101 protein-coding genes, 3 tRNA genes and 2 riboswitches (1 of these 106 only partly in view) are annotated in these 113,775 nt (G+C 62.2%); of the genes, 54 read left to right on the forward strand and 50 right to left on the reverse strand.

The window, feature by feature from the left end; all coding sequences use genetic code 11:
• The 7 genes from ABIB24_RS12435 to nhaR form a co-directional block, all read right to left on the reverse strand.
• Positions 1-122: the 5' portion of an OprD family porin gene (locus ABIB24_RS12435; RefSeq protein ID WP_354316514.1), read on the reverse strand. 1,219 nt of this gene lie to the left of the window's left edge; the window shows 122 of its 1,341 coding nt (coding positions 1-122); it begins with the start codon at positions 120-122; its stop codon lies beyond the left edge, outside the window.
• Between the two features lie 16 nt (positions 123-138).
• Complete coding sequence (locus tag ABIB24_RS12440; protein ID WP_354316516.1) at positions 139-927, reverse strand: ABC transporter ATP-binding protein; 789 nt, start codon at positions 925-927, stop codon at positions 139-141.
• On the reverse strand, positions 924-1,940 hold the full coding sequence (locus ABIB24_RS12445; RefSeq protein ID WP_085619097.1) for a FecCD family ABC transporter permease: 1,017 nt from the start codon (positions 1,938-1,940) through the stop codon (positions 924-926). The genes ABIB24_RS12440 and ABIB24_RS12445 overlap by 4 nt, the downstream gene beginning before the upstream one ends.
• Positions 1,940-2,950: an ABC transporter substrate-binding protein gene (locus ABIB24_RS12450; protein WP_084785140.1), complete on the reverse strand. Its 1,011-nt coding sequence runs from the start codon at positions 2,948-2,950 to the stop codon at positions 1,940-1,942. The genes ABIB24_RS12445 and ABIB24_RS12450 overlap by 1 nt, the downstream gene beginning before the upstream one ends.
• A gap of 111 nt (positions 2,951-3,061) precedes the next feature.
• Positions 3,062-3,259: riboswitch (cobalamin riboswitch) on the reverse strand.
• A gap of 28 nt (positions 3,260-3,287) precedes the next feature.
• Positions 3,288-4,454 (reverse strand): acetyltransferase domain-containing protein, encoded by a 1,167-nt coding sequence (locus ABIB24_RS12455; protein WP_354316519.1) that lies wholly within the window; start codon positions 4,452-4,454, stop codon positions 3,288-3,290.
• Between the two features lie 203 nt (positions 4,455-4,657).
• Positions 4,658-6,784, reverse strand: a complete 2,127-nt coding sequence (locus ABIB24_RS12460) for a TonB-dependent receptor (RefSeq protein WP_354316521.1) — start codon at positions 6,782-6,784, stop codon at positions 4,658-4,660.
• 109 nt (positions 6,785-6,893) lie between these two features.
• Positions 6,894-7,101, reverse strand: a riboswitch (cobalamin riboswitch).
• Between the two features lie 35 nt (positions 7,102-7,136).
• Entirely contained in the window at positions 7,137-8,030 is an 894-nt protein-coding gene (gene nhaR, locus ABIB24_RS12465; protein ID WP_354316522.1) for a transcriptional activator NhaR, read from the reverse strand.
• Between the two features lie 133 nt (positions 8,031-8,163).
• Here nhaR and ABIB24_RS12470 point away from each other — a divergent pair, with 133 nt between their 5' ends.
• Both ABIB24_RS12470 and ABIB24_RS12475 read left to right on the forward strand, forming a co-directional pair.
• Entirely contained in the window at positions 8,164-8,403 is a 240-nt protein-coding gene (locus tag ABIB24_RS12470) for a hypothetical protein (RefSeq protein ID WP_025338519.1), read from the forward strand.
• 29 nt (positions 8,404-8,432) lie between these two features.
• Positions 8,433-9,185, forward strand: coding sequence for a TerC family protein (locus ABIB24_RS12475; protein WP_003260907.1), 753 nt, complete (start codon positions 8,433-8,435; stop codon positions 9,183-9,185).
• A gap of 132 nt (positions 9,186-9,317) precedes the next feature.
• Here ABIB24_RS12475 and ABIB24_RS12480 read toward each other — a convergent pair whose 3' ends face one another.
• Positions 9,318-9,494 carry a hypothetical protein gene (locus tag ABIB24_RS12480; RefSeq protein ID WP_015269782.1) on the reverse strand — a complete coding sequence of 59 codons (177 nt, stop codon included), beginning with the start codon at positions 9,492-9,494 and terminating at the stop codon, positions 9,318-9,320.
• 165 nt (positions 9,495-9,659) lie between these two features.
• On the opposite strand from ABIB24_RS12480, the gene ABIB24_RS12485 reads away from it, so the two are divergent.
• Positions 9,660-10,394, forward strand: a complete 735-nt coding sequence (locus tag ABIB24_RS12485; protein WP_137163523.1) for a peptidase C39 family protein — start codon at positions 9,660-9,662, stop codon at positions 10,392-10,394.
• A 111-nt stretch (positions 10,395-10,505) separates the two neighbouring features.
• Here ABIB24_RS12485 and ABIB24_RS12490 read toward each other — a convergent pair whose 3' ends face one another.
• Positions 10,506-11,789, reverse strand: coding sequence for an NAD(P)/FAD-dependent oxidoreductase (locus ABIB24_RS12490; RefSeq protein ID WP_025338521.1), 1,284 nt, complete (start codon positions 11,787-11,789; stop codon positions 10,506-10,508).
• 203 nt (positions 11,790-11,992) lie between these two features.
• Here ABIB24_RS12490 and ABIB24_RS12495 point away from each other — a divergent pair.
• The 7 genes from ABIB24_RS12495 to ABIB24_RS12525 all read left to right on the forward strand — a co-directional run bounded on the left by ABIB24_RS12495 (position 11,993) and on the right by ABIB24_RS12525 (position 17,914).
• Positions 11,993-12,069, forward strand: a tRNA-Val gene (locus ABIB24_RS12495).
• Positions 12,070-12,271: 202 nt separating this feature from the next.
• Positions 12,272-12,348, forward strand: a tRNA-Val gene (locus ABIB24_RS12500).
• A gap of 168 nt (positions 12,349-12,516) precedes the next feature.
• A complete protein-coding gene (locus tag ABIB24_RS12505; protein ID WP_354316525.1) occupies positions 12,517-13,887 on the forward strand; it encodes an oligosaccharide flippase family protein in 1,371 nt (456 codons plus the stop codon).
• A 356-nt stretch (positions 13,888-14,243) separates the two neighbouring features.
• Positions 14,244-15,386, forward strand: a complete 1,143-nt coding sequence (locus ABIB24_RS12510; RefSeq protein ID WP_354316527.1) for a GNAT family N-acetyltransferase — start codon at positions 14,244-14,246, stop codon at positions 15,384-15,386.
• A 33-nt stretch (positions 15,387-15,419) separates the two neighbouring features.
• Positions 15,420-16,535, forward strand: coding sequence for a glycosyltransferase 61 family protein (locus tag ABIB24_RS12515; RefSeq protein ID WP_137163527.1), 1,116 nt, complete (start codon positions 15,420-15,422; stop codon positions 16,533-16,535).
• A gap of 126 nt (positions 16,536-16,661) precedes the next feature.
• On the forward strand, positions 16,662-17,231 hold the full coding sequence (locus tag ABIB24_RS12520) for an SPOR domain-containing protein (RefSeq protein ID WP_025338525.1): 570 nt from the start codon (positions 16,662-16,664) through the stop codon (positions 17,229-17,231).
• Between the two features lie 257 nt (positions 17,232-17,488).
• Positions 17,489-17,914, forward strand: a complete 426-nt coding sequence (locus tag ABIB24_RS12525) for an HD domain-containing protein (protein ID WP_003260953.1) — start codon at positions 17,489-17,491, stop codon at positions 17,912-17,914.
• Between the two features lie 14 nt (positions 17,915-17,928).
• Here ABIB24_RS12525 and ABIB24_RS12530 read toward each other — a convergent pair whose 3' ends face one another.
• A complete protein-coding gene (locus ABIB24_RS12530) occupies positions 17,929-18,171 on the reverse strand; it encodes a DUF1654 domain-containing protein (RefSeq protein WP_075044724.1) in 243 nt (80 codons plus the stop codon).
• Between the two features lie 84 nt (positions 18,172-18,255).
• Positions 18,256-19,173, reverse strand: a complete 918-nt coding sequence (locus tag ABIB24_RS12535; protein ID WP_075044725.1) for a LysR substrate-binding domain-containing protein — start codon at positions 19,171-19,173, stop codon at positions 18,256-18,258.
• Between the two features lie 226 nt (positions 19,174-19,399).
• On the opposite strand from ABIB24_RS12535, the gene ABIB24_RS12540 reads away from it, so the two are divergent.
• From ABIB24_RS12540 to ABIB24_RS12560, 5 genes are all read left to right on the forward strand, one after another.
• Entirely contained in the window at positions 19,400-20,686 is a 1,287-nt protein-coding gene (locus tag ABIB24_RS12540; protein ID WP_025338528.1) for a dicarboxylate/amino acid:cation symporter, read from the forward strand.
• A gap of 11 nt (positions 20,687-20,697) precedes the next feature.
• A complete protein-coding gene (gene cuyB / locus ABIB24_RS12545) occupies positions 20,698-22,170 on the forward strand; it encodes a cysteate racemase (protein WP_025338529.1) in 1,473 nt (490 codons plus the stop codon).
• A gap of 454 nt (positions 22,171-22,624) precedes the next feature.
• Positions 22,625-24,007 (forward strand): NAD(P)/FAD-dependent oxidoreductase, encoded by a 1,383-nt coding sequence (locus ABIB24_RS12550; RefSeq protein WP_274120237.1) that lies wholly within the window; start codon positions 22,625-22,627, stop codon positions 24,005-24,007.
• Positions 24,008-24,021: 14 nt separating this feature from the next.
• Positions 24,022-24,372 (forward strand): cupin domain-containing protein, encoded by a 351-nt coding sequence (locus tag ABIB24_RS12555; RefSeq protein WP_025338531.1) that lies wholly within the window; start codon positions 24,022-24,024, stop codon positions 24,370-24,372.
• Positions 24,373-24,549: 177 nt separating this feature from the next.
• Positions 24,550-26,061 carry a CoA-acylating methylmalonate-semialdehyde dehydrogenase gene (locus ABIB24_RS12560; protein ID WP_354316529.1) on the forward strand — a complete coding sequence of 504 codons (1,512 nt, stop codon included), beginning with the start codon at positions 24,550-24,552 and terminating at the stop codon, positions 26,059-26,061.
• A 74-nt stretch (positions 26,062-26,135) separates the two neighbouring features.
• Here ABIB24_RS12560 and ABIB24_RS12565 read toward each other — a convergent pair whose 3' ends face one another.
• Positions 26,136-27,224, reverse strand: coding sequence for an asparaginase (locus ABIB24_RS12565; protein WP_075044731.1), 1,089 nt, complete (start codon positions 27,222-27,224; stop codon positions 26,136-26,138).
• A 406-nt stretch (positions 27,225-27,630) separates the two neighbouring features.
• On the opposite strand from ABIB24_RS12565, the gene ABIB24_RS12570 reads away from it, so the two are divergent.
• The 7 genes from ABIB24_RS12570 to ABIB24_RS12600 all read left to right on the forward strand — a co-directional run bounded on the left by ABIB24_RS12570 (position 27,631) and on the right by ABIB24_RS12600 (position 34,667).
• Positions 27,631-28,587: a sugar ABC transporter substrate-binding protein gene (locus ABIB24_RS12570; protein WP_354316530.1), complete on the forward strand. Its 957-nt coding sequence runs from the start codon at positions 27,631-27,633 to the stop codon at positions 28,585-28,587.
• Between the two features lie 21 nt (positions 28,588-28,608).
• A complete protein-coding gene (locus ABIB24_RS12575) occupies positions 28,609-30,162 on the forward strand; it encodes a sugar ABC transporter ATP-binding protein (protein ID WP_354316531.1) in 1,554 nt (517 codons plus the stop codon).
• A complete protein-coding gene (locus tag ABIB24_RS12580) occupies positions 30,159-31,154 on the forward strand; it encodes an ABC transporter permease (protein WP_015269786.1) in 996 nt (331 codons plus the stop codon). Before ABIB24_RS12575 ends, ABIB24_RS12580 begins: the two co-directional genes overlap by 4 nt.
• Positions 31,155-31,158: 4 nt before the next feature.
• The gene (locus tag ABIB24_RS12585; protein WP_354316532.1) at positions 31,159-32,181 is read left to right on the forward strand and encodes a LacI family DNA-binding transcriptional regulator; all 1,023 of its coding nucleotides are present in this window, start codon (positions 31,159-31,161) and stop codon (positions 32,179-32,181) included.
• 15 nt (positions 32,182-32,196) lie between these two features.
• A complete protein-coding gene (rbsK, locus tag ABIB24_RS12590) occupies positions 32,197-33,105 on the forward strand; it encodes a ribokinase (protein WP_354316534.1) in 909 nt (302 codons plus the stop codon).
• Positions 33,102-33,500 (forward strand): D-ribose pyranase, encoded by a 399-nt coding sequence (rbsD, locus tag ABIB24_RS12595; RefSeq protein WP_061550488.1) that lies wholly within the window; start codon positions 33,102-33,104, stop codon positions 33,498-33,500. The genes rbsK and rbsD overlap by 4 nt, the downstream gene beginning before the upstream one ends.
• Before the next feature lie 165 nt (positions 33,501-33,665).
• Positions 33,666-34,667, forward strand: coding sequence for a nucleoside hydrolase (locus ABIB24_RS12600; RefSeq protein WP_289515301.1), 1,002 nt, complete (start codon positions 33,666-33,668; stop codon positions 34,665-34,667).
• On the opposite strand, the gene ABIB24_RS12605 is transcribed toward ABIB24_RS12600, so the two are convergent.
• Positions 34,639-34,851 (reverse strand): hypothetical protein, encoded by a 213-nt coding sequence (locus ABIB24_RS12605; protein WP_003260960.1) that lies wholly within the window; start codon positions 34,849-34,851, stop codon positions 34,639-34,641. The two genes, ABIB24_RS12600 and ABIB24_RS12605, sit on opposite strands and share 29 nt — an antisense overlap.
• Positions 34,852-35,127: 276 nt before the next feature.
• Here ABIB24_RS12605 and ABIB24_RS12610 point away from each other — a divergent pair, with 276 nt between their 5' ends.
• Positions 35,128-35,448: an I78 family peptidase inhibitor gene (locus ABIB24_RS12610; protein WP_003260961.1), complete on the forward strand. Its 321-nt coding sequence runs from the start codon at positions 35,128-35,130 to the stop codon at positions 35,446-35,448.
• A gap of 364 nt (positions 35,449-35,812) precedes the next feature.
• Here ABIB24_RS12610 and ABIB24_RS12615 read toward each other — a convergent pair whose 3' ends face one another.
• Both ABIB24_RS12615 and ABIB24_RS12620 read right to left on the reverse strand, forming a co-directional pair.
• Positions 35,813-36,025, reverse strand: coding sequence for a cold-shock protein (locus tag ABIB24_RS12615; RefSeq protein WP_003250656.1), 213 nt, complete (start codon positions 36,023-36,025; stop codon positions 35,813-35,815).
• A gap of 162 nt (positions 36,026-36,187) precedes the next feature.
• Complete coding sequence (locus ABIB24_RS12620) at positions 36,188-36,493, reverse strand: hypothetical protein (RefSeq protein WP_025338540.1); 306 nt, start codon at positions 36,491-36,493, stop codon at positions 36,188-36,190.
• A 338-nt stretch (positions 36,494-36,831) separates the two neighbouring features.
• Between ABIB24_RS12620 and thrS the strand changes: the two genes are divergently transcribed.
• From thrS to ABIB24_RS12670, 10 genes are all read left to right on the forward strand, one after another.
• Positions 36,832-38,754: a threonine--tRNA ligase gene (gene thrS / locus ABIB24_RS12625; protein ID WP_013972004.1), complete on the forward strand. Its 1,923-nt coding sequence runs from the start codon at positions 36,832-36,834 to the stop codon at positions 38,752-38,754.
• On the forward strand, positions 38,754-39,305 hold the full coding sequence (gene infC, locus ABIB24_RS12630; protein WP_013972005.1) for a translation initiation factor IF-3: 552 nt from the start codon (positions 38,754-38,756) through the stop codon (positions 39,303-39,305). Before thrS ends, infC begins: the two co-directional genes overlap by 1 nt.
• A gap of 61 nt (positions 39,306-39,366) precedes the next feature.
• Positions 39,367-39,561 (forward strand): 50S ribosomal protein L35, encoded by a 195-nt coding sequence (rpmI, locus tag ABIB24_RS12635; protein WP_003250667.1) that lies wholly within the window; start codon positions 39,367-39,369, stop codon positions 39,559-39,561.
• 27 nt (positions 39,562-39,588) lie between these two features.
• Positions 39,589-39,945, forward strand: coding sequence for a 50S ribosomal protein L20 (rplT, locus tag ABIB24_RS12640; RefSeq protein ID WP_003250671.1), 357 nt, complete (start codon positions 39,589-39,591; stop codon positions 39,943-39,945).
• A 109-nt stretch (positions 39,946-40,054) separates the two neighbouring features.
• Complete coding sequence (pheS, locus tag ABIB24_RS12645; RefSeq protein WP_013972006.1) at positions 40,055-41,071, forward strand: phenylalanine--tRNA ligase subunit alpha; 1,017 nt, start codon at positions 40,055-40,057, stop codon at positions 41,069-41,071.
• 31 nt (positions 41,072-41,102) lie between these two features.
• A complete protein-coding gene (gene pheT / locus ABIB24_RS12650) occupies positions 41,103-43,484 on the forward strand; it encodes a phenylalanine--tRNA ligase subunit beta (protein WP_274079367.1) in 2,382 nt (793 codons plus the stop codon).
• 4 nt (positions 43,485-43,488) lie between these two features.
• The gene (gene ihfA, locus ABIB24_RS12655; protein WP_003250679.1) at positions 43,489-43,791 is read left to right on the forward strand and encodes an integration host factor subunit alpha; all 303 of its coding nucleotides are present in this window, start codon (positions 43,489-43,491) and stop codon (positions 43,789-43,791) included.
• The gene (locus ABIB24_RS12660) at positions 43,772-44,128 is read left to right on the forward strand and encodes a MerR family transcriptional regulator (protein WP_003250681.1); all 357 of its coding nucleotides are present in this window, start codon (positions 43,772-43,774) and stop codon (positions 44,126-44,128) included. The genes ihfA and ABIB24_RS12660 overlap by 20 nt, the downstream gene beginning before the upstream one ends.
• 102 nt (positions 44,129-44,230) lie before the next feature.
• Positions 44,231-44,307, forward strand: a tRNA-Pro gene (locus tag ABIB24_RS12665).
• 1,145 nt (positions 44,308-45,452) lie between these two features.
• A complete protein-coding gene (locus ABIB24_RS12670; RefSeq protein ID WP_354316535.1) occupies positions 45,453-46,259 on the forward strand; it encodes an HNH endonuclease in 807 nt (268 codons plus the stop codon).
• Positions 46,260-46,372: 113 nt separating this feature from the next.
• Here ABIB24_RS12670 and ABIB24_RS12675 read toward each other — a convergent pair whose 3' ends face one another.
• The gene (locus ABIB24_RS12675; RefSeq protein ID WP_003256566.1) at positions 46,373-46,636 is read right to left on the reverse strand and encodes a DUF3077 domain-containing protein; all 264 of its coding nucleotides are present in this window, start codon (positions 46,634-46,636) and stop codon (positions 46,373-46,375) included.
• Between the two features lie 165 nt (positions 46,637-46,801).
• Complete coding sequence (locus ABIB24_RS12680; RefSeq protein WP_354316537.1) at positions 46,802-47,044, reverse strand: hypothetical protein; 243 nt, start codon at positions 47,042-47,044, stop codon at positions 46,802-46,804.
• Between the two features lie 539 nt (positions 47,045-47,583).
• Here ABIB24_RS12680 and ABIB24_RS12685 point away from each other — a divergent pair.
• Positions 47,584-48,252, forward strand: coding sequence for an HD domain-containing protein (locus ABIB24_RS12685; protein WP_354316538.1), 669 nt, complete (start codon positions 47,584-47,586; stop codon positions 48,250-48,252).
• A gap of 767 nt (positions 48,253-49,019) precedes the next feature.
• Here ABIB24_RS12685 and ABIB24_RS12690 read toward each other — a convergent pair.
• The gene (locus ABIB24_RS12690; RefSeq protein WP_354316539.1) at positions 49,020-50,057 is read right to left on the reverse strand and encodes a sensor domain-containing diguanylate cyclase; all 1,038 of its coding nucleotides are present in this window, start codon (positions 50,055-50,057) and stop codon (positions 49,020-49,022) included.
• Positions 50,058-50,269: 212 nt separating this feature from the next.
• Between ABIB24_RS12690 and glsB the strand changes: the two genes are divergently transcribed.
• A complete protein-coding gene (gene glsB / locus ABIB24_RS12695) occupies positions 50,270-51,178 on the forward strand; it encodes a glutaminase B (RefSeq protein ID WP_085592323.1) in 909 nt (302 codons plus the stop codon).
• 737 nt (positions 51,179-51,915) lie between these two features.
• Here the strand turns inward: glsB and ABIB24_RS12700 are convergent.
• Entirely contained in the window at positions 51,916-52,833 is a 918-nt protein-coding gene (locus ABIB24_RS12700; protein ID WP_274079991.1) for a LysR substrate-binding domain-containing protein, read from the reverse strand.
• A gap of 137 nt (positions 52,834-52,970) precedes the next feature.
• Here ABIB24_RS12700 and ABIB24_RS12705 point away from each other — a divergent pair, with 137 nt between their 5' ends.
• Together ABIB24_RS12705 and ABIB24_RS12710 are read left to right on the forward strand one after the other, a co-directional pair.
• Positions 52,971-53,795 (forward strand): phytanoyl-CoA dioxygenase family protein, encoded by an 825-nt coding sequence (locus ABIB24_RS12705; RefSeq protein ID WP_354316540.1) that lies wholly within the window; start codon positions 52,971-52,973, stop codon positions 53,793-53,795.
• A gap of 80 nt (positions 53,796-53,875) precedes the next feature.
• Positions 53,876-55,267 carry an L-histidine transporter HutT gene (locus ABIB24_RS12710; protein ID WP_137163547.1) on the forward strand — a complete coding sequence of 464 codons (1,392 nt, stop codon included), beginning with the start codon at positions 53,876-53,878 and terminating at the stop codon, positions 55,265-55,267.
• 166 nt (positions 55,268-55,433) lie between these two features.
• Here ABIB24_RS12710 and ABIB24_RS12715 read toward each other — a convergent pair whose 3' ends face one another.
• The 3 genes from ABIB24_RS12715 to ABIB24_RS12725 form a co-directional block, all read right to left on the reverse strand.
• On the reverse strand, positions 55,434-56,237 hold the full coding sequence (locus ABIB24_RS12715) for a DUF6708 domain-containing protein (protein ID WP_354316541.1): 804 nt from the start codon (positions 56,235-56,237) through the stop codon (positions 55,434-55,436).
• A gap of 164 nt (positions 56,238-56,401) precedes the next feature.
• The gene (locus ABIB24_RS12720) at positions 56,402-57,205 is read right to left on the reverse strand and encodes a DUF6708 domain-containing protein (protein WP_354316542.1); all 804 of its coding nucleotides are present in this window, start codon (positions 57,203-57,205) and stop codon (positions 56,402-56,404) included.
• Positions 57,202-60,429 carry a T6SS effector BTH_I2691 family protein gene (locus tag ABIB24_RS12725; RefSeq protein WP_354316543.1) on the reverse strand — a complete coding sequence of 1,076 codons (3,228 nt, stop codon included), beginning with the start codon at positions 60,427-60,429 and terminating at the stop codon, positions 57,202-57,204. Before ABIB24_RS12725 ends, ABIB24_RS12720 begins: the two co-directional genes overlap by 4 nt.
• A gap of 245 nt (positions 60,430-60,674) precedes the next feature.
• Here ABIB24_RS12725 and ABIB24_RS12730 point away from each other — a divergent pair, with 245 nt between their 5' ends.
• Entirely contained in the window at positions 60,675-60,842 is a 168-nt protein-coding gene (locus tag ABIB24_RS12730; protein ID WP_170978829.1) for a hypothetical protein, read from the forward strand.
• A 96-nt stretch (positions 60,843-60,938) separates the two neighbouring features.
• Positions 60,939-61,118, forward strand: coding sequence for a hypothetical protein (locus tag ABIB24_RS12735; RefSeq protein WP_170978830.1), 180 nt, complete (start codon positions 60,939-60,941; stop codon positions 61,116-61,118).
• A gap of 583 nt (positions 61,119-61,701) precedes the next feature.
• Here ABIB24_RS12735 and ABIB24_RS12740 read toward each other — a convergent pair.
• From ABIB24_RS12740 to ABIB24_RS12775, 8 genes are all read right to left on the reverse strand, one after another.
• Positions 61,702-62,646: a carbohydrate kinase family protein gene (locus ABIB24_RS12740; protein WP_137163551.1), complete on the reverse strand. Its 945-nt coding sequence runs from the start codon at positions 62,644-62,646 to the stop codon at positions 61,702-61,704.
• Between the two features lie 33 nt (positions 62,647-62,679).
• Positions 62,680-64,170 carry a xylulokinase gene (gene xylB, locus ABIB24_RS12745; RefSeq protein WP_274079631.1) on the reverse strand — a complete coding sequence of 497 codons (1,491 nt, stop codon included), beginning with the start codon at positions 64,168-64,170 and terminating at the stop codon, positions 62,680-62,682.
• 16 nt (positions 64,171-64,186) lie between these two features.
• Entirely contained in the window at positions 64,187-65,662 is a 1,476-nt protein-coding gene (locus ABIB24_RS12750; RefSeq protein ID WP_354316544.1) for a mannitol dehydrogenase family protein, read from the reverse strand.
• Between the two features lie 10 nt (positions 65,663-65,672).
• Positions 65,673-66,785: an ABC transporter ATP-binding protein gene (locus ABIB24_RS12755; protein ID WP_354316545.1), complete on the reverse strand. Its 1,113-nt coding sequence runs from the start codon at positions 66,783-66,785 to the stop codon at positions 65,673-65,675.
• 165 nt (positions 66,786-66,950) lie between these two features.
• Positions 66,951-67,784 carry a carbohydrate ABC transporter permease gene (locus ABIB24_RS12760; RefSeq protein ID WP_354316546.1) on the reverse strand — a complete coding sequence of 278 codons (834 nt, stop codon included), beginning with the start codon at positions 67,782-67,784 and terminating at the stop codon, positions 66,951-66,953.
• A 10-nt stretch (positions 67,785-67,794) separates the two neighbouring features.
• The gene (locus ABIB24_RS12765) at positions 67,795-68,718 is read right to left on the reverse strand and encodes a carbohydrate ABC transporter permease (protein ID WP_025338566.1); all 924 of its coding nucleotides are present in this window, start codon (positions 68,716-68,718) and stop codon (positions 67,795-67,797) included.
• A 97-nt stretch (positions 68,719-68,815) separates the two neighbouring features.
• On the reverse strand, positions 68,816-70,126 hold the full coding sequence (locus tag ABIB24_RS12770; RefSeq protein ID WP_025338567.1) for an ABC transporter substrate-binding protein: 1,311 nt from the start codon (positions 70,124-70,126) through the stop codon (positions 68,816-68,818).
• A 143-nt stretch (positions 70,127-70,269) separates the two neighbouring features.
• Positions 70,270-71,175 (reverse strand): AraC family transcriptional regulator, encoded by a 906-nt coding sequence (locus tag ABIB24_RS12775; RefSeq protein ID WP_085706184.1) that lies wholly within the window; start codon positions 71,173-71,175, stop codon positions 70,270-70,272.
• A 220-nt stretch (positions 71,176-71,395) separates the two neighbouring features.
• Between ABIB24_RS12775 and ABIB24_RS12780 the strand changes: the two genes are divergently transcribed.
• Complete coding sequence (locus tag ABIB24_RS12780; protein ID WP_354316548.1) at positions 71,396-76,522, forward strand: RecQ family ATP-dependent DNA helicase; 5,127 nt, start codon at positions 71,396-71,398, stop codon at positions 76,520-76,522.
• Between the two features lie 118 nt (positions 76,523-76,640).
• On the opposite strand, the gene ABIB24_RS12785 is transcribed toward ABIB24_RS12780, so the two are convergent.
• The 3 genes from ABIB24_RS12785 to ABIB24_RS12795 form a co-directional block, all read right to left on the reverse strand.
• On the reverse strand, positions 76,641-77,405 hold the full coding sequence (locus ABIB24_RS12785) for a hypothetical protein (RefSeq protein WP_274079627.1): 765 nt from the start codon (positions 77,403-77,405) through the stop codon (positions 76,641-76,643).
• 64 nt (positions 77,406-77,469) lie between these two features.
• Positions 77,470-78,747, reverse strand: coding sequence for a bifunctional O-acetylhomoserine aminocarboxypropyltransferase/cysteine synthase (locus ABIB24_RS12790; RefSeq protein WP_025338571.1), 1,278 nt, complete (start codon positions 78,745-78,747; stop codon positions 77,470-77,472).
• A gap of 115 nt (positions 78,748-78,862) precedes the next feature.
• The gene (locus ABIB24_RS12795; protein ID WP_354316549.1) at positions 78,863-80,620 is read right to left on the reverse strand and encodes an OPT family oligopeptide transporter; all 1,758 of its coding nucleotides are present in this window, start codon (positions 80,618-80,620) and stop codon (positions 78,863-78,865) included.
• A gap of 242 nt (positions 80,621-80,862) precedes the next feature.
• Here ABIB24_RS12795 and ABIB24_RS12800 point away from each other — a divergent pair, with 242 nt between their 5' ends.
• The gene (locus ABIB24_RS12800; RefSeq protein ID WP_137163558.1) at positions 80,863-82,056 is read left to right on the forward strand and encodes an ATP-binding protein; all 1,194 of its coding nucleotides are present in this window, start codon (positions 80,863-80,865) and stop codon (positions 82,054-82,056) included.
• A gap of 9 nt (positions 82,057-82,065) precedes the next feature.
• Here the strand turns inward: ABIB24_RS12800 and ABIB24_RS12805 are convergent, their stop codons facing one another.
• The 5 genes from ABIB24_RS12805 to ABIB24_RS12825 all read right to left on the reverse strand — a co-directional run bounded on the left by ABIB24_RS12805 (position 82,066) and on the right by ABIB24_RS12825 (position 87,603).
• Positions 82,066-82,335 (reverse strand): YkgJ family cysteine cluster protein, encoded by a 270-nt coding sequence (locus ABIB24_RS12805; protein WP_354316550.1) that lies wholly within the window; start codon positions 82,333-82,335, stop codon positions 82,066-82,068.
• A gap of 2 nt (positions 82,336-82,337) precedes the next feature.
• The gene (locus ABIB24_RS12810) at positions 82,338-83,960 is read right to left on the reverse strand and encodes a hypothetical protein (protein ID WP_025338574.1); all 1,623 of its coding nucleotides are present in this window, start codon (positions 83,958-83,960) and stop codon (positions 82,338-82,340) included.
• Between the two features lie 62 nt (positions 83,961-84,022).
• Positions 84,023-85,123, reverse strand: a complete 1,101-nt coding sequence (locus ABIB24_RS12815; RefSeq protein WP_025338575.1) for a hypothetical protein — start codon at positions 85,121-85,123, stop codon at positions 84,023-84,025.
• Between the two features lie 104 nt (positions 85,124-85,227).
• Positions 85,228-86,247: a helix-turn-helix transcriptional regulator gene (locus tag ABIB24_RS12820; RefSeq protein ID WP_354316563.1), complete on the reverse strand. Its 1,020-nt coding sequence runs from the start codon at positions 86,245-86,247 to the stop codon at positions 85,228-85,230.
• Between the two features lie 384 nt (positions 86,248-86,631).
• The gene (locus tag ABIB24_RS12825; protein ID WP_075044779.1) at positions 86,632-87,603 is read right to left on the reverse strand and encodes a GlxA family transcriptional regulator; all 972 of its coding nucleotides are present in this window, start codon (positions 87,601-87,603) and stop codon (positions 86,632-86,634) included.
• Positions 87,604-87,733: 130 nt separating this feature from the next.
• Between ABIB24_RS12825 and ABIB24_RS12830 the strand changes: the two genes are divergently transcribed.
• Positions 87,734-88,375, forward strand: a complete 642-nt coding sequence (locus ABIB24_RS12830) for an HD domain-containing protein (protein ID WP_025338578.1) — start codon at positions 87,734-87,736, stop codon at positions 88,373-88,375.
• A gap of 52 nt (positions 88,376-88,427) precedes the next feature.
• On the opposite strand, the gene ABIB24_RS12835 is transcribed toward ABIB24_RS12830, so the two are convergent.
• A complete protein-coding gene (locus tag ABIB24_RS12835; protein ID WP_085592344.1) occupies positions 88,428-89,477 on the reverse strand; it encodes a 5'-nucleotidase in 1,050 nt (349 codons plus the stop codon).
• A gap of 142 nt (positions 89,478-89,619) precedes the next feature.
• Positions 89,620-90,528 (reverse strand): LysR family transcriptional regulator, encoded by a 909-nt coding sequence (locus tag ABIB24_RS12840; RefSeq protein ID WP_274079625.1) that lies wholly within the window; start codon positions 90,526-90,528, stop codon positions 89,620-89,622.
• Positions 90,529-90,622: 94 nt separating this feature from the next.
• Between ABIB24_RS12840 and ABIB24_RS12845 the strand changes: the two genes are divergently transcribed.
• Positions 90,623-91,798 carry an MFS transporter gene (locus ABIB24_RS12845; RefSeq protein WP_085721565.1) on the forward strand — a complete coding sequence of 392 codons (1,176 nt, stop codon included), beginning with the start codon at positions 90,623-90,625 and terminating at the stop codon, positions 91,796-91,798.
• Between the two features lie 131 nt (positions 91,799-91,929).
• On the opposite strand, the gene ABIB24_RS12850 is transcribed toward ABIB24_RS12845, so the two are convergent.
• A complete protein-coding gene (locus tag ABIB24_RS12850; RefSeq protein WP_137163562.1) occupies positions 91,930-92,553 on the reverse strand; it encodes a glutathione S-transferase family protein in 624 nt (207 codons plus the stop codon).
• A gap of 197 nt (positions 92,554-92,750) precedes the next feature.
• Between ABIB24_RS12850 and ABIB24_RS12855 the strand changes: the two genes are divergently transcribed.
• Both ABIB24_RS12855 and ABIB24_RS12860 read left to right on the forward strand, forming a co-directional pair.
• Complete coding sequence (locus ABIB24_RS12855; RefSeq protein ID WP_025338583.1) at positions 92,751-93,053, forward strand: DUF3077 domain-containing protein; 303 nt, start codon at positions 92,751-92,753, stop codon at positions 93,051-93,053.
• A gap of 78 nt (positions 93,054-93,131) precedes the next feature.
• Positions 93,132-93,854: a hypothetical protein gene (locus ABIB24_RS12860; protein WP_137163563.1), complete on the forward strand. Its 723-nt coding sequence runs from the start codon at positions 93,132-93,134 to the stop codon at positions 93,852-93,854.
• A gap of 99 nt (positions 93,855-93,953) precedes the next feature.
• Here the strand turns inward: ABIB24_RS12860 and ABIB24_RS12865 are convergent, their stop codons facing one another.
• Positions 93,954-94,433: an REP-associated tyrosine transposase gene (locus ABIB24_RS12865; protein ID WP_354316551.1), complete on the reverse strand. Its 480-nt coding sequence runs from the start codon at positions 94,431-94,433 to the stop codon at positions 93,954-93,956.
• A gap of 312 nt (positions 94,434-94,745) precedes the next feature.
• Between ABIB24_RS12865 and ABIB24_RS12870 the strand changes: the two genes are divergently transcribed.
• The gene (locus ABIB24_RS12870) at positions 94,746-95,666 is read left to right on the forward strand and encodes a LysR family transcriptional regulator (protein ID WP_354316552.1); all 921 of its coding nucleotides are present in this window, start codon (positions 94,746-94,748) and stop codon (positions 95,664-95,666) included.
• Positions 95,667-96,610: 944 nt separating this feature from the next.
• On the opposite strand, the gene ABIB24_RS12875 is transcribed toward ABIB24_RS12870, so the two are convergent.
• On the reverse strand, positions 96,611-97,915 hold the full coding sequence (locus tag ABIB24_RS12875; RefSeq protein ID WP_013972035.1) for an MFS transporter: 1,305 nt from the start codon (positions 97,913-97,915) through the stop codon (positions 96,611-96,613).
• A gap of 266 nt (positions 97,916-98,181) precedes the next feature.
• On the opposite strand from ABIB24_RS12875, the gene ABIB24_RS12880 reads away from it, so the two are divergent.
• From ABIB24_RS12880 to ABIB24_RS12890, 3 genes are read left to right on the forward strand one after another with little or no spacing between them, the layout of a single operon-like run.
• On the forward strand, positions 98,182-99,345 hold the full coding sequence (locus ABIB24_RS12880; RefSeq protein WP_137163565.1) for an iron-containing alcohol dehydrogenase: 1,164 nt from the start codon (positions 98,182-98,184) through the stop codon (positions 99,343-99,345).
• 21 nt (positions 99,346-99,366) lie between these two features.
• A complete protein-coding gene (locus ABIB24_RS12885) occupies positions 99,367-99,681 on the forward strand; it encodes an NIPSNAP family protein (protein ID WP_013972037.1) in 315 nt (104 codons plus the stop codon).
• A 33-nt stretch (positions 99,682-99,714) separates the two neighbouring features.
• The gene (locus ABIB24_RS12890) at positions 99,715-100,491 is read left to right on the forward strand and encodes an SDR family oxidoreductase (protein ID WP_274120251.1); all 777 of its coding nucleotides are present in this window, start codon (positions 99,715-99,717) and stop codon (positions 100,489-100,491) included.
• 138 nt (positions 100,492-100,629) lie between these two features.
• On the opposite strand, the gene ABIB24_RS12895 is transcribed toward ABIB24_RS12890, so the two are convergent.
• The 5 genes from ABIB24_RS12895 to ABIB24_RS12915 all read right to left on the reverse strand — a co-directional run bounded on the left by ABIB24_RS12895 (position 100,630) and on the right by ABIB24_RS12915 (position 105,324).
• Complete coding sequence (locus ABIB24_RS12895; RefSeq protein ID WP_025338590.1) at positions 100,630-101,565, reverse strand: cyclase family protein; 936 nt, start codon at positions 101,563-101,565, stop codon at positions 100,630-100,632.
• A 98-nt stretch (positions 101,566-101,663) separates the two neighbouring features.
• Positions 101,664-102,206, reverse strand: coding sequence for a WYL domain-containing protein (locus ABIB24_RS12900; RefSeq protein ID WP_274079620.1), 543 nt, complete (start codon positions 102,204-102,206; stop codon positions 101,664-101,666).
• A gap of 107 nt (positions 102,207-102,313) precedes the next feature.
• On the reverse strand, positions 102,314-103,195 hold the full coding sequence (locus tag ABIB24_RS12905; protein ID WP_354316553.1) for an alcohol dehydrogenase catalytic domain-containing protein: 882 nt from the start codon (positions 103,193-103,195) through the stop codon (positions 102,314-102,316).
• A gap of 321 nt (positions 103,196-103,516) precedes the next feature.
• The gene (locus ABIB24_RS12910; protein WP_289515312.1) at positions 103,517-104,314 is read right to left on the reverse strand and encodes an SDR family NAD(P)-dependent oxidoreductase; all 798 of its coding nucleotides are present in this window, start codon (positions 104,312-104,314) and stop codon (positions 103,517-103,519) included.
• Between the two features lie 86 nt (positions 104,315-104,400).
• Positions 104,401-105,324, reverse strand: coding sequence for a LysR family transcriptional regulator (locus ABIB24_RS12915; RefSeq protein ID WP_354316555.1), 924 nt, complete (start codon positions 105,322-105,324; stop codon positions 104,401-104,403).
• Positions 105,325-105,703: 379 nt separating this feature from the next.
• Between ABIB24_RS12915 and ABIB24_RS12920 the strand changes: the two genes are divergently transcribed.
• Entirely contained in the window at positions 105,704-106,897 is a 1,194-nt protein-coding gene (locus ABIB24_RS12920; RefSeq protein ID WP_025338595.1) for an MFS transporter, read from the forward strand.
• Between the two features lie 30 nt (positions 106,898-106,927).
• Entirely contained in the window at positions 106,928-108,034 is a 1,107-nt protein-coding gene (locus tag ABIB24_RS12925) for an alkene reductase (RefSeq protein WP_085663447.1), read from the forward strand.
• A 215-nt stretch (positions 108,035-108,249) separates the two neighbouring features.
• Here the strand turns inward: ABIB24_RS12925 and ABIB24_RS12930 are convergent, their stop codons facing one another.
• Positions 108,250-108,645 (reverse strand): hypothetical protein, encoded by a 396-nt coding sequence (locus ABIB24_RS12930; protein WP_170978831.1) that lies wholly within the window; start codon positions 108,643-108,645, stop codon positions 108,250-108,252.
• A gap of 88 nt (positions 108,646-108,733) precedes the next feature.
• Complete coding sequence (locus tag ABIB24_RS12935) at positions 108,734-109,642, reverse strand: LysR family transcriptional regulator (RefSeq protein ID WP_274079617.1); 909 nt, start codon at positions 109,640-109,642, stop codon at positions 108,734-108,736.
• 291 nt (positions 109,643-109,933) lie between these two features.
• Here ABIB24_RS12935 and ABIB24_RS12940 point away from each other — a divergent pair, with 291 nt between their 5' ends.
• Genes ABIB24_RS12940 through ABIB24_RS12950 form a run of 3 tightly spaced genes read left to right on the forward strand, consistent with a single transcriptional unit; the run spans position 109,934 to position 113,532 of the window.
• Entirely contained in the window at positions 109,934-111,238 is a 1,305-nt protein-coding gene (locus ABIB24_RS12940) for an MFS transporter (protein ID WP_025338598.1), read from the forward strand.
• 30 nt (positions 111,239-111,268) lie between these two features.
• The gene (locus tag ABIB24_RS12945; RefSeq protein ID WP_274120256.1) at positions 111,269-112,510 is read left to right on the forward strand and encodes a Zn-dependent hydrolase; all 1,242 of its coding nucleotides are present in this window, start codon (positions 111,269-111,271) and stop codon (positions 112,508-112,510) included.
• Positions 112,510-113,532, forward strand: a complete 1,023-nt coding sequence (locus ABIB24_RS12950; RefSeq protein ID WP_137163571.1) for a histone deacetylase family protein — start codon at positions 112,510-112,512, stop codon at positions 113,530-113,532. Before ABIB24_RS12945 ends, ABIB24_RS12950 begins: the two co-directional genes overlap by 1 nt.
• The last annotated feature ends 243 nt before the right edge of the window (positions 113,533-113,775 follow it).

Genomic DNA, 113,775 nt, shown 5'->3' on the forward strand with positions numbered 1-113,775 from the left:
CGGTTGAGCAGGCTCCAGCGGCCATCCTCGACAAAGCCGTTGCTTTGCGACTGGGCGGAGTCGGCCAGCGCAGGGGGCGCGAGCAGGGCGCTGGCGAGCAGCAAAACGGCAGGGCGCGGCATGGGCAGAACTTCCTGTTCAGGGGGCGCGAAAACGCAGGATGCGCGCGCCGTCGAAGGGGTCGATGAGGTAATGGGCGTGCACGCCGAAGGTGTTCAGCAGGCACTCGGGTGTAAGCACCTCGAGCGGTTTGCCGAGGGCGACCAGGCGGCCCTTGTCGAGCACCGCGACGCGGTCGCAGGTGAGCGCCTGGTTGAGGTCGTGCAGGGCCACCAGGGTGGTCACCGGCAGGGCCTGCACCTGTTGCAACAGGCTCAGCTGGTGCTGGATATCCAGGTGGTTGGTCGGCTCGTCCAGCAGCAGCACCTGCGGCCGCTGTGCCAGGGCACGGGCAATGTGCACGCGCTGGCGCTCGCCACCGGACAGCGACCCCCACAGGCGGGTGCGCAGGTGCAGGGCGTCGAGGTCGGCCAGGGCCTGCTCGACGATCGCGCGGTCTTCCCCGGAGAACGGTGCCAGCGCCGACAGCCAGGGGGTGCGGCCCAGGGCAACGGCATCGAACACGCTGATCGCATCGAGGGTGTCGGCCTGCTGTTCGACCAGCGCCAAGGCCTGGGCGACACGGCGTCGGGGCAACCGTGCCAGCAGTTCGCCCAGCAGTTGCACGCTGCCGCTGCCTGGCTTGCGCAGCCCGGCCAGCACCTTCAGCAGCGAGGATTTGCCGGAACCGTTGGGGCCGACGATGCCCAGGGTTTCACCGGCGACAACGCTCAGTTCGATATCGCTGAGCACGGTGTTGCCGGCCAGTTGCAGCCCCAGGTTCTGGCAACTCAAGGGGGCCAGCTGTAGCGCCGTCATGACCGTCATGGGCGCCCCCGGCGGCTGACCAGGATCAGCGCGAAGACCGGTGCGCCGAGCAGCGCGGTGACCACGCCAACGGGGATCACCTGGCCCGGGATCAAGGTGCGCGACAGGATGTCGGCGGCAATCAGGAACAGTGCCCCGCCCAGTGCACTGGCGGGCAGCAGGCGGCTGTGCCCGGGGCCGAGCAGCAGGCGCAGGGCATGGGGGATCACCAGCCCGACAAAACCGATGGCGCCGACGATGGACACCATCACGGCGGTCACCAGCGCCGCGCAGCTGATCAGCAGCAACTGGGTACGCCGCACCGGGATGCCCAGCGACGCCGCCGAGTCGGCACCGAAGGTGAAGGCATCCAAGGCACGGCGATGCCACAGGCACACCAACAGCCCGAACAGTACAACTGGCACGGCCAGCCACACCGAAGGCCAACGTACGCCACTGAGGTTGCCCAGCAGCCAGAACAGGATGCCGCGTGCCTGTTCGGCGGTGGCCGACATGGTGATGAGGAAGGCGGTAAGGGCGTTGAACAGTTGCGAGCCGGCGATCCCGGCAAGGATCACCTGGGCGTTGTTGCTGCTGGGGCCGGCTGCCCGGGCCAGCAACAGTACCAGGGCGAACGCTGCCAGGGCGCCGATGAAGGCACCGCCGGACATGCTCAGCGCCAGGCTGCCGAAGCCCAGCAGGCCCACCAGCACCGCCCCGGTCGAGGCGCCGGCAGACAGCCCCAGCAGGTAAGGCTCGGCCAACGGGTTGCGCAACAGTGCCTGGAGGATCACGCCGCAGGTGGCCAGGCCGGCGCCGCAGGCCGCAGCAACCAGGGTGCGGGGCAGGCGGTAGTTCCAGACAATGCCGGCGTCGATCGGGTCGACCGGGTAGCCGGCCTGCCACAGGTGGTTGGCCAGCACCTGGCCGACCACGCCGGGCGACAGGTTGGTTTCGCCGATGGCGGTGCCGGCCAGCAGGGCCGCCAACAGGGCGGCCAGGGCAACGGCGATGCAGGGTAACAGGCGCATCATCACTGGGCTGCTTTGCCGCTGGCGAAGGCGGTGGCCAGTGTCTGCAGGCCGCTGAACAAGCGAATGCCGGCCTGCATGGCGTCGGCGTCGAGGATGATGATGCGATCGTGCTTCACCGCGTCCATGTTGCGCGTTACCGGGTCGCTACGCAGGAATGCCAGCTTCTTCTGGTAGTCGTCGGCGGGGTAGCGGCGGCGGTCCATGCGGGCAATGATCAGCCAGGTGGGGTTGGCCTTCGCCAGGGTTTCCCAGCCTACGGTCGGCCATTCTTCACTCGACTCGACCACGTTGCGCACGCCGAGGGTGCGCAGCATGAAGTCGGCGACCCCCTGGCGGCCCGCCACGTAAGGGTCGATGTGCAGGTCGGCGCTGGAGAACCAGAACAGCGCCGAGGTGGCGGACAGGTCCTTGTCGGCCAGTTGTGCCTTGGCACTGTCCAGGCGGCCTCTGAGTTCGGCATTCAGGGCCGTGCCACGGTCCTGCACATCGAAGATTGCCGCCAACTGGCTGACGCTCTTGTAGATAGTGTCGACCTGGAACGCCTGCAGGCGGGTGCCATCGGCGCCCACCAGGTTGTCCTTGCCTTCGCAGTCCGACGGCAGCAGGTAGGTGGGGATGCCCAGTTCATCGAACTGCTCGCGGGTGCCGACCACGCCCTGGGCACCGACCATCCATTCGAACTGCACCGTCACCAGTTGCGGGCGCTTGCCCACTACCGCCTCGAAGCTGGGTTCGTTGTCGGCCAGGCGCGGCACCTTGGCGTTCTGCACCTGGTACTCGGGCAGCACGTTGTTGAACCACAGCGAGGTGGCCGCCAGTTTGTCGCCCAGCCCCAGCGCGTAGAGCATCTCGGTACCGGCCTGGCCAATGGTGACCGTGCGTTGCGGCGCCTGGGCGAAGGTTTGCGGCTTGCCGCAGTTGTCGACCGTCAGCGGGTAATGGGTGGCAGCAGCCTGGGCCAGGCCGGTGAGGCCGAGGCCGGCGAGCAGGGTGGCAAAACGGGGCAGCATGCTGGGCGATCTCCTATCGGACAGTTCGGGTGAGGAACGCACGGACAGGCATCGCCGAGCCCCCGCTGGCGGCAGGGGCAACACTGATGGCCAATCCCGGACACCCCGCCGGTTGGTGAATGTAGGCCGGCAGGTCTCCTGACTGGTGCGTCATGGCCTGGCTCCGGCCTTCCCGGGTTCGTGGCCCAGTGGCATCGATAGAGCAGGCTCGGCACCTACAGTTGCGGGGGCAGTTCCGTTTGGCCCGATTTGGCGGGCCTGGGATTCCCTATTGATTCCGTGGTGGAAACCGGCGGCCGGCATGGTAGACCATCGTGCCGCCGGGTGAAAACGCTTTTCAGAAGTACTTCAGCCAGGTGATGTCGCGCCGCCGCGCCTTCAGGCGGGCGAACCAGCGCACCGGCAGGTACAGCGAAACCGCCAGCAGCACTGCCCCCAGCCACACCGCGGCGATGCCGTCGAAGCCGAAGTAGTCGCCATGGTTGCGGCCGAACAGCGCCACGCTGGCCAGGTACAGCAGCTTTAGCACATACAGGTGCAGCAGGTAGAAGAACATCGGTGCCGCGCCGAACACCGCCAGGGCACTGATCCAGCGGGCCTGGCCGGCGCGTTCGAAGGCGCGCAGCAACAGCAGGCCACAGCCCAGGGTCAGGGCCAGGAACAGCAGCGACGGCGGGTACTTGGTGATGTTGAAGAAGCTCATCAGGGTTTGCGTGACGGTCGGGTAAGCGCTCCACGGCGCCTCGCCGTAGCCGTTTACCAGCCGCAACACGACAAAGCCCAGCAGCGCGATCAACCCGGCCAGCAGCAGGCGATGCTGGCGTTGGCCGGCCTCGCTGCCACGGGCGAACCACGGGCCCAGGCCGTAGCCCAGGGCGATGACACCGATCCACGGCAGCACCGGGTAGGAGGTGCGCAGGCGCAGGTTTTCGGAAAGCTCCAGCCAACCCCGGTCATGCAGGATCGCCCATGGCACATGCAGGGCGGATTCGGCGCCGAAGTGCAGGCCATCGAGCAGATTGTGGCCAGCGATGATGATTGCGCCCAGGGCGATCAGGGCGGCACGTGGCAGCCAGACCAGCAGCGACAGGGCGATCATGCTCACGCCGATGGCCCAGATCACCTGCAGGTAGATGACGCTGGGCGGCAGCTGGAAGGTCCAGGCGAAGTTGACCAGGGTGAATTCCAGCACCACCAGGAACAGCCCGCGCTTGAACAGGAACGCCGAGACATCGCCGCGGCCCTGGTGTTTTTCGCCGTACAGCCAGGCCGACAGGCCGGTCAGCATGACGAACACCGGCGCGCACAGGTGGGCCAGGGTGCGGCTGAAGAACAGCGTGGGCTCGGTGGTATCGATGGCCATCGGGTCACTGACCTGGCGGTGCAGAAAGAAGGTTTCACGAACGTGGTCCAGGAGCATGAACAGGATTACCAGGCCGCGCAGGGCGTCGATGCTCTGCAGGCGCTGGGTGAGCAGGGTGGGGGTGGCACTGGCGCTTGTCATGGGAGGTCGCTGATAGGAATGGATGTCAACTGAAACGTTATCTTATAACTAAAAGATGACGGGGCGGTAGATGTTTTTGTGCTACCTGTGCCGGCCTCTTCGCGGGTAAACCCGCTCCCACAGGTACGTCACCGTATTCGAATTCTGTGATATCCCTGTGGGAGCGGGTTTACCCGCGAAGAGGCCGGTGCAGGCAGTTCAGGTCAGAAGCTGTAATCCACCGTCGCAAAGTACGACCGTGGCATCCCCATCAGCCACTGCTGGCCACTGAACGCCGACTGCACATACTCACGGTCGAACAGGTTGTTCAACTGCAACCCCAGCCGCACATCCGGCAACACCTGCCAGCCGATGTCGGCATCGACCACGGTGTAGCCGGGGGCGCTCTGGGTGTTGGCGGTATTGGCATATCGTTCGTCCACATAGCGCGCGCCAATGCCGGCCTCCAGCCGCTGGCCGAAGCCTTTGCTCAGCCACAGGTTGGCGGTACGCCGCGGGACATTGGCCGGGCGATTGCCCGCACGGTCCTGCGCCACGCCGCCGACCATTTCGTCGAAGTCGTCATACCTGGCGCGCACGATCGCCGCGTTGGCCGACACCTGCCATTGGTGCGCCAGCGCCAGTTCCAGGGTTGCCTCCAGGCCGTCGGACGTCTGCTGGCCAGCCTGCTGCTTCTCGTGGGTGATAGGGTCATCCACCAGCAGCTTTTTCTTGACGATGTGGTAGGCCGCCAATGTCCATTCGCCACGCCCGTCCCAGAAGCGCTGCTTCAGGCCCACCTCGGTCTGCCTGGCTTCGGTCAGGTCGTAGTGCATCTGGTTCGCGCTGAGGCTGATGAGGTTGTCGACCCCGTCCTCGCTGGTGGAGTACTGGCCATACAGCGACAGGTCGTCGCTGACCGCAAACACCAGCCCGGCACGCCAGTTGCCCCCTTGCAGGCTGCGGTCGCTGCGGCTGTCGGTGGTCAGTTTCTCCTGGACGATGTGGTTCTGGTCGCGGCGCACGCCGGTGACCAGGGACAGGCGATCGCTCAACTGCAGGCGGTTTTCGGCGAACAGGGCAAAGGTGTGGGTGGTAGACAGCGTTTGCGGGCGCAGCGGCGAGGCGCTGTGGAACCAACCCGGTTGCGGCTGCCAAGGGTCGACGTAGTCACCGCCCACATCGTTGTAGGGCGCGTTGCTGTCGACATTGAAGCGGACCTTGTTGTACTCGGCGCCGACCACGGTCTTGCTGGCCAGGCCGAACAGCGTGTGGTCGAGGGTGAAGGCCTGGCGATCGCCGAACTGTTCCTGGTTGTGCTTGATCTGCAGGTAGCTGCCGCGCAGCAGCTGCTGGCGCCCGGCATCCCAGCTGTACTCCTCGGCATTACGCCAGTGACGGCGGCTCTTGATGTAGTACAGCTGGTTGCTGGCGCTGAGGTGGTCGCTCAACGTCCAGTCGGTGTTCAGGCGGGTCCATTCATCGACGTAGTGCTGCACATCGTCCTGCACGTTGTAGTTCTTCTTGCGCAGGCTGCTGCGGTAGTGGCCGTCGATCAGCGGGGTGCCGTAGTAGTTGGCAGGCTGCGCATCGCCGCGGTCGTGGGCGAGGGTGAAGCTGAGGTCGTCGCTGGCATCGAAGCGCAGCGCGGCGCTCAGCGCCAGGCTGCGTGACGGGGTGCGGTCGACCCAGCCGTTACCGGTTTGCTGGTTCAGGGCCAGGCGGTAGCTCAGGCGCTCGCCGAGGCTGCCGCCGCTGTCCAGGCCGAGCTGCTGGCGGTCCCACGAACCGTAGCCCAGGCGCAGGTGGTTGCGTACCTCGCCGGCAAACGGCTTTTTCGGGATAACGTTGATCACTGCACCGGTGGCCCCTTCGCCATACAGCACCGAAGCCGGGCCGCGAATCACATCGATGCGCTCGACCATCCACGGGTCGACCGGGAACGTCTGGGTGCCGGCACCGGTGTACAGGCGTGCGCCGTCGAACAGGGTCATCACCGAGTTGTGCCCGGTAAAGCCGCGGGCGGACAGGCCCGTGCCGCCGTCGCCCGGGGAGCCGATGTAGCTGATGCCCGGTGAGCGGGTTACCGCGTCCTGCACGGTGAGGTTGTTGCGCTGCTGGATCTGCTCGGCGCTGATGCTGCTGGTGCTGGCCGGTGTCTCCAGGGCGCTGAGGCCCAGGCGCGAGCCCGCCTGGGTCGGGGTGGCCAGGTCGATGGCGTGGCTGCCTTGGGTGTCGGTGATGGCCGTGGAGGGCAGGGCCAGTGGCTGTCGGTCGAGGTCATCGGCCAGGGCCGGCAGGGATACGGCCAGGCAGGCCGCCAGGGGGTGAAGCTTGAAGATACGGGACATGTCGTTCCACTACTGCAGGAATGAATGGATCCCGGTGGAAAACACGCAAAGGCGCACCGTGCACGCAGGCGCGCGCGCGGATACCGGCCTGCGCCCGCCCACCGCGGGTTGCCAAGTGAAGCTCCAGGCCGGTCTCCGGGCTTGCGAGGGGCATGAAACCTTCACCTTCCCATGCATGTGCACAGTGGTATCTCGAAGGGTTCGCTCGCTTACCGTTGCGGGGGCAGCGCCGGACTTGTCGTGGGCAACACGACGCACCGGCTTCCCGTTTCACCCTGCGCGCGGCGGCGCAGGGCACCTGAAACTGGCGGGCATATGACCATTGAAATGCGGGAGGCGTCAAATCTGCCTGCTACCAATGAAACAACTCTCGTCGCGCCCCCTCGGTAATCGCCACGATCCCCGGGTGCTTGACCTTGCGCTCCACCGAAATGGCATAGAACGACTCGTGCACCGCTTCGGTCTGCCCGATCAGCTCCACGCCGTACTGGCGGCACACTTCCTCGGCGATCACGCTGGGCGCGACGAAGATGCCGCTGCCCGACTGCCCGAACGCCTGCATCAAGGCACTGTCATCGAACTCGCCCACGATCCGTGGCTGCACCTGCTGCTCACCCAGCCAGCGCAGCAGGCGGCTGCGTACCACGGTTTCCTGCCCGGGGATAAGCAATGGCGCATCCTGCAGGCAGGCGGGGAAGGGGCCTTCCAGGCATTGTGCCAGCGCCGGGGTGGCGAAGAAGCTCAACCCGCACTCGCCCAGTTTCTGGCTATAACCCTTGATGTCCAGGTGGCTGGGCATGGGGCTGTCGGAAATCACCAGGTCCAGGCGTTGGATCGCCAGGTCGGCCAGCAGCCGTTCGAGCTTGTCTTCGCGGCAGTTGATACGCAGCACGTCGTCCAGCTCCATGGTCGGTGCCAGCAGGCGGTAGACGATGGACTTGGGCACCACGTCCGCCACGCCCACGCGGAACAGGATCTGCTCCTGCGGGCCGGCCCGCAGCATGGCCTCCAGCTCGTTACCCAGCTGGAACATCTGCTCGGCATAGATCAGCGTCTGGCGCCCTGTTTCGGTCAGTTCCAGTTGGCGCCCCACGCGCTGGAACAACTCCAGGCCGTAGGTCTGTTCGAACAGGCTGATCTGCCCGCTGATGGTTTGCGAGGTCAGGTTCAACTGTTCGCTGGCGCGGGCAATGCTGCCGGTCTTGGCCACGGCCCAGAAGTAGTGCAACTGCCGATAGTTGAGCATCGGTATGTTCCGGATTCGTAAAAACCGAAGTATAACCGCTGAAAATACGAATTTTCCGGATGTGTTGCACTCTTTAGAATACGACCCCATCAGGCGCTGTGTGCGCCGCCGGGACATGAAAAGCGAGGAACCCATGCTGCAACTCAAATCCATCGGCACGCCGCTGGTGCTGGCCTTGGCCCTGTTCACCCTGGCCGGTTGCGAGCAGGCCGAGAAATCCGCCCAGCAGATGCTCGACCAGGCCGCACAGTCGGCCAAGCAGGCCATCGACGACACCAACAAGGCCGCACAGCAGGCGTTGAGCGAGGCCATCGGCAGCGAAGGGCACAAGCCCAAGGACGCCGACAAGAAAGAAGACACCCAGGAAATCTGACCCCCAACCGCTGCTGCAGGATTTGAACAATGGAATACTTGCTGGAACTCGTCGCTAGCCCTACCGCCTGGGTTGCCCTGGCTACGCTGGTAGCCATGGAAGTCGTGCTGGGCATCGACAACCTGATCTTCATCTCCATCCTGACCAACAAGCTGCCGGTGGAGTACCGCTCCAAGGCGCGCCGTATCGGTATCAGCATGGCCTTGGTCATGCGCCTGGCCTTGCTCAGCACGGTGGCCTGGATCGTCCAGCTGACCGACCCGGTGTTCGAAGTGTTCGGCAATGCCTTCTCCTGGAAGGACGTGATCCTGATTGCCGGTGGCCTGTTCCTGCTGTGGAAGGCGACCAAGGAAATCCACGAGAACGTCGACCCGCACGGGGCCAAGGAAGAAGCCAAGGTGTCGTCGACGGTTACCCTGGGCTTTGCCGCGGCGATCTTCCAGATCCTGTTGCTGGACATCGTCTTCTCGGTCGACAGCATCATCACTGCGGTGGGCATGACCGAGCACCTGCCGATCATGATCATTGCCGTTATCACTGCCGTGATCGTCATGATGGTGGCCGCCGACCCGTTGGCCAACTTCATCAACGACAACCCGACCGTGGTGATGCTGGCCCTGGGCTTCCTGATCATGATCGGCATGACACTGATCGCCGAAGGTTTCGGCGCCCATGTACCGAAGGGTTATGTGTACGCAGCCATGGCCTTCTCGACGGCGATCGAGATCCTCAACATCCTGGCCCGTCGGGCGCGGTTGAAGCGCGAAGCGGCTGAAGGTTGATGTAAAAAATGCGGGGCGCTTGCGCCCCGTTCGCGGGTGAACCCGCTCCCACAGGTCCCCGCCACTTCTGAAGGCAGTGGAGGGCCTTGTGGGAGCGGGTTCACCCGCGAATGGGCCTCCGAAAGCTCTGAATCAGTGCACCCCGGCATGCCGCCGCGACCGGCGCACAGGCTGTGGCTTGGCGGGGGCCTGCGGTGGCAGGTGGTGGTGGGAGTGACGCCGCACGATACGCAGTACACCCCATAGCATGGCGGCTGCAACGCTCAGCCACATGCCCACCAGCATGAGGATTGCCATGGTCAGGCTCATCTGTGCCTCCATCTCTACGGGCCGCGCTCGGTCGCCGACGCTGGCCTTCCAGACACTGCTTTAGTCTAGTCTCTCGCCTGTGACGTTCCATTGACCAAAGGTCTATTGCTTGGTCCGATTTGCTCCTAACCGGTGTCGGACTATACCCGCGCCGCTGTCCGACCTATGATCGGTGGCCAGAGCCGGGCGCTGCCTGCCCGGCGTTGGAGCAAGCGAGTGTCCATGCAGCAACCTTCCTTCAAGACCATCCCTCGTCGGCTGCTGGCGGCCTGCCTGGTAGCGGCCAGCCTGGCCGGTTGTGCCAGCACACCCTCCGCCAACCTCAAGGGCCTGCCGCAGCGGGTCGAGATCAGCAGCGTGCCGTTCTACCGTGGCAACGCCAACCACAGCGGGGCCATGGCATTGGCGGCGGTGCTGTCGCAACAGGGGGCTCCGATCACGCCGGGGCTGCTGGACAAGCCGCTGAACCTGCCCCAGGGCGCCGAGGCGCTGGACACCAGCATCCCCCGGGTGGCGCGCGACTACGGCATGGTGGTGTATCCGCTGGACAAGCAGCTGGACGCACTGTTGACCCAAGTGGCGGCGGGCAACCCGGTGCTGCTGCGTTACGAGGATGGTTCGGCCTGGTGGAGCGAGCCACGCTATGCCGTGCTGATCGGCTACGACCGCTACAAGCAGCGGGTGCTGTTGCGTTCAGGTATGCACCGGCGGCAGCTGATGGCGTTCGATGACTTTGCCTCGGCGTGGGCGAAGCTTGGGAGTTGGGCGGTGCTGGTGCAGCCACCGCGGCAACTGCCGGCCCAGGTGGACCGCCAGCGCTGGTTGCAGGCTGCGGATGAACTGGCGCGGGCGGGGCAGGAGATTGCGGCGAAGCAGGCTGTGAGTAGCCTGAACAAATAGCTTTGTCTGTACCGGCCCTTTCGCGGGCACGCCCGCTCCCACAGGGGCCGTGCAACCAGCACAAATCCTGTGGGAGCGGGCGTGCCCGCGAAGAGGCCAGCCCTGGCTACATCAGAAGCCCAGGCGATCGCGCAGGCTGTAGTACCAGGCACCAATGGCGCTGAACGGCACACGCAGCATCTGGCCACCCGGGAACGGGTAGTGCGGCAGGCCGGCGAAGGCGTCGAAGCGCTCGGCCTGGCCACGCATGGCCTCGGCCAGCACCTTGCCCGCCAGGTGGGTGTAGGTCACGCCGTGACCCGAGCAGCCCTGGGAGTAGTAGATGTTGTCGCCGATACGGCCAACCTGCGGCAGGCGCGACAGGGTCAGCAGGAAATTGCCGGTCCAGGCGTAGTCGATCTTCACGTTCTGCAACTGCGGGAAGGCCTTGAGCATCTTCGGACGGATGATCGCCTCGATGTTGGCCGGGTCACGCGCGCCGTACACCACGCCACCACCGAAGATCAGGCGCTTGTCGCTGGTCAGGCGGTAGTAGTCGAGCAGGTAGTTGCAGTCCTCGACGCAGTAGTCCTGTGGCAGCAGAGTGCGCGCCAGTTCGTCGCCCAGCGGCTCGGTGGTGATCACCTGGGTGCCGCATGGCATGGATTTGCTGGCCAGTTCCGGCACCAGGTTGCCCAGGTAGGCGTTGCCGGCGACGATGATGAACTTGGCGCGGACCTTGCCCTGCGGGGTATGCACCACCGGGTTGGCGCCACGCTCGATGCGTACGGCCGGGGTTTGTTCATAGATGATGCCGCCCAGCGACTCGACCGCGGCGGCTTCGCCCAGGGCCAGGTTCAGCGGGTGGATGTGGCCGCCGCTCATGTCCAGCATGCCGCCCACATAGTTGTCGCAGGCGACCACTTCGCGGATGCGCTTCTGGTCCATCAGCTCCAGCTGGTTGTGACCGAAGCGTTCCCACAGGCGCTTTTGCGACTCCAGGTGGCCCATCTGCTTGCTGGTGAGGGCAGCGAACACGCCACCGTCCTTCAGGTCGCACTGGATGTTGTACTTGGCCACGCGTTCACGAATGATGCGCCCGCCTTCGAAGGCCATCTGGCCCAGCAGCTGGGCCTGCTTGGGGCCGACGGTGCGTTCGATGACGTCGATGTCGCGGCTGTAGCTGTTGACGATCTGGCCACCGTTGCGGCCCGATGCGCCGAAGCCGACCTTGGCCGCTTCGACGATGCTCACCTTGAAGCCGTTCTCCAGCAGGAACAGGGCGCTGGACAGGCCGGTGTAGCCGGCGCCGATGATGCACACATCGGTTTCCACCTCACCCTGCAGCGCCGGACGTGGCGGCACCGGGTTGGCCGAGGCGGCGTAGTAGGACTGGGGGTAGGGGGTGTTAGCCATGCTGCAGGAACCTCGTGTTTTATATTTTTAACGAATGTACCGATGCTATCAATAATAATAAACACCCGCTAGTCGTCCGTTGAAAATCCTTTACTCGGTCCCCGTCAGCGCGCCTTTCTATAAAGAGTTTAAGATTCAGTAGGTTAGCGCGAAAAAAAGTATTGACATGGTTTTTGGAATGGGTAGAATGCGCACCACACGACAGGCACATAGCTCAGTTGGTTAGAGCACCACCTTGACATGGTGGGGGTCGTTGGTTCGAGTCCAATTGTGCCTACCAAATCGAAAAAGGGGTGATCCGAAAGGGTCACCCCTTTTTTCATTGTGATTTTATGCGGCCAGGGGCTGGTGCGCAGCCCATCCGACCAGTGCCGTGCTCCGGCAAGGCGGCCCCATGTGTAGAAAACTCGAAAGTTTTTGATTTTTCTCAAAAAAACGCTTTACAGGTACGCATTCGATCACTAATATGCGCACCACACGACAGGCACATAGCTCAGTTGGTTAGAGCACCACCTTGACATGGTGGGGGTCGTTGGTTCGAGTCCAATTGTGCCTACCAAACAAAAGTCCCGGTTTCCGGGCATCAAAAGGGCGACCCCAAGGGGTCGCCCTTTTGTTTTTGTCGTGCCCAACGAAGGGCGACTTCACGCGCTACAGCCTCGTCGGATAACCGCATAGCGAATTGCGACTATAGTGAGTCTCTAGCGATGGGGTCAGAGATGCGGCTATGCCTTCGATTGATGTGTCGCTTCCGTTGAGCCTGCGCAAACGAGCCATGTTGGCCAGTGCGTTGAACCTTCTCGCTGTCTTTGCTTCCCAGGTCATGCGGCTGGGCGGCAATCTGGTTATCACCCGCTTGCTCGTGCCGGAAATGTTCGGCGTGATGGCCATTGCCACCACTGTTGCAGTGGTGCTGCAACTGCTTTCCGATGTTGGGCTGCGGCCGAACGTCATTCAGAGCTCGCGCGGCGACGAACCGCTGTTTCTCGATACCGTGTGGACGGTGCAAATCATCCGTGGGTTTGTGCTGTTCCTTCTGACGTTGCTATTGGCCCTTGGGGCAAAATTCACGCAGTACATCGAACTGTGGCCGGCCCATTCCACCTACGCCGCTCCAGAGCTACCGATGGTGCTGGCTTTGTCTGGGTTCGCCGCGATCATCTATGGCTTCCAGTCGCCCAAGGTCGATGTGGCCATTCGTGTCTTCCAGCAGAAGAAGGTGGTGATCGCCGAACTGATTGCACAGTTTGTCGGTTTGATCGTGATGCTCGTGGCAGGCTATCTCACCCGCTCCATCTGGTCATTGGTGGCGGCGGGGCTGCTGAGCACACTGGTTTTCACCGTACTCAGTCACCTGGTCTTCCAGGGGCCGCGCAACCGCCTGCGATGGGACCCCGCCGCGCTGCGCGAGGTGTTCGATTACGGGCGCTGGATCTTGTTGTCATCCTCCGTAGGGGTGCTGGCGATGCAGGGTGACCGGATCTGGTTCGGTGGAAGTATGTCGGTCGCGGAACTAGGGGTCTATTCCATCGCTGTCGCCATCCTCGGGGCCATTCAGTCGGTCCTGCTGCGGCTGGCGGGGGCAGTCGCCTTGCCGGCCTTCAGTGAGGCAACGAGAAGTGGCGACAACGAGCGGGTGCGCAGCCTTTACTACCGTTCCAGGGTGCTGTTCGACCTGACCTCGCTGTTCGCTTGCGGTTTTTTGCTGACTGCCAGCCCGCTGTTGATCAGTTGGCTGTACGACGACCGTTATGCCGGCGCCGGCAATACCATGGCCATTCTCTCGCTCTCTCTTTTCACCTTGCGCTTCACGCTGGCACACCAGCTCTGGTTGGCCCTGGGGCTGACCAAATACGTGGCGATGGACAACATCATCCGGGTCGTTTCGCTGTTTATCCTGCTGCCGGTCCTCATGGCCATCGGTGGCGTGAGCTATGCCATCTGGGGTGTGGCGCTGCATACCTTCTTCACGCTTTTCCTGATTTTTCCTGTCAACCGCAAACTGGGTCTGCTGGACCTCAAGCGCGAGGTTGTAGTACTGCCTGCCCTGCTGATCGGCGTCTTTTTCGGTGAAATGATAACCAGCCTGTTCACCTGATTGGGCCGTGAAGGCGCAGGCAGGTGAGCGTGTGGTCGGTAGACACATGGGCCGCGAAAGGTTCCAGCGCCTGGGAGGGGAGGCTGCATCAGGCGGCCCCTGAGGCCGCACGGTCAGGTATGCCGTTGTTATCTTTCGCCATATTCACAAGTAGAAAAAATGGCGCCATAAAACATACAGTTTCCACTGGCTAATCATTGAATAATCAATGGTTAAGCGTGTCTTGACAGATCTTTTTCGCAGATCTTTAATCTTTTGGTATATGGCAGCCTGAGGCGTTTAACTGCCAAAGGTTATTGCGTGTTTATTTGGCAGCGCTTATTACCTGTTAACTGGATAAGCTTCAAGGACATGAAATGAGAGAGCACATACGAAAGCTCATAACGCCGTCGATGCGCTTCGAAATAAGAAAGTTCTTGACTTGGGCCCAGGATATAATGGGGCGCGCGTGTTTGTGGCGCTGGGAAATTACCAGGTTTCGTCTGCAGACAAGTAACGACTACGAAGTCTTATATGTGGGTCGAAAGAGCCGCAAGGAGATGGCCAAGCTGCTCATCGGCGGTAAACCCGAGGCCGACACCAAATCCGGCGATGGCACGCAACAGCCTGGCGCCGTGCCCCATAGGGTGTTGATCAGCGAGATGCCCAGTGCAGGTGCCCTGTACGTGCCCCATTACCTGAGTGCCATCATCCCCCTGGGGCGTCCGCTGGAAGAGATCATCGCCCGCTACGACGGTGAACTGCGCCGCAACATCCGCAAGTGTCGGCCACTGTACCGCATGCAGCAGGTGCTGACGGACGAGGAGATTGGCAAGGCCGACCGGGAAATGTTGCAGCCATATGCCCAGGCGCGGCATGGCCTGCATGCCAAACAATTCGACTCCCAGGAAGTGTTGCGCATCGCCCAGACCGTTGGCCGGCTCGACCTCGTGATGAAAGGCGAGGAGGTTGTAGCCTGTCATTTCGGTTGTGTAATAACCCGGGCCGGCAAGCGCTATTGGAGCACGCTTCGCTTTGGCTACCCGGAGGCCGTCTTCAATGACCCAAAACGACTGCGCGAGGTCAACTCGATCACTACCTTCATGGCCCTGGAATGGGCCATCGAGCAGGGTTTCGATTATTACGATATCGGCCAATGTCTGGCACGTCCGGACGATGGTCTTTTGAAATGGAAGCGCCGGCGCGGCGGTGATGTGGATACCTTGGGCAACCAGGCTTATATGTTCGTCCGGCTGCCGAAGACCGGCATCGCCAAGTTTCTCTGGGAATTCCCGTTATTTGCCGTCGAGAACAGCAGGCTCACACTGCATCTGGGTTTGCCGGATGGGGCAAGTGACGAGGAAGTTGTCGACCGCTATCGTGAAATGGTCTTCGGTGGATTATTCAAGATATACATTTACTGTGCGAAAGCGCCTGGCGAACTGCTGCTGGAGAACTTGCGCGATCGATATGCTCACTTCCAGTCCCCTCCCATTCTGGAAAAAGTAGTGTGCAACTGAGCGTGAAAGATAGCCTTTCAATGAGAGCGCTGCATGATGAACGACATTTCGGATGTAGACACGAAGGGATCCGACCATAAAAGCTGGAGCTTGGCCGCATACAAGTACCTCGCAAGAAAGCGGCTGGTACGAAAGCCGTCGGAGAACCTGAAGAACCTTGCGGTCAGGACCTGGGATATCGCCCCGGCCGAGGTCACCCCAGCGCCTCCCGCTTTCTTTCTGCCGAATCAGTTGGAGCGAGTGACCGGCTGGGAAGCGAAACGTTTCTTTCCTTTCGAGCATCCGCGGCGGACCATGGAGGGGCTGGGCAGCGTCGCACAGGCCCCTACCAAGGGCTATCTGATCAAGGACGTCATTCTGATCGATGGCGCACTGTACAAGAACAATGCCAGCTTCTGGCTGTCTGACCGGCCCAACGGGTTGCCGCGAATCGTCGTCGAGCAAGAGGTCGAGCGTGGGGCCGCTTATTGTTCACGTTACGGCAACCGTTGGTTTGGAACGTGGCTGGCCGAGGATTGCGTCACATATGCTTTGGCCCGTAACGAAGGCGTGCCGGTCACCACGGCACCCTCCGGCAGGTTCCCCCTTTTTTCCCAGGCTGCGCAGTACGAAGAATGGCTTGGCATGCATCCGCTTCGGCTGCACACGGCCTTTTTTCGAGAGTTGGTGCTGTTCGATGACTTCAGCCACAACACAAACCAGTCCGAGCGATACCGCGCCATGGGCCGGAAGTTGTTGTCGCGGGTAAATTACCAGTCCCACCCCGGGGTTTTCATCTTGCGGGGCTGTGACGGAGATCCGCGCCTGCTGCACAACGAACTGGAGATCGCCGAACATCTGCAAAAACATCGCGGCTTTCGCATCCTTGCCCCTTTGAAGTGCGACCTGGCAACCATCGTGGAAACCTGTGCCGGGGCGAGGGTAGTGGTGGGCGTCGAAGGCAGCCAGCTCATCCACGGTATGAATGTGCTGTCGCCCGGCGCTTCGGTGCTGACGCTGCAGCCACCTGATCGCTTTGTCTGCTTCTACAAGTACCTGACTGATCGCGATCAACAGCATTTCGGCTTTGTGGTCGGGATACCTGATGGCAGCGGCTTCCGCATCGACCTCGATGAGCTCGAACGGACCTTGGATCTGCTGCCGTCATGACAAGGCAAGGCATGCCATGACTGCCTGAGGTGCATGGCCACTGGTTGCACGGTGTAACGTATGGTCGCGGTCCTTGCCCGGGGAGGGCGTGCTAGAATCCGCGCCTTCGAATCTGGAGGTACACGCGTGCGCAAACTGGCTGTGGTAATGGCAGTGCTCGCCCTGGCGGGCTGTGAGAACGAGGTCGAAGGCGTGCACAAACAGGTGGCCGAACACCTGCACAACCCCAAGACCGCCAAGTTCGGCAACGTGCGGATCGACACCCAGGGCACCATCTGCGGCCAGGTCCGCGGCAAGGATGATGCCGGGCAGTACGAAGCCTACCGCAGCTACGTGGCGATCAAGCGCGATGGCCAATACGAAATCATCGTCGACGACAGCGGCAACAACCTGCGCATCCGCGAGATGTGTGGCGGCGCCGAGCTGCAGCGTCGCGCCGAAGCCCTGGCTGGCCAGCCGGCCCCGCAAGGCTGGGATGTGGAAGTGATCCAGGGCGCCAACATGGGCGCGCTCAGCGACATGACCGCGCGCCTGATCGAAAAGGGCATCCCGTCCTCGGTGGAGTACCGCGACGGCAAGCCGGTGGTGCTGATGGGGCCGTTCCCCAGCCGTGAGGAAGCCGAAGCACGCAAGGCCGAGGTGATGGCCAAGCTGGGTACCGATTCGGTGGTGATCCAGCACGGCGCAGCGCGCTGAACCCGGTTTCTGCAGGCGCGGCCTTTTGTGGGAGCGGCCTTGTGTCGCGAAAGGGCTGCGCAGCGGCCCCAGAATCTTGAACCCTGCACAGATTGCCGGGGCCGCTATGCGGCCCTTTCGCGACACAAGGCCGCTCCCACACGGCTTCCACAAGGCCGCTTGTGCAAGGTCGGCGCGGCACAGTCAAACGCGCGCTAGACATTGTCCGCACAGTTTTGGCTATGCTTGGCAGGAAGAAGCCGAACGGGGAGGGCCTCATGTCTACACTGGAGCGGGCCATTGCCGTGGCCGCCAGGGCGCATGAAGGGCAATACGACAAGGGTGGGGCTGCTTATATCCTCCACCCGCTACGCGTGATGATGCGGGTTTCCACAACCGAACAACGGATTGTCGCGGTGCTTCACGATGTGATCGAAGACACCCCGCTGACCCTGTCCGACTTGGCGCGCGAGGGGTTCGCGCTGAAAATCCTTGCCGCCTTGCTGGCGCTCAGCCGCCGTGAGGGCGAGGCCTACCAGGACTTCGTGGTGCGCCTGGGCGGTGACCCGCTGGCACGCACCGTCAAGCTGGCCGACCTGGCCGACAACAGCGACCTTTCGCGCATCCCCTGCCCAGGCCCCACCGACCTGGCGCGGCTGGCGCGTTACCGCGAAGCAAGCGCCTACCTGCAGGCGTTGGCCTGAGGTTGAATACGCGGTCAGTCTTCCTTCGGCACGGTCCAGAAAATCTGCACACCGCCATCGTCGCGGTGGGCGAGGGTGACGTTATCGTTTTCGGCGATTTCCTCGAGCAGGGTTTCCCAGTCTTCCGGGGCTTCCTGTTCCAGGCGAAAGATCAGCGCCGCGCGGCTGCGCTGGGCAGTGGGGCTGTTGATGATCTTCTGGATGCGCATACCCAGTTGTTCATAGCTGCTCGGGGTGGCGGAGGCGGTGCTGGACACAAGTGTTTCCTTGTTTTTGCTGTATGCACATACAGTATTTCACTGTAAGTAATTTCGCAACAGCTTGTCAGACGAAAACTGTGCTCAAGCCTGGGCCGATCCGTGCGCGGCGTTATCCAGGGTATTCCACAGGCTTCTCATCGTAGGGTTCTGATTCAACAGCGAGCAGTACGAGCGGATCTCCAGGCGCGTGCTCCATTCGGCGCCTCCAGCCTGCACGAGCAACCCTCTTTCCAGCTCGTCATTCACTGCACTGTGGGGCAGCCAGGCTACCCCATAGCCCTCGACAGCCATGCGAACCAGCAGCATCGCCATATCGGCCTCATAGCAGCGTTCCAGAGGGGCGACTTCAGGTGCGTTGCGAATGACGACGTCTGCCACTTTCCCCAGGAATGTCGTGGCGGTGTACGCCAGGTGCGGAATAGGCTTCTTGCCTGCGCAAAGCCGGAACATCGGCTTGCCCTGCGCGTCGGGCGCACACACGGGGATAAATGCATCATGGCCGAGTGCCAGGCTACCGAAGCGCTCAGGGTCCAGGGAGATGGGGGTAAGCGGATGATGGTAGACAATCATCAGGTCGCAGCTGCCTTCTTCAAGGGCGATGACGGCGTCATTGATGTTGGCCGCCACTACCCGGGCATTGAAGCGCTCGTTTTGCTGCTGGAACTGGCTGAGCCATTTCGGCAAGAACGTCATGGACAGGCTGTGGGCTGCCGTGATCTGGATCGAGCGCCCTGGCATCCGTTTCACGTCCCTCAGGTCGGCGCGAAGTGCCATCAAGGCGGCGAGCGCCTGGCGGGCTTCAGCGCAGAAGGTCTGGCCGGCGGGCGTGAGCTGTACCGGGTAGGTGGCACGATCAACCAGTTCGACACCCACCCACTCTTCGAGCGAGCGGATTCTCCTGGAGAGCGCGGACTGTGTAACGCATCGCACCTCGGCGGCGCGGGAAAAATTCTTCCACTCGGCGATCGCCATGAGGTCGTCCAGCCACTTGATTTGCATCGCTGATCTCCTTCGCCAGGCGCTCAGTGTAAGCGTGTTCGCACAAGCCTCGACAGCGATGCCTATAAACTATTCCGAAAACGCATAGGGTCAGCCCTATTACTCATCAACTTGTTTTTTCGCGGCGATAAACTTGTCTCCAGCACTCACCTAGCGAGTGGCTGTTCCTGTCTTTATTCCAATCCTGCCAAGTAGAAAAAATAGAAAATAACTTGAGGAAAACATCGTGAAAAACAATAAGCTTCCGCGCCGAATTGCGATAGGTATCGCCTTGGGCGTAGTCGTCGGCTGGGCATGTCATCATTTCGCAGGCAGCGAACAGGACGCCAGGCAGATAGCAGCCTACTTCTCCATGGTGACGGACATCTTTCTGCGTCTGATCAAAATGATCATTGCGCCGCTGGTGTTCGCCACACTTGTCGGCGGGATCGCAAGCATGGGCAATTCGCGTTCGGTCGGCCGCATCGGCTTTCGTGCCATGGCCTGGTTCGTCTGCGCTTCGGCCATTTCACTGGCGATCGGCATGGCGCTGGTCAACCTGTTCGAACCAGGCGCTGGCATCAACTTGCAGGTCGCGCAGCACGCTGATGCCGTTACAGCCCCGGTGAATACGGGTGACTTCAGCCTCAAGGTATTTATCAGTCATGTATTCCCTCGCAGTATTGCCGAGGCCATGGCTAATAATGAAATACTTCAAATTGTGGTCTTCTCTTTGTTCTTCGGCTTCGCTCTGGCTGGCGTCAACCGAGCCGGCCATACAAAGATTGTGGACTGCATCGATGAACTTGCGAAAGTGATGTTTCGCATCACTGACTATGTCATGGCATTTGCACCGATCGGGGTTTTTGCAGCGATCGCTTCGGCAATCACTACTCAAGGCCTGGGGCTGCTGGTCGACTATGGCAAGCTCATTGTCGAGTTCTACCTGGGCATCCTGCTGCTGTGGGCAGTGCTGTTCGGTGCGGGTTACTTGTGCCTGGGCAAGTCTGTTTTCACGCTCGGCAAACTGATTCGCGAGCCTGTGCTGCTGGCGTTCTCCACGGCCAGCAGCGAGGCGGCCTACCCGAAAACGATGGAAGCGCTCGAGAAGTTCGGTGCGCCGAAACGCGTGTCCAGCTTCGTCCTGCCGTTGGGCTACTCGTTCAACCTCGACGGTTCGATGATGTACCAGGCGTTCGCCATCATGTTCATCGCCCAGGCATACAACATCGACCTCAGTTTCACCCAGCAGGTGTTGATCCTTTTGACACTGATGATTACCAGCAAGGGCATGGCGGGCGTGGCGCGGGCGTCGGTGGTGGTGGTCGCTGCGACCTTGCCGATGTTCAACCTGCCTGAGGCTGGCCTGCTGTTGATCATCGGTATCGATCAGTTCCTCGACATGGCGCGTACCGCTACCAACGTCGTGGGCAACAGCATTGCCACGGCGGTGATCGCCAGATCAGAGCCACAGACCGAGCCGGAAGCGGCAAGCGGGGCGTCCACCCTCGACCGCCCGGTATCGGCCGCCTGAGGAGTTTGCTCATGAAGTCGAAGAAGGCAGCAGGTCCACAAGCTTTTGCCCACACGATCGGGATTGTCGGCGGGCTTGGTTCGCTCGCGGGGGGCGACCTTTTCTACAAGCTTGTGAAGTCGCGGGCGGTGCTGGAGGACCAGGGGCGTTTTCATTTCCTGCTCGAGCAACATCCCTTCAAGGATGTGCTGCTGCCTCTGGACGCAAGCGCAAGCATGACCTCGCGAAAGTTCTACGTTTTCGAGGTGTGCAGGTCATTCGAAGCGAGCGGTGTGGATGCGATCATGCTGCCTTGCTTTGCCAGCCAGACGTTCCGCGCACAGATCCAGGAAGAGCTGGGGATTCCGGTACTGGACATGATGGAAGCCTTGGTGCGATACATCCGTCAGGTCGCGGAGCCAGGCAGTACACTCGGTGTGCTTGCTTCGGATTATGTGCGCCATTCCGGGCTCTTCGAACAAGCGTTGGGCCGCCAGTACGATGTGGTCTACCCCGACGCGCAAGCGCAGGTCGCGCTGATGGAGGCCATGTATGGCGTCAACGGCATCAAGGATGGGCACCTGAATGGCATGCCTCTGGAGTCCGTGTACCAGGCATGCCTGTCAGTGCAGGCACAGGGTGCCACCTTGGTCGTGCCGGGTATGACCGAGCTTTCGCTGGTGTGCGCCGACCTGCAGCGCCGGGGCGTTGCCGCACTGGATATCAATGAGCTCTACGCCACGTTCGCGACCCAAGGCTCAAGTGCGCCCCGTGAACTGCCTTTCAAGCTGGGTATCGTGGGTGGTGTCGGCCCTGCAGCGACGGTGGATTTCATGGGCAAGGTGGTTGCCGGTACGCCTGCGGGCCGGGATCAGGACCATATCAAGATGGTGGTCGAGCAGAACCCGCAAATTCCGGACCGCACGGCCAGCCTGCTGAATGATGAAACCGACCCGACGATGGCCATGTACGCGACCTGCAAGCGCCTGGAAAGCGCCGGTGCCAACGCAATTGCAATCCCGTGCAATACCGCTCACGCGTTTGTTGAACGCATCCAGGAGCACCTGCGCGTGCCAATCGTCAACATGCTCACCGAGACGATCGACTGGATAAGGCAAACATACGGCCGCGACAAGTCAGTCGGCCTGCTGGCGACGTCAGGCACCGTCGCCAGCCAGGTCTATCACCAGGCAGCGAGCCGCGCCGGGCTTGAGATTGTTGTGCCGGCGCCGGATTACCAGAAGCTGGTCATGGAGGCCATTTACGGTGAGCGGGGCATCAAGGCTGGCTTCACTGAAGGACTGTGTCGGGACCAGTTGCTGATTGCGGCCGAGCATCTCTCGGAAGTGGGGGCGACGGTGCTGATTCTGGGCTGTACGGAACTGCCGCTGGTGCTCAGCCACTGTGATGCTTATGAGCTGAGTGGCAGGACGGTTGCCCTGGTGGACCCCACCATGATTTTGGCACGCAGATGTGTCGCGTTGGCTGGGGGGGCAGGTAGTTAGCAGCATACTCATACGTTGCACATTCCCTGTGTGGGTTTCACCCGCAATGGGTCGGTGCCGGGTGTCTGGCGGGTACCTGGGCTTTGTTGAAATCAAGCGGCAGCCGTGATTGAGCTCGAGGGCCTCTTCGCGGGTGAACCCGCTCCCACAGGTTCAGCGCCAACTCGAAGCCCGCGCCGTCCCTGTGGGAGCGGGCGCGCCCGCGAAGCAGGCGACGCGGTGGATGGCACCGGCTTTGCCGGTGTTCGCGGGCATGCCCGCTCCCACAGGTATCGCGCAACTGCAAATGCTGATGATCATTCATACATTTGTATGGCTGATGGCTCCGTCTATTGAAAATGGTCGATACCACCCCCCGCCAACCCCGCATAACCTCAGGCCAACACGCACTGGTCACTACTGACAAGACGAAGCCCTCTACACCAGTCGCAAACGCCAACGGGAAGCCACCAGCATGTCAGCGAAATCCGATTTGTCCCTGTTACCCAACAAACCGCTATGGTTTGCCCCGAGCGCGCCACGGGCCCGGCTGGACGGCGTGGCCGATGCCGATGTGGTGATCGTCGGTGCCGGGTACACGGGGTTGTGGACCGCCTACTACCTGCTCAAGAGCGACCCGTCGCTGCGCGTGGTGCTGCTGGAAAAGAACGCCGTCGGCTTCGGCGCCTCAGGCCGCAACGGCGGTTGGGCCTCGGCGATCTTCCCGATTTCCCTGCACCGGGTGGAGCAACTGTATTCCCACCCTGCGGCCTTGCACCTGCAGGCTGCGATGAACGCAACGGTCGACGAGATCGGCCGGGTGCTGGCGCTGGAAGAGATCGATGCCGACTATGCCAAACAGGGCTTCCTCTCCCTGGCCCGCAGCGCCCCGCAGATGGCGCGGGCGCGTGCGGCCGTGGAGTCCTCGGCGCGCTTCGGACTGCCTGACCAGTGGCAAGTGCTGGAGGCTGCCGAAGCCCAGGCCCGGACCGGTGCCCAAGGCACCCTTGGCGGCCTCTACACCGAACACTGCGCGCTCATCCACCCCGGCAAGCTGGTGCGTGGCCTGGCCAAGCTGGTCGAAAGCCTGGGCGCGACAATTTACGAGCAGTCGGCGGTCACCCAGATGGCCCCGGGCGTGGTGCACACCGAGCACGGCTCGGTACGTGCCGGCATGACGGTGCGGGCCACCGAGGCATTCACGTCGCAACAGCCGGGCAAGTCGCGTTTCGTCATCCCGCTGTATTCGCTGGTGCTGGCCACCGAGCCGTTGCCACGAGAGCTGCTGGCCCGGCTAAACCTCGACCACCGCCTGGCGTTCAACGACATGCGCCACCTGCGCGTATACGGCCAGGTCACCGCAGAAGGCCGGCTGGTGTTCGGTGGCCGGGGCGCGCCCTACAAATGGGGCTCGAGCATGCCTGAGCAGGCCGACCTGGTGGACAGTATCCACGGCAAGATCCACGACACCCTGCTCGAATTCTTCCCGGCCCTGCGCGACGCCCGCATCACCCACCGCTGGGGTGGCGCGCTGGGTGTTTCCCGCGACTGGTGCCCGACCGTCAGTATCGACCGCAACCAGCGCATGGCCTGGGCCGGCAACTACGTCGGTGATGGCGTGGCCACCAGCAACCTGGCCGGGCGCATTCTGCGCAACCTGATTCTCGAGCGTGATGAAGACATCAACACGCTGCCCCTGGTCAACCACCGCTCGCCATCCTGGGAGCCAGAACCGCTGCGCTGGTTCGGCATCAACAGCGGCCTGGCTGCCGCGTCGCTCAGTGATCTGGAGGAGCGCTACACCCACAAACCTTCACGTACCGCGATGCTGCTGGAAAAGCTCACCGGCGCCCATTGACAAGGAGAAACCCCATGCCTTCGTTCACCATCATCAAGCACGCCGATATCAAGGCACTGCCACTGAACCCTGCCGGTCAGCGTGCCGGCGCCGACAAGGGGGACCCGCAGATCGCCATCAGCAAGCAGGCCCCGGAAGCGGTCGGCAACCTTGGTGTGTGGGAGTGCCAGCCGGGTGGCTGGCCGGTGGTCGACCGCCCTGACACCGAGTTCACCTACATCATCTCCGGCAAGGCGCTGCTCACCGACGACAGCACCCGGGAGGTGGTGGAAGTGACCGGCGGCGACCTGATCATCCTGCCGCCAGGCTGGACCGGCCGCTGGGACGTGCTGGAAACCGTGCGCAAGGTCTATGCCATCTACTGACGCAACACTGGCCCTTTGTACCTTGCTCGGCATTTGAAAGCTGGCGCGATCCCTGTGGGAGCGGGCTTGCCCGCGAACACGGGCGAAGCCCGTGCCATCCACCGCGGTGCCTGATTCGCGGGCACGCCCGCTCCCACAGGGGCAGGCGCTCTACCAATGAATTACGGGAAAAATACAATGACCCAAACCATCATGAACTGGATCTCCGGCGCTCAGGCCGAGACCACCAGCGGCCAGCAACTGCCGGTCTACAACCCGGCCACCGGCGTGGTCACCGGCCAGGTGCAGCTGTCTGCGCAAAAGGACGTGGACGCCGCTGTCGCGTCGGCCAAGGCCGCTTTCCCGGCCTGGAGCAACCTCTCGCCACTGCGCCGTTCGCGGGTGCTGAACAAGTTCCTGGCGTTGCTCAACGAGCACCGCGACGACCTGGCCCGCATGATTACCGCCGAGCACGGCAAGGTGTTCACCGATGCCCAGGGCGAGGTGATGCGCGGCATCGAGATCGTCGAGTTCGCCTGCGGCGCACCGCAGCTGCTGAAAACCGACTTCACCGACCAGGTCAGCACCAACATCGACAACTGGACCCTGCGCCAGCCGCTGGGCGTGGTCACCGGCATCACCCCGTTCAACTTCCCGGTGATGGTGCCGATGTGGATGTTCCCGGTCGCCCTGGCCACCGGCAACACCTTCGTGCTCAAGCCCAGCCCGCTGGACCCGAGCCCGAGCCTGTTCATCGCCGAGCTGCTGAAGCAGGCCGGCCTGCCGGACGGCGTGTTCAACGTGGTGCAGGGCGACAAGGACGCGGTCAACGCGCTGATCGAGCACCCGGATGTGCAGGCGGTGTCGTTCGTCGGCTCCACGCCGATCGCCAACCACATCTACGAAACCGGTGCCCGCCACGGCAAGCGCGTGCAGGCGCTGGGCGGGGCTAAGAACCACCTGGTGGTGATGCCCGACGCCGACATCGATCAGGTGGTCGATGCGCTGATCGGTGCCGCCTATGGCTCGGCTGGCGAGCGTTGCATGGCGATCAGCGTGGCGGTGTTTGTCGGTGACGATACTGCCGAGAAGGTCATGCCCAAGCTGATCGAGCGTACCCGCGAGCTGAAAGTGCTGAACGGTACCAACCTCGAAGCCGAGATGGGCCCGATCATCACCCGCGCGGCGCTGGAGCGCATTACCGGCTACATCGAGCAAGGCGTGAAGGAGGGCGCGAAGCTGCTGGTCGATGGCCGCAACTTCAACGGCCAGGCGGCTGGCAAAGGTTGTGGTGACGGTTTCTGGCTGGGCGGCACGCTGTTCGACAACGTCACCCCGGACATGCGCATCTACAAGGAAGAGATCTTCGGCCCGGTACTGGCCTGCCTGCGGGTGAAGGACTTTGCCGAAGCGGTCGACCTGATCAACGCCCACGAGTTTGGCAATGGCGTGAGCCTGTACACCCGCGACGGCCACATCGCCCGCGAGTTCGGCCGCCGTATCCAGGTGGGCATGGTCGGTATCAACGTGCCGATCCCGGTGCCGATGGCCTGGCATGGCTTTGGTGGCTGGAAGAAGAGCCTGTTCGGCGACATGCATGCCTACGGTGAGGAAGGGGTGCGCTTCTACACCAAGCAGAAGAGCATCATGCAGCGCTGGCCGCAAGCCATCGCCAAAGGTGCGGAGTTCGCGATGCCGACCAGCCACTGAGGCCTTCGGCTAGCTGACAGCAAACGGCCCCGCCCACGCAGCGGGGCTGTTTGCATTTCAGGGGGTACTAGTGATCAGTACTCCCAGAAGATCCGCTGCAGCTCCTTGCTGTCCTGGGTCTTGGTCATCGCCACCATCGCCAGGATCCGCGCCTTTTGCGGGTTCAGGTCATGGGCCACGACCCAGTCGTTCTTGTCATCCGGCTGTTCGGCGTTGCGCAGCACGAAACCACCTTGGTTGACGTGCGACGAGCGAATGATCTGCACGCCGTTCTTGCGCAGTTCCTGCAGCGCCGGCACTACCCGCGACGACACCGAACCGTTGCCGGTACCGGCATGGATCAGTGCCTTGGCACCATTCTGCGCCAACGCCTTGTAGGCGGTGTCGGTGACGTTGCCATAGCCATAGGCGATGTCCACCTGCGGCAGGCTGCTGATCTGCTTGATGTCGAACTCGGAGTTGACCGTGTGGCGCTTGGCCGGCAGGCGGAACCAGTAGGACTTGCCTTCCACCACCATGCCCATCGGGCCCCAGGCGCTCTTGAAGGCTTCGGTCTTGATGTTGAGCGCCTTGCTCACATCGCGGCCGGACTGGATCTCGTCATTCATGGTCACCAGCACGCCCTTGCCGCGCGACTGCTTGTCGCTGGCCACGGCCACGGCGTTGTACAGGTTGAGCATGCCGTCGGCGGACATGGCGGTGCCCGGGCGCATCGAACCGACGACCACGATCGGCTTGTCGGTCTTTTCCACCAGGTTGAGGAAGTAGGCGGTTTCTTCCAGGGTGTCGGTGCCGTGGGTGATGACGATACCGTCCACGTCCTTGCTTTCGGCAAGTTCGGCAACGCGTTTGCCCAACTTGAGCAGGTCGTCGTTGGAGATGCTCTCAGAGGCGATCTGCATGACCTGCTCGCCGCGTACGTTGGCCACGTTGGCCAGTTCCGGTACGCCGGCGATCAGCTTGTCGACGCCCACCTTGGCGGCCTGGTAGGTGGCGCTGTTGGCGGCGCTGGCGCCAGCACCGGCAATGGTGCCGCCGGTGGCGAGAATGACCACGTTGGCCAGCTTCTGCTGGGTTTCGGCTTCTTTGGCCGAAACGGTGGTTGGCAGCACCAGCAGCAGGGCGAGTGCGCTGGGGGCGAAGGTTTTCAGTGCGGCATTCATCGTTATTGTTCTCTCTCTTCCTAATGAGATGGTTGTTTTGTCGCACAGGGTGCAAGGCAGGTTTCGTACCAGTTGTGCGCACGGGCCTTGTGGGAGCGGCCTTGTGTCGCGAAAGGGGCGCGCAGCGGCCCCGGATCCCGGCGCAACAACACACATTGCCGGGGCCGCCTTGCGGCCCTTTCGCGACACAAGGCCGCTCCCACATGCGGGGGTGTGTCATTCGAGATTCCGAACAAACGTAGGAAAAGACGTTCGGCTTTTCGGAAAAAATCCGGATAAACTGCCCCAGGCTCGACTTGACCTCCCACAGCCAAACGGATTTGACAAACCCCGGTCCTGTTTCCATAGTTAGGCAACGCAAACGTTTGCGATCCGACAAAAAACACAAGATCCGGAGTCATCGTCCATGAAACTGCCGTTCCCCGGTCGTCTGCTGGCCCTCGCGGTCATTTCCTCGCTGTCCCTGGCCCTGCCGTTTTCGGCCGCCCACGCCGAAGACAAGCCCAAGGTCGCCCTGGTCATGAAGTCGCTGGCCAACGAGTTCTTCCGCACCATGGAAGACGGCGCCAAGGACTACCAGAAAGCCCACGCCGATGAATTCGAGCTGATCGCCAACGGCATCAAGAACGAGACCGACACCGGCGAGCAGATCCGCATCGTCGAGCAGATGGTCAACGCTGGCGCCAAGGCCCTGGTCATTGCCCCGGCCGACTCCAAGGCGCTGGTGTCGGCGGTGAAGAAGGCCATGGACCAGGGCGTGGTGGTGATCAACATCGACAACCGCCTGGACCCTGAACTGCTCAAGAGCAAAGGCATCAGCGTACCCTTCGTAGGCCCCGACAACCGCAAGGGCGCGCGCCTGGTCGGCGACTTCCTGGCCAACCAGAAGCTCAAGGCCGGCGACCAGGTCGGCATCATCGAAGGCGTGCCGACCACCACCAACGCCCAGCAGCGTACCGCTGGCTTCAAGGACGCCATGGACGCCGCGCAGATCAAGATCGTCTTGGTGCAGAGCGGCAATTGGGAAATCGACAAAGGCAACGCCGTCGCCGCCTCCATGCTCAACGAATACCCCGACCTGAAAGCCCTGCTGGCCGGTAACGACAGCATGGCCCTGGGCGCCGTGTCGGCCGTGCGTGCTGCTGGCAAAGCCGGCCAGGTGCAAGTGGTGGGTTACGACAACATCAACGCCATCAAGCCGATGCTCGCCGATGGCCGTGTGCTCGCCACACTCGACCAGGCGGCCAGCCAGCAGGCGGTGTACGGCATCCAGGCGGCGCTGAAAATGGTCAAGGGCGAGAAGCCTGACGTGGATGCCGACAACGTCATCCAGACCCCGGTCCAACTCATCACCAAGCCCTGATCGCTGGCAGGAGAAACGGCCATGCCTGCATCGGCCAATGAAGTGGTGCTCGCCGCCAGCGGCCTGGGCAAGACCTACGCCCAGCCCGTGCTCGGCGAGGTCAGCCTGAACCTGCGGGCCGGCGAAGTGCTGGCGCTGACCGGTGAGAACGGCGCCGGCAAGAGCTCCCTGTCCAAGCTCATCAGTGGCCTGGAAACCCCCACCACCGGGCACATGCACTACCGCGGCCAGGCCTACGCGCCTGGCAGCCGCAGCGAGGCCGAGCGCCTCGGCGTGCGCATGGTCATGCAGGAGCTGAACCTGCTGCCCACGCTGACCGTGGCGGAAAACCTGTTCCTCGACAACCTGCCCGGCCGCTTTGGCTGGATCAGCCAAAAGCGCCTGCGCCAACTGGCCACGGCCGCCATGGCCCAGGTCGGCCTCGACGCCATCGACCCGGACACCCCGGTCGGCGAGCTGGGCATCGGCCACCAGCAGATGGTCGAGATCGCCCGCAACCTGATCGGCGATTGCCATGTGCTGATCTTCGATGAACCCACCGCCATGCTCACCGCGCGCGAGGTGGAGCTGCTGTTCACCCAGATCGAGCGCCTGCGCCAACGTGGCGTGGCCATCGTCTACATATCCCATCGCCTGGAAGAACTGCAGCGCGTGGCCCAGCGCATCGTCGTGCTGCGCGACGGCAAACTGGTGTGCGACGAGCCGATACAGCGCTACAGCAGCGCCGAACTGGTCAACCTGATGGTCGGCCGCGAGCTGGGCGAGCATATCGACCTGGGCCGCCGGCAGATCGGCGCGCCGCTGCTCAAGGTCGACAAGCTCAGCCGTGCCGACAAGGTGCGTGAAGTGTCATTCGAGGTCAGGGCAGGGGAGATCTTCGGCATCTCCGGCCTGATCGGTGCCGGCCGTACCGAGCTGTTGCGCCTGATCTACGGCGCCGACCGTGCCGACAGCGGCAGCATTGCCCTCGGCCAGCCACCGCAGGTGGTCACCATCGACTCGCCCAAGGCTGCGGTGCAGGCCGGTATCGCGCTGATCACCGAAGACCGCAAAGGCGAGGGCCTGCTGCTGACGCAGTCGATCAGCGCCAATATCGCCCTGGGCAACCTCGGCGCGGTATCACGGGCCGGGGTGCTCGATGGCGAAGCCGAAGCGGCCTTGGCCGAGCGCCAGATCCAGGCCATGCGCATTCGCAGTGCCGGCCCGCAGCAGGTGGTGGGCGAGCTGTCTGGCGGCAACCAGCAGAAGGTGGTGATCGGCCGCTGGCTGGAGCGCGATTGCCAGGTGCTGCTGTTCGACGAGCCCACCCGTGGCATCGACGTCGGCGCCAAGTTCGACATCTATGGCCTGCTGGCCGAGCTGGCGCGCCAGGGCAAGGCCCTGGTGGTGGTGTCCAGCGACCTGCGCGAGCTGATGCTGATCTGCGACCGCATCGCCGTTCTGTCGGCCGGTCGCCTGATCGACACCTTCGAGCGTGACCATTGGAGCCAGGACCAGCTGCTGGCCGCGGCCTTTGCCGGTTATCAGAAACGTGACGCACTGCTGCATGACGCAGCTCCCAGGATGGATGCATGAAAACCACCCCGCTCGACAGCCAAGGCGCCGCACCGGTGCGCCGCAGTGGCACCTATCTTGGCCTGGGTACCTACCTGGGCCTGGCCGGCGCCTTGCTGGCGATGATCGTACTGTTCTCGTTTCTCAGCAGCCACTTCTGGTCGTACAACACCTTCAGTACCCTGGCCAACCAGATCCCCGACCTGATGGTGCTGGCGGTGGGCATGACCTTCGTGCTGATCATCGGCGGCATCGACCTGTCGGTGGGCTCGGTGCTGGCGCTGGCGGCCTCGACGGTCAGCGTGGCGATCCTCGGCTGGGGTTGGGGCGTGCTGCCTTCGGCCCTGCTGGGCATGGCCGTGGCCGCGCTGGCCGGCAGCATCACCGGCGGCGTCACCGTGGCCTGGCGCATTCCGTCGTTCATCGTTTCGCTCGGGGTGCTGGAAATGGCCCGCGGCCTGGCCTACCAGTTCACCGACTCGCGCACCGCCTATATCGGCGATGCCTATGCCTGGTTCTCCAACCCCATTGCATTCGGCATCTCGCCGGCGTTCATCATCGCCTTGCTGGTGATCGTGCTGGCCCAGTTGGTGCTGACCCGCACGGTGTTCGGCCGCTACCTGATCGGCATCGGCACCAACGAAGAGGCCGTGCGCCTGGCCGGTATCGACCCGCGCCCGTACAAGGTGCTGGTGTTCGCCCTGATGGGCTTGCTTGCCGGCCTGGCCGCGCTGTTCCAGATCTCGCGCCTGGAAGCGGCAGACCCCAATGCCGGCTCCGGCCTGGAGCTGCAGGTGATCGCCGCCGTGGTGATTGGCGGCACCAGCCTGATGGGCGGGCGTGGCTCGGTCATCAGCACCTTCTTTGGCGTGCTGATCATTTCGGTGCTGGCTGCAGGGCTGGCGCAGATCGGTGCCAGCGAACCGACCAAACGCATCATCACCGGGGCGGTGATCGTCATCGCCGTGGTGCTCGACACTTACCGTAGCCGGCGTGCAGGCCGGCGGAACTGAAAACATGGCAACCATCAAAGACGTCGCGGCACTGGCGGGCATTTCCTACACCACCGTGTCCCATGTGCTGAACAAGACCCGGCCGGTCAGCGAGCAGGTGCGGCTGAAAGTCGAAGCCGCCATCGCCGAGCTCGACTACGTGCCCAGCGCCGTGGCCCGCTCGCTGAAGGCGCGCAGCACGGCCACCATCGGCTTGCTGGTGCCCAACAGCGTCAACCCGTACTTCGCCGAACTGGCGCGGGGCATCGAAGACGCCTGCGAACGCAACGGCTATTGCGTGATCCTGTGCAACTCCGACGACAACCCGCAGAAGCAGCGCAGCTACCTGCGTGTACTGCTGGAAAAGCGCATCGACGGCCTGGTGGTGGCTTCGGTAGGCCAGGACAGCGACCTGCTGCAAAGCCTGACTGGCGTGCGCACGCCCATGGTGATCGTCGACCGCGAACTGGATGGCGTCGATGCCGACCTGGTGCGCATCGACCACGAGCAAGGCGCCTATCTGGCCACCCGTCACCTGCTGGAGCTTGGCCACCGCGACATCGCCTACATCGGCGGCCCTGCCGAGACCGGGGTCACCCAGCTGCGCCTGAGCGGCTTCCGTCGCGCCATGGCCGAGGCCGGCGCAGCGGTGCAGGGCGACCGCGTGCTGCACTGCGACTTCACCAGCCCGGGGGGCCATGCGGTGGCAACCCGGTTGCTGGAGGGCAAGCGGCCCACGGCGATCTTCGCCGGCAACGACATGATCGGCTTCGGCGTGCTGCGTGCCGCGGCCGAACGCAATATCAACGTACCCGGCGAGCTGTCGGTGATCGGCTTCGACGACATCGAACTCAGCCGCTATGTGTACCCACCGTTGACCACGGTGGGCCAGTCGATCCGCGAGTTGGGCGAGAGCGCCGCGTCGCTGTTGCTGGCGCGTATCGGCACACCCCGGCAGGGCGCGGCGGAGCAACGCATCGTTGCCCCGCGCATCGTGCTGCGCGAGTCCACCGGGCCGCGCCCGGACCTGTTCAACGATTACCGCTAACGCTAAGGAAATGTCATGAGTGCCAAGGTCGTGGTAGTCGGTAGCCTCAACATGGACCTGGTGGCCCGCGCCCAGCGCCTGCCCCGGCCCGGCGAAACACTCCCCGGCGAAAGCTTTTTCACCGTGCCGGGCGGCAAGGGGGCCAACCAGGCGGTGGCCGTGGCGCGCCTGGGCGGCAGCGTGGCGATGATCGGCAACGTCGGCGACGATGATTATGGCCGGCAACTGCACCGGGCCTTGTATGTGGAAGGCATCGATTGCCAGGGCGTCAGCACCTGCCAGGGCGTGTCCAGCGGTGTGGCGCTGATCACCGTGGATGCCGCCAGCCAGAACTGCATCGTCATCATCCCCGGTGGCAACGGCCTGCTGACGCCGCAGTCAGTGCAGCGGTTCGATGCGCTGCTGCAGGCGGCCGAGGTGATCATCTGCCAGCTGGAAGTACCGGCCGACACCGTGGCCTGGACCCTGGCCAGGGGGCGTGAACTGGGCAAGCGGGTGATCCTGAACCCGGCGCCGGCGACCGGCCCCTTGCCGGCGGGCTGGTTCGCCCACATCGACTACCTGACGCCCAACGAAAGCGAGGCCGAAGCCCTGACCGGCGTGGCGGTGGCTGATCTGGACAGTGCCCGGCGCGCCGGCGAGCGCTTGCTGCAACTGGGCGCGGGCAAAGTGATCATCACCCTGGGCGCGCAAGGGGCCTTGCTGGTCACCCCTCAGGGCCACCAGCACTTCCCCGCGCCGGTGGTGCAGCCGCTGGACACCACGGCAGCCGGCGATACCTTCATCGGCGGCTTTGCCGCTGGCCTGGTGCGCGGCCTGGAGGAGGGCGAAGCCATCACCTTCGGCCAACGCGCCGCGGCCCTGTCGGTTACCCGCGCCGGTGCCCAGCCGTCGATTCCCTACCTGGCGGAGCTTGCGCCATGAAGAAAACCCCACTGCTGAACGTCGCCCTGTCGCGGACCATCGCCGGCATGGGGCATGGTGACATCCTGGTGATCGGCGATGCCGGGCTGCCGGTGCCGCCGGGTGTCGAACTGATCGACCTGGCCGTCACGCCCGGCCTGCCGGATTTCGCCAGCGTGTTGCGGGTTGTGCTGAGCGAATTGCAGGTAGAACGCCACGTGCTGGCCGAAGAGATGCAGAAAGTGGTGCCGCCGGCGCTGGTCGAGATCGAGCGGCTGAAGGGCAAGCTGGGCAAGCGCGAATGGCTGAGCCATGAAGATTTCAAGGAATTGTCACGCAGTGCCCGTGCGGTAGTGCGCACTGGCGAGTGCCAGCCCTACAGCAACATCGCGCTGATTTCCGGCGTGACCTTCTAGCTCGTCGTTTTGGTCAACGCAGAACCCCTGTGGGAGCGGGCATGCCCGCGAACACCGGCAACGCCGGTGCCATCCACCGAGTTGGATTCTTCGCGGGCACGCCCGCTCCCACAGGGGATTGCGGTTTGCCTGAATAATTATGCTCTGGCAACAGGAGTGCCACCCATGCTCAAACCCCTGCTACAAGGAATCGCCCTCATGGCCGCAGCCACCACCCTCCAGGCCGCCCCCATCGACCTGATCATCGACACCGACCCCGGCGCCGACGATGTGGTCGCGCTGTTCCTGGCCATGGCCTCGCCCGACGAGCTCAACATCCGCGCCATCACCACCGTGGCCGGCAACGTGCGCCTGGAAAAAACCTCGCGCAACGCCCGCCTGGCCCGCGAATGGGCCGGCCGCGAAGACATCCCCGTGTACGCCGGCGCCGCTCGCCCGCTGGTGCGCAAGCCGATCTACGCCGCCGACGTGCACGGCGAAGAAGGCCTCACCGGCATCCAGGTCCACGAACCGAAAGCGCCGCTGGCCCAAGGCAATGCCGTGCAATACCTGGTCGACACCCTGGGCGCCGCCAAGCCCCACAGCATCACCATCGCCATGCTCGGCCCACAAACCAACCTGGCCCTGGCGCTGATCCAGCGCCCGGACATCGCCAAAGGCATCAAGCAGGTGGTGGTCATGGGCGGTGCCCATTTCAACGGCGGCAACATCACCCCGGCGGCGGAATTCAACCTCTATGCCGACCCACATGCCGCCGAAGTGGTGCTGGCCAGCGGCGTGCAACTGACCTACCTGCCGCTGGACGTCACCCACAAGCTGCTGACCAGCGACGCCCGCCTCAAGCAACTGGCGGCGGTGAACAACCAGGCCAGCAAACGGGTGGTGGATATCCTCAACGCCTACATCACCCACGACATGGACCTGTACGGCATGCCCGGCGGCCCGGTGCACGACGCCAGTGTCATCGCCTACCTGCTCAAGCCCGAGCTGTTCAGCGGCCGGCGCATCCATATGAGCATCGACAGCCGCGAAGGCCCCAGCTTCGGCCAGACCCTTGCCGACTGGTACGGCGTGCTCAAGCAGCCCGCCAACGTGATGTGGGTGGAGGAGGGCAATGCCCAGGGCCTGTTCGACCTGCTCAGCGCCCGTTTGGCGCGATTGGAATAGCCGTGTGCGGTGCGTAGCGCTCGAACACCTGGTCGAAGAAGCTGCGTGCCGCCTCGGCGCCGCGATCGCGCACCAGCAGGTCGATGGCAATCAGCAGCAACTCCTCCGGCGTGCCAGGGCTGTACGCGCTCTGGCCTTCGGCCCATTTGACCTTGATATCGGCTTCGATGCTGTGGCTGCTCATGAAAGGCTCTCGCTTGGGGCCCGGGACGAAGGGGCGAACACCTGACCCTGGTGTTCGATGGAGGCGGGGTGCGCTCCACTTCTTGCACTAAATCATGACTTTGCGTCAGTGACCTTGCGGCTTAAGCATATGGCAAATGCAGCAGGTTGTGCAAAATCCGGTCACGATTGCGTTTTCGCCTCGGCTGCCGAGTTCAGGCAGACTTGACCGGTTTTGCAACAAAAGATGAGCGGAGCTGTCGGATCAGACAGTTCCCGGACCGATTTAGGAGGCTTCATGTTCCGTACCCGTGCTTACCTGGCAACCCTGGCGGTGGCTGCTGTCCTGGCTGGTTGCAGCACTGGTGGCAATTCTGCTGGTGGCGCTGCGCCAGCCACACCGGCAGGCAACGATGGCCGCTGCGAAGCCAGCGGCGCCGATTTCGCCATTGGCAAGCCCGCCAGCGCCGAGCTGCTGGAGCAGGCGCGCAAGGCCAGTGGCTCGCAGATGGCCCGCATTCTCAAGCCGCACGACGTGGTTACCCTCGAGTACCGCTCCGAGCGCTTGAACCTGAACGTGGACGAGCAGGGCAAGGTAGTTCGCGTCAACTGCGGCTGATACGCGGTCCTTGTGGGAGCGGCCTTGTGTCGCGAAAGGGCCGCAAAGCGGCCCCGGCCATTGATGCTGCGAAGCTGAAACCCTGGGGTCGCTACGCGCCCCGTCGCGACACAAGGCCGCTCCTACAAGAAAGCGAGGGTGCGGCCCTGGCAAGCTTTGACGCGGTCCCTGTAGGAGCGGCCTTGTGTCGCGATAGGGGCGCAAAGCGGCCCCGGCCATTGATGCTGCGAAGCTGAAACCCTGGGGCCGCTACGCGCCCCGTCGCGACACAAGGCCGCTCCTACAAAAAAACGAGCGCGTGCAGCCTGGCAAACGGCCATAAAAAAACCCGCCACAAGGGCGGGTTTTTTTACAGCTATCCGAATTACTCCGGACGAACCTGTGCAGCCTGCATGCCCTTCTGGCCGCGCTCGGCGACGAAGGAAACAGTCTGGCCTTCTTTCAGGCTCTTGAAGCCGTCAGATTCGATGGCCTTGAAGTGAACGAACAGGTCGTCGCCGCCGCCTGCTGGGGTGATGAAGCCGTAGCCTTTCTCATCATTGAACCATTTGACGGTGCCTTGTTGGCGATTGGACATGGGTGAATCTCCAGAACATTTAGTTTTTTCAGTGGTGCAATGCGGCCGAGGCTACGGAGCACGGAACACATCATAGTCTAATTCTGCGCATCTAGCGCCTTTTACCTTCGCAGGATATTGATCCAGCTCAAAGAATGGCTGGTCTGCTCTGGCTTTAAGGTTTCAGCTCTTCGGTGCGCAGGCCTGTTTCACGACCGTCTGGGCCTTCTGCATCAGCTTGGCGTCCACGCCATCGTTGCTGTCGAGGTCGGCAATCTCCGCGTCGGTGAAATTCTTTTTGATGGTTTGCGCGCCACAGTCGCAGTGTTTTTTCGCGGTCGCAGCGTCAACGCCTTGGCCTTGAGCCACTTGCGTGCACTGGCTCATGTAGGCGGCTTCCTTCCCGGCCGGGAAGTTGCCGGCGTTCGCAGCCATGGGCAGCAGCAGGGCCCCAGCAGCCGCCAGGGCCAGAAGAGACGGAACTCGCATAACCAGTTACTCCTTGGGTTAAGGTCTCATCAAGAGTAGGTTGCTTCCCAAGGTCTGATAGGAATTTTTCCGCGTTAGTTCACCGCTGCGGCGTAATTTCCAAATATTTCTGCCTGGCATGCAACCCGCGTGCTAGCATGCCCGGCTTGCAGCTGACAACTTGCAGCCTGCAGCTATCTTTTTTCTTTCCAGTCACTCTGGTTCGTCCCTGGCAAGCCGAAAGGCTTCTGCCACTGTGAGGCAGGCTTCCCGTTGCGGGAAGGCAGGTCGGATCTTGTACTGGCTCATCCCAACCCACGTGACCTTTGGTAGGGGTCACCACTAGGAGAGGAGGCGCCATGCCCGTTATTACTCTTCCCGATGGCAGTCAACGTTCGTTCGATCATGCCGTATCCGTAGCCGAAGTCGCCGCTTCCATCGGCGCCGGCCTGGCCAAGGCCACCGTGGCCGGCAAGGTCGACGGCAAACTGGTCGATGCCTGCGACCTGATCAGCAACGACGCCACCCTGCAGATCATCACCCCTAAAGATGAAGAGGGACTGGAGATCATCCGTCACTCGTGCGCCCACCTGGTCGGCCACGCGGTGAAGCAGCTGTACCCGACCGCCAAGATGGTGATCGGCCCGGTCATCGACGAAGGCTTCTACTACGACATCGCCTACGAGCGCCCCTTCACCCCTGAAGACATGGCCGCCATCGAAAAGCGAATGATGGAGCTGATCGACAAGGACTACGACGTCATCAAGAAGGTGACCCCGCGTGCTGAAGTCATCGACGTGTTCAAGGCCCGTGGCGAAGACTACAAGCTGCGCCTGGTCGAGGACATGCCGGACGAGCAGGCCATGGGCCTGTACTACCACGAAGAATACGTCGACATGTGCCGCGGCCCGCACGTGCCGAACACCCGCTTCCTCAAGGCATTCAAGCTGACCAAGCTGTCCGGCGCCTACTGGCGCGGTGATGCCAAGAACGAACAGCTGCAACGCGTGTACGGCACCGCCTGGGCCGACAAGAAGCAGCTGGCTGCGTACATCCAGCGCATCGAAGAAGCCGAAAAACGCGACCACCGCAAGATCGGCAAGCAGCTCGACCTGTTCCACCTGCAGGAAGAAGCCCCGGGCATGGTGTTCTGGCACGCCAACGGCTGGACCGTGTACCAGGTACTCGAGCAGTACATGCGCCAGGTCCAGCGCGTCAACGGCTACCAGGAAATCAAGACCCCGCAGGTTGTCGACCGCATTCTCTGGGAGCGTTCCGGCCACTGGTCCAACTACGCCGAGAACATGTTCACCACTTCGTCGGAAAGCCGTGACTACGCGGTCAAGCCGATGAACTGCCCGTGCCACGTGCAGGTGTTCAACCAGGGCCTGAAGAGCTACCGCGACCTGCCGCTGCGCCTGGCCGAGTTCGGTGCCTGCCACCGTAACGAGCCGTCCGGCGCCCTGCACGGCATCATGCGCGTGCGTGGCTTCGTGCAGGACGACGCGCACATCTTCTGCACCGAAGAACAGGTGAAGAAAGAAGCCGCCGACTTCATCAAGCTGACCCTGGACGTGTACAAGGACTTCGGCTTCACCGACATCGCCATGAAGCTGTCGACCCGCCCGGCCAAGCGCGTGGGTTCCGAAGAGCTGTGGGACCGTGCCGAAGGTGCACTGGCCGACGCCTTGAACGAATCGGGCCTGGAGTGGGAATACCAGCCGGGCGAGGGCGCCTTCTACGGCCCGAAAATCGAGTTCACCCTGCGCGACTGCCTCGGCCGTAACTGGCAGTGCGGTACCCTGCAGTACGACCCGAACCTGCCGGAACGCCTGGATGCCAGCTATATCGCCGAAGATAACAGCCGAGTTCGCCCGGTCATGCTGCACCGCGCCATCCTCGGTTCGTTCGAGCGCTTCATCGGCATGCTGATCGAGCACTACGCTGGCGTGTTCCCGGCCTGGCTGGCCCCAACCCAGGCCGTGATCATGAACATTACCGACAAGCAGGCCGATTTCGCCCTCGAGGTGGAAAATACCCTGAACGGTAGCGGTTTCCGTGCCAAGTCGGACTTGAGAAATGAGAAGATCGGCTTTAAAATCCGCGAGCATACTTTGCTCAAGGTCCCGTACCTTTTGGTTATAGGGGATCGCGAAGTCGAAACGCAGACCGTCGCCGTACGCACCCGTGAAGGCAAAGACCTCGGCTCCATGCCGGTGGCTGAATTCACGCAGCTGCTCAACAGCGCTGTTGCCCAGCGCGGTCGCCTAGAATCGGAGTAATGACTATTAAGCGTGAAATGAGAAACGATAAACGAACTGCACCGAAAGCCCCGATCAACGAGAATATCTCGGCACGCGAGGTTCGGTTAATTGGCGCTGACGGCGAGCAGATTGGCATCGTCTCGATTGATGAAGCGCTTCGTATCGCTGATGAAGCGAAGCTGGATCTGGTGGAAATCTCCGCCGACGCGCAACCGCCCGTCTGCAAGGTGATGGACTACGGCAAGCACCTCTTCGAGAAGAAGAAGCAGGCCAACGAAGCCAAGAAAAACCAGAAGCAGATCCAGATCAAAGAAATCAAGTTTCGTCCAGGGACGGAAGAAGGGGATTACCAGGTAAAACTACGCAACCTGGTACGTTTCCTTACCGATGGGGACAAGGCCAAGATCTCTCTGAGATTCCGCGGCCGTGAGATGGCCCACCAGGAGCTGGGCATGGAGCTGTTGAAGCGGGTCGAAGCCGACCTCGCCGAATACGGCTCCGTTGAGCAGCATCCGAAGATGGAAGGACGCCAGCTTATGATGGTCATCGCCCCCAAAAAGAAGAAGTAATCTCCCGGGCACGGCAGGCCTGATGATTATTGTGTAATTTTATCGAATGCGGAGTTCCAACATGCCAAAAATGAAAACCAAGAGCGGTGCTGCGAAGCGCTTCCTGAAGACCGCTTCCGGCTTCAAGCACAAGCACGCTTTCAAGAGCCACATCCTGACCAAAATGTCGACCAAGCGTAAGCGTCAACTGCGCGGTGCCAGCCTGCTGCACCCGTCTGACGTGGCAAAAGTCGAGCGCATGCTGCGCGTACGTTAATTCTGGTTTAGATAGAGGAAGTTACTCATGGCTCGTGTTAAGCGTGGCGTCATCGCTCGTAAGCGTCACAAGAAAATTCTGAAACTGGCTAAAGGCTACTACGGTGCACGCTCGCGCGTATTCCGCGTTGCCAAGCAGGCTGTCATCAAGGCAGGTCAATATGCCTACCGTGACCGTCGTCAGAAGAAGCGTCAGTTCCGCGCACTGTGGATCGCTCGTATCAACGCCGGTGCCCGCACCAACGGTCTGTCCTACAGCCGTCTGATTGCTGGCCTGAAAAAGGCTTCGATCGAAATCGACCGTAAGGTTCTGGCCGATCTGGCAGTGAACGAAAAAGCGGCGTTTGCTGCGATTGTCGAGAAAGCTAAAGCCGTTCTGGCTTAAGTACCCGCGACAATCACCCGGCGGCGCTAGCGCCGTCGGGCATTGAACGTCATCGATAGGGGAAGAGCCTTCAAAGCTCTTCCCCTATTTTCGTATCTGGAGTCTGTACATGGAAAACCTGGATGCGTTGGTCTCCCAAGCCCTAGAGGCCGTGGAGCGCGCTGAAGACATCAATACCCTGGAACAGATCCGGGTGAATTATCTCGGCAAGAAAGGCGAGCTGACCCAGGTGATGAAGACCCTGGGCAACCTGCCAGCCGAAGAGCGGCCGAAAGTCGGCGCGCTGATCAACGACGCCAAAGAGCGCGTCACCGTTGTGCTCAATGCCCGCAAGGCCGCCTTCGAAGAAGCCGAGCTCAGCGCTCGCCTGGCTGCCGAATGCATTGACGTCACCCTGCCAGGCCGCGGCCAGGCCACCGGTGGCCTGCACCCGATCACCCGTACACTCGAGCGCATCGAGCAGTTCTTCACCCACATCGGCTACGGCATCGCCGAAGGCCCAGAGGTGGAAGACGACTACCACAACTTCGAAGCGCTCAACATCCCAGGCCACCACCCGGCCCGGGCGATGCACGACACCTTCTACTTCAATGCAAACATGCTGCTGCGCACCCACACCTCGCCGGTGCAGGTGCGGACCATGGAGTCCACCCAGCCGCCAATCCGCATTGTCTGCCCGGGCCGCGTATACCGCTGCGACTCGGATATCACCCACTCGCCGATGTTCCACCAGGTCGAAGGCCTGCTGATCGATCGCGATATCAACTTCGCCGACCTCAAGGGCACCATCGAAGAATTCCTGCGCGTGTTCTTCGAAAAAGAACTGGCGGTACGTTTCCGCCCATCGTTCTTCCCCTTCACCGAGCCGTCCGCCGAAGTCGACATCCAGTGCGTGATGTGTTCCGGCAAAGGCTGCCGCGTGTGCAAGCAGACCGGCTGGCTGGAAGTGATGGGCTGCGGCATGGTGCACCCGAACGTGCTGCGCATGTCCGGCATCGACCCTGAAGAGTTCCAGGGCTTTGCCTTCGGCATGGGCGCCGAGCGCCTGGCCATGCTGCGCTACGGCGTCAACGATTTGCGTCTGTTCTTCGATAACGACCTGCGGTTCCTTGCCCAATTCCGCTAGGCCCAATCGACGCACATTCTAGGAGAACAGCATGAAATTCAGTGAACAGTGGCTGCGCGGTTGGGTAAACCCGCAAGTCTCCCGTGACGAACTGGTCGCCCGCCTGTCCATGGCCGGCCTCGAAGTCGACAGCGTTACCCCCGCTGCCGGCCAGTTCAGCGGCATCGTCGTGGGCGAAATCCTCGCCACCGAACAACATCCGGACGCCGACAAGCTGCGCGTGTGCCAGGTAAGCAACGGCCAGGAAACCTTCCAGGTCGTGTGCGGCGCCCCTAACGCCCGCCCAGGCATCAAGATTCCGTTCGCCATGATCGGTGCCGAACTGCCAGGCGACTTCAAGATCAAGAAGGCCAAGCTGCGCGGCGTCGAGTCCTTCGGCATGCTGTGCTCGGCTGCCGAGCTGCAGATCAGCGAAGAGAACGACGGCCTGCTGGAACTGGCTGCGGACGCCCCGGTTGGTGAAGACATTCGCCAGTACCTGAGCCTGGACGACGCCAGCATCGAAATCGGCCTCACCCCCAACCGCGGCGACTGCCTGTCCATCGCCGGCCTGGCCCGCGACGTCAGCGCCCTGTACGACACCCCGGTCACCCGCCCGGTAGTGCCAGCCGTACCGGCTGCCCACGACGAAGTGCGCCCGGTCGAAGTCAGCGCCCCGGCTGCCTGCCCACGCTACCTGGGCCGCGTCATCCGCAACGTCGACCTGAGCAAGCCGACCCCACTGTGGATGGTCGAACGCCTGCGCCGCAGCGACGTGCGCAGCATCGACGCCGCCGTCGACATCACCAACTACGTGATGCTCGAACTCGGCCAGCCGATGCACGCCTTCGACCTGGCAGAAATCAACGGCGGCATCTGCGTACGCATGGCCGAAGAGGGCGAGAAGCTCGTCCTGCTCGACGGCCAGGAAGTTGCCCTGCGCGCCGACACCCTGGTAATCGCCGACCACACCCGCGCCCTGGCCATTGCCGGCGTCATGGGTGGCGAGCACAGCGGTGTGAACACCGAAAAAACCCGCGACCTGTTCCTTGAAAGCGCCTTCTTCGAGCCGATCTCCGTCGCCGGTAAAGCCCGTTCCTACGGCCTGCACACCGACGCCTCGCACCGCTACGAGCGCGGCGTAGACTCGCAGCTGGCCCGCGAAGCCATGGAGCGCGCCACCCAGCTGCTGCTGGACATCGTCGGCGGCGAAGCCGGCCCGGTTGTCGAAGCCGTCAGCGAACAGCACCTGCCGCAAGTGGCCCCGGTCACCCTGCGCGCCGAACGCATCACCCAGATGCTCGGCATGGAAATGGACCCAGCCCAGGTCGAGCAACTGCTCAACGCCTTGGAGCTGACCACTACCAAGACTGAAGAAGGGCAGTGGACTGTCAATATCCCAAGCCACCGCTTCGACATCAGCCTGGAAGTGGACCTGATCGAAGAGCTGGCCCGCCTGTACGGCTACAACAACCTGCCGGTTCGCTACCCGCAAGCCCGCCTGGCCCCCCAGGGCAAGCCGGAAACCCGCGGTGACCTGCCGACCCTGCGCCGTCTGCTGGTTGCCCGCGGCTACCAGGAAGCCATCACCTACAGCTTCATCGACCCGAAACTGTTCGAACTGTTCAGCCCGGGCGTAGAGCCGCTGCTGCTGGCCAACCCCATCTCCAGCGACATGGCCGCCATGCGCGCGTCCCTGTGGCCGGGCCTGGTCAAGGCGCTGCAGCACAACCTGAACCGCCAGCAAGACCGCGTGCGCCTGTTCGAAAGCGGCCTGCGCTTCGTCGGCCAGCTCGGCGACCTGAAGCAGCAGCCGATGATCGCCGGCGTTGTCACCGGCAGCCGCCTGCCAGAAGGCTGGGCCAACGGCCGCGACGGCGTCGACTTCTTCGATGTGAAGGCCGACGTGGAAGCCCTGCTGGGCTACTCCGGTGCCCTGAGCGACTTCACCTTCAGCGCCGGCAAGCACCCAGCCCTGCACCCAGGCCAGACCGCCGCCATCGAGCGTGACGGCAAGCTGGTCGGCTACCTCGGCGCCATCCACCCAGAGCTGGCAAAAGCCCTGGACCTGGACCGCCCGGTGTTCCTGTTCGAGCTGGTGCTGGGCGACGTGGTCGAAGGCCGCCTGCCGAAATTCAGCGAGCTGTCCAAGTTCCCGGAAACCCGCCGCGACCTGGCTTTGATCGCAGGACGTGATGTAGCTTCTAGCTCGGTGCTTGAAGTAATTCGTGACAATGCAGGCGAATGGCTCACAGACCTCAGGCTGTTTGATGTCTACCAAGGTAAAGGCATTGATCCTGATAGAAAAAGCCTTGCCGTCGGCTTGACCTGGCAGCATCCATCGCGCACTCTTAACGACGATGAGGTGAACACTACCCTGCAAAACATCCTCACCTCGCTCGAACAAAGGTTGAACACCACGTTAAGGAAATAACGGCATGGGTGCTCTGACGAAAGCTGAGATGGCCGAAAGGCTGTACGAGGAGCTGGGGCTTAACAAGCGTGAGGCCAAGGAGCTGGTCGAGCTGTTTTTTGAAGAAATTCGGCACGCACTTGAAGAGAACGAGCAGGTCAAGCTGTCCGGTTTCGGCAACTTCGACCTTCGCGACAAACGCCAGCGGCCGGGCCGCAACCCCAAGACAGGGGAAGAAATCCCGATCACCGCACGGCGCGTCGTCACCTTTCGTCCAGGGCAGAAGTTGAAGGCCCGGGTTGAGGCCTATGCTGGAACCAAGCCATAACGACGAACTGCCCCCCATACCGGGCAAAAGGTACTTCACCATTGGTGAGGTGAGTGAGCTTTGTGCGGTAAAACCGCACGTGCTGCGGTATTGGGAGCAGGAGTTCGATCAGCTCAATCCCGTGAAGCGGCGGGGGAACCGGCGGTATTATCAGCGGCAGGATGTGCTGATGATTCGCCAGATTCGCGCGCTGCTTTATGACCAGGGGTTCACTATTGGTGGGGCTCGGTTGAGGCTCTCAAGTGATGAGGCCAAGGATGAGTCGAGCCAGTACAAGCAGCTGATTCGGCAGATGATTGTCGAGTTGGAGGATGTGTTGGTGGTGTTGAAGAAGTGACCTGGGTTTTTGATGAGTGAAATTTTTTTTGAGAAAAAGCTTTCATTTATCAGGAGGTTAGGGTAGATTCTTCATCGTTCTCAGAGGTTATGAGAATGTAGTCGGGGCGTAGCGCAGCCCGGTAGCGCACTTGCATGGGGTGCAAGGGGTCGAGTGTTCGAATCACTCCGTCCCGACCAAAAATCCCTAAAATCCAGTCATTTAGCGGTGACTGGATTTTTTTATGCCTAACCGCTTTTCACTCGTTAGTAATTTTGCCCCACTTTTTGTCCCACCGGATTTCAACAGCCCGCCACTCAGGAATTCAGAGTCGTCAGAACCTTGGGCACTGTACGATCAAATTTGAGTGGGCTGAGCAGTCGCTCAATGCAGAGGCAATCAACCGGTAGCACACTATTGGGGCAATGGTGGTTCGAATAGCTACGCTTTCGCTACATTTCTCCAGCTGCAGCCCGTCTTAGACGGGCTTTGGCGTTCCTGATGTACGCCAGTCTCACCACCTAGTCCCCATTTTTAGGTTGGCTTCATCTTGCACGTTGCTGATTGTGCTGGATGAGTTGCCTTACATGTGACTACTTGCTCAAGCAAGGACGGCAGAGTGTTGTTTTGCGGTAGGTCCCGTTTATAAGGCTCTAATTGCAGCTCTTCAATCCAAACTGCATCACTGACAGCTGCGCGGAAATCTGATCTGTAGGCTGGACCCAAACCTTATCGCCCACTGTTTCCATACGGTATCTGATGGAAATAGCGCTGTCATTCTGCCCGGAAATGTACAGAACTGCCGACCCCTTCATACCAAGCAGCCCATCAGATTCAATGGCGATTGAGTCAATCCTAGCCACGGACCTGCAAGTGGTGTTCATCTGTCCAAGATTTGTAACGATTTTTAAGCCCAGTTGGCGTACCAAGGATTCCCCGGTTTTTTCAAAGTTCGCGTGCCTATTCCATGCGATGGCGGCATATCCGCATCCGACAAGCAGAACGACAAAAGCACCAAGCTTTTTAATGAGCGACACTGGTGGCCCCGACAAGTGTAATTGGCAAATGCTGCTGGAGGATTGTAACTTCGAGTTACGAAAAAGTCAGACTATATGACATTCCAAACCAGAAGCATGCGAGCTTGAATGTGGTTTTCTTCGTTGCCGGATGATGCGCGCTTTAGGTTTCGGGTTGTCGGAGAACGACAAATCCCAACAGCAATCTCGGCGGTGTAGGGCATGGCCAGTTCTCTACAACCGCCGGAAATGTGGCTCACTTCTCATTATGCCGTAGGAAATTTCCTCTTTTTTGATAGGCTTTTGCCATCAGTCGAGAGGAAAAGGAAATGCCCGTCGTCATCGTTGAAAACGATACATCACAGTGGGAAGACGAGACAGGTGCTGTCTATCACTTCCCCAAGCGCTACCAAGCCTGGCTCGCGCAGGGAACAGAGGTGATCTACTACAAAGGGCGAATCAAGGACAAAGCCTTTGCTTCCGTCCGCCTCAGCGCCGATCCGCATTATTTTGGTAAGGCACGCATAGGTCAGGTCTACGCAGACCGGAGAAGCGATAAGGGTGATCTGTTTGCTCTGATCGAAAATTTCACGCCGTTTGAAGACGCTGTCCCCTCGAAAATTGACGGCGAGTACCTGGAGACTATCCCCGCCAGCCGTATGAGTAACTACTGGCGTGATGGCGTTCGGCCGATTTCTCAATCCGATTACGATGCCATCTTAAGCCATGCGACGCTCCTGCCTTCGCGTGCTGACGCGGCTGTACCGGATATGGAAGACGACCCACTTACCTTTGAATCGGCCAGTGAAGGCAGCAAAACAAGCTACTTTGGAACCCGTTACGAGCGTCGGAAAGATTTGAGAGTGAAGGCCATCGCCATCCACGGGCTTGACTGCAAGGCATGCGGGTTTGATTTCGAACAGGCATACGGCGAACACGCGAAGGGCTTCATTCACGTTCATCACGTAGTACCGATTTCGGACTTTGGTGGGGAGAAGGCCGTGAATCCTGAGACTGACCTCGTGACGTTGTGCGCCAACTGTCATGCGGTAGTTCATCGCAAGAGAGATATGACTCTGAGTGTTGACGAGTTGAAAGGAATGTTGCGCGGGCGATGGGTAATCGAGTCCCAGTAGATTGCTAAGCGCACGCTAACACTGCCTGCGTGTGAAGGTGGGGGGCAGCTGGAGCGCCTTCAAAACGGGGGATGGACTTAGGTTTTGAAGGCGTCCAGTGAGGGAGGGGTGATTCAGCGCATCATGCCTAGCTCGGCATCATCCATCAGCGCCTTAGCCAATGCGCAGAGGTAATGCGAAGCCCAGATCAGCTGGGGTTTGTCTTCCATCAAGCCGTCCAGGGTCATATCCCGTGCATAGCCCATCAGCTCCGAGGCCTGTTCGCGGGCGCTCTGGCAGGGGATGCCCGCTTCGATGCGGAACAGCGGATGGGTCTGGTTTTCACCTTGGTAGAAGGTGGTTTTGCCGACGGTGAATTTGGTTTCTTCTGTGGTCATTGTTCAATCTCCCCGAAATTTCTAGTGCCTGGTCTGGCCTCATCGCCGGCAAGCCAGCTCCCACAGATACTGCACAGGCCTCGAGATTTGTGGCGCAGCTTAGATCCATGTGGGAGCCTTGCTTGCTGGCGATAGGGGCAGCCCAGGCGACACATAAATGAAGCCTTAGTGCAAAGTCCTAGGCTCAGTGGGCATCTGCACCTGGACCAGTGCGGACTCAAGCAAAGCTCGCAGCGTCTCCAGCTCATGCATCGAGGCCATCATCAGAATCGACGCTGGTGACTTGGGCTGCAGCAGCATTGCCTGATGCACAACGGTCGCCGCGCATAGTGCGTAGTCCGTGGCTTGGATCAGGGTGTCTTCAAGGCAGAGAGTATTTTGGGGTGGATCTGGGACCATCTTCAGCATGCTTACGCTCCAACAATGGTTGAGCTGCTATCCACCTCGCTGTCAAACGGGAGGGTGGCAGCTGTACGCGGGTTGACAGACCGAGATTGTTGGCACTCGGCGCACACGAGGGTGCCCGCACGTACAGCCGCCATAAGCGTATGCACACGGACAACAATCGACGGCCTGTCAAAACCGGTCGCTGAATTGGCAGCGACGGAGCGAGACTAGGACTCACGATTTCCATGTGCAACGAAAAACAGGCGCAGGGAGTATCTTTGGGAAATGGCCTACAAGGAAGGGGTTAATTCTGACTTTTTTCGCCCATTCACCTTCACAGCATGCAACGTCGGCTGCTCTGTTAACGGTTTGTGGCTCTCAAAAAGCTTTCCACTCACGAATCCCTGTATCCAGTTATGTCGCGATGCCAACAAACGGTCCAGCATGGACTTTCGCCACTCAAGCCTTGAAACTGACCCGCTCGCATCCGGACCAAGGCAGGTCACGGGCCTACCCCCCTGCAACGGACGCCAAGTAACAGCCCATGGAATGCACCGAAGATGACTATCGAAGCTTTTGCCCCTTTCCAGCGCCTCGCCACTGACCTGTTGAAGTACCTACCGGCTGACCAGCCAGATGGCTCCCACGACCTGTCCCACATCCATCGCGTATGGGTCAACGCGCAACGGATCCAGCGCGCAGAAGGCGGCGACCTGGAAGTGCTGCTTGCAGCGACTGTGCTGCATGATTGTATCGCAGTAGAAAAGAACTCGCCCTTGCGTGGGCAGGCGTCAACGCTGTCCGCACAAAGGGCGGCGTCAATCCTGGCTGATATGGGCTGGCCCTTGCAGCGCATCGAGCAGGTGGCGCATGCAGTCAAAACCCACAGCTACTCGGCTGGCTTCGAACCGCTCACCCTTGAGGCCAGGATACTTCAGGACAGCGATCGCCTGGACGCCCTAGGTGCAGTGGGTATCGCCCGGTGTTTTTACGTTTCCGGGCGAATGGGGTCGGCGCTGTACGATTTCGAGAACCCCACTGCGTGGGGGAGGGAGTATCAGGACAAGGCGTATACAGTCGAGCACTTTCATACCAAGCTGCTCAAGCTTGCGTCAGGTTTTAAAACTGCTGAAGGGGCTCGACTGGCTGCTGAACGTCATGCTCGGCTTGAAGTGTTTCTTGCGGATTTCATGGATGAGATCGGGGCTGGCGGGGCAGGGGGGCAGTGACGGGGTTTGGGACGATTGGCAGGTTTTTTGGCGTGAGCCAGCTGTATTGGAACTGCCCACGACTGGATTGATTTTGTGGGTGGCTTTGGGGAAGTAGCCAGGCCCTGGGGCGGGTAGCTGTGGTGTCATGGGCCTGAGTGTTCTGTTTGGGCGGGGAAGAATTTAGCGCGGGCATGGCACCGGCTGCGCCGGTGTTCGCGGCTGAAGCCGCTCCCACAGGGGGGGCTGCTAATTCAGGGAGATATTTGCAGTATTTGAGGGCGGGTTTGTTCGTGAAGACCTTGTCGGCGATGCCATTCGCTGTGTTGGAGTCTTCGTGGGTATGTTGGACCGCGGCGGCGCCGGTCCCTTGGAGGCTGGGTCCGTGCTTGCCGGTTGAGCTATCCGTGCGGCAACGCACCTCTGGGCTGGGCCTTCTTGTACAAGGTTCTGCTGATCGATGAGTTGTGTGCAGTTTTTTTGAGCGGGTTTACAGTGGATGGCACGGGCTGCGCCCGTGTTCGCGGGCGCGCCCGCTCCCACAAGAATCGCGCCATCTTTTAGATTTTGAGCAAGGCATTTGCTGCCACAGGGATCGCGGCAACATCTAGAGTTTTTGCAAGGCAGTTGCTTTCACAGGGGGCGCGCAGGGTTTGAGTGCTGGGTTTGCGGCTTTTAGCTGATCCAGCTTTGGCGGCAAGGGCATGCCGAGCGGGACGGGCTCTGGGATTTGAACAGCCGAGCTGACGTGCGAGAAGAGATGCCGTACAGCCCGGATCGTGCTCGTCTCAGAGAGGCGGCGCTACATAGATAACCCGATCACGCCCATTCTGTTTGGCGGTATAGAGCCCCTTGTCAGCGCGTTCCAGTGCGTCATCCAGCGTTTCACCCTTGGCAAACAGGGTGCACCCTATGCTCAGGGTTACCTTCAACTGACCACAGGGCAACTGCATCGGGCTGGCACCCACCTGTTCGCGAATCCGCTCAGCAATCCGCGTCAGTTCTTCGCTGTCTTTAACATGCAAAATAGCGACGAACTCCTCACCCCCATGGCGCACCAGCAGGTCATCGGGGCGAAGTGCCGCACGCAGGCGACGGGCAGATTCGCAAAGCACTTTGTCACCGCCGCCATGGCCGTACTTGTCGTTGATGGATTTGAAGTGATCCAGGTCGGCATAAACCGCACCCAGTTGTAAGCCGTTCACCTCTGCCAATCGCCGTTCATGGTCTTCAAACGCCGACAATGCGCCGCGGTTCCATAGTTGCGTCAAAGGGTCGAGCAGGGCTTTGCGCTGCTCGCGATCCATTTCAAGCCGCAGATCGCGGTTCACCTGCGCCAAGGTGCGCAGCTGCAGATACCCCTCGGCGAGCGTGGCCAGATCCCTGAAGTTCGCTTGTTGAGCCTCGCTGAGCACGCGCGGGTGGGGATCGAACATGCACAGCGTGCCGATGGCTTTGCCGTTACCTGCACGCAAGGGGTGGCCGGCGTAAAAGCGGATGTAGGGCGGGTTGAGCACCAGCGGGTTGTCGATGAATCGCCCGTCGCACTTGGCGTCGGGCACCATCAGGGTACCCTCGCCGAGAATGGCGTAGCCGCAAAAGGAAATGCTGCGCGTCGTCTCGCTTGCCTCAAGCCCTATGCGGGCCTTGAACCACTGTCGGTCCTGGTCGATCAGGCTGATAAGCACGGTATCCACATGGGCTAGGTCCTGGGTAAGCCGCACCAGGGTATCGAGGTAGTGCTCGGCTGGTGTATCGACCAGGTTCATGTCATCGAGCGTGCGCTGGCGAAGCGCTTCGTCTGCGGGTAAAGGGCAAGCTGGCATCGTTGGTCCTCCATTCCCTGGTTGGCTGCTTTTGCACTTGGCGGGGCGCGTTCTCTATACCGTCGAAACAAGCACAGCATAGGTTATAGCGTGGAACCTCGGGCTGCAGGTGCGGCTGACCATTTCTTGCCGAGAGTGTGATTTCTTTCGCTCGATAATCGTCAAGATTGCTACCCCTTCGCCGTCGTCTGGGGACTGATACAGGGCCTTTCATGCAAACGCTGTTGAACGAGATTCTCGAAGAAGTACGTCCCTTGATCGGCAAGGGCAAAGTGGCTGACTACATTCCTGCGCTGGCCGATGTGCCGGCGAACCAGCTGGGCATCGCGGTCTATGGCAACGATGGCAGCTATTACTGCGCAGGCGACGCCCTGGTGCCGTTCTCGGTACAGAGTATTTCCAAGGTGTTCAGCCTGGTGCAGGCGATCGGGCACTCGGGGGAGGCCATTTGGGAGCGGCTTGGCCATGAGCCTTCCGGCCAGCCGTTCAACTCGCTGGTGCAGCTGGAGTTCGAGCGTGGTCGGCCGCGTAATCCATTTATCAATGCGGGTGCGTTGGTGATCTGCGATATCAACCAGTCGCGCTTTGCTGCACCCACTTTGTCGATGCGCGATTTTGTGCGGCGGCTATCGGGCAATCCGCACATCTCGATCGATGCTCGCGTTGCCGATTCGGAGTATCAATTCCGCGCGCGTAACGCGGCCATGGCTTACCTGATGCAGTCGTTCGGCAACTTCCATAACGAGGTGGAGACGGTGCTGCGCAGTTATTTCAGTTACTGCGCGCTGCAGATGAATTGCCTGGACCTGGCCCGGGCGTTCTGTTTCTTGGCCAATGATGGGTTCTGCAAGCACAGCGGTGAGCAGATTCTGACCCGGCGCCAGACCCAGCAGGTGAACTCGATCATGGCCACTAGTGGGTTGTATGACGAAGCAGGGAATTTCGCCTATCGGGTGGGGTTGCCGGGCAAGAGTGGCGTGGGGGGCGGGATTGTGGCGATCGTGCCGGGGCAATTCACCGTGTGCGTGTGGTCGCCGGAGTTGAATGCGGCGGGTAACTCCCTGGCCGGGATGGCGGCGCTTGAGTTGCTGAGCTCGCGGATTGGGTGGTCGGTGTTCTGATCGGCGGGCTCGCTTGTTGTGCGACGCGGCGGTGTGGCGGTTTACTTACCTGTGAAGAATACAACTCGGTGTATGGCACCGGCTTCGCCGGTGTTCGCGGGTGAACCCGCTCCCACAGGTACTGCGGCTGCCTTGAAGGCTGTGGTGATCTTGTGGGAGCGGGCGAGCCCGCGAAGAATGCGACGCGGTGTATGGCACCGGCTGCGCCGGTGTTCGCGGGCATGCCCGCTCCCACAGGTACTGTGGCTGCGTTGAAGGCTGTGGTGATCTTGTGGGAGCGGGCGAGCCCGCGAAGAATGCGACGCGGTGCAACCTCTCAATTCTCGCCCAAGCGTGTAGTAGCGAATATCCGGCTGCTCGCACGCATCTTTCCTTCCGTTTGATGGTGAGCGCCGATATTTTCTTGACTGGGCTCACAAAATCTTGAGATCTAGCGATTATGCCGATTTTTCTTTCAGTTTCCAGCTGATGGCTTATGGGTGGCTACTATATTGCCATCTTTGTGCTTGCAATCTTCCCTTTCAATCAATCGCCGGCGCAGCAATTTTCTTCACTGGGAAACGAAAATCTTCAAATTTTCCAGTAGCACAGATTTTTTCTTGAGTCGCGCCATGCCTCAGCACTCCGCGTAGCGCGCTTCCATAGGGTTCTTCGAACTGATCCTTAATTGTCCCTCGAGAAATTTTGCAAACTGCAACGAGGTACCTGGTTCGTCACCCAACATACCTATGGCTACCTCAATCGAACTCATGCCCCCCACCAGCTATCTCTCGAGCAACCCAGCCCTTGAACGCCTCCGCCACCGGCGATGGGTGCATCGCGCCTGATTGGGCCAGCACCACTTTTTGCGGTGATACCTCTTCCAATAATGGCCGGCATAGCAGCGGTGTACCGTCATAGCAGTGGTCCCCCGCGGGCCGGGTGCATGACAGGGCAACCCCGTAGCCATGCGCGACGAGGCCCCGTTGCATCTCGAAGGTCTGGGTGTATTGCTGAGTGCGTGGTTGCAGGTTGTGCGCCCAAAACAGTGAAAGAAAATACTCACGCGTTTGTGCGATGTCCTCAAGAATCAAACACTCTTGCGCCAGCTCATGCAGCGGTATCTCGGCCAGGTGGGCCAGGCGGTGATCAGTGGCGATGAGTGCGTAGGGCTTCAACTCAGCCAGTACCTGGCGCGGCAGCAAGGGATCAAGGCCAATGTCATAAGTTAGCGCGAGCTCGGCTTTACCGGCGCTCAAGTGGCGGTGTACGCCTGCCAGGTCAGTCTCGAAAAGCGTTACCTCGACATCGGGATACTGCTTGCGAAAACTCGACAGCAGCCGCGGCGCGTAATAGGGGCCCAAGTCTTGAAAGCAGATGAGCGACAGGTTGCCGCGAAGCGAGCCGCGCGTGGTATCCGCGTTCTGATTCATGGCAATGGCCATGCCGATGATATCGCGTGCCTGGGCCAGTAAACGCGTGCCCGCTGACGTCAGCTCCAGCCCGCGGCTCACCTGGCGCCGGAACAGCCGCTCGTTCAGCGCCTCTTCCAGCTGGGCGATCGCTACCGAAACCGATGGCTGTGAAACGTGCCGGGCTCTGGCCGCAGCGCTGATGCTGCCGTGCTCGGCCACGGCGACGAAGTACTCGAGCTGCCTGAACGAGAACCCTATCATCTTTTCCTATACTCGGGATTAGGAAATATATTCTTTTCCTATTGTGGCTGAAAAGCAATACTCGCGGTGCACCTTGCTTATTCCGCTTGAAAAATGGCAGTGGTGCTGTTGCCCAATAAAAAGACCAAAGGGTGCTTATGAAACTGTCCGCCAAATTTCAACTGAGTGACGAAACCATCGAGGCTTTTCAGCGTGATGGTGCCGTCTGCGTACGTAATTTGTTCACGCCGGAAGAAGTTGCACTGCTCGAAACCGGCATCGAACAGAACCTGAAAGCCCCAAGCGAGCGCGCTAAAGTGGCAAGCCGCCCTGATGACCCGGGTTGGTTCTTCGAAGACTTCTGTAATTGGGGGGATATTTCGGCCTATCGCCAGTTCATCTTCGAAAGCAGGGTAGGTAGTGTTGCAGCGCAACTCATGAACAGTGAGACAGCCCGGCTTTATCACGATCACCTGCTGGTCAAGGAGCCAAACACGCGCCAGCGAACACCCTGGCATCAGGACCAGCCGTATTACAACATCGACGGGCGCCAGAACTGCAGCATGTGGATGCCAGTCGACCCGGTCTCGAGAGAATCCACCCTTGAATTCGTAGGGGGCTCGCACCTTGGGCCATGGCTGATGCCGCGCAGCTTCCTCGACAGCCAGGCGCAATGGTTCCCGGAAGGCAGCCTTGCGGACTTGCCGGATATCGAGGCCGATCGCAGCGCCTGGAACATCCTCGGCTGGGAGCTCTCCCCAGGCGATGCCGTGTTCTTCCACATGCTCACCTTGCACGCCTCGGGCGGTGTCGGGGGCAACCGTCGGCGTCGTGCCTTCTCGGTACGTTTCCTGGGCGATGACATTACTCACGCACCGCGCCAGTGGAAAACCTCGCCACAGTTTCCCGGCCTCGAAACGCAACTCGCCAGCGGTGCCCAAATGAACCACGAACTGTTTCCGGTGCTGTGGCCTAGGGCTTGATGATTGGAATGCTGCGTGCCTGATAAAACCGCACGGCATTAGCGCTGTGCGGACCTGATAATAAAATCAAGAAGGTATCTATGAGCGCTCAATCTTCACACCAGTTGAAGCGGGGTCTCTCTACCCGGCATATTCGTTTCATGGCATTAGGTTCTGCTATCGGTACGGGGCTGTTCTATGGCTCGGCATCGGCAATAAAGTTGGCAGGGCCTTCGGTTTTGCTGGCCTATCTGATAGGTGGCGCCGCCATTTACATGATGATGCGCGCCCTTGGCGAAATGGCGGTTCATAACCCGGTGTCAGGCTCGTTCGGGCACTATGCCAGCCAGTATCTGGGGCGCTACTTTGGCTTTCTGACAGGTTGGAGCTACGCGTTCTCGATGCTGGTGGTTTGCCTGGCAGACGTGACGGCCTTTGGCGTTTACATGGGGCTGTGGTTCCCTGAAACACCTGCCTGGATCTGGGTGCTTGGGATAGTGTTCTTTATCGGGGCGCTGAACCTGTGCAGCGTGAAAGTGTTCGGGGAGATGGAGTTCTGGCTGTCGTTGCTGAAGGTGACCGCGATCGTTGCCATGATTGTGGCAGGCGCGGCTGTGCTGCTGTTGGGTATCCAGTTGAATGACGAGGCAGGCACGGTTGCCGGAGTCTCGAATCTGTGGAGCCACGGCGGGTTCTTCCCTAATGGCGTCAGTGGGATGATCGCTTCGTTCACTGTCGTGATGTTCGCCTTTGGCGGGGTCGAAATGATCGGCATCACCGCAGGCGAGGCAAGGGACCCGAAGCGCGTGCTGCCCAAGGCTATCAACTCGGTGCCTCTGCGCATCCTGCTGTTCTACATTCTTACCCTGTTCGTACTCATGGCCATTTACCCTTGGACCAGCATTGGCAGCCACGGTAGCCCGTTCGTGCAGATTTTCAGTGGTCTTGGCATCAGTTCAGCGGCCACCGTGTTGAACATCGTGGTGATTTCAGCTGCTGTTTCGGCGATCAATAGCGATATCTTCAGTGCTGGGCGGATGATGTACGGAATGGCTCAGGACGGCCAGGCGCCAGCCGGTTTTGCATCGTTGTCGCGTTTCGGTGTGCCGTGGATGACGGTTGCGGTGATGGGCGTCGCGCTGCTTCTGGGCGTGGTATTGAACTACCTGGTGCCGGAAGACTTGTTCCTGGTTCTTGCGGCGGTGGTCACGTTTTCCATTGTCTGGGTCTGGTTGATGATCCTGCTTTCTCAAGTGGCCATGCGGCGCGGCATGAGCAAGGAGGAGGTGGCAGCACTGGATTATCGTGTGCCGCTGTGGCCGGTAGGGCCAGCTTGCGCGATTGCTTTCATGGTGTTCATTTTTGGTGTGCTCGGTTGGTTCCCGGCGAGCCGCACAGCCATGTATGTCGGGGTTGGCTGGTTGGTGCTGCTATCCCTGGGTTACTGGTTGTGGGGTGTGCGTGCGCCACGTCACGTGTCGGCCAGCGCTTGAGGCGTTGAACCAAACTGTGGGAGCGGGCTTGCCCGCGAAGAATCAAACGCGGTGGCTGGCACCGGCTACGCCGGTGTTCGCGGGCGTGCCCGCTCCCACATGTACTGCAGCTGTCTTGAAGGCTGTGGTGATCCTTACCTTCTAGGCCCGGGGGGCATCGGCCCTCTCAGTCAGATGGGGCAGTACGGGACTCACGGTCAATATCCTCCGGCCAATGAACCTTGGGCGCCAGGCAATGCATATGGCTCAGGCCATCGTCGTCGTTCCAGTCACGGGGTGGGTGCACGAACTTCGGCAGGGCTTCGGGGCCTTGCTGCATGAATAGCCGGGCAATGGCCCAGTAGGCTTCGCCTTGGTACAGGTCATAGGTGAAGAACAAGCGGTCGATGACTTCGTTGGTTTCCGGGTTGCGGACCGACAGCATGACGTTTTCGATCAGCCCACCGTGGCCTGGGGCGTAGACTCGGTAGACTTCGGCGGTTACGTCGTCCCAGTTGTAGGCGACCGGTTTGACGCCCCAGCGTTTGCGGCTGAAAATGAAAATGCGGTCATATCGAAACTCATAAACATATATTTTTTGGCGAAGTCGATTGAAACGAATAGGCTCGTCTCTAGGGGCAATCAGATCAAGCTTGATGTAAGGAATTAAGGTCCACAGTATTGCTGAGGCGGTAATTGCCAATGATAGATTCATCAGCCAGTCGTGCCGCCAGTCGTCATATAATAAATCCCAGTACAAGTAAAGCGTCATTCCAAAAAGAAAAAGCAGCCCCCCAACACCGACTAGGAATACAGCGCCTCGAAGGATGGTGCTGCTCCGTGGCAACTCGAGATAAACATCATCGAAATAGTTAGGCGACGGTTTGACACTCGCCCACACTGTCCGCCACTTTGGAACTTCATCCACCTTGGGAAGATCATGGCTCCAGCCTAAAGCACGCTCCCACAAAACTTTACCATCAGGCTTCACTCGTTAATCTCCCTGACACAAATCTCAAAGTACCCACTTGGCATCTAGGCAGAGCGTGTAGCAGCTTGCCGTAGGGCCTGGCTGTGCAGGGGCCTTGCGGGAACAGTGAGGCTGCCGCAACCTATGGCAGCCTATACCTTCTAGGCCCGGGGGCATCGGCCTTCTCATTCAGATGGGGCTGTACGGGATTCGTGGTCAATATCTTCCGGCCAATGAACCTTGGGTGCCAGGCAATGCATGTGGCTCAGGCCATCGTCGTCGTTCCAGTCACGGGGTGGGTGCACGAACTCCGGCAGGGCTTCGGGGCCTTGCTGCATGAATAGCCGGGCGATGGCCCAGTAGGCTTCGCCGTGGTAGAGGTCGTGAGTGAAGAACACGCGGTCGATGACTTCGTTGGTTTCTGGGTTGCGGATCGACAGCATGACGTTCTCGATCAGGCCGCCGTGACCGGGGGCGTAGACTCGGTAGACTTCGGCGGTTACGTCGTCCCAGTTGTAGGCGACCGGTTTGACGCCCCAGTGTTTGCGGCTGAACAGATAGATGTAGTGGAATCTGAATTGGTAGAGATAAATCTTGCGTCGCAGACGATTAAAGCGGATTGGTTCGTCCCGTGGGAGCAGCAGGTCCATCTTTACATATGTCGCAGTAGCCCACATGCCGACCAGAAGCATTAGTGAGGCGAGGAGGTCAACATGCCAGTCACTCGACCAATTAATACCAAATAATTTCCCAGGCATGTAGATAAAAGCACCAGCAGTAAAAGCTAGTATCGGTCCTCCTATTAATACAGCGATGCCACGCAAACTGACAGTGGATCGAGGGAGTTCTAGGTACACCGAATCATAATAATTTGGCGAGGGATCTATATCCTCAAAACTTAATCGCGGGACTGCATCCGATCTGACGTCCGGCAGATCATGACTCCAGTGCAAAGCCCGCTCGCAAAGAACTCTGGACTTGGCTTTCATTCGTTAGCTTCCCTAATACAAGTTTCGACATATGCATCTGGTAGTCGTCTATCTGGCCAATACCTTACCAGCAGTGTCGCGGCTCTTATTGTATGCTGCCCAGTTGTCGCCATAAGCTCCGCCGTTCCAGTGAACTCTAGCCAAGACTGATACGGCTTATCCGAGTCAGGCGACCGTCGCTTCTTTTCCATTAAAATATCAATTTTATAATCAGGCAGATTTGGCTGAGAAAAGTCGTGAAATATAGCCGTCTTGGTAAGAGCCTCAACTTGAACAGGTTGGTGCTCATCAAGAGCGAGAGTCTCTCCACCAATAAAGTCGGGGAAAGTACCGTCACCATGGCGATGTACTGATAGGGTCCATCGATAGGCTGAATACTCATCATTGTATTTGGGTAATATGATGTAAAATTTTAGTTTGTGCTCTAGCTCCAAACTGATCAAGCCACCCATTTTGGAAGTGGTCGGGTCGCTTATGCGTTTGGATTCGAAATGAACCGCCGCGTGCACGCCAAGCGTGGCGGCATTAAGTTCTGCAAACGCTATATCTGCATATTCGGGTGTGCCCCAAGACACGACCGGACTTTCGTCGCCTCTGCCAAAGCAGCAACGTCGCGCCCAACGCTCTAATGAATCAGATTCGCTTTGTTCAGCTGAGCGGGTAAGTGCATAGGCGGCGAGTGCCAGTATTATAGCCAGGCCTAAAGGTCCGAACAGGAGGGGCTTAAATACTGCGTAGACAAACGCTCCAGTTGAAAAGGCGTACAAAAAACCTGCACGAAAATAATGCGTTTCTGCTGTATTGTCCCCGGATGCCATTGCACGTTTAGCAGCAGAAAATGCTTGCACTGAGTCAATCACTCCGGTTATTGCACCTATCATCGCACCGATTTTTATCAGCGATACTCCAGTTTCTGAGGCGCCCCTAGCCCACGATTTTCCAGTATGCTTAGTACTTGAGCTCAACAAGAGCCCAATTAGCTCGATACTCCCTCCCAACACTCCCAAGTACGATCCTTGCAACGCCAACTTGGCCTCATGCGCCTTCGGCCCAATCTCTGTCTCCGCCTTTTCCTGATTCCTGCCCAGACTGTCCTGCTGCAAATACAACCCGCCTATCGCCAGCAGAACCTCCCAGCTGCCAGCAATCCCGCGCAACCCGGAAAAACCGGTTCTAACCAATCGGGCTGCCTGCTGCGTCGTGATCTTCATCCCGTGCAACAACCTGCGCGCATCGGTTTCCAGCGTCCCCGCTGCCACCGAGATATCCACCAAGGCAAGCTGCGCCGCACTGCTCGCCTGGGTCACCCCCATGCTGGCCTCCTTGAACAACCGCCCATGCACTTCCTCGGCCTTGCCCTCGACCCACACCGTCACGCTGATCATCGTATTGGTGAACCGCGGGTCGAGCACGGCCAGGCTCATTAGCCCGTGCTGGATGATCGGCCGCACCTTGCGCATGGCCTTCATCGAGCCAAACTCGAAGTCATCGATATTGCGGCGCATCCGGTCCCGCGCCTCGGCGATCGACGCGTTGGCCTTGTGCTGCAACTCCCGGAGGTGGGCGCTCTGCAAGGCGTAGTACTCGCCCAGCTTCATCTTCACTTCCAGCTCGATCAGGTGGACGCCGTTGTAGAGAAACTGCGTGGCGCTGTTCAGATGCCGCACGGCTTTGTGAATGCCAGGCGACAGACATGGCGCCAGCCGCTGACTGGCCGCATTGAGCGCGCCCTGCGTTTCCGCAATGGCCTGCTTGAGGGTATTGCGCATGCGTAGGCCGGCGTCATCGCTGGCGATGATCTTGCTCAGCATGCCGTAGAGCTTGTCGCTGTCGTTCCAGTTGATCGCTTCTGTGGCGGAGAAACTGGGCAGCAGCCCGGCCAGCAGAGAGCGATCCCGCATCAACAAGGCGCGGTAGGGCGGGCTGTCCGGGTCCTGCAGCCATTTCAACCAGAGCAGTTCGCTGGTGCCGGAAGCGGGAACATGCGGTTCAAGGCGAGGGACGACAGCTTCCGTTACCCCACCGCCCAGGCACAGTGCCATGGTCTTGGCGTAGGCCACCCCGGACTCGCGATCGTTACCGTCGTAGTCGTACGCCTCGGCCACCTTGAACATGGGCGTATCGAACAAGGCAACGTACGCCTTTGCGTCCTTGTCGATGTAACGCTGAAACTCGCGTTCCTGCTGCTCGTATTCAGCCTGGAACGCGGCCCGCTGCGGTTCGTGGTAGCGCTCTTCAAGCCGCTCGTCACTCTCCTGCTGCGCACGCTCGACCAATAGCTGCCGCTCGACTGCCGGGTCGGTGAACACCGGCGGCCCATCGCCCGTCATCGGCTCCAGCGACGGCACCTTCTGCGCCGCCCATTCCCTGTGCGTGGCACGAATGATCTGCAGGATCTGCGAGGTCTGCAGCTGATAAGCCCGCATCGGTTCTTCACGCCAGGCCTGACGCTTCAGTACCCAGTTCAGCCGCTGATGGTTGTACTCCTGAATCAGCCCGACGGTGTCGTCGAGCACCACTGCCAGCACGCCGTTTTCCAGCTGGTGCCGGTTGATCGCATTAACCAGATAGCCGCGCAGGGCGAACCGGCGCAACCAGCGGCTGTGGAAGCCATGCGCACTGTCGAAGGGGGCGCAGCCATGCTGGGCATACTCGAATACCTGCTGGTCGACCCCAAGCTTATCGGGCGTCATGGCGATGCCCAGCAGCTCGGGATTGCTGCGGGCCTGGATCAGGTCCAGGCCCTCGAAGCGATGCGCAGGCGACGCGCCGCTCTTGTAGGCGTTCAGCACGCTCACCGGCCAGGGATCGCTGGAGAAGGCCAGCCAGGCGCTGGCGTACCTGGTGGTATCGAGGTTGAGAAAGGCCGAAGGAATGTCGTGATCTGCGTTCACGCATTTTTCGGGCAGCGACGAAGGCGGGCCGTCTGGCGGCTCGTAAGGGTTGAAGCGGCGCAGATGACCTTGCTCGCTGACGGCATAGGCGTGCCAGACCTGCTGGTCGAGCAGGACATACAGGTAACCCATGCGCAAGGTGCGCAAGCCGATCTTCGCCGTGATATGCCGGTTATCCGCCACGGTGGAGACACACTCGGGGCGGGTATCCGGCACCAGGGCGCGACGCAGCGGCAGGATTGGCAGACCCTGACGTTCGCAGGACATGCACTGGTCGTGTGGCAGCCCGGCTTCGGCGATCGCGAGGGCAATACGTTGGCTGATGGTCATGAGCGATCCTCGTGTTGGACAGGTCCTTGTCGACCTCTGAACACTAACGGGGAATCGCTTTCCAGAGAGGCATTGGGCTTCCTAAAAGCTTGTAGGAAACGTCTCTGAATAATGGTTTAGCTCTATATGGGGCCATGATCGGTACCCCGGCCTTTTGCGCCACCTGTCGAACCCAAGGCACTGCTGGTGGCCGTTTTCCGTCCGACCTGTATGCGCGATCAATGCGCAAACTCAGGAGAACGTCCATGGCAAACGATCAGAATGACCCCGGCCTCAAGCAAACCGAATCCCAGCCCGGCAGCGGTGACGGAGAGGTCCCGCTACCTTCGGATGACGAAGGCCCGATCGAGGAGGAGATGGAGGACGTGCAGGCAAACAATTCGGTTTCTGCCGAGCACCCGCAGCCTCGCTGACGGAGTTGCCCGGAACGAATGCGGTTCACACCTTTTCTTGCGAGGTATGCAGCGATGAGCCCCGATCCGAATGCCCAAGGCGCCACGAACCAGGACATGCCCACTTCACCCGACCCGGCTGTTGACCCCGACCGCCCGACCATACCCGACCCTGACGACGACCCGCTCATGAACGAAGAAGAGGGTGGTGATTGGCAGGAGGAAGACAGCTTGGCTGATGACGGCAGGCAGAGCGTGGAGCAGCCTGCGGTAGACCTGGATCAGCGCAGGGAGTGACCATTGATAGGGCAGGGCCCTGTGGGAGCGGGTTTACCCGCGAAGAATCCGACACGGTGTATGGCACCGGCTGCGCCGGTGTTCGCGGGCATGCCCGCTCCCACAGGTACTGTGGCTGCCTTGAAGGTTGTGGTAATCCTGTGGGAGCGGGCGTGCCCGCGAAGAATCCAGCGCGGTGGCTGGCACCGGCTGCGCCGGTGTTCGCGGGTGAACCCGCTCCCACAGGTACGGTGGCTGCCTTGAAGGCTGTGGTGATCCTGTGGGAGCGGGTTTACCCGCGAAGAATCCAACGCGGTGCATGGCACCGGCTGCGCCGGTGTTCGCGGGTGAACCCGCTCCCACAGGTACTGCGGCTGCCTTGAAGGTTGTGGTAACCCTGTGGGAGCGGGCATGCCCGCGAAGAATCCAGCGCGGTGGCTGGCACCGGCTGCGCCGGTGTTCGCGGGTGAACCCGCTCCCACAGGTACTGTGGCTGCCTTGAAGGTTGTGGTAATCCTGTGGGAGCGGGCGTGCCCGCGAAGAATCCAACGCGGTGCATGGCACCGGCTTCGCCGGTGTTTTCGGGTAAACCCGCTCCAGCGCATCAGGCCATAAGCGATACCTCATGCTCAAACGGCAGGTCCGGGCCCACTCGGGAGCAGGTGATCGCCGCAGCACGGATCGCATAGGCAAGCATCGCATCGATTGTGTCACGCTCAAGCATCGCCAAACCTGCTGGGCTGTCGGCTCCGAGCCTGGCGAGGTAGGCGAGCACTGCCGCCTGGAACGTATCGCCAGCACCCACGGTATCGCGCACCGGTAAAGACGTATCCGCCGGACGCAGCCATGACCCGTACGCGCAATGCACGCTTGCCCCGTCACCGCCATGCGTGACAAACACCAGCCTGCACCGTTCGCCAAGCCAGCCTCGAGCCACTTCTGCGGGGGCGCGCCCCGGGTACAGCAGGGCCAGGTCTTCCTCGCTGGCCTTGATCAGATGTGCGCGGCCGGCAAAGGCTTCAACCTGGCGCCGCCACAGTGCCACATCCGGCTGCGGGTTCAGCCGCACGTTCGGGTCGAGGCTGATCAGGCGTTGATCACTTTCGCGTTGCACCAGCGCCATCAGCGTATCGGCCACGGGCGTCACCACCAGGGTGTACGACCCCACATGCAGCCCGCGCACGCGCTCATCCAGCGCAGGCAGATGTTCCAGCCGCACCTGTCGGTCCGCGCAGCCTTCACCGCGAAACTGGTACTGCGCCGAGCCGTTGGCATCCAGGCCGACCATGGCCAGTGTGGTTGGCGCATCACTGCTCACCAGGTAGCCGCACTCCACGTTTTCCTCTTCAAGCACCCTGCGCAGTCGCACACCCAGGTAGTCGCTGGACAGGCCGCCGAACAACGCGGCGTCCGCGCCCAGCCGGCGCAGGCCGACCGCGACATTGAACGGCGAGCCGCCGGCAATCGCGGTAAAGCCCAGCTCGCTACTGCGGGGGCTGTTTTCCACGCTGAACACATCGAACAAGGCTTCGCCACACACCAGATACATGGAGTTCTCCAATACGAAAGGTAAGGCCGGCGATCAGCGTGCCGGCAGATGATCCCGGTAGCGTTGATAGGCAACCTGGTACTCGGCCTGCTGTGCCGGGCGGGGCAGGGTGCGTGTGCTTTCGTCCAGGGCCACGCAGCGTTGGCAAAGGGTTGCAAGGCTGTCGCCATGGCCCGACTGCCGGCCGAGGCTCCAGGCGGCCTGGATTGCAGCACCCAGGGCGGCGGCTTCGGTCTGTTGCGGGCACACCACTGGCAGGCCGAGCAGGTCTGCCAGCACCTGGCGCCACAACGGGCTTTTCGCCGCGCCGCCGACCAGGCGGATTTCGCTGCCTTGCAAGCCACTGGTACGCAGCAGGTCGAGGCCGTGGCGCAGGCTGAAGCAGGTGCCTTCCAGCACTGCCCGGCACAGGTTGGCGCGGGTCAGGTTGGCACTGGTCATGCCGTGCAGGCTGGCACTGGCGTTGGGCAACGCGGGCACGCGCTCGCCGTCGAAGAAGGGCAGCATCAGCAGACCGTCGGCGCCAATGGGCGCTTGGCCGGCAAGCTCGGTGAAGCGCTCGAGGTCCAGCTCCAGCAGATCGCGCACCAGGGCGCAGGCGCTGGTCAGGTTCATGGTGCAGATCAGTGGCAGCCAGCCGCCGCTGGAGGAGCAGAAGGTCGCCACTTCGCCCTGTGCGCTGACTCGGGGCTGGTCGTCATGGGCCGCCAGGGTGCCGGAGGTGCCGAGGCTCAAGGTGATCATGCCGGGGGCGATGTTGCCGGTGCCGATGGCGCCGAGCATGTTGTCGCCACCCCCACTGGCCACCCACGTCTGCGGGCTCAGGCCCAGCGCCTTGGCGGCGTGCTCCCGCAGGGTGCCGATGCACTCGCCGGACTCGACCAGCTCGGGCAAGGCTGCCAGCAGCCGCTCGCCCGGCTCGATGCGTTGCAGCACGTCGGCGGCCCAGGTTCGACGGCGCACGTCGAAATACCCGGTACCGGAGGCATCGCCGGGCTCGCTGCAGGCGCGGCCGGTCAGCCAGTGGTTGAGGTAGTCATGGGGCAGCAGGATATGAGCCAGGCGGGCGAACAGGTCGGGGTGTTGGCGCTTGGTCCAAAGCAGCTTGGACGCGGTATAGCCTGGCGCGATCACCAGCCCCAGGCGTTCGAGCGAGCCTTCGGCGCCACCGAGTGCATCGAGCAGTTGCTGGTTCTCGGGCGCGGTTTCGGTATCGCACCAGAGCTTGGCCGGGCGCAATACCTGGCCCTCGGTATCGAGCAGCACCAGGCCATGTTGCTGGCCGGACACCGCCAGTGCGCGGACCGCCCGACCGTCGACACCGGCCGCACGCAGTGCGCCGGCCACCGCGCTGCGCAGGGCGGCCAGCCAGTCGGCCGCGTCCTGCTCGCGGCGCCCATCGCGGCCTTGGGGTGGGGCGTGGGCGGCGCTGCCCAGGCCGAGCACCTGGCCGCTGCCGGCGTCCAGCACCAGGGCCTTGGTGCCTTGGGTGCCGCAGTCGATGCCGAGGAACAGTTCATCCATGTCGATACGCTCCGGGTCAGTCGCCGAGGACCTGGCGCAAGGTTGCACTCACGCCGTGTTCGCGCAAGCTGTCGTACAGGCGCTCGAACGCGCTTACGAAGGCCCTGGATGCCGGTATCGCCGTGCCGAAGATCGCCTCGTCACCGAGCACCCGGGCGGCCAGGCCGTCACGCTGCACCACCCGCGCCTGGCAGTCGGCGGCGCGTGGGTCGGGGATGCTGTAGCGGGTGCCGTGTTCGTCTTCGCCACGCAGGTACACCGCCCAGGCCGCGACCACCAGGGCGACGCGTTCCAGTGGCTTGCCATCGGTGATCAGGCGGTTGGCGGTGGGCACGATGAACTTGGGAAACTTCGACGAGCCGTCCGAGCACACGCGCTCCAGCTGGTCGGCGATGGCGCGGTTGGCGAAGCGTTCGCTGAGGCTGGCCTTGTAGCGCTCCAGGTCGATACCCGGCACGGGGGCCAGTTGCGGGGTCACGTCCTGGTCCATGAAGGTGCGCATGTAGCGATGCAGCAGCGGGTCGGCGAGGGTTTCGTGGACGAAGCGGTAGCCCTGCAGGAAGCCCAGGTAGGTGAGCGCCAGGTGGCTGCCGTTGAGCAGTTTGATCTTCATCGCTTCATAGGGCGTGACGTCGTTGGTGAACTGCACGCCGACCTTTTCCCAGGCCGGGCGCCCGGCGACGAACTTGTCTTCCACCACCCATTGCAGGAACGGCTCGCACACTACTGGCCAGGCATCCTCGACGCCATGGCGCTCGAGCAGTTGCTGGCGGTGGGCGGGGCTGGTCATCGGCGTGATGCGGTCAACCATGGCGTTGGGGAAGCTGACATTGCCGCCGATCCACTCGGCCAGCTCAGGGTCGAGCAGCCGGGCGAAGGCCAGCAGCGCCTTGCGCGCCACATCGCCGTTGTGCGGGAGGTTGTCGCAGGACATCACGGTGAACGGCCCGCTGCCGGCCGCGCGGCGGCGGCGCAAGGCTTCGCAGAGAAAGCCGAACACACTGTGCGGAGACTGTGGGTTGGCCAGGTCGTGCTGCACCTGTGGCAGGTCGGCGCGGAATTCTCCGGTGCTGTCATCGATGCAGTAGCCGCCTTCGGTGATGGTCAGCGAGACGATGCGGATGGCGGGCTCGGCCAGCTTGGCCAGCAGCGCGCCGGCACCGTCCTCGGCCAGCAGCATGCCGTTGAGGGCGGCGATCACCTGCACTTCGGTGTCGGGCTGGTCACCCAGTTCGAACAGGGTGTAGAGGTGGTCCTGCGCGGCCAGGGCATCGCGCATGGTGCGGTCTTCGCTGCGCAGACCGGCGCCGCAGATGGCCCAGTCGAGGCCTTCGCCGAGGTTCATCAGGGCGTCGGTGTAGGCGGCCTGGTGGGCGCGGTGGAAGCCGCCGACGCCGATGTGCACGATGCCCTGGCGCAGTTGCCCGGGGTCGTAGGCGGGGCGGGTGACCGTGGCCGGGAGCTGGCCGAGGTTGGCTTGGTTCAGTTTCATCATGGAGTCCTCAGGCCGCTTGTTGCAGGCGTTTGTCCAAGGCCTGGCCGTTGCTGTCGAACAGGTGGCAGTGGGCTGGGTCGAAGGTCAGCTCCAGTTGTTCACCAAAGGCCGGCGCGAAGTCGCCGCGCACGCGTACGGTGAGCATCTCCCCGGAGGCGGCACGCACATGGCAGTAGCTGTCGCTGCCCAGCCGCTCGCTGACGTCGGCGGTCACCTGCAGCGAAGCTGGGGCGCCTTGGCTGGCGAGGGTGATGTTCAGGTGCTCGGGGCGTATGCCCAGGGTCACCTGGCTGCCGGTGTGCAGGTCGCCTGCGCACAGGGGCAGGGCGATGCGGCTGCCGCATTCGAGGGCGACCTCGCACTGGTTGCCCTGGTTGCGGCTCAGGTGGCCACGCAGGAAGCCCATCTTCGGGGTGCCGAGAAAGCCCGCCACGAACAGGTTGGCCGGGTGATGGTACAGCTCCAGCGGCGAGCCGACCTGTTCGACGCGCCCACCGTTGAGCACCACCACCTTGTCGGCCAGGGTCATCGCCTCGACCTGGTCGTGGGTCACGTAGATCATGGTCGCGGCCAGCTCTTGGTGCAGGCGTGCCAGCTCCAGGCGCATCTGTACGCGCAGGGCGGCGTCGAGGTTGGACAGTGGTTCGTCGAACAGGAAGATTTTCGGGTTGCGCACGATCGCCCGGCCGATCGCCACCCGCTGGCGCTGGCCGCCGGAAAGCTGGCGAGGCTTGCGCTCGAGCAGCGGTTGCAGTTCGAGGATGCGCGCGGCGTTGTCGACCTTGGCGGCCACTTCCTGCTTGCTGACGCCGGCCAGGTCCAGGGCGAAGGAGAGGTTCTTGCGCACGGTCATGTGCGGGTACAGGGCGTAGGTCTGGAACACCATCGCCAGGTTGCGCTTGGCCGGGGCGGTGTCGGTGATGTCGGCACCGTCCAGGGTGATGCTGCCGCCGCTGACCTCTTCGAGGCCGGCGATCACCCGCAGCAGGGTGGACTTGCCGCAGCCGGACGGGCCGACGAACACCACGAACTCGCGGTCGCGCACGTCCAGGTCGATGCCCTTGATGATGGCGTGGCCATCGAAGCCTTTGTACAGGTTGCGGATCTTCAGGTCAGCCATGTCGGGTTACCTCTGCGGTGGCCAGGAATTGATAGGAGTTAGCTGGACCCTGTGGGAGCGGGTTCACCCGCGAACACCGGCGCAGCCGGTGCCTGACACTGAGTCGCCTGCTTCGCGGGTGAACCCGCTCCCACAGGGGCTGTGTTACAGGGGCATGAATGCGGTTCATTTCACGGCTCCGAACGAGAGGCCACGCACCAGCTGCTTCTGGCTGACCCAGCCAAAGATCAGGATCGGCGCGCAGGCCAGGGTCGAGACGGCCGAGAGCTTGGCCCAGAACAGCCCTTCGGGGCTTGAATAGGACGCCACCAGCGCCGTCAGCGGCGCGGCGGCGGATGAGGTCAGGTTCAGTGACCAGAATGCCTCGTTCCAGCACAGGATCAGCGACAGCAGCAGGGTCGAGGCCAACCCGCCGCGGGCGATCGGCAGCAGCACGCGGACAATCTCATGCCAGGTGCCTGAGCCGTCCAGCCGCGCGGCTTCGAGGATGTCCACGGGGATATCCTTGAAGTAGGTGTAAACCATCCACACCACGATCGGCAGGTTGATCAGGGTGTAGACGATGATCAGCGCCAGGCGCGAGTCCAGCAGGCCGAACTGCTTGGCCAGCAGGTAGATCGGCATCAGCACGCCCACCGGTGGCAGCATCTTGGTCGATAGCATCCACAGCAGCGTGCGCTTGGTATGGCGGGTTTCGAAGAAGGCCATCGAGTACGCTGCCGGCACGGCAATCAGCATGCACAGCAGGGTTGCCGAGACCGAGATCAACACCGAGTTCCAGGCGTAGGCAAAGTAGTCGCTGCGTTCGTTGATGTGCAGGTAGTTCTCCAGTGTCGGCGTGAACAAAAACTGCGGCGGCGTGGCGAACGCATCCAGTTCGGTCTTGAAGCTGGTCAGCACCATCCACAGGATCGGGAAGAAGATCACCAGGGCGATGCCCCAGCACAGCAGGCCGAGCAGTGCATTGTGCAGGCGGCGGTTTTGCTTGAGTGTCAGCATGGCGGGCTCCTCAGCTGCGTTCGGTGAGGTTCTTGCCAATCATGCGTACCAGCACGATGGCGGCGATGTTGGCGATCAGCACGGCGATCAGCCCGCCCGCCGAGGCCATGCCCACGTCGAACTGCAGCAGCGCCTGGTTGTAGATCAGGTAGGCGAGGTTGGTGGACTCGAAACCCGGGCCGCCACTGGTGGTGGTGAAGATCTCGGCGAACACCGACAGCAGGAAGATGGTCTCGATCATCACCACCACGGCGATGGGGCGAGCCAGGTGCGGCAGGGTCAGGTGCCAGAAGATCGCCAGCGGGCCGGCACCATCCAGGCGTGCGGCTTCCTTCTGTTCCTGGTCCAGCGACTGCATGGCGGTCATCAGGATCAGGATGGCGAACGGTAGCCACTGCCACGAGACGATCAGGATGATCGACAGCAGCGGGTAGTGCGCCAGCCAGTCCACCGGCTGCGCGCCAAACAGCCGCCACAGCGCGGCAAGGATGCCCGACACCGGGTGGAAGATCAGGTTCTTCCACAACAGCGCGCTGACCGTGGGCATGATGAAGAATGGCGAGATCAGCAGCACCCGCACCACCCCACGCCCCCAGAACTCGCCGGCTTCCAGCAGCGCGGCGATGAGCACGCCGAGGACGATGCTGATGGCCAGCACGCTGCCGACCAGGGTCAGGGTGTTGAGGGCGCCGGGCAGGAAGCCGGCATCGGTGACAAAGAAGGTGAAGTTTTCCAGGCCGACGAATGCGTTTTCGCCGGGATACAGCAGGTTGTAGCGGATCAGCGAGAAGTACAGGGTCATGCCCAGGGGCACGATCATCCACAACAGCAGCAGCGCTACCGAGGGGCTGACCAGGAACCAGCCGGGGCCGACACGGCGTTTGCCGGGGCGCGCGGTGGCTAGGCTCGGGCTGTCTAGGGCCGAAGTGTTCATGGCGACTCCGTGTGCGTCGAAAAGGGCGAGCGGCCGGCCGCCACCGCGCGGGTGTGCGGCGCGGCAACGGTCAGGTCATGGCTGCTCGGGGTGGCTGTTACTTGGGATAACCGGCGCGTTTCATCTCGCGTTCGGTCGACTGCTGGGCCGCAGCCAGCACCTGGTCCACCTTCATCTGCCCGGTGAGGGCGGCAGAGAACAGCTTGCCGACCTGAGTGCCGATGGCCTGGAACTCGGGGATGGTCACCAGCTGGATGCCCACATAGGGCACAGGCTTCAGGGTGGGGTGGTCGGGGTCGACGCGTTTGAGCGATTCCAGTGTCACCTTGGCGAAGGGGGCCGCGGCCAGGTAGGCGTCGCTGTAGGTCGAGGCGCGGGTGCCAGGCGGTACGTTGGCCACGCCTTCCTGCTCGGCCACCAGCTTGCCGTAGGCCTCGGAGGTGGCCCAGGTGCTGAAGGTTCTGGCGGCGTCCTTGGCCCTGGAGCTGGTGGGGATCGCCAGTGCCCATGAGTACAGCCACGTGGCGCCCTTGTCGGTGACCTCCTTCGGTGCGAAGGCGAAGCCGACCTGGTCGGCGACCTTGCTCTGGGCCTTGTCGGTGACGAACGAGCCGGCGACGCTGGCATCGACCCACATCGCGCACTTGCCGCTGTTGAACAGCGCGAGGTTTTCGTTGAAGCCGTTGCTGGAGGCGCCGGGTGGGCCGTACTGCTTGAGGGTGTTCACGTAGAAGTTCAGCGCGTTTTTCCACTCGCTGCCGCTGAACTCCGGCTGCCACTGCTCATTGAACCAGCGCGCGCCGAAGGCGTTGGCCACGGTGCCGATCAGCGCCATGTTCTCGCCCCAGCCGGCCTTGCCACGCAGGCAGATGCCGTACTGGTCCTGGTCGGGGTGGTTGAGTTTGGCGGCGAACTCGCCGATTTGGGTCCAGGTCGGTTGCTCGGGCATGCTGAGCCCGGCCTTTTCGAACAGGTCCTTGCGGTAATAGGTGATCGAGGCTTCGGCGTAGAACGGCAGGGCGTATAGCGTGCCGCCCGCCGACAGGCCATTGCGCACCGAGGGGAACACATCGTCCAGCCTGTAGTCGGCGGGCAGGTCGTTCATCGGGGCCAGCCAGCCTTTGGCGCCCCACAGCGCGGCCTCGTACATGCCAATGGTCAGCACGTCGAACTGCCCGCCCTGGGTGGCAATGTCGGTGGTCAGGCGCTGGCGCAGCACGTTTTCTTCCAGCACTACCCACTTCAGCTTGATGTCCGGGTGCTGCTGCTCGAACACCTTGGCCAGGCGCTGCATGCGGATCATGTCGTTGTTATTGACCGTGGCGATGGTCAGGGTTTCGGCGGCCTGGGTGAACAGCGGCAGGCTGAGGCAGGCGGCGGCCAGGCAGGTCTTGATCGAGTTGTTCATCGGTGAACCCCCTTACCGGGCCGGGTGACGGCGCGGAAGACATTATTGTTTTTGTGTCGCTCGCCGCCGATTACACCGCCCCACGGCGATGCCGACAAAGCCTCGCCTGCACTCGCACTGATACTTTTTTGCAGCGCTTGGGCTCAGGGGCGGTTCTGTTCGGTCAGCCGCTGGGTCACCAGGCTGCGGTAGCTGGAGGGGGTCATGCCCTTGAGTTGCTGGAAGCGCCGGTTGAAGTTGGACAGGTTGCTGAAGCCCGATTCGAAGCACACTTCGGTCACCGGCAGCTCGCTTTTGGCCAGCAGTTCGCACGACTTGCTGACCCGCAGGCGGTTCACGAACTCGACAAAACCGCGCCCCGCGGCCTGCTTGAAGAAGCGCGAGAAGTAGGTGGGGGTCATCCCCAGGTGCTCGGCCACCTCGTTCTGGGTGAGGTCCTGGGCATAGTGCTGGAAGATATAGTCCACCGCCCGGTTGATGCGTTCCACATGGTGCTCGTCGGCCAGTTGCGAGGAGGTGACGGTGGACAGCAGGTGGTAGTCCTCGCAGGCGGCGAGCTGTTCCATGAGGATAAAAAAGTATCCCAGGCGGGTCATGCCGCGGCTGTCGGCGATGCGTTGCAGCAGCATGCGGCTTTCGGCGATCAGCGCCGGGTCGCGGAACTCGATGCCATAGCGCGCCCTGGCCAGCAGCGGGGCCAGTTGGCCAAGCTCGGAGAACACCTGGCTACCGTCCTCCAGCACTTCGTCGGTGAAGTTGACCAGCATGTCGCGCTTGTCCACCACCTCGTCGGGGGCCATCTGGCTGATCCAGTTGTGCGGCAGGTTGGGGCCGGTGAGGAATAGCGTGTCGGGGGCGAAGTTGCCGATGTAGTCACCAATGAATACCTTGCCGGCACTGGCGACGATCAGGTGCAGCTCGTATTCCTTGTGAAAGTGCCAGCGCACCAGCGGGCTGGGGAAGCCGTGCTGGCGGTAGATCAGCGAGTGGCCTTCGTGGTCGTCCATCAACTCGTAGGACGGGTCGGTGACTTTGCTCGTTCTGGGCATGGCGCTGTCCGGGCCTTGGGAGGACGAGGCGTTATCGTAGCTCGAAGTGGTGGAGCAGGGCAGAGCCAGCTTCACCTGATCGTTTAACGCGGTCAGTTGCAGGAGCGGCCTGGCCGGGGCGACTGGCCGTTCGATCGAACGCTTACGCTTTCTTGTATGGCGCTTTACCTTTAAAGTGCAACCAGGCATTTTGCAAGCAACAGTAGGGGTTGCATCAGGGATGTCATCAGTTCCCCAGCCCAAGAGCTTGGTTCTCGATCTGGAAGTCGCTCCCGGAAAGGAGGGGGGCCCAGATCGTATCTTCAAGGTTGGGGCGGCTCGGCCTGACCTGGGTGTCGAGCTTGATCGCAAGGTCTCGAAAAACCTCCCTGAAATTCTTGCTGAAGTTGATGCGTTGTCCGAAGGTGCTGGTTTTCTCCTGGGGCATAACGTCATCGAGCATGACTTGCCGATCCTCAAACAGCAGGCACCTGACTTAGCGCTGCACGTACTGCCAGTCATCGATACCTTGCGTTTGTCTCCGCTGGCCTTTCCGCAGAACCCGTATCACCGGCTGGTCAAGGATTACAAACTCATCCGAGACAGCCTCAACTCGCCGCTTGCGGACTGTCGTTCGACTCTGGTTCTGTTCAGCGATCAGCGAGATGCATTCGCGCAGCTGAATGAGACCAACCGTGCTGAGCTGCTCTGCTACCACGCACTGCTTGCCCCGAGCCTGAAGAGTGATCTGGGATCATTCTTCGCTTCGCTAACGGGAGAGACTGCAGTTCCAATCTCGGAGCTGCAGCGGCTCATTCCGAGTCTGCTGGTGGAAACCGATCCCTCATTGGATCGTGATCTGAAGGTATGTAGAGCTCGACTGGACGCTCTTCTGAGCACGGATCTTGAGCAGAAGGTTTTGCATCTGCCCTTGGCCTATGCCCTGGCGTGGTTGAGGGTGTCTGGCGGCAATTCTGTGCTTGCACCATGGGTACGGCATCAGTTCCCCGCTGTCGGGCGACTGATTACTGAGCTCCGGGACGTTCCCTGTGACCGTTCAGACTGCCGGTACTGCCGTACCACCCATGATCCACGCCATGAGCTCAAGCGATACTTCGGCTTTGCTGATTTCCGCTACGAGCGACCCGGTGAGAGTCTGCAACACAATGTGGTTCTTGCAGGCATGCAGGGCCGGCATGTGCTTGCGATCCTGGCAACCGGTGGTGGTAAATCGCTGTGCTACCAGTTGCCGGCGCTGAATCGCTTTCATCGCAACGGCAGCCTGACCATCATCATTTCGCCTCTGCAGTCGCTGATGAAGGATCAGGTTGACGGGCTTCTGGAACGCAATGTGCAGTGCGCTGCGACGCTCAATGGCCTGCTGACCATGCCTGAGCGCGCGGACGTGCTGGAGAAGGTCCAGATGGGCGATGTCGGTATCCTGCTGGTGTCTCCTGAACAGTTCCGCAACAAGGCTTTCCGGCGTGCGATACGCCAACGCCAGATCGGTGCCTGGATTTTCGATGAGGCCCACTGCTTGTCGAAGTGGGGGAATGATTTCCGCCCGGATTACCTGTATGCCTCGCGCTTCATTCGTGAGCACACCGGCGATCGATCCCTGGCTCCCATTGGCTGCTTCACAGCAACGGCCAAACCGGATGTATTGGCTGACATCCGCGCGCATTTCAAGGAAAGCCTCGGGATTGAGTTCGATCAGTTCCTGGGGACCCATGAGCGGACGAATCTTGGCTTTGAAGTGTTGCCCTGCAGTCGAGGTGAGAAATGGCCTAGAACCCATCAGCTGCTAGAGGATCAACTCGGTAGCCAGGACGGTGGGGCGGTCGTTTTCGTTGCAAGCCGTAAGGGCGCTGAAGAGCTTTCAGCGTTTCTGGTCGAGCAGGGATGGTTGTGCCGTCATTTCCACGCGGGGCTCGAGCCCAACGAAAAGAAAGACATCCAGGACGATTTCAAAGCAGGGCGGCTCCGCATCATTGTCGCCACCAATGCGTTTGGCATGGGCGTCGACAAGTCTGATATCCGGCTGGTAGTTCACGCGGATATCCCAGGCTCGCTGGAGAACTATCTGCAAGAGGCTGGAAGGGCGGGGCGTGATCAGGATGCAGCACGCTGTGTGCTGCTTTATGACTCTCAGGATATCGAGACCCAATTTGGGTTGTGTGAGCGTTCCAGGCTCAGTTTACGTGACATCCAACAAATTCTGCGCAAGCTGCGTTTCGAGTACGCCAGGCGCAAGGGTGGCGAATTGGTCATCACCGCTGGCGAGATTCTCATGGATGAAACCGTCGAGACCTCGTTCGACGCGGATGACAGCGATGCTGAAACCAAAGTGGTCACCGCGGTCGCCTGGTTGGAACGAGGACATTACCTCAAGCGAGAGGAAAACAGCACACAGATTTTTCCGGCGCGCCTGAGCCTCGGCGAAGTGGATGCGAAACAGCGTTTGCTTAAGGCCGATCTGTCGGAGCGCCGCCGTGAAGAGTTCGGCGCGATTTTGAAGTACCTCTATCAGGCCGACGCTGATGAGCGGGTGAACACGGACAACTTGATGTCGCTCACCAGCCTGACGTCTGAGGAAGTCGTTAGCACCCTGAAGCAGATGGAAGAGCTGGGGTTACTGGTCAATGACACCCAGTTGACTGTATTACTGCGTCACGGCGTGGCGGGGGCTTCCACTCAACGCTTGGCACAGACCTTGGCATTGGAGGCGGCGCTGTTCGAGGTACTTGGCGAACTAGCGCCAGATGCCGAGGATGGAAGTTGGCAGGATCTCAATCTCGCGGCTCTGACGGCGGGGCTCAAAGCCAGGCTGGAGAACGAGGATGTCATTCCGTTGCAAGTGCTTCGTCTGCTGCGCAGCCTCTCTCAAGATCGTGAAAGTAACAGTCAGCCGCGTACGAGTTTTGAACTGAAGACGGTCAATCACGACTTCATCAAACTGAAAATTCAAGGTAAGTACAGCTGGTCACAGATTGAACGCTTGGGTGAAAAGCGCCGAGTCATTGCCAGCAAGCTGCTTCAGTTCTTGATCAGAAAGCTGGCTCCGGCTTCCAAGGGCAAGGATCTGATGGTGCAGTCTACCTTCGGTGAATTGGTCGGCTTGATCGAGTCGGACCTGGAGCTCTCTCAGGTCATTCCCCCGAGTCAACGCCACAGAGCAATTGAGCATGTGCTGTTGTATCTGCACAAGCAGGAGGTGCTGACGCTCAACCACGGTATGACCGTAATGCGTCGGGCAATGACCATTGAGGTCAATACCGACAAGAAGGGCAGCTATCTCAAGGACGATTACCTACGGCTCGATGAGCATTACAGCGAGAAGCGTATCCAGGTCCACGTGATGCGCGAGTATGCCGAGGTTGCACTGAAGGAGATGGCGAACGCGCTCAAGCTGGTACTGCATTACTTCACGGACTCCAAAGATACTTTTCTACAACGCTACTTTGCCGGCCGCGAGGAGGTGCTCAAGCATGCCACCAGTGAAGCGTCCTGGAGTTCCATTGTTGAGGATCTGAGCACTCAGCAACGACTCATCGTCGCCGATGACGATGACGTTAATCGATTGGTACTGGCGGGGCCAGGGTCTGGCAAAACTCGTGTAATCGTTCACCGTATCGCTTACCTGCTGCGTGTTCGACGAATTCCAGCCTATGCCATTGTGGCGTTGACCTTCAATCGGCATGCGGCCAATGACATTCGTAAGCGTCTTTTAAGCCTGGTTGGGGCTGATGCCTACGGTGTCAGCGTCATGACCTACCACAGCATGGCCATGCGCCTGACAGGCACTCGCTTTGAGCGCAGGGATGTTGTCGACGAGGGCGCTCTGAAGCAGGTTTTGGTGAATGCTGTCGAGCTTCTGGAGGGGAAAGGAACTGCCGATGGCGATGACGACCTGCGTGAACAGTTGTTGCGTGGCTACCGCTACATCCTGGTTGATGAATACCAGGACATCGATGCCCTACAATACCGTTTGGTGAGCGCACTTGCCGGTAGACAGACCGGTGAGGAAGGGCATTTGTGCATTTTGGCGGTGGGGGACGATGATCAGAACATCTACGCTTGGCGCGACACCAATAATCGCTACATCGAACGCTTTCGGGAGGACTATTCTGCTGCGACCAGCTACCTCGTCGAGAACTATCGATCCACTCAACGCATCATTGCCGCAGCAAATCAGCTGGTCGGCAATAACCCGGGGCGCCTGAAAGCCTCTTATCCCATCCGAATTAACCGAGAACGTCAGTCAGATCCTCTCGGTGGGCAGTGGCAGACGCTTGATTCAGATCGATCGGGGCGTGTTTTGCGACTGGCCGTTGAATCCAGCGACAAAGCTGTCGGTAATCTTCAGGCACAGGCTGCTGTCGGTGAACTCAAGCGGCTGCTGGCGCTGGAGGACGGTGATTGGAGTGGATGCGCCATTCTTGCCCGTACCCATCAGTATTTATGGCCAGTCCAGGCGCTTTGCGAGCTTGCTGGGGTTCCGTACTTCCTGGCCTCGGATAAAGACAGTGCGCTGCCCATCACTCGACAACGTGATTTTGTGTCGGTTGTTGATCAGCTTCGCGAAATCAACGAGGCGCTTTCCGCTGCGCTGGCGTGGCAGCAGGTATCGGCGGGGGTGAGTGAGAGCTGGCGCAGTTTTTTTCAGGAGGCTTTCACCCAATTGCAGGTCGAGTTGGGCGAGTGCCAGCTCAACAGTGCTGCAATCGTGGACTGGCTCTACGACTATGCTCGGGAGATGCGGCAGCAGCCCAGGAGTGGCCTGTATCTAGGTACGGTGCATTCAGCGAAAGGCCTCGAGTTCAGGCATGTCGTTCTGCTTGATGGTGGCTGGAGTGTGCAGCCCGAGGGGCTCAACGATGAGCGCCGATTGTATTACGTGGGGATGACACGTGCAGAGCAGACGCTGACGCTGTGTGAGTTCAGTGCATCGAATCCTTTTAGTGGGAGTTTGTCGGCTGACATCGGGCAGCAATTTTTTACCGGCAATTACAGTGCAGCCCTGGAGCGGCGTTACCTGCAGCTCAGTCTGAAGGACATTGATATTGGCTATGCCGGACGTAGCCCTGTAACAGATCTCATCCATGAGGCGCTGAGCTGCTTGGAGCCTGGGGCAGAGCTGAAGCTTGAAAAGCAGGGTGAGCGCTACCTTGTGCTGGATAGTCAGGGGCGAAGGGTTGGGCGGACTTCGCAGTCCTTCAAGCTTGATCTTGAGGTTGAGCGATGCGAGGTTGCGGGTGTGGTGATTCGGTTTTTGGAGGATAGCGAGGAGCAGTATCGGCCGCGCCAGAAATGCGACCGTTGGGAGGTGGTTGTTCCGCGAGTCTGTGGTGTTCCTGGTTGCATTTGAATCGGCTTGATCAAGAAACCGGAAAGTAACGGTACGGCGATCACTCCTTCCCGACTCCTCCACAGAAGGCCATCGTGGCCACCTGATTTTTATGCTTGGCGTCGACAGCGCCGGGCGATCACGCCCGTCGCAATACAGTGGCCAGCGCGACGGTCAGCACTACCGCGCAGAGCATGGCCAGGCTGATGGTAACGGCCACGCCCCACCTTTCGAGCAGCCCTGCCAATACCAGATAAAACGCAATCACCCCCACCGCCCCGATCGCATTGCCCCGCACCATCGCTGCCATTCCGGCACGGCCATTCCGCACATGGGCGAACACCACCAGCGGCCAGGCAATCACCGGGATCGGCGCCAGCATGCCGCTGGCCGCCGGGCCCAGCCAGTTGGCCAGGCTTGTGATGACCATCAGCAACGAAGTGGCAGACGCCATGCGCAGAGGGATCTCCCAAAACCGCTGCCGTGGCCGGGCCAGGGCATCCGGCCTGGGCTCGCGGCCGCTGGCGCGTATCAGCACGCCAATCAGCACCAGCGCCACGGCAATCGACAGGTACAGGTTGCCCCCGTGGGTAAACGCATAGGCCGCTACACCATAGAACAGCATCGCCAGCAATACGGCCGGGCCGATGCCGAGCCTGCGTGTAGCGAACAGGTAGAAAGTGTAAGTGGCCTGCACCGCCGCCAGGCCGCCCAGCGCGCCGGGCACCGCACCCAGGGCGAAGGCCGTGCCCTGTTCCAGGCACAGGAAGGTCATTACCAGTGCCGAGGTGATCGGCAGGCCGGACAGCAACCCGCCGAGCAGGCCGCCCCAGCGACGCGAGGCGAGGGAGATGGCCCACATCAGGAGAGGTGTGACGATCAGCTTGAGGTAGAACAGGGTCATCGCAGGGCTATCCATATGTGCGAAAGGTGCGCCCGCCGTAGGCATTGGGTAGGGCGCAGATGAATCAACCGCGGCTGGCCTCCAGCGCCTGGGCCAGGTCGGCGATGATGTCGTCGCTGTGCTCGATGCCGATCGACAGGCGCACCATGTCCCGTGGCACGCCGGCCTTCTCCAGCTCCTCGTCGTTGAGCTGGCGGTGGGTGGTGGAGGCGGGGTGGCAGGCCAGCGACTTGGCGTCGCCGATGTTCACCAGGCGCACCACCAGCTGCAGTGCATCGATGAAGCGCGCGCCGGCCGCCTGGCCGCCCTTGATGCCGAACGACAGGATCGACGCTGGTTTGCCGCCGGTATAGCGCCGGGCCAGTTCATGCTCGGGGTGGTCGGGCAGCCCTGCATATTTCACCCACGCCACCTGCTCGTGGGCTTGCAGGTAGCGGGCGACCTTCAGCGCGTTCTCGGTGTGGCGCTCCATGCGCAGGGCCAAGGTTTCCAGGCCTTGCAGGATCAGGAAGGCGTTGAACGGCGACAGCGCTGCGCCTGTGTTGCGCAACGGCACCACGCGGCAGCGGCCGATGAAGGCGGCGGGGCCGAAGGCTTCGGTGTAGGTGACGCCGTGATAGGACGGGTCGGGGGTGTTGAGCAGGGCGAAGCGTTCCTTGTTGTCGGCCCAAGGGAACTTGCCGGAGTCGATGACGATGCCGCCGATGCTGGTGCCATGGCCGCCGATGTACTTGGTCAGCGAGTGCACGACGATATCGGCACCGTGCTCGAACGGCCGGCACAGCACCGGGGTGGCCACGGTGTTGTCGACGATCAGCGGCACACCATGGCGGTGGGCGGCCTCGGCCAGCGCGGCGATGTCGACGATATTGCCGGCAGGGTTGCCGATGGACTCGCAGAACACCGCCTTGGTGCGCGAATCGATCAATGCTTCGAGGGCGGCAATGTCGTCGTGGGCGGCGAAGCGGGTGTGGATGCCCATGCGCGGCAGGGTGTGGGCCAGCAGGTTGTAGGTGCCGCCGTACAGCTTGGCCACCGAGACAATGTTGTCGCCGGCCTCGGCGACGGTCTGGATGGCGTAGGTGATGGCCGCCATGCCCGAGGCCACCGCCAGCGCGCCAACCCCGCCCTCCAGGGCGGCCATGCGCTGCTCGAGCACGTCGTTGGTGGGGTTCATGATGCGCGAGTAGATGTTGCCGGCCACCTTCAGGTCGAACAGGTCGGCGCCGTGCTGGGTGTCGTCGAAGGCGAAGGAAGTAGTCTGGTAGATCGGTACGGCCACTGCCCGGGTGGTCGGGTCGGGGCTGAAGCCTGCGTGGATGGCGAGGGTTTCCAGCTTCATGCAATCGTTCCTTGAGCGTGGGTGGAGCGATCGAGCATGTGGCGGGGGGAGGGTGTGGGTCAAGCGTGAACGCGCGATGGGCTGCCCAGGCAGCATGGCCGCGCCATGCCAGCCGCTACAGCATCCGCACCATCTCCCAGAACGATGCCGCCACCCCGGAAATGCTTTCCCCGGCAATCAACCCCGCTGCGGCCGTGATCGCAAACCGCGCTGTAACGCTCGGCCAACGGCAGCCGACCAGCCAGGTAACCACCGCGCCAAGCCCCATCATCATGCTGATCGATGCCGGCAGTATGAACGCCAGCCCCAGCGCGCCGGTACTCGGCAGCCAGCGCGCCACCCATTGCGGCAGCAGGCTGTCCAGCGCGCCCAGCAGTACGCCTGCCGCGCTGCCGGCCACGATCGCCCAGCGCAGCTCCGGCGACAGCGCCCCCAGCCCCTGCATCAGGGTCTGGGCCACGGCTTTCCAGGTCGCCACGGCCGGTGCGGGCCATTGCTCGGTAAGCAGCAGGGTCTGCGGATCGGGAATCAGCACCAGGTACACCAGCACGCCGGCCACGCTGCCGATTAGGATGCCCAGGCACTGTGCAATCAGTTGCTTGTGTGGCGTCGCGCCGATCGCCTGGCCAACCTTGAAGTCGTTCATCAGGTCGGTGGCTTGCCCGGCCGCGCCACCGGCAGTGTTGGCGCTCATCAGGTTGATGGCCACCTGGCCTGGGGCGACCAGGCCAAAGCTGAGCTGCGACAGCTTGCCGATGGCGCCGATCGGCGCAATACCGGTGGCGCCGACCACGCGCGCGGCGACCACCGCAAGGCATATCGCCAAGGGAATGCTCAGCAGCGCCATCCACCAGTCGATGCCGAACAGCAACGCCTGTAACGCCACCACCAGCGCGATGGACAATAACAGCCCGCACGCAGGTGCCAGGGAAAATCGCCCACGGGGGTGCGCTGACCGACTAGCCAGCGGGGCGGTAGGCTTTTGCCGGGGCATTTGCAACAGGCGGACCGACAATGAAGTCAGGGTCGCGCATACCATCAGGCTGACGCCCGGCCACAACAACCATTCCACCAGGGCAGCGAACTGTGGGCCGCTGGCGTTCGGGGCCAGAACCACCAGGGCATGGTCGATCAGCCACGGTGCCAGCCCGCCCCAGGCCAGCGCGGCGCCGAACAGCAGCGTCAGGCCCACGCGGATACCGATGATGCCGCCGAAGCCGACCAGCATCAGCGAAGGATCAAGCGTGAAGGTCAGGCGCTCGAGCACAGGCGAGGGTGCCCAGCGCGGGATCGCCCAGACGAACCCGTCAATCCACTTCACCAGCCCCGACAGCAACGCGGCGCTGCACAGCACCTTTATCCGCATCATGGCTTCGTGGCCGTGGCGGTAGATCTGCTGCAATGTCTCCAGGGTCGCCATGCCCTCAGGGAACTTCAGGCCATGGTCATCGAGCAGGGCGGGGCGCAGATACCAGGCGATCCAGATGCCCAGAAAGCTCACGGAGAACACCCAGGCCATCATCGGCAGCGGGTCCAGCTGGTGACCGGTGAGCAGGGTATAGGCGGGGATCGGCGCGACCAGCCCGCCAGAAACGATGGACGCGGCGGCCGAGGCCACGGTCTGGTTGATGTTGCTTTCGTGCAACGTCCAGGCGGACCGGCCCTTGCTGCGCCCCGCCAGGCCCTGCCAAAGGGCGAAGCCGACCAGCAAGGCGATGATCGACATGTTGAACGACCAGCCGATCCGAAGGCCCGCGTACACATTCGAGGGTGTCAGCAGAATGCCCAGCACTACGCCGGTGAGCACCGCCCGCAGGCTCAGTTCACGTTCGATGCGAGCCTGGGGAAGGGCGGTGGACGGGGCATCTCTCATGGCAATCCCTTGTCGGAGTGGTAAGCGCGCTTTGCACAACTGAGCCACTGCTGCCACAAAGGTTCACTGTCGCTTCTGGTTGTGAAAGGTGCCCAGCAACAGCCCGGAAGTGCTAGCGGCAACACCGTCGGGTCTCAAGAAAAGTGCTGTGCCCAGGGGCTCGCTTTTGCTGACATTGCCGAATCAAGTGAAATTAGTTAAGTTATCTAAACTCGATAACTTTCCTAAACTCGGTATAAGTCATGGACCCGATCGCTAATCCCTATTCCCCGGGAGCAGGCGCGCCGCCGCCGGCATTGGCTGGTCGCGACGCATTGCTCAAGCAGGTAAGCATCGCAATCGCCCGCATTCGCCGAGGCCGAGCGGCGAAGAGCGTGCTGATGGTCGGCTTGCGCGGCGTGGGCAAGACTGTACTGCTCGAAAAAATGCGCATTGAAGCCGAGGCCGAGGGCGTTCATGCCATACGCATGGAGGCGCCGGAAAACCGTTCGCTACCCGCATTGTTGGCGCCTCAATTGCGCCTGGCGCTGCTTCGCCTGAGCCGGGTGGAAGCGGCTCGGGACCTGGCTCAACGGGGGTTGCGAGCCCTTGCCGGTTTTGCAAAGTCGTTGAAGGTTGCCTACGCGGACATAGAAGTAGGCCTGGACCTGGAGCCAGAACCTGGCTTGGCTGATAACGGTGACCTGGAAGGCGACCTGGCGACCTTGCTGGAGGAGGCCGGCAAGGCCGCACAGCGCGCCGACACGGCGCTGGTGATGTTCATCGACGAGTTGCAGTACGTTGCCGAAGATCAGTTGGCCGCGTTGATTACAGCCTTGCATCGCTGTGCCCAGGGCCAGTTACCTGTCACGCTGGTTGGGGCTGGCCTGCCCCAATTGCGTGGGCGTTGTGGTAACGCGAAATCCTATGCGGAGCGACTGTTCGACTTCCCTGAGATCGGCCCGCTTGCTCCTGAGGCCGCAAGGTTTGCGGTAGTACGGCCTGCAGAAGATGAAGGTGTGGCATTCGAAGAGGCGGCGCTGGGAAGTGTGCTGGCACATTCACAGGGCTATCCCTACTTCCTGCAGGAGTGGGGCAAGCATTCATGGGATGTAGCCACGCAGAGCCCCATCACCAGCGCTGATGTCGAAACTGCTTCAGAGCAGGCGATTGCCACACTGGATGAGAGCTTCTTCCGGGTGCGCTTTGACCGCCTTACGCTAGCGGAAAAGAAGTACCTGCGTGGCATGGCGGATCTGGGTGCCGGTCCGCATCGCTCTGGGGATATTGCGGCGCGCCTGGAGCGGAAGGTTTCCACGCTCGCGCCGTTGCGTAGTGCATTGATCGATAAAGGGATGATCTATAGCCCGAGCCACGGTGATACGGCGTTCACGGTACCGCTCTTCGATGAGTTCATGCGACGCATCATGCCGGGCGATGATTGGCGGATTGCGTAGGCAGCAGATCTAGCCTTGTGGCGACTGCTCTTGCAGCACCTCACATACCTGAACATTAAGCTTCACAAACTCGTCCCAGCCATACCGGTTGGCGTAGTGCAGCTCATATTGCCGATCCACCCGGCATATATCGGGCCTGTCGTTGTAGATCGTGCAGCGTTTGCTGGGCACGTCATGATGTCGACAGGTGCCGTCCCCCCGGTCGAGGAAGCGCGTTTCCTCGGCCAGGTGAACGTTCCGGCAGCACAGGCCGCACTGGTTGCATGGAAACGGCTGCATCCTTACACCAGCGAGGCCAGCCAGTCGCGAGTGCTCGCACTGTTGCCCATTTCAAACGGCAGCTCGATGTTGCGCTTGGCTACTTCAGCTTTCAGCACCATGCCGCGCTGCAGTTCATCGTTGCAGGCCATCAGTGTCAGCGAGAACGCTTCAAGTTCATAAGCATCCAGGTTGAACTCAAGCTTGCTCAGCTCGGTCAGGTAACGGTCCAGCTCTGCGTTTACCGACTCGAAGTGCTTGACCACTCCGGCGTGGGGCATGATCGACTCGATGAAGGCCCAAAGCTTGTGGGCCACTGGGCTGTGCAGCAGGAAGTAGTTCAGGCCCAGTGTGACCACCCCGGTGACCAATGCGCTGGCAAACGCCACCAGTTCACCGCCGAACGGGAAGCTGCACAGTGGCAGCAGTTGGGCATGCACCATGGTGCCCACGACAGTGGCGGCACCGAGGGACATCAAGCTGGTAACGGCCTTGCAGAGGTCGACGAAGCCCAGTTGTTCGGGGTTGAAGATCATCAGTTTGATGGCCTTGACCAACTGGCCCCAGACCTCGCGAATGATCTTGACCGCCATGACCTTGGTCGTGGCGAACACATTGAACAGCGTGGTGGTCGCGCTGGCCATGACACCCGCGAAAACGCCGTCCTTGAAGCCGATGAGAAAGTCCGTGAAGCGTTTTTGCACACGCGTCCAGATGCCTTTCAAGGTGCTGTTGACGCTGTCGATGAAGGTTTCGAAGTCGAACTTGTGCTTGAGTTTTTCAAGCAGCGCCGGCACCTGCCCGCGCAATTCGAACCAGACTTCGGCCAGCACCAGGCCAAGCATCTGGCGGGCACCCATTTTCAGGCCGGCATCCAGCGACGCGGAAGCGCTTTGCTTCCAGAACTTGCTGCTGGTGTAGTAGGCGCGGTTGATCTGTTCGTTGTAGGGCGCCCGGGCAGCCTCGTCCCGTTTGCGCATTTCATCGGGGTCGATGGCCTTCAACGTTTCGATCTTGTTTTCGTCTTTGCGAATCTGATCTTCCAGCACGCGTGCATTGTGCTGTTGCTCGGGGGTGTCACGTGGCAAGGTAGCCAGGCGTGCTCGGTCCTTTGCCAGTTTGGTTTCGCTTCTGCCGATCAGCTCGGGCAAATCGCGGAGGTAGTCGTTGATAGGCGTCTGGCCTTTCGACTTGTTGATGCTCTCGTGGGTCGTTTGCAGGTTGCTGCTCTGGTTCGCCAGCTCGACACCGTCCAGCCCGGCCAGCACGCGGCCGGCATCGTCATGAATTTCCTTGGCACTGATAACGTGATCAAGGTTGCGTTTCTGGGCTGCAGTCAACGTGGTGTTGCGGTAAGGGTCGTGAAGTTCGCCAGCCAGGTGAGTGGCTTTGTCCCGGCGCCCTGTCTCGATGTAGTTTTCGTGCTGATGGTATGGATCCGGATTGTAGTCGCCGCGCTTTTCAAAGCGTTGCTTCTCCTGCTCCGTTGCCCAAACGCCATTGCGTGCATTGTGGATGGTGTCCACCTCGCCGCCGTGTTTGTCCTGGAACAAAAGAAAGTCCAGGCCAAAACTGGTGGCCAGGCTGGTGACTACGGTTTTCTCGAGCTCTTCAGCCCAGGGATAGTCTCGCGCTGCGGCGTGCATGTTCGGGTCCATGAAAATCGAAAAGGGGGAGGTGGGGAAGGCGAGCCTTCCCCGGGAGGGCATCAGGCTGCTTCGACCTTTTCTGCTTCAGCGCTGGCGCTGACCATCACTTTGTCGAGTTCGCTCTCGTTCAGGACCATCGAACCGTCGTTGTCCAGTTCCATGGTCGGAACGCCATCTTTGTCCTTGGCGACCTGACCGTTGACCTTCTTGAGCTTGAAGATCGGGGTGGTGATGACGTTCACCAGAATGGCCGCCAGGGCGTAGCCGTTTTCGATGGTGCGCACGATCGACTCGTTGTGCTTGGCCAGTTCCGCCTTGGCATCGACGTTGCGGCCTTTGAGGTCCTGCAGGAAGCTGTCGATGTCCTTCAGGCTGTCGAAATACTGATTGAACTGGGCGTAGATGGACATCAGCGAACGACGGATCTTGCGGGTGTAGTGTTCTGTTTCACCGAGCATTTCGGTGGCGCGGGCAAGCTTGCCGACTGCCGCTGTCACTTCCTGGTCGGCTTTGCGGGCGTTTTTCAGCGCCTCCTCGCCGTGGCTGTTGTAAGCCCAGCCAGCAATCGCCAATACCGGGGCGGCCACTGCTGCGCCCAGAATTGCGGTACCGCCTGCCATGCCCAGGCCACCGGTAGCCAAAGAGCCCCCACCGATTGCCGCCAGGGTCGCGTTGGTAGCGGCAACACCAGCCAGCGACGAAATGGCGGTGCCGGTCGAAGCCGCGCCCAGGGCCATTACACCGCCATAGACGGCGAAGCCCGCCGCAGCGCCCGCAGTACCTGCGCCCGCTACGGTACCCAGCACGCCAACAGCAGTGAAGCTGTAGCTGTCGACCTTTTGCAGGTTGTGCTTGGGAATGTTGACTTCCAGTTTGTGCTGGCGGCCGGCGTTCATCTGGTCCAGCAGTTTGTCGGCCAGTACCTTGAATTCAGCAAAACTCTGGCCGATCTCCAGTTCCTTTTTCCCCAAGGCTTCGAGAGCGGAAGTGGTTTTGGTTTCCTGCTCGTCAAAGATTTCCTTCTTCGCCTCATAGCGTTCCTGGGCGCCTTTGACAATTTCGTCGGCTTCCGAATGACGTTGGTATCCGTCGTAGCCTTTCTTGGCTCCGTAAGCAGCTGTAACCAGGGCGGCGGCACCGAGGATTAGAGGAAGCGGCATGGCAATGTCCTTTTGGTGGATATCGATATCTGTCTAGGTTTGCTTTCGCGCTCACATTGAGCAGCGGTAGCGGAAAATCGGCACAACGTACTGCAGGGTTGAGGTCAGGCGGGGCAAGCCTCCAGGTAGAACGCTTGCATCGAGCGCAAACGCTGGCGGATCTCGTCGACCCAGACCTGTGGGGCATGTAGGCGGATGTTGTCGTTGAGCGCGAATATCCACCACAGCGTTTCCCGGTCCAGGGGCACCTTGGCGCGTAATCGCTTCCAGTCCTCTGAAGGCAGGTCAGTCAATTCCTGTTGCTGGCTGAGAGGCGTCTCGTGCAACAAGGTGGCGATCTGTGGATGAACATCGGCGATCAGTTCTACATGGGCGTCGGACTGGCGCAGGTTGAATACGCCGCTGGCGATGTAGTCGTCGACATCGAAGCTGCTGTGCAGCTCGGCAGCTTCGCCGAGCACTTCGATTTGCTGGATGCGATGCAATGCAAACTGGCGCAGGTCACTGTAGTCATCAACCGTCGCAACCAGGTAGCTGATGGCATGACGCGATACCAGCCCGGCCGGATGCAGGCGAAATTGCTTGATGGCATCTTTGCTGCGGCTTCGATAGCTCACCTGCAGTTGCCGACGCTCCAGCAACGCGCTGGATACCTGTGCCCATACCTCTGGCAACACCGCAGCCGGGATCAAGGTTTTACCGTTGGGCAGTGCACGAACGCGCCGGGCCCAATCGGCCAGGCCATTGGCCCCTACGCCATGCAGGTAGTTACGGGCGCGGCGGAACTGCGGGCCCAGTTGGTCCAGGACTGTTTGCGGCAATAAGGCGTGCAGATGGTTTTCGGACAGGTAAAGCGCCAATGCCGTAGGCGCATCCATGTCTTGCAGCTGCAAGGGGGCGTTACGAGTGAAGCTCCAGCGGAAAGGCATCTCGCTGTCGTCGCACACGAGGGAGAAGGGGATGGACAACCGATTCAGGTCGCGTTGAATGGAACGCAGCGTGACCGAAAACCCGCGATCGCGAAGCTTCTCCAGCAACGTGGGGGTGGCAATGCGCTGTGGCTCTGTCGGGATAAGACGGAGCAAGGCAAACAGTCTGAGCAGCGTGTCCTTCGCTTGTGACATGAAAACGACCTTGTTCTGGATCACCGGCTGCCCGGCACGACTTCTAGCTGTGCGGATCGTACCGGTGAATGGTGGCCATATGCTAGTGGTAATGGCGGTTTAATGGCGCATTTGCGCGTCAATTTTTATCGCCTTTGGTATTACGCGGGCTTTGCGGGCTCACTGCCGTTGCGCTTTTTCGCGTTTGAGCTCGCTGTACTCGCGATACCACTCGTATCCCTTCTTCACCACCACGGCAAAGCCGATGACTGCAAACAGGTCTCTCATCTCGTTTTCCTCCTGGCTTGGTGTGGGTAGTTTTTGCCAGGAGGGCGACAACCTGTGTCGCTGGGGGGGCTGATTGGCGTTGCACATTGCGTGAACGCCACGCTTATCAAGGTCTCCTCACCCCGACCGCCCAAACCGCTTGCGATACTCCGCCGGCGTCACCCCCACATGCTTCACGAACGCCCGCCGCAACGTATCCGCATTGGCAAACCCGCACAGCGCCGCCACCTGCTTCGGTGCCTCTCGCCCAGCCTCCAGCCGCGCCCGCGCAGCATTCACCCGCGCCAGCTCCACCCACGCGGCCGGGGTCATGCCCACATCACCCTGAAACACCCGTGCAAAATGCCTCGGGCTCAGCCCAACCCGCGCAGCCAGGCTGGCAACCCCGTGGTCCAGTGCAGGGTTGGCGGCCACGTAACGCTGCAACCCCTGCAATGCCGAACGCCCAACCGGTGATGTCCCACCTTGCCGGCTGAACTGCAGCTGCCCGCCAGGCCGCTTGAAGTACATCACCAGGTGCCCGGCAACCTGCTTGGCAATATCCCGCCCCAGGTCTTCTTCCACCAGGGCCAGTGCCAGGTCCAGCCCGGCCGTTACCCCCGCAGCGGTACGCAGGTTGCCGTCATGCACCTGAATGGCGTCGGCATCCACCTGCACCCGCGGATAACGCTCGGCCAACGGCTGCGCCACGGCCCAATGGGTGGTCACACGCCGGTCATCCAGCAACCCGGCAGCCGCCAGGGCAAACGCCCCCGTGCACACCGAGCCGTAACGCCGGCAAGCGCCCGCGCGTTGCCGCAGCCAGTCGAGAATGCCGGGGCGCAGGTACTGCTCGGCAGCCTGCGGCGTGCCGGCGACCAGCAAGGTGTCGATGGCTTCCAGGTCTTCGCCGATCCAGCCGTCGGCGACCAGGCGCGTACCGGAAGAGCTCACCAGCGGCCCCGGTTCGCAAGCCAGCAACAGCAGGCGATAGGCGTCACGGCCGGCCTGGCGGTTGGCTTCGGCGAACACATCGAGCGGGCCGCAGGCATCCAGCAGTTGTACGCCGGGCATGGCCAGGATGGCGACCGTGATGGGGGCAGAGGGCATGGTGGCTCCGGGCGTTGCGCCGCAAGTCCGTAATCCGCCGACAATGGCAGTATCTGGCGCTACAAGTCAATTGAGGACATTGGCTCACAGCAGCAGACTGGGCTCGTCATCAACCCACCCAGGAGCGACCATGTCCTCATCCATCGCCGGTATCCAGGTGCCCGACAGCGCCATGGCTCGGGAAATCACCGAGCTCGTCCGTGACACGGCTTCCCCTTTGCTGTTCCACCACTCCAGCCGGGTGTTCTACTTCGCGGCCCTTGCCGGGCAGCGGCTGGGGCTGCGTTACGACAGTGAACTGCTGTACGCAGGCTGCATGTTCCATGACATGGGCCTGACCCATCAGCACAGCAGCGATTGCTGCCGCTTCGAGGTGGACGGTGCCAATGCGGCGCGCGATTTCCTCCAGCGCCACGGCGTGGACGAGCGCGATGTCGAGCGAGTGTGGACGGCGATCGCGCTGCATACCACGCCGGGCATTCCAGAGCACATGCACCCGCTGATCGCCCTGGTCACGGCGGGGGTGGAGACTGATGTGCTGGGGCTGCACCACGAAGGGCTGGGGATTGCCGCGCGGGACGCCGTGGTCCAGGCGCACCCGCGTGGGGAGCGGTTCAAGGAGGCGATCATCCAGGCGTTTTACGACGGGATCCGGCACAAGCCGCAGACCACGTTTGGCAACGTGAAGGCGGATGTGATCGCGGACAAGGAGCCTGCATTCCGGCCTGGGAATTTCTGCAGCGTCATTCGGCAGTCCTGCTGGGCCAGCTGAGTAAAGCGGGCGGGGGCTGCAGAGCGGCCCCAGCAATTTCAACTGTTGCGCATCAATCCTGGGGCCGCTTTGCGGCCCTTTCGCGACACAAGGCCGCTCCCACAGGTTCAGCGACAACCTCGGGAGCAACGCTGTACCTGTGGGGCACGTCGAGCGCAGAGTCCGCTACCGAACGCTCGCGATTCGCCACCCCGAACGGCACATGCACCATCGGCAAATCCCCCGCCGGCGATTGCAAATGGCTGCGCTGGTCATCAAAGAACACATGCGGCTTCAGTATCGACAGCACCCTGGGTTTTTCCATCCCGCCCAGAAAGAAGCACTCGTCCGGCGATACGCCCCAATCCTTCAACGTCGTCACCACCCGCTCGTGCGAGGGGGCATTGCGCGCCGTCACGATGGCAATCCGCAAGATGCGCTTGTACGCCGGGTCCTCGGCCAACTTGCGGTCTTCGAGCATGCGAATCAGCGAAAGCTTGCGGTACAGGTCCGCCAGCGGCCCCGGCGAATGCGGGATGCCCTTGCGCACGCGTTCATGCTCCTGAAACTCGTCCAGGTTGTCGTCGCGCTTGTACACGCGCTCGGCCTCGTCATCGGCAATCACCCCGTCAAAGTCGAAGGCCACCCGCAATTCGGTGTCGATCTCGTCATCGTAGATGCGTGTCGGCAGCACCCGCCCGGCGGGGTAGTTGGCGTCGATGGCTTTCTGTACATCCTCCTCGTTGGCGCTGAGGAACAGCGAGGCATTGAACGCCGGGATGTACTCGTAGGGCGAGCGGCCCGACATGAACGCCGCGCGGGTGATGTCCAGCTGGTAGTGGCTGATCGAGCGAAACACCCGCAGGCCGGTTTCCGGCGAGTTGCGCGACAGCAGCACCACCTCCACCGGCAACTGCTCGGGGAAGGCCTGGTTGATGCTCAGGAAGCGGCGAATGAACGGGAATGCCACACCCTTGGGGAAGGGTTCGTCCAGGTTCTGCTGCTGGTGCTGGCGGTATGCCTCGACGCCCTGGGTCTGGTAGATGTCGTCCGAGACGGTGAGGTCGAACAGCGCACTCGAAGCAACGCCGATGACCAGTTTCTGTTCGATGGGGTAGGGCATGAAGTAACTCCTGAACATGAGCCGAGGGCAAGGGATCCTGTACAGCAGGATTTTGTAGGAGCAGCCTTGTGCTGCGAAGAGGCCGGTACAGGCAACAGATATGCATTGTCAGTACGGGCCTCTTCGCAGCACAAGGCTGCTCCTACAAGGCTGCGGGCTGGCCTGACAGTTGCTCCACCAGAAAATCCACGAACACCCGCACCCGCGCCGGCATCGCCGGGCCGCCGACGAACACCGCATGGATCGGCTCGCAATCACCTGGGTTGTACGCCTCCAGCAACGGCACCAGTTGCCCGTTGGCCAGGTCATCGGCCACGGTAAAGGTACCGATGCGCGCCACGCCGGCGCCGAGCCTGGCTAACTGCGCCAAGGCCTCGCCGCTGCTGCATTCGATATTGCCCGTCACTTTCAATGAAAAAACCTGCCCGTCGCGGCGGAACGGCCAGTCGGGTGCGGCGCGGCGGAAGTTGAAGCGCAGGCAGTTGTGTCGGGCCAGGTCCTCCGGCAGAAGCGGCGTACCGCAGCGCGCCAGGTACTCGGGCGAGGCGACGATCACCTGGCCGGTTTCGCCAATGGCGCGGGCGCTCAACGAACTGTCCGGCAGGTGGCCGAAGCGCAGCGCCACGTCGGCCTGACCGCCGAGAATGTCGGCCACTTCGTCGCTGAGGGTAAGGTCGACCAGCACCTGCGGGTAGCGCGCGCTGAACGCCGCCAGCAACGGCACCACGGTCAAGCGGCCATGGCCCAGCGCTGCGCTGACTCGCAAGCGCCCGCGTGGCACGCCCTGGTCGGTGATGGCCTCCTCCACTTCGAGCATGTCGGCCAGCACCCGCCGTGCACCACGCAGGTACGCTTCGCCCTCGGGCGTGAGGGTGATCGCCCGGGTGGTGCGCAGCAGCAGGCGGGTGCCCAGGCGCTGTTCGGTGCGCGCGAGGATCCGGCTCACCGCCGAAGGCGTCAGGCCCAGCGCCCGGGCGGCGGCGGACAGGCTGCCCTCCTGGGCCACCTTGGCAAATATTTCCATCTCTCCGGATCTTCCACTGAAGTCCATTTGTGCCTCTTCAGCAAAGGTGGTTCGCAAAAATGCAGTCTAGTGTGGCTCAGACTTGGATCGTAGCATTTGCAGCACAGATAAGGAGCTTGCCATGCGTATCAATCCACCTCTTGTCGCACTCGCCATCGGTGCCTTCGGCATCGGGGTCACCGAGTTCGCCCCCATGGGCATGTTGCCCAGCATCGCCACCGACCTTGGCGTCTCCATCCCCGCTGCCGGGCTGTTGGTCAGTGCCTATGCGATCGGTGTGCTGATCGGCGCACCGCTGATGACCCTGGCCACGGTGAAGATCCCGCGGCGTTACCTGCTGATCGGGCTGATGGCCATCTTCACCCTCGGCAACCTGATGTCGGCCCTGGCCAGCGACTACGCCAGCCTGCTGGTCGCCCGCGTGGTCACCTCGCTGAACCACGGTGCGTTCTTCGGCATCGGTTCGATCGTCGCGGCCAGCGTGGTGCCGCCCGAGAAGCGCGCCGGGGCCGTGGCCGCCATGTTCATGGGGTTGACCCTGGCCACCATCGGCGGAGTGCCGCTGGCGACCTGGTTCGGTGAAATGCTGGGCTGGCGCACGGCATTCTGGGGCATCGCCGGGCTCGGCCTGGTGGCAATGACCACCCTCTGGTACGCACTGCCCAATGTGCCGTCGCCCAAGGGTGGCGGGGCCATGGCCGAAATCCGCGTACTGGGCCGCGGGCCGGTGCTGGCGGCATTGCTGCTGACCGTGGTGGGCTCCAGTGCGATGTTCACGGTATTCACCTACATCGCGCCGATCCTGCAGAGCGAAGCGGCAGCGTCCACCACCTTCGTCACGGCCATGCTGGTGTTGTTCGGTGTCGGCCTGACCTTGGGCAACGTGTGGGGTGGCAAGGCGGCGGACCGCTCGATCGACCGTACCCTGATGCTGTCGCTGGCCGTGCTGATTGCGGTGCTGCTGGTGTTCCCGCTGGTGATGGACTGGCCGCTGCCGACTGCGCTGGCGATCCTGGTGTGGGGCGCTGCCAGCTTTGCCCTGGTGCCGCCGCTGCAGATGCGGGTGATGGAGGCGGCCAAGGATGCGCCCAACCTGGCGTCGGCGGTGAACATCGGGGCGTTCAACCTGGGGAATGCGATTGGTGCGGCGCTGGGTGGGGCGGTGATCAATGCCGGGCTGGGGTATTCGGCGGTTTCCCTGGCGGGGGCGGCGATGGCGGTTTTGGGCCTGGTGATGGTGCTGCTGTTCGCTTGGCGGGGGCGGGCGGGGGCTGCGGCGAGTCAGGTTGCTGTGTAACAGGTGGAGATCTTCGGGGGGCGCTTTGCGCCCCATCGCGACACAAGGCCGCTCCTACAGGAAGACGCGATTCCTTGTAGGAGCGGCCTTGTGTCGCGATGGGCTGCAAAGCAGCCCCACAGTTTTGCCCATCACGGCGTACCGTTACGGCCATGCAGGTGATAGGCCGGGCGCTCGCTCAGCCGCTCGTAATAATCGCGCACGGCCGGCAGGTGCGGGTGCTCGAACGGCGTTTCGAACCAGCGGTTGACCGACAGGCCAATGGGGATGTCGGCCAAGGTGAACTGGCTGCCGGCCACATAGGCACCGGTGTTTGCCAGCTGGCGGTCGAGAATGTGCATGTAGCGCGCCCAGTCCGCGCAGCCGGCGGCCAGGGCCTGTGGGTCCTGGTGGGCGGGCGAGTGCCTGACCAGCGACATGAACGCGTAGCTCCAGGAACGGTTGAGGTCCGAGGCCTGCCAGTCGATCCACTGGTCGATCCTGGCCCGCGCCTGCGCTTCGCCCGGGTAGAACCCGGTGGCGCCATAGCGCGTGGCCAGGTAGCGGATGATGCTGTTGGATTCCCACAGGGTGAAGTCGCCATCCTGGATCACCGGGATCATGGCGTTGGGGTTTAACGCAAGGAACTCGGCGCTGTTCGTGGGCTTGAAACCCGTCCCCCAGTCTTCGCGCTCGAACGCGACCTCGAACTCGGCGCACGCCCACAGGACTTTTCGTACATTGATGGAGGAGGCTCTGCCCAGTATCCGTAGCATGGTGTTCATCCTTGTGGGGGGAGATTGATCGTCCGTCACTGCCGGGCGCCGGTCAAGCGCCTGAGTGGTGGCGGAGCATCCCCTTTGTAGGGTTCTTGTAGTCCATTTCCGAAAGTAAGCCTTTCCACCCTCAAGGTTATTGTGGCGGGGCAGGCAGCGCCCTAGTCTCGGCACGCTCGTAACCCCGAGGAATGGACATGGACAAAGACACTCCGAAAGAAAGCAGCAACCTCAATGTCGTGCGTGCAGCGGGCCGTTTTGGCAACGGCGGCGCCGAACTGGTTCAGATGAACGCGCAGCTGCCAATGCGTACGGCGCTGATGGAGGCCTCGAGCATCATGGGCTGCATTACCGAACTCACCCGCAAGGCCATCGACCGGCCTGGTGACCGCAAGGCGATGATGCAGGCCACGTATTACCTGGCAGGCATGGCCAAGGCGCTGATCGACGGCCAGTTGCAGCAGTTGCGCCAGGCTCGGGGAGGCGAGCAGGAGCCTTAGTCAGGCTTGCCTGGGGACCATGAACTTGGCACCCTTGGTCAGTTTGAATCTCTGTATCACGACAGAAGGAAGTTCGCATTGAGCTGGGACAAGGTGGGGAAACTCCTCGTAGCCGTGCTGCTTGGCCTGATGGTCCTGCTGGCCGCCTATGGGTTGCTCAGGGGCAACCCGCGCCTGGAGGCATCGCTGACCTATGCCTACCTCACCTATCCCAGCCAGTTCAGCGAACGCATCACCAAAGCCAGCGAGCAGCTCAAGTACGAGCAGTTGCAGGGGCGTATCAATTCAATCAGCGAGGGCGGGCTGAGCCACGATCAGGTCGAGCGGCTGATCGAAATGGCCCAGGCGCCGTATGCCCAGCTGTTCGCCAAGCCCTTCGAGGCCGGGCTGGTCGACCACCGTACCGGTCTGCTCATCGAGCTGCGCAACAGCGGTGATGCGCAGGTGCGCCAGGTGAAAATCCGCCTGCCGGCGAAAGGCCTTGTGCAGGTGCGCGATGCAGCTGGCAATGACACCATCCTGGAAACCTCCACCATGCAAGCGGACATCCCCGTCATCGAGCCGGGTGGCGCGTGCAAGGTATGGGTGTATTTCGATGCGGACTACTCACAGATCCGCCAGGGCGGGGTCAGCATCAGTCACGCCGATGGCAAGGCTGACATACAGGTTTACCGCGAGGTCATCGGTTTCCCGGCCTGGGTGGCCCGTTACAGCCGCGAGCTGATGGTGCTGCTGGGCGTATTGGCGGCCAGCGTGCTGGGCCTGGGGTATGCCTGCCTGTCGCGTCGTAACCCGCACTGAACGCCTCACCTGTAGGAGCAGCCTTGTGCTGCGAAGAGGCCGGTACTGACTGAACATGTGTATCGCCTGTACCGGCCTCTTCGCAGCACAAGGCTGCTCCTACAAGGAGTTGTGCAGGCTGTCAGTGAGCCATACTGCGTCCCAGTGTGGATAATCGCCAATCTCTGCTACCAGGCCAGCCCGCAGAGGGTTGGCAATGATGTATCGGGCTACCTTGCGCACATCATCGTCCTGGCGCAGCGCTCGGTCATGAAACCCGCGTTGCCAGACTTGGCCCGGGCTCACGCCCGCCTTGCACAATGCCGTACCAGATCGCGATTTGAACTGCCGCATCAGGCTGCTCAATGTGACAGCACGCAGCTCTACCAGCCAATGCAAGTGGTCAGGCATCAGCACCCAGGCAAGTGAGCGGCAAGCACCAAGTCGTTCCGACTGCCTCAGCTCCCTGATGACCAGGCGAGCGGTACGAAGATCCTGAAACAGCGGCTTGCGTGCATGGGTGACAGTGGTCAGCAGGTACAGCCTGCCCCGCTCTGAAAAACGCCCCCGGCGTAGCAGGTTGGCCTCAGCACGATCCATGTAGTGTTCCTCGCATCCGTTTCGTGTGGGATACCTACAATAGAGACTCCAGACGCTACCGACGTTGGCAGATCGTTACCCTGTTTTACAGCCATACACCTTTGTAGGAGCAGCCTTGTGCTGCGAAGAGGCCGGTACGAGCGATACACATGTTTGGTCAGTACCGGCCTCTTCGCAGCACAAGGCTGCTCCTACAGAAAAGGCGAAAATGCGTGTTTCTGGGGCAAAGGACATTTGCCGCAAACTCAACAATCGCCCGTTGACAACCCTCTATAGTGCTCGGCATTACAAGACCCATGCCGAGCCTGCCCGATGATCCCCTCCCTGGACTCCATTTTTTCCCGCCTGCGCCTGCGCCAGTTACGCCTGCTCATCGAACTGGACCGTTGCGGCTCCCTGCACAAGGCGGCGGAGGCCATGGCGATTTCCCAGCCTGGGGCCACCAAGGCCTTGCGCGAGGTGGAAGAGGTGCTGGGTGTTCCGTTGTTCCAGCGCCTGCCCAGCGGCCTGGTGGCCAATGACGTAGGCCGTTGCGTGGTGCGATATGCGCGCTTGATTCACAGTGACCTGGGGCATTTGCGCGAAGAGGTTCTGGGCATCGTCCAGGGCCAGGGTGGGCGGCTGGCGGTGGGTAGCATCATGGGTGCCATGCCGACCCTGGTCGGTGCCCTCGGGCGGTTGCGCCGCAAGCAGCCGCAACTGGCGGTGGAGATCGCCGAGAACACCAGTGCCAACCTGCTGACCCAGCTTGATGAAGGGCGCCTGGACCTGGCCATCTGCCGGCCAGGGCTGGGCCGCAACGCGGCGGACTACGCCTTTGTCGAACTGGCCCAGGAGCCGCTGGCGGTGGTCGCGCACCCGCAGCACCCGCTGGCCGGTGCGGCGGCGCTGGAAGTTGGCGACCTGAGCCAGTACCGCTGGATTGTCTACCCGGCCAACATGCCCATGCGCCAGGCGCTGGAGCGTGAGTTGAGCGAGGCGGGGGTGGAGGTGCCACGCTACCCGCTGGAAACCTTCTCCACCTTTGCCACCTTCATGCTGCTGGAAGACGACCCGACGCTGGTGGCGGTGATCCCCAGCGCCGTGGCGGCCTTTGCCGAGCAGCGCGGGTTGCTGGTGTCGCTGGCAGTGAAGCTGCGGGCACTGAGCGAGCCGTTCGGGATCGTGCACCGGGTAGCCGCGCCGCTGTCGCCGGCGGCGCGGTTGCTGGTGGAGGAGCTTACGGCCGGTTGAGCCCTGTTGCGGCCCCCTATGGGAGCGGGTCTGCCCGCGAAGAATACGACGCGGTGGATGGCACCGGCTGCGCCGGTGTTCGCGGCCACGGCCGCTCCCACAGGTACAGCGTGTACCCGAAGCCCGCTTAGTACCTGTGGGAGCGGGCATGCCCGCGAAGCAGGCGACGCGGTGGATGGCACCGGCTCTGCCGGTGTTCGCGGCTAAAGCCGCTCCAACAGGTACAGCGTGATCCCGAAAGCCTGCGCCGTACCTGTGGGAGCGGGTTCACCCGCGAAGCAGGCGACGCGGTGTATGGCACCGGCTGCTCCGGTGTTCGCGGTCACGGCCGCTCCCACAGGTACAGCGTGAGCCCGAAAGCCTGCGCCGTACCTGTGGGAGCGGGTTCACCCGCGAAGCAGGCGACGCGGTGTATGGCACCGGCTGCGCCGGTGTTCGCGGCTAAAGCCGCTCCCACAGGTACAGCGTGATCCCGAAGCCTGCGCCGTACCTGTGGGAGCGGGCATGCCCGCGAAGCAGGCGACGCGGTGGATGGCACCGGCTCTGCCGGTGTTCGCGGCTAAAGCCCACACAGATACAGCGTGAGCCCGAAAGCCTTCGCCGTACCTGTGGGAGCGGGTTCACCCGCGAAGAATACGACGCGGTGGATGGTACCGGCTGCGCCGGTGTTCGCGGCTAAAGCCGCTCCCACAGGTAAAGCGTGAACCCGAAGCCCGCATAGTACTTGTGGGAGCGGGCATGCCCGCGAAGCAGGCGATGCGGTGGATGGCACCGGCTGCGCCGGTGTTCGCGGCTGAAGCCGCTCCCACAGGTACAGCGTGAGCCCGAAGCCTGCGCCGTACCTGTGGGAGCGGGTTCACCCGCGAAGCAGGCGACGCGGTGGATGGCACCGGCTGCGCCGGTATTCGCGGCTGAAGCCATACAGGGATCTCGCAATCTCGATCTCAGAACTGCCGCTCGCGGTAATCGATCAAGCTGGAAAACACCGCAATCAACACCGCAGCCACCACAAAGAAGATCAGCGCAAAGAAGTAATCCCCGGTGAACTGCACGATCAGCCCGATCACGATCGGCACCAGTACCCCGGCCATGTTGCCGCAGAAGTTCATGGTGCCACCCAGCACGCCGGTGCGCGACGGCCCGCCGATGATCGCCGGCAGGCACCAGTACATCCCGCACCAACGGATGAAGAACATCGCCACGCACAGCAGGCTGATCACCGCGACGGTCTCGCCCACATAGGCTGCCGCCAGGATGCACAGCGCCGCCACCAGCGCCGAACCGCTGAACATGGTGCGCATCACCAGGTTCGGCGAGGCACCGCTGGCCCGCCAGCGGTCACCGATCCAGCCGCCGATCAGTTCGCCGACAAACCCGCACATGAAGATCAGGAAGGTCGCCCCGCCCATGGCCGAGATGTTCAGGCCGTGGGCCTTGTGCAGGTAGCTCGGCATCCAGGTCAGCAGGCCGTAGAACACTGCCAGGATGCAGCTGTAGCCGGCGAACATGGCAAAGATCGAACGGTCCTTGAGCAGCTCGCGCAGCGGCAGGCTGGCCTTGGCTGCCGCGGCATGGGCGCTGGCGTTGCCTTCGGTGATGTGGCGCAGTTCGGCCTCGTTCACCCCCGGGTGCTCGCTGGGATGGTTGCGGATGTACTTCCACGCCAGGATGCCGGCCAATACGGTGCCGACCCCGGCCACCACGAAGGCCAACCGCCACGAACCCAGCCAGGCAATCAGCCCGGAAATCAGGATCGCCCCCAGGGCGCTGCCCAGCGGCGCGCCGCCATCCACCAGCACCGCGCCACGGCCACGTTCGTTAGGCGTCAGCCAGGCGCCATTGAGCTTGGCCCCAGCGGGCATGATCGGCGACTCGGCCACGCCCAGGCCAATGCGCGTCAGCAGCAGTACCAGCCAGTTGTGCGAGGCCGCGCCCAGTGCCTGGAACAGGCCCCAGGCCACGGTTGCCGCGCCAATGATGCCGCGGGTGTGGAAGCGGTCCAGCAGCATGCCGCCAGGGATCTGCATCAAGGCATAGGACCAGAAGAACGCACTGAGCATCAGCCCTTCCATGGCCGGCGTCAGGTTGAATTCGGGGGCGATCAGCGGCAGCGCCACCGACAGCGAGGCGCGGTCGATGTAGTTGATTGCGGTCAGCAGCAACAGGATCAGGAAGATGCGCCAGCGCACTGTGGTCATCGGGGCCGCAGCGGGCAGCGCCAGGTCGGCCGGGGAGGGGATGGTCTTCATCGCAGGAGCTCGTTGTTGTGATTATCGGGAGGCGTAGCAACTACGCAGGCCGATTGTTGGAGCGCTGCCGGCAGTGCAGGTAATGAAAAGAGCTGATCCGCCAATAACGCCTGCTTATTACCCAGGCAGGGGATAAGCAGTGGTTATTGGCGGATCAGCTCTTTTCATTATCGGCGGCCCTGGCCCGCGCTCTAGATTGCCCCGGCACGGCCCGCCAGCGTCACGGCGGGCACAACAAGAACAACGCAGTTGCCTGAGGACCCCTCATGAGCCAATTCCAGTTCCATTTCCCCACCATTGCCAAATGTGGCGCGGGCCTGGCCGACCAGGCCGGTGCGCTGCTCAAGCCGTACGTGGACGGCACCCTGCTGGTGGTCACCGACCAGGGCCTGATCGACGCTGGCATCCTGGCCGGCTTCTTCGCCTCGCTGGAGCAGGCGGGCATCGACTACCAGCTGTTCTCCGCCGTTGAAGCCAACCCCAGCACCGACGTGCTCGACGCTGCCGTGGCGCTGCTGAAAGAGCGCAACTGCACCGCCGTGATCGGCGTGGGTGGCGGCAGCAGCATCGACACCGCCAAGGGTGTGGCGGCGATGGCCACCAACCCTGGCAACATCCTCGACTACGAGGGCTACGACAAACTGACCCAGCCGCCGCTGCCGATCTTCGCCATCCCGACCACCTCCGGTACCGGCAGCGAATGCACGGCGTCGACCGTGTTCACCAACAAGCGCACGCTGTTCAAGACGGTGATCGTCAGCCCGCGGCTGTTCCCGCGCCTGGCCATCCTCGACCCGGCACTGACCCTGAAGCTGCCTGCGGCCATCACCGCCGCCACCGGCATGGATGCCCTGACCCATGCCATCGAGTCGTATGTGTCGCGCCAGGCCAACCCGATCAGCCAGGCCATGGCCCTGCAGGCCATTCGCATGATTGCCGGCAGCCTGGAAAAAACCTACTTCGTCGGCACCGACATGGCGGCCCGCGAGCAGATGCTGCTGGGCTCGTTCCTGGCCGGGGTGGCGTTCTCGCAATCCAAGCTGGGCAACGTGCATGCCATTTCCCACACCTTCGGCGGGGTGTTCAACATCCCCCATGGCATCGCCAACGCCGCCCTGCTGCCTTACGTGATCAAGTTCAACCTGCCGGCCTGCCCGGAGCGCTTCCGCGACATCGCCATTGCCCTGGGCGCCGATGTGACCGGGCTCAGCGTGGAGCAGGCCGCGGCACGCACGGTGGATGCGGTGGTGGCCCTGAACCAGGCCATCGGCATTCCCGCGACCATCCGTGAACTGGGCGTGGATCTGGAGTTCCTGCCGCAGATGGTCAGCGACTCGATGCGCAGCGGCAACGTGCTGGTCAACCCACGCCTGACCACCGCGCGTGATGTCGAGCGCCTGATCACCGACGCCTACCACGGCAACCTCTGAACCTTTAGCGGAACCACGACCATGTTCTATGAAATGCGTACCTACACCCTGCACATCGGCAAGATGAAGCAATACCTGGAGCACTTCGAAAAGGAAGGCTTGCCGGTGATCTCGCGCTACGCCAAGCTGGTGGGCTGGTGGTACACCGAGATTGGCGAACTGAACCAGGTGGTGCACATCTGGGCCTACGAGAGCCTTGATGACCGCATCGAGCGCCGGGCCGCCCTGTACCGCGATGCGGACTGGCTGGAGCGCTTCATCCCCGTGGCCTTCCCGATGCTGGTGCGGATGGAATCGAAGCTGTTGATGCCTGCCGCGTTTTCGCCGATCCAGTGACCCTGTAACTGCATTGCATCAAGGAGCAACCCAATGGATCTAGGCATTACCGGCCGCTGGGCCATCGTCTGCGCGGCCAGCCAGGGCCTGGGCAAAGGCTGCGCCGAGGCGCTGGGCAAAGAAGGCGTCAACCTGGTCATCAATGCCCGCACCCAGGCCACCCTGGAGCAGACCGCAGCCGAGTTGCGCGCGGCCTGCCCGGGCATCGAGGTGCGCACCGTGGCCGGTGATGTCGCCGACGCCGAGGTGCGCCAGGCGCTGCTGGCAGCCTGCCCGCAGGTGGATATCCTGGTCAACAATGCCGGTGGCCCGCCCCCGGGCGACTTCCGCGACTGGGGCCGCGAGGACTGGCTGAAGGCACTGGACGCCAACATGCTTACCCCCATCGAGCTGATCAAGGCGGTGGTCGATGGCATGGCCGAGCGCGGGTTTGGCCGGGTGGTGAACATCACCTCCGGCGCGGTGAAGGCGCCGATCGATATTCTTGGCTTGTCCAATGGTGCGCGCAGTGGCCTGACCGGCTTCATCGCCGGCCTGGCCCGTCAGCAGCGCCTGGCGGGCAGCAACGTGACGCTGAATAACTTGCTGCCTGGGGCGTTCGACACGGCGCGCCTGCAGAAGACCTTGAAGGCGGCAGGTGGCGATGTGGATGCCACCGCCCAGTCGCGACGCAAGGCCATCCCGGCGGCGCGCTTTGGCAGTGCCGGCGAGTTCGGCGCTTACTGCGCGTTCCTGTGCAGTGCGCATGCCGGGTACATCACTGGGCAGAACCTGTTGATCGATGGCGGGGCGTTCCCCGGTACGTTCTAACGGCCCGAACGCTCCCCCTTGTAGGAGCAGCCTTGTGCTGCGAAGGGGCCGGTATGTCTGACAGATTTCTGTAAGTCATACCGGCCCCTTCGCAGCACAAGGCTGCTCCTACAGGTCAGTGCCCAATGGCACTGATAGTCAATGAATCGCCACGGGGTTGATGTTCACCTGGGTCGAACCCTTGTACAGCGGCTGGCCCAGCACGAACAGGAACTCGAACGCCTTGTCCTTCACCAGCGCGCGGGTGTCGATCAGCTCCAGGTTGTAGATGCCGCGCTTGGCCAGCATGAACTGGTTGACCGGGAATTCTTCACCGGTCGGGTTCGGGTACACCTCCGAAGCCCAGGTATCGCCACCAAAGGCGACAATGCCCTGGTCAGCCAGCCACTCGGCCGCCGGCAGGTCGATGCCCGGTTCGGTGGCGAGGAACTGCTGGTTGTCCTTGCCGATCAGTTCCAGCCAACCGGTGTTGAACAGCACCACGTCACCCTTGCGCAGGGTAATGCCTTCTTTCTTGAGCACGGCCTTGATGTCGTCGACGGTGAACGAGGTGCCGCCTGGCACGATGGCCTTGCCGTAGTGAGCGGTCATGTCCAGCACCACGCCGCGGGTGACCATTGGCGGTACTTTTTCCACGCCCAGCTTGGTCACGCCTTCGACGGTGACGAAGTCGGCAGCCTTGTTGCCGTTGTAGTAGACGTTGTCGATACCGATGTGGCCGATGCCGTTGAGCTGGGTGCCGACGCCGGTCCAGCCGTTGACCAGTTCATCGTTGAAGCTGAACTTGTTGCGGCCCAGGGTCTGGCCGGCCTGCTCGCCAGGCTGGATGTTGTACAGGTGGAAGCTGCGGTGGCGGAAGGCCGGCAGGTCTTTGCTCACCGGTACGGCCAGCGGGTAGGTCTTGCCGGTCTTGACCAGGCCGACCGCCTGCTTGACCACTTCGGGGGTGAGCAGGTTGGCGGCGCCGATTTCATCCTGTTTGCCGTAGGGCGAGGTCTGCCAGTCGGCGGCCAGGGTGGCCTGGGCAGTGGTCGCCAGGGCGACGGCGAGCAGCAGGGGCTTGAAGCGTTTCATCGGGTACTCCTGATAGTGAGGCGTTGTCAGGAGCAGATTCTGCGCAGGGCCAGCTATGGGAAAAAGCGGCCCGGGGGACAATGACTTTTGCTTGCCGGTCAACAACAACCCTCGTGCAGCGCCAGGCTCTGGCGCAACTGCTCGAGCATGGCCTGGCGCAGTGCCTGCGGCGCCTGCACGCGGATCGAGCCGGCCTGGGACAGCAGCCAGCCCATCAGCGCACGGTTGTCGTCGACGGTGGCGACCAGGGTGGCGCCACCGTCCGCTTGCAGCGTCAGTTGCATATCTGCCGACAGGGGCGACGCTTCCAGGCGCCGGGCCAGCGCATCATCGACCCAGGCGTGCAACTCCACCTGTTCCGGGGGTGTGAGCGCATCAGGCTGCAGCTGCTGCGCTTCACCCAGGTTCAGGCCCGGTTGCCAGTACCAGCCGTAGGGCATGCCTTTGCTGTTGCACTGCAGCGGGAACAGCGCCGCGAGTTCGACCAGGTCGCGTTCGACGGTGCGTTTGCTGGTGATATGGCCCACGGTTGTCAGGGCGGCCTGCAACTGGGTGGAACTCATCCCCGGGTGGCGGCCGGGCAGCAGCTTGAGCAGCTGCCACTGGCGGGCGATGGTGTGACGGGTAGGGTGGCTGGGCAAAGGGCTCGTCCTTGAAGGCAGGCACGAGGCCTGCCTGAGCAGTGGCGTTTAGCTATTGCCCAGCATACCTTGTCGCAGAATGGGATCCAAGTTCTCGCGTACGGCGTTCAGTCGAGGCGCGTCACCCATTTGCCTGCGCCTTGGCCCTCTTTCAGCTGCCGCAGAGTCTGTGGCAGTGCCGAGAAGGCGAACTCGCGGCGTTGTGGCGCGATCAGGCTGCCATCGGCGACGGCCTGCAGCAGGCGTTCACCGGCCACGCGCAGGGCTTGGCGATCTGCCAACCGGCCATGGGCATGAATGCTGTTGAGTGCCACTTCATGCAGCGAGATCGCCGTGCCGAAGGCGGGCGTTGGCGCGGTTTCCTGGCGGTCCTGGATGCACACCAGGTGGCCGTTGTAGCCGAGCAGGTGGGCAAGGCTGCCGGCATGGGCGCCGCTGACGGTGTCGAACAGGGCATGCAGCGGGCGCTCGCCCAGGGCGGTCTGCAGTTGGTTCTGCCAGTCGGCGTCGTGGTAGTCGAACACCCCGCTCACACCAAGGGCCTTGAGCGTGGCGTGGTGGCGTTGGCCGGCACTGGCCCACACGCGCAGGCCTCGTTGCGCGGCCAGTTGCGCGAGGTAGAAGCCCACCGCGCCACCGGCGCCGATCACCAGCACGTCGCGGCTGGCACCTTCGGGCACCTTGGCCAGGGCCTGCCAGGCGGTCAGGGCGGGGCAGGGCACGGCGGCCGCGGCGGTGTCGCCGAGCGCACTGGGGATATGCATCACCAGGCTGGCATCCAGCAGGCAGTGCTCGGCAAAGCTGCCATCACGCGCCAGCGATTGGTGGTAGGCAACGCGGTTGCCCAAAGGCATGTCGACGCCTGCGCCAACGGCAACTACCACACCGGCGCCATCCACGCCCGGGACCGTGCCTTGCTGCCAGGCAGGGTGGCCCCACTCGCAGATTTTCCAGTCCACCGGGTTGAGGGCAATGGCGCGGTTTGCCACCAGCACCTCACCGGGGCCGGGTTGTGGCAGGGGTTTACGAAGCAGTTGCAGGCGTCGAGGCCGGCGTTCGGGGTCCAGGCCCAGGCTTGATGATCGGTTGGCATGGTGCGGGTCCTTTCGAGACGGGTGTGGGCGGCAGGCTAGCGGGGATCGGGCGGGGGAAACAGCTGCAGTGAGGGCAAGGTGTTTTGATTTCAGGGCAAAAGTCTGGGGCCGCTTTGCGGCTCATCGCGACACAAGGCCGCTCCTGCAGGAGAACGCGTTTCCTTGTAGGAGCGGCCTTGTGTCGCGATGGGCTGCAGAGCAGCCCCCAGGTTGAACTCAGATAGCCAGGCTGTCGACTACACCACCATCGACCCGCAGCGCTGCACCGGTGGTGGCGGACGAGTAAGGGGAGGCGAGGTACACCGCCAGGTGAGCGACTTCGTCGACATCGGCGGCGCGTTGGATGATCGAGCTCGGCCGAGCAGTACGCACGAAGTTGTCGGCTTCTTCACGAATGCTGCGCCCGGACGCCTGGGCTGCATCAGCCACCAGCGCGGCCACGCCGTCGGTCAGGGTCGGGCCGGGCAGCACTGCGTTCACGGTTACCCCGGTGCCGGCCAGGCGCTTGGCCAGGCCATGCGATACCGCCAGGTTGGCAGCCTTGGTGACGCCGTAGTTGATCATGTCGGCAGGGATGGCGATGCCCGATTCCGAGGAGATGAACAGGATCCGCCCCCAACCTTTCTCGACCATGCCCGGGGCATAGTGGCGGGCCAGGCGCACGCCGCTCAGCACGTTGGTGTCGTAGAAGCGCGTCCACTCGCTGTCGGCCACGTCGAAGAAGTCGACGTCGTCGTAGATGCCCAGGTTGTTGACCAGGATGTCGGCCCGTGGGTGGGCGGCGAACAGGGTTTCGGCACCGGCGGCGGTGCCCAGGTCGGCAACCACGCCGTGGATCTGGCCACGGCCGCCTTGCTCGCGCAGTTCGGCCAGGGCGGCATCCAGCGACTTCTGGCTGCGGCCGGCAATGACTACGTCAGCGTTGGCGCGGGCCAGGCCGCGGGCGGTAGCCAGACCAATACCGCCGGTCGAGCCGCTGATGATGGCGGTGCGTCCGCCGAGGTCGATGTTCATGGAATGGCTCCTGTGGGTGAGTTGCATCGATAGGAGCCATCCTAGTGAAGCGCGGTCAGACTGTAAAAGACGTAATTCGACTTAGTTCAGACATGGTGGGACTTATCAAGCCCTTGCTCGGCCAATGCCAGCACCCGCTCGCGGAAAATGCCCACGATCGGCCGCAAGTCGACCTGGTGCCAGACCGCCCACAACTGCTCGCTGGGCTGGAACCAGTCCAGCTGGCGCAGCACCACGGTAGGCCCGGCGCTGGCCGACAGGCTGCTTTGCACCATGGCCAGGCCCAGGCCGGCGGACACCAGGCCGAGCACGCTCAGCGGGTCGTTGGCCTCCAGCGACAGGCGCGGGGTGAAGCCGGCATCGCCACAGCGGGCGATGAAATCGTCACGCTTGTGGCCCTGGTCGGGCTGGCCACCGGTGATGATCCAGTCCTGTTCGTGCAGGTCGGCGGGGGTCAGTTCGGCCTTGCTGGCCAGCGGGTGCGCGGCCGGGATGGCCAGCAGCAATGGGTCGTCCAGCACCGGCTGGCCGCGCAGGTCGGGGTCGTTCTTTGGCGGCGGCTCGCAAACCAGGGCAATGTCCAGGCTGCGCTGACGCAGGCCTTCGAACTGTTCGTTGGGGGTCATGTTGTACAGCGCAATATGAATGTTCGGGCGCTCGCCACGAATGGCCCGCACCGCGCCAGGCAGCACGCCGGCGTGGATGGCGTGGTTGACGTAACCGATGCACAGCCCGCCTTCCTCGCCACGGCCCAGGCGCTTGCCCAGCGATTCCAGGCGCTCGGCATGCTTGAGCAGGCCGCGCGCTTCGGCCAGGAAGGTGCGCCCGTCCCTGGTCAGGTACAGGCGCTGGTTGCGCCGTTCGAATAGCGCCAGGCCAAGGTTGTCCTCCAGCTGGGCGATCTGCCGGCTGAGGGGGGATTGGGAAATATGCAGCTGCTCGGCGGCCCGGCCGACGTTCTCGCATTCGGCGACGGCGACGAAGTAGCGCAACTGACGTAGATCTTGCATGAGACCTCCTGGGACTTAACTATTAACAATTATGACTTGGGCGGTCTAGATCTTGCCAGCGTGCCATGCGTTCACTTCGTCGGGTTGATGGACGCGGTCAATTGTGGGAGCGGCCTTGTGTCGCGAAAGGGCTGCAAAGCAGCCCCAGCAATATGTGTATTTGTGCTGAACCCCTGGGGCTGCCTTGCAGCCCTTTCGCGACACAAGGCCGCTCCCACAACTGACCGCGCAGGCTGGAACATTAAAGTTGACCAGCTCGCAATATCTTCAGGATGACCTTTGCCTTCAAATCAAAACTCATTGTCCCGTCCCCACCTTTTTCCCATCCCCACGTCCCCCGAGAATTCACCCATCCCAACCTTCCACAGGTGATTCTCAAATGCCTCTCGCCTTGTTAGCCCTGACCCTGGCAGCCTTCGCCATCGGCACCACGGAGTTCGTGATCGTCGGCCTCATCCCGACCATCGCCAATGACCTGGCGGTCACTCTGCCTTCGGCCGGCCTGCTGGTCAGCCTTTACGCCCTCAGCGTCGCCATCGGCGCGCCACTGCTCACCGCCATGACCGGCCGCGTCCCGCGCAAGCTGTTGCTGGTCGGCCTGATGGCGCTGTTCACCGCCGGTAACCTGGTGGCCTGGCAGGCGCCCAGCTACGAATCGCTGATCATGGCGCGCATCCTCACCGGCCTGGCCCACGGTGTGTTCTTCTCGGTCGGCTCGATCATCGCCACCAGCCTGGTGCCGAAAGAAAAAGCCGCCAGCGCCATCGCCACCATGTTCAGTGGCATGACCGTGGCCTTCGTCACCGGTATCCCGCTGGGTACCTTCATCGGCCAGCACTTCGGCTGGCGCGTGACCTTCCTGGTGGTGGCTGCCTTCGGCCTGGTGGCGCTGCTTGGCGCACTGCTGTTCGTGCCCAAGCGCATCCAGCACAGCCAGCCGGCACCGCTGCTGCGCCAACTGCGGGTGATGCTGCAACCGCGCCTGCTGCTGGTGTATGCCATGACTGCCGTGGGTTACGGCGGCTCGCTGATCGCCTTCACCTTCCTTGCCCCGATCCTGCAGGACATCGCCGGCTTCGGCGCCAACAGCGTCGCCCTGGTGCTGCTCGCCTACGGCGTTTCGGTTGCCCTGGGCAACATCTGGGGCGGCCGCCTGGCCGACCGCAAAGGCCCGGTCAAGGCACTGTCGATCATCTTCCTGCTGCTGGCCGTGGTGCTGCTGGCGCTGACCTTCACCGCACCGCATCCGGTGCTGGTGGTTATCACCGTACTGGCCTGGGGCGCGGTGGCCTTCGGCAATGTGCCGGGCCTGCAGGTGTACGTGGTGCAGCAGGCGGAAAAGGTCGCCCCCGACGCAGTCGACGTGGCTGCCGGTTTCAACATCGCCGCCTTCAACCTGGGTGTGGCCGGTGGCTCCTGGGGCGGTGCCCAGGTGGTGCAACAGCTCGGCCTTGGCCATACCCCATGGATTGCCGCGCTGGTCACCCTTGGAGCCCTGGCCCTGACCCTGTACAGCGGCCGCCTCGACCGCCGTGTACCTGCCCAGCCACAACCTGTCGTCAGCCGCGCCTGACCCCTGATTTGCCTTACGGAGATGCACGTAATGACTCAAGATCCGCTGTTCCAACCCCTGCAATTCGGCGCCCTCAACCTGCCCAACCGCGTGCTGATGCCGCCGATGACCCGCTCCCGCGCCGCCCAGCCTGGCGATGTACCGACCGCGCTGATGGCCGAGTACTACGCACAACGCGCCAGTGCCGGGCTGATCGTCAGTGAAGGCACCTGGATCTCGCCACTGGGCAAGGGTTACGCCCGTACCCCGGGTATCCACACCCAGGCGCAGATCGACGGCTGGCGCCTGGTCACCGAGGCGGTACATGCCGCAGGCGGGCGCATCTTCGCCCAGCTCTGGCACGTCGGCCGTCTCAGCCACAGCAGCCTGCTCGGCGGCCAGGCACCGGTGTCGTCCTCGGCGATGCAGGCCGAAGGCGTGAACGTGTTCATCGACAATGCCGACGGCACGCCAGGCTTTGTCCAGGCCTCGAAACCACGCGCGTTGAGCGAAGCGGAAATTGCCGAGATCATCGAGCAGTACCGCCAGGCTGCGCGCAACGCCATGGCGGCCGGTTTTGACGGTGTCGAGTTGCACGCGGCAAACGGTTACCTGGTCAACCAGTTCCTCGATTCCGGCGCCAACGACCGCACCGACCGCTACGGCGGTTCGCTGGAAAACCGCCTGCGTTTCCTCGACCAGGTCACCCGTGCGCTGGTCGAAGGCACCGGCGACGCCCAGCGCGTAGGTGTACGGCTGGCGCCGCTGACCACCCTCAATGGCTGTGTCGATGCCGACCCGGTCACCACCTATACTGCAGCGGCCAAACGCCTGGGCGAAATCGGCATCGGCTACCTGCACATTGCCGAAGCCGACTGGGATGACGCGCCGGACATGCCGGTGGACTTCAAGCAACAGCTGCGGGCGGTGTTCCCCGGGGTGATGGTGTATGCCGGCAAATACACCGGCGAACGTGCACGGCGCGCGCTGGAGGAGGGCTGGGCTGACCTGATCGGCTTCGGCCGGCCATTCGTGGCCAACCCGGACCTGCCGGCACGGCTGAAGCTGAATGCGCCCCTGGCCGAGCACGAACGGGCCACGCTGTTTGGCGGTGATGCCCATGGCCTGACCGACTACCCGGCACTGGCAACAGCCTGACTTCGGGTTCTACCTCTGTAGGAGCGGGCTCACGCTGTACCTGTGGGAGCGGCTTTAGCCGCGAACACCGGCAACGCCGGTGCCATCCACCGTGTCGCCTGCTTCGCGGGTGAACCCGCTCCCACAGTGACCGTGCAATTTCGGGGTAGGGTGTAAAGGTACTTAGTGAAAAAGCGTGCTTCACCGAAGTTCCTGCAAGGCCGCCATTCTCTGTTCTATTCCATCAGCATCAAAGCGTTGGCGTATTTTTCCTGGTCCGGTGTGAACGTTGTCAGCATGCCGGTGTGATTACAGGTCAGGGTGAGCTCTGTTCGCGTATCGATGAACAGATCCTCGCCGCGAAGGCCCTGCCATTGCGCCAGGTACTTGAACGAACCGTACTTCATCGGTTTCTTCAAAGCGCGATCATGGCCACCTTTCCAACCTAGCACCGGGAGTGCGCCATCGGCGCAGTGCCGGGCAAGTTCTGGCTGGGCCAGAGCCCGCTCACGGCCAATCTCCCAGCAGCGGATCAAGCCCTCGTCGGGCCCCTTCCATGCTTCTTCCCAGGTGATCAAAGGGCGGATGGGGTGATGAATGGGGCGTCGAATGACCACGGTAGCTCGATCCATGACTGAGATTGTCCGTAATGTTCAGTTGGCCTGGATGCTACTAATTGGCCACTATCGTGTCCAGTGCTCGCCGACCCCAGCTCTGCGTTCAGTCAAGGCTCTGCTGCAACGCCTCGATAAACACTTCTTCTGCCCGGCTGAAGCGTTGCTCCCTGTTCCACAACAGGTGGATATCCACATCGGCAATCCCTTCCTGCGGCGACAGCTTCCACAGCAACCCGGCGTCTACATCCGGCGCCACCACATGCTCGGGCAGGCAACCTATGCCAAACCCGGCAATCACCAGCCGGCGTACTTCTTCAAGGCTTGGTGACGATGCCACGATCCGCCCGGCAAACCCTTGCTGGTCGCGGAAAATGGTCAGTGGCGACAGCATGCCGCCAATCTGGTCACTGGTGAAACTGACGAAGTTCTCCCGCTGCAGGTCGCCCTCGTCCTGGCCAAACAGGGCATGGTGCTTGCCACAGAAGAACGCATAGCGCTGGCGCAGGAACAACCGTTGCTCCAGCCGTGGCTGCGCACGCCGGTTCAGGCTGAGGCCCGCCGTGGCGGTTTTTTCCTGCAGGGCGGCGACGATGTCGGAGCTGCGCATCACGTCGATCTCCAGCTCCACCCGCGGGTGCTGGCGGTGGAAGTCGGCGAGGAAGTCGTCGAAGCGTTCGTTGACGATACGGCTGATCATCAGCAGGCGTACCTTGCCCACCAGTTCGTCCGCCGGCTGCTCCAGCAAGCCGCCGATCTGCGACATCTGCCCATAGACCTCGCCGGCCAGCTGGAACAGCTGCTCGCCCATTTCCGTCAGCACGAAGCGCGGCCCGCGGCGGGCGATGAGCTGGCGGCCAAGCTGTTCTTCAAGGCGCTTGAGCGCCTGGCTCACTGCCGGCTGGGTGAGGTGCAGGCGGGCGGCCGCGCGGCTGATGGACAGCTCCTGGCCGATGACCCGGAAGGTGCGCAGCAGGTTCCAGTCGAGGCGGTCGTTGAGCAGACGGTCGGGCATGGCAGGGCTCGATAATAAGCAAGGCTAATATTTCGAATAATAAATAGAAAATTGACTAATCATAGCCCCGAGCCGATAAATCGCAGGTATCGAGGCCTGCCGAGTCGGTGCTGGCTTCTTCGCGGGCTTGCCCGCTCCCACAGGGTCACCACAGGTTTCGAATGCTGCGCAGTACCTGTGGGAGCGGGCGAGCCCGCGAAGAAGCCAACACCGATTCAACAAGCCAAGCGCCACAAGAGCGCCCCCGTGCCCCCAACAACTCCTGCCAGAACAACAAGCAAAGGAGCCCCCATGAAGCCCACCGCTTCCCCCCAGCCACGCCGTGCCGCCGCCGCCGCGTTCATCGGTACCATGATCGAGTGGTACGACTTCTACATCTACGCCACCGCCGCCGCCCTGGTGTTCGGCGCGCTGTTCTTCCCCTCCGACAACAGCCTGTTCAGCACCATGGCCGCGTTCGGCACCTTCGCCGTCGGCTTCTTTGCCCGGCCGCTGGGTGGCATCGTCTTCGGCCACGTGGGCGACCGTATCGGCCGCAAGAAGTCGCTGGTCATCACCTTGCTGATGATGGGCATCGTCACCGTGGGCATCGGCCTGCTGCCGACCTACGCACAAATCGGCGCCAGCGCGCCGGTACTGCTGATCCTGCTGCGCATCGTCCAGGGCATCGCCGTGGGCGGCGAGTGGGGCGGGGCGGTGCTGATGGCCGGTGAGCATGCCCCCAAGGGCCGGCGCAACTTCTTCGCTTCGTTCGCCCAGCTGGGCAGCCCGGCGGGCCTGATCCTGTCGCTGCTGGCCTTCGGCGCGGTCACCCGCCTGCCGGAAGAAGACCTGATGAACTGGGGCTGGCGCGTGCCGTTCCTGGCCAGCGCGCTGTTGCTGCTGGTGGGCCTGGCGATTCGCCTGGGGGTGAATGAGTCGCCCGAGTTCATCGCCAGCCGCGAGCAGGCGGAAAAGGCCCGGCGCAAGGAGCAGGCCCCGGTATTCGAAGTGCTGCGCACGGCCTGGCGCCCGCTGTTGCTGTGCATCGGTGCCAATACCCTGGGTATTGCCGGTGTCTACTTCACCAACACCTTCATGATCAGCTACACCACCCAGCAGTTGCACCTGGAGCGTTCGTTGATCCTGGAGTGCCTGTTCTTCGTGGCGATCATCCAGTTCTGCGTGCAGCCGTTGGCCGCCTGGCTATCGGAAAAGATCGGCGCCACCCGCTTCCTGGCCCTGGTCGCGCTGCTGGCGATGGCCTCGCCTTACCCGATGTTCGTGCTGGTCAGCTCGGGCCAGGGCCCGTTGATCGTACTCGGCATTGCCCTGGCCGCCGCGTGCATGGCGTCGTTCTACGCGGTGATCGCCGGCTATGTCAGCGGCATGTTCGACACCCGTGTGCGCTACACCGCCATTTCCCTGGCCTACCAGATCTGCGGCGCCATCGCGGGCGGCCTGACGCCGCTGATCGGTACCTGGCTGGCCCACACCTTCACCGGCCAATGGTGGCCGATGGCGGTGTTCTACACCCTGATCGCCACTATTTCGCTGGTCTGCGTGCTCGCCCTGGCGCGCCAGTACGCCCGCAGCCAGCGCCTGGAACTGGCCTGATCGAACCGCTTTTTTCTGGAGTACCCGCACATGTTGAAAAGCAATGGCGAACGCCTGTGGGCGAGCCTGATGGCCATGGCCGAAATCGGTGCCACTGCCCGTGGCGGCAGCTGCCGCCTGGCCCTGAGCGACGAGGACAAGGCTGGCCGTGAACTGTTTAGCCACTGGTGCCGCGAAGCCGGCCTGACGCTGACTGTGGATGCCATCGGCAACCTGTTCGTTCGCCGCGCTGGCAGCGACCCGGATGCAGCGCCGGTGATGATGGGCAGCCACCTCGACACCCAACCTGAGGGCGGCCGTTTCGATGGTGTCTACGGTGTGCTGGCGGGCCTTGAAGTGGTGCGCCGGCTCAATGACCTGAACATCCAGACGCGCAAACCGCTGGAAATCGCCGTATGGACCAACGAGGAGGGCGCCCGCTTCACCCCGGCCATGTTCGGCTCGGCGGTGTTCACCGGCACCCTGGCACTGGACGAAGCGCTGGCCATTCGCGATGCCGATGGCATCAGTGTCGCCGATGAACTGCAACGCAACGGTTACGCCGGCCGGCGCCCGCTGGGCGGCCAGGTCGATGCCTATTTCGAGGCGCATATCGAGCAAGGCCCGATCCTTGAAGACAACGCCAAGGCCATTGGCGTGGTCAGCGGCGGGCAGGCCATCCGATGGCTCGACGTCACGGTCGAAGGCATGGCCGCACACGCCGGCACCACGCCGATGCCGCTGCGCAAGGATGCCCTGTACGGCACCGCACGGATGATCCAGGCGGTCGAGCAACTGGCTGCCGATTTTGCCCCTGAAGGCCTGACCACGGTGGGTGAACTGTCCATCGCCAAGTCCTCGCGCAACACCATTCCGGGGCTGCTGCAGTTCACCGTCGACTTGCGTCATCACCGGGATGAAGCCATCGAGGCGATGGAGCGCGACCTGACGTTGAAGCTGCAAGCCATCGCCAATCAGCGCGGGTTGCAGGTGCGTATCGAGCGCCATTGGGTCAGCCCGGCCACACCATTCGATGCCGATTGCGTAGCCGCCGTGCAGCAGGCAGTGGATGGCCTGGGCTATGCCCAGCAGTCGATCGTCAGCGGCGCCGGCCACGACGCCATCCTGCTGGCCCGCTACTGCCCGACCGCCATGGTGTTCATCCCTTGTGTCGGCGGCCTGAGCCACAACGAAGCCGAAGACGTGTTGCCCGACGACGCCCGCCAGGGCGCCGATGTACTGCTCAATGCCGTGCTGGCCCGCGCGGGTCGTATTGAACAAGGAGACGCCTGATGCGTTGCTACTTCCACCCCGAACAACTGCTGCACCACCCACGCAGCTATTACTCGCGCGGCGCCATGCGCACCCCGCAGGAAGTCCCCGAACGCGCCCAGCGCCTGCTGCAGGCGGCCAAGGATCTGGGTTTCGACATCCGTCAACCTGAGGACGCCGGCCTCGAACCGCTCAAGGCAGTGCATGGCGAGGCCTACCTGGCCTTCCTCGAAGAGGCTCATGCGCGCTGGAAGGAAGTGCCCGAGGACTGGGGCGACGAGGTCATGTCCAACATCTTCGTGCGTGAACCCAACGCCCTGCGCGGCATCCTCGCCCAGGCCGGGCGCTACCTGGCTGACGGCAGCTGCCCTGTAGGCGAACACACCTGGCGCTCGGCCTATTGGTCTGCGCAAAGCGCAGTGGCCGGTGCCAAGGCCATTCTCGACGGCGAGCCGGCGGCCTATGCCCTGTGCCGGCCGCCAGGCCACCATGCGCGCTTCGATGCAGCCGGTGGTTTCTGCTACATCAACAATGCCGCTGTCGCTGCCCAGGCCTTGCGCAGCCGCTACAGCCGCGTGGCCATCCTCGATACCGACATGCACCACGGGCAGGGGATTCAGGAAATCTTCTACAACCGCCGGGATGTGCTGTATGTGTCAGTGCATGGCGACCCCACCAACTTCTACCCGGGTGTGGCCGGGTTCGCGGACGAGCGTGGCAGCGGTGCGGGGGAGGGGTACAACCTCAACTTGCCGATGGCGCATGGGGCTAGCGAAGCGGACTTCATGGGGCAGCTGGAGATCGCGCTGGCAGCGGTGAAGGACTTTGGCGCCGAGGTGCTGGTGTTGTCGCTGGGGTTCGATATTTACGAACTCGACCCGCAGAGCAAGGTGGCGGTGACGACTGAAGGGTTTGCGGTATTGGGCGAGCGGATTCGGGCGATGCGCTTGCCGTGCCTGATCGTGCAGGAAGGGGGGTATCACCTGGAGAGCCTGGAGGCGAATGCGCAGGCGTTTTTTGCCGACAAGGCGGACTGGCGATAACGTAGTGTCGGGGCTGACAGGTGCTTGCCTTGACAGTTTCAGCGCCTATGAGATCGAGCGCCGCCCGCGCGGCGCTTCGCAGCACAAGGCTGCTCCTACATCTGTTTCGGGCCAATTATTCCTGTGCCTGGTGGGTTGCAGCCTTGGTGCATGACTGGAGATGGATGAAAAGCAGCAAAGCAACCTTCGATATCGAATGGAACAAACAAGGCGGGCAGAGGTGACCTCACAGGAGTGACTGGC

Source organism: Pseudomonas sp. UYEF17, assembly GCF_040546125.1.
Lineage (GTDB): Bacteria > Pseudomonadota > Gammaproteobacteria > Pseudomonadales > Pseudomonadaceae > Aquipseudomonas > Aquipseudomonas putida_Z.

Bases quoted from the DNA above. Each gene is read 5' to 3' on its own strand.
- ABIB24_RS12440 (WP_354316516.1), bottom strand. From the start codon at position 927: ATGACGGTCATGACGGCGCTACAGCTGGCCCCCTTGAGTTGCCAGAAC.
- ABIB24_RS12445 (WP_085619097.1), bottom strand. From the start codon at position 1,940: ATGATGCGCCTGTTACCCTGCATCGCCGTTGCCCTGGCCGCCCTGTTG.
- ABIB24_RS12450 (WP_084785140.1), bottom strand. From the start codon at position 2,950: ATGCTGCCCCGTTTTGCCACCCTGCTCGCCGGCCTCGGCCTCACCGGC.
- ABIB24_RS12455 (WP_354316519.1), bottom strand. From the start codon at position 4,454: ATGACAAGCGCCAGTGCCACCCCCACCCTGCTCACCCAGCGCCTGCAG.
- ABIB24_RS12460 (WP_354316521.1), bottom strand. From the start codon at position 6,784: ATGTCCCGTATCTTCAAGCTTCACCCCCTGGCGGCCTGCCTGGCCGTA.
- nhaR (WP_354316522.1), bottom strand. From the start codon at position 8,030: ATGCTCAACTATCGGCAGTTGCACTACTTCTGGGCCGTGGCCAAGACC.
- ABIB24_RS12470 (WP_025338519.1), top strand. From the start codon at position 8,164: ATGCTGCAACTCAAATCCATCGGCACGCCGCTGGTGCTGGCCTTGGCC.
- ABIB24_RS12475 (WP_003260907.1), top strand. From the start codon at position 8,433: ATGGAATACTTGCTGGAACTCGTCGCTAGCCCTACCGCCTGGGTTGCC.
- ABIB24_RS12480 (WP_015269782.1), bottom strand. From the start codon at position 9,494: ATGAGCCTGACCATGGCAATCCTCATGCTGGTGGGCATGTGGCTGAGC.
- ABIB24_RS12485 (WP_137163523.1), top strand. From the start codon at position 9,660: ATGATCGGTGGCCAGAGCCGGGCGCTGCCTGCCCGGCGTTGGAGCAAG.
- ABIB24_RS12490 (WP_025338521.1), bottom strand. From the start codon at position 11,789: ATGGCTAACACCCCCTACCCCCAGTCCTACTACGCCGCCTCGGCCAAC.
- ABIB24_RS12505 (WP_354316525.1), top strand. From the start codon at position 12,517: ATGCCTTCGATTGATGTGTCGCTTCCGTTGAGCCTGCGCAAACGAGCC.
- ABIB24_RS12510 (WP_354316527.1), top strand. From the start codon at position 14,244: ATGAGAGAGCACATACGAAAGCTCATAACGCCGTCGATGCGCTTCGAA.
- ABIB24_RS12515 (WP_137163527.1), top strand. From the start codon at position 15,420: ATGATGAACGACATTTCGGATGTAGACACGAAGGGATCCGACCATAAA.
- ABIB24_RS12525 (WP_003260953.1), top strand. From the start codon at position 17,489: ATGTCTACACTGGAGCGGGCCATTGCCGTGGCCGCCAGGGCGCATGAA.
- ABIB24_RS12535 (WP_075044725.1), bottom strand. From the start codon at position 19,173: ATGCAAATCAAGTGGCTGGACGACCTCATGGCGATCGCCGAGTGGAAG.
- cuyB (WP_025338529.1), top strand. From the start codon at position 20,698: ATGAAGTCGAAGAAGGCAGCAGGTCCACAAGCTTTTGCCCACACGATC.
- ABIB24_RS12550 (WP_274120237.1), top strand. From the start codon at position 22,625: ATGTCAGCGAAATCCGATTTGTCCCTGTTACCCAACAAACCGCTATGG.
- ABIB24_RS12555 (WP_025338531.1), top strand. From the start codon at position 24,022: ATGCCTTCGTTCACCATCATCAAGCACGCCGATATCAAGGCACTGCCA.
- ABIB24_RS12560 (WP_354316529.1), top strand. From the start codon at position 24,550: ATGACCCAAACCATCATGAACTGGATCTCCGGCGCTCAGGCCGAGACC.
- ABIB24_RS12565 (WP_075044731.1), bottom strand. From the start codon at position 27,224: ATGAATGCCGCACTGAAAACCTTCGCCCCCAGCGCACTCGCCCTGCTG.
- ABIB24_RS12570 (WP_354316530.1), top strand. From the start codon at position 27,631: ATGAAACTGCCGTTCCCCGGTCGTCTGCTGGCCCTCGCGGTCATTTCC.
- ABIB24_RS12575 (WP_354316531.1), top strand. From the start codon at position 28,609: ATGCCTGCATCGGCCAATGAAGTGGTGCTCGCCGCCAGCGGCCTGGGC.
- ABIB24_RS12580 (WP_015269786.1), top strand. From the start codon at position 30,159: ATGAAAACCACCCCGCTCGACAGCCAAGGCGCCGCACCGGTGCGCCGC.
- ABIB24_RS12585 (WP_354316532.1), top strand. From the start codon at position 31,159: ATGGCAACCATCAAAGACGTCGCGGCACTGGCGGGCATTTCCTACACC.
- rbsK (WP_354316534.1), top strand. From the start codon at position 32,197: ATGAGTGCCAAGGTCGTGGTAGTCGGTAGCCTCAACATGGACCTGGTG.
- rbsD (WP_061550488.1), top strand. From the start codon at position 33,102: ATGAAGAAAACCCCACTGCTGAACGTCGCCCTGTCGCGGACCATCGCC.
- ABIB24_RS12600 (WP_289515301.1), top strand. From the start codon at position 33,666: ATGCTCAAACCCCTGCTACAAGGAATCGCCCTCATGGCCGCAGCCACC.
- ABIB24_RS12605 (WP_003260960.1), bottom strand. From the start codon at position 34,851: ATGAGCAGCCACAGCATCGAAGCCGATATCAAGGTCAAATGGGCCGAA.
- ABIB24_RS12610 (WP_003260961.1), top strand. From the start codon at position 35,128: ATGTTCCGTACCCGTGCTTACCTGGCAACCCTGGCGGTGGCTGCTGTC.
- ABIB24_RS12615 (WP_003250656.1), bottom strand. From the start codon at position 36,025: ATGTCCAATCGCCAACAAGGCACCGTCAAATGGTTCAATGATGAGAAA.
- ABIB24_RS12620 (WP_025338540.1), bottom strand. From the start codon at position 36,493: ATGCGAGTTCCGTCTCTTCTGGCCCTGGCGGCTGCTGGGGCCCTGCTG.
- thrS (WP_013972004.1), top strand. From the start codon at position 36,832: ATGCCCGTTATTACTCTTCCCGATGGCAGTCAACGTTCGTTCGATCAT.
- infC (WP_013972005.1), top strand. From the start codon at position 38,754: ATGACTATTAAGCGTGAAATGAGAAACGATAAACGAACTGCACCGAAA.
- rpmI (WP_003250667.1), top strand. From the start codon at position 39,367: ATGCCAAAAATGAAAACCAAGAGCGGTGCTGCGAAGCGCTTCCTGAAG.
- rplT (WP_003250671.1), top strand. From the start codon at position 39,589: ATGGCTCGTGTTAAGCGTGGCGTCATCGCTCGTAAGCGTCACAAGAAA.
- pheS (WP_013972006.1), top strand. From the start codon at position 40,055: ATGGAAAACCTGGATGCGTTGGTCTCCCAAGCCCTAGAGGCCGTGGAG.
- pheT (WP_274079367.1), top strand. From the start codon at position 41,103: ATGAAATTCAGTGAACAGTGGCTGCGCGGTTGGGTAAACCCGCAAGTC.
- ihfA (WP_003250679.1), top strand. From the start codon at position 43,489: ATGGGTGCTCTGACGAAAGCTGAGATGGCCGAAAGGCTGTACGAGGAG.
- ABIB24_RS12660 (WP_003250681.1), top strand. From the start codon at position 43,772: ATGCTGGAACCAAGCCATAACGACGAACTGCCCCCCATACCGGGCAAA.
- ABIB24_RS12670 (WP_354316535.1), top strand. From the start codon at position 45,453: ATGCCCGTCGTCATCGTTGAAAACGATACATCACAGTGGGAAGACGAG.
- ABIB24_RS12675 (WP_003256566.1), bottom strand. From the start codon at position 46,636: ATGACCACAGAAGAAACCAAATTCACCGTCGGCAAAACCACCTTCTAC.
- ABIB24_RS12680 (WP_354316537.1), bottom strand. From the start codon at position 47,044: ATGCTGAAGATGGTCCCAGATCCACCCCAAAATACTCTCTGCCTTGAA.
- ABIB24_RS12685 (WP_354316538.1), top strand. From the start codon at position 47,584: ATGACTATCGAAGCTTTTGCCCCTTTCCAGCGCCTCGCCACTGACCTG.
- ABIB24_RS12690 (WP_354316539.1), bottom strand. From the start codon at position 50,057: ATGCCAGCTTGCCCTTTACCCGCAGACGAAGCGCTTCGCCAGCGCACG.
- glsB (WP_085592323.1), top strand. From the start codon at position 50,270: ATGCAAACGCTGTTGAACGAGATTCTCGAAGAAGTACGTCCCTTGATC.
- ABIB24_RS12700 (WP_274079991.1), bottom strand. From the start codon at position 52,833: ATGATAGGGTTCTCGTTCAGGCAGCTCGAGTACTTCGTCGCCGTGGCC.
- ABIB24_RS12705 (WP_354316540.1), top strand. From the start codon at position 52,971: ATGAAACTGTCCGCCAAATTTCAACTGAGTGACGAAACCATCGAGGCT.
- ABIB24_RS12710 (WP_137163547.1), top strand. From the start codon at position 53,876: ATGAGCGCTCAATCTTCACACCAGTTGAAGCGGGGTCTCTCTACCCGG.
- ABIB24_RS12720 (WP_354316542.1), bottom strand. From the start codon at position 57,205: ATGAAAGCCAAGTCCAGAGTTCTTTGCGAGCGGGCTTTGCACTGGAGT.
- ABIB24_RS12725 (WP_354316543.1), bottom strand. From the start codon at position 60,429: ATGACCATCAGCCAACGTATTGCCCTCGCGATCGCCGAAGCCGGGCTG.
- ABIB24_RS12730 (WP_170978829.1), top strand. From the start codon at position 60,675: ATGGCAAACGATCAGAATGACCCCGGCCTCAAGCAAACCGAATCCCAG.
- ABIB24_RS12735 (WP_170978830.1), top strand. From the start codon at position 60,939: ATGCCCACTTCACCCGACCCGGCTGTTGACCCCGACCGCCCGACCATA.
- ABIB24_RS12740 (WP_137163551.1), bottom strand. From the start codon at position 62,646: ATGTATCTGGTGTGTGGCGAAGCCTTGTTCGATGTGTTCAGCGTGGAA.
- xylB (WP_274079631.1), bottom strand. From the start codon at position 64,170: ATGGATGAACTGTTCCTCGGCATCGACTGCGGCACCCAAGGCACCAAG.
- ABIB24_RS12750 (WP_354316544.1), bottom strand. From the start codon at position 65,662: ATGAAACTGAACCAAGCCAACCTCGGCCAGCTCCCGGCCACGGTCACC.
- ABIB24_RS12755 (WP_354316545.1), bottom strand. From the start codon at position 66,785: ATGGCTGACCTGAAGATCCGCAACCTGTACAAAGGCTTCGATGGCCAC.
- ABIB24_RS12760 (WP_354316546.1), bottom strand. From the start codon at position 67,784: ATGCTGACACTCAAGCAAAACCGCCGCCTGCACAATGCACTGCTCGGC.
- ABIB24_RS12765 (WP_025338566.1), bottom strand. From the start codon at position 68,718: ATGAACACTTCGGCCCTAGACAGCCCGAGCCTAGCCACCGCGCGCCCC.
- ABIB24_RS12770 (WP_025338567.1), bottom strand. From the start codon at position 70,126: ATGAACAACTCGATCAAGACCTGCCTGGCCGCCGCCTGCCTCAGCCTG.
- ABIB24_RS12775 (WP_085706184.1), bottom strand. From the start codon at position 71,175: ATGCCCAGAACGAGCAAAGTCACCGACCCGTCCTACGAGTTGATGGAC.
- ABIB24_RS12780 (WP_354316548.1), top strand. From the start codon at position 71,396: ATGTCATCAGTTCCCCAGCCCAAGAGCTTGGTTCTCGATCTGGAAGTC.
- ABIB24_RS12785 (WP_274079627.1), bottom strand. From the start codon at position 77,405: ATGACCCTGTTCTACCTCAAGCTGATCGTCACACCTCTCCTGATGTGG.
- ABIB24_RS12790 (WP_025338571.1), bottom strand. From the start codon at position 78,747: ATGAAGCTGGAAACCCTCGCCATCCACGCAGGCTTCAGCCCCGACCCG.
- ABIB24_RS12795 (WP_354316549.1), bottom strand. From the start codon at position 80,620: ATGAGAGATGCCCCGTCCACCGCCCTTCCCCAGGCTCGCATCGAACGT.
- ABIB24_RS12800 (WP_137163558.1), top strand. From the start codon at position 80,863: ATGGACCCGATCGCTAATCCCTATTCCCCGGGAGCAGGCGCGCCGCCG.
- ABIB24_RS12805 (WP_354316550.1), bottom strand. From the start codon at position 82,335: ATGCAGCCGTTTCCATGCAACCAGTGCGGCCTGTGCTGCCGGAACGTT.
- ABIB24_RS12810 (WP_025338574.1), bottom strand. From the start codon at position 83,960: ATGCACGCCGCAGCGCGAGACTATCCCTGGGCTGAAGAGCTCGAGAAA.
- ABIB24_RS12815 (WP_025338575.1), bottom strand. From the start codon at position 85,123: ATGCCGCTTCCTCTAATCCTCGGTGCCGCCGCCCTGGTTACAGCTGCT.
- ABIB24_RS12820 (WP_354316563.1), bottom strand. From the start codon at position 86,247: ATGTCACAAGCGAAGGACACGCTGCTCAGACTGTTTGCCTTGCTCCGT.
- ABIB24_RS12825 (WP_075044779.1), bottom strand. From the start codon at position 87,603: ATGCCCTCTGCCCCCATCACGGTCGCCATCCTGGCCATGCCCGGCGTA.
- ABIB24_RS12830 (WP_025338578.1), top strand. From the start codon at position 87,734: ATGTCCTCATCCATCGCCGGTATCCAGGTGCCCGACAGCGCCATGGCT.
- ABIB24_RS12835 (WP_085592344.1), bottom strand. From the start codon at position 89,477: ATGCCCTACCCCATCGAACAGAAACTGGTCATCGGCGTTGCTTCGAGT.
- ABIB24_RS12840 (WP_274079625.1), bottom strand. From the start codon at position 90,528: ATGGACTTCAGTGGAAGATCCGGAGAGATGGAAATATTTGCCAAGGTG.
- ABIB24_RS12845 (WP_085721565.1), top strand. From the start codon at position 90,623: ATGCGTATCAATCCACCTCTTGTCGCACTCGCCATCGGTGCCTTCGGC.
- ABIB24_RS12850 (WP_137163562.1), bottom strand. From the start codon at position 92,553: ATGCTACGGATACTGGGCAGAGCCTCCTCCATCAATGTACGAAAAGTC.
- ABIB24_RS12855 (WP_025338583.1), top strand. From the start codon at position 92,751: ATGGACAAAGACACTCCGAAAGAAAGCAGCAACCTCAATGTCGTGCGT.
- ABIB24_RS12865 (WP_354316551.1), bottom strand. From the start codon at position 94,433: ATGGATCGTGCTGAGGCCAACCTGCTACGCCGGGGGCGTTTTTCAGAG.
- ABIB24_RS12870 (WP_354316552.1), top strand. From the start codon at position 94,746: ATGATCCCCTCCCTGGACTCCATTTTTTCCCGCCTGCGCCTGCGCCAG.
- ABIB24_RS12875 (WP_013972035.1), bottom strand. From the start codon at position 97,915: ATGAAGACCATCCCCTCCCCGGCCGACCTGGCGCTGCCCGCTGCGGCC.
- ABIB24_RS12880 (WP_137163565.1), top strand. From the start codon at position 98,182: ATGAGCCAATTCCAGTTCCATTTCCCCACCATTGCCAAATGTGGCGCG.
- ABIB24_RS12885 (WP_013972037.1), top strand. From the start codon at position 99,367: ATGTTCTATGAAATGCGTACCTACACCCTGCACATCGGCAAGATGAAG.
- ABIB24_RS12890 (WP_274120251.1), top strand. From the start codon at position 99,715: ATGGATCTAGGCATTACCGGCCGCTGGGCCATCGTCTGCGCGGCCAGC.
- ABIB24_RS12895 (WP_025338590.1), bottom strand. From the start codon at position 101,565: ATGAAACGCTTCAAGCCCCTGCTGCTCGCCGTCGCCCTGGCGACCACT.
- ABIB24_RS12910 (WP_289515312.1), bottom strand. From the start codon at position 104,314: ATGAACATCGACCTCGGCGGACGCACCGCCATCATCAGCGGCTCGACC.
- ABIB24_RS12915 (WP_354316555.1), bottom strand. From the start codon at position 105,324: ATGCAAGATCTACGTCAGTTGCGCTACTTCGTCGCCGTCGCCGAATGC.
- ABIB24_RS12920 (WP_025338595.1), top strand. From the start codon at position 105,704: ATGCCTCTCGCCTTGTTAGCCCTGACCCTGGCAGCCTTCGCCATCGGC.
- ABIB24_RS12925 (WP_085663447.1), top strand. From the start codon at position 106,928: ATGACTCAAGATCCGCTGTTCCAACCCCTGCAATTCGGCGCCCTCAAC.
- ABIB24_RS12930 (WP_170978831.1), bottom strand. From the start codon at position 108,645: ATGGATCGAGCTACCGTGGTCATTCGACGCCCCATTCATCACCCCATC.
- ABIB24_RS12935 (WP_274079617.1), bottom strand. From the start codon at position 109,642: ATGCCCGACCGTCTGCTCAACGACCGCCTCGACTGGAACCTGCTGCGC.
- ABIB24_RS12940 (WP_025338598.1), top strand. From the start codon at position 109,934: ATGAAGCCCACCGCTTCCCCCCAGCCACGCCGTGCCGCCGCCGCCGCG.
- ABIB24_RS12945 (WP_274120256.1), top strand. From the start codon at position 111,269: ATGTTGAAAAGCAATGGCGAACGCCTGTGGGCGAGCCTGATGGCCATG.
- ABIB24_RS12950 (WP_137163571.1), top strand. From the start codon at position 112,510: ATGCGTTGCTACTTCCACCCCGAACAACTGCTGCACCACCCACGCAGC.